The sequence below is a fragment of the Streptomyces millisiae genome (genome assembly GCF_031845425.1).
In the GTDB taxonomy this organism is placed as follows: Bacteria; Actinomycetota; Actinomycetes; order Streptomycetales; family Streptomycetaceae; genus Streptomyces; species Streptomyces millisiae.
This window is the reverse complement of record NZ_JAVREM010000003.1, coordinates 285,209-396,066: the sequence shown is the minus strand read 5'-3', so window position 1 is coordinate 396,066 and position 110,858 is coordinate 285,209. Positions and strand designations below refer to the sequence as shown.

Genomic DNA, 110,858 nt, shown 5'->3' with positions numbered 1-110,858 from the left:
GCCGGGCATTACGGTGGGACACGAAGACCTCCGCGCGGTGAAGACTCGACACCTCCACCACACCGGAGGTCTTCGCCACGATCAAGACCGGCCAGTGTCAACAACGCTCGTGATCAATACACCTAGCCGGCCAGCGACTGGCCCGGCAGGCCGCGCTCGGCGAGGAAGCGCAGCTGTTCGCGGGCCTGGGAGGCGCGGCCGCCGGCGTGGTCGCCGAACTCCCAGACGCTGATCTCCTTCGCACCGGCGTAGCGGTTGTAGGCGGCGTAGACGGTGGAGGGCGGGCAGACCGGGTCCATCAGCCCGACGCTGAAGAGCGCGGGCGCGGTGGCCCGGGCGGCGAAGTGCTGGCCGTCGAAGTAGTTGAGGGTACGGAAGGCGTTGTCGACCTGTTCACGCTGGTGGATGCCGAGGTAGTGCACCAACTCCGGGTAGGGGCCGGCCGAGGCGATGTCCGCGGCCCGCCGGTAGTGGCACAGGAACGGCACGTCGATCAGCGCGCCGGCCACCGCGTCGCCGACCAGGCCGGCCGTCGCCAGCGCGAGGCCGCCGCCCTGGCTGCCGCCGGCCACGATGACCCGCCGCGGATCGACGGCCGGGTGCTCGACGATCGCGTCCACGGCGCGCACGCAGTCCGTCATCAGCCGCCGGTAGTAGTACTGGTCGGGGCTGGCTATGCCGCGGGTCATGAAGCCGCCGACGAACTGCGGCGTGGGCACCGCGTCCGGGTCGGGGGTCTCGTGTCCCTGGCCCCGGGTGTCGACGACGAGCTGCGCGTAACCGGCGGCGCTCCACAGCAGGTGCTCGTGGTGCAGGCCACGCCCGCCGGAGTAGCCGATGTAGCTGACGACCGTGGGCAGCGGGCCCCGGGCGCCCCTGGGCAGCAGCAACCAGGCGGCGATCGGCTGGGCGCCCCAGCCGGGGAACCTGGCGTCGAAGACCTCCACCGTCGCCAACGGCGAGTCCACCGGCCGGTACTCGGCCGGCGCGCCGTCGGCGGCGCGGGCCTCGGCCAGCGTCCCGGCCCAGAAGTCGTCGAAGTCCGCCGGCTCGGGGACCGCGGGTCTGTACTCCCGCAGCTCCTCGATCGACATGTCGGTAAGCGGCATGCTGTGTGCCTCTCCTCGTAGGTGCCGCGGAGAAGCTACGTCGGGCCACGCTCCAGGTCAACGCCCCTTTTTCGAGCGATCGACGCTGCGGACGGGCTGGACCCGCCCCTCGGTGGTACCCATGGACCATGGACTGGATCGCCGCCCCCGACTACTGGCTGAGCCGCCTCGTGGTCCAGCGCGGTCTCGCCCTGATCTACCTGCTCGCCTTCCTCTCGGCGATCCGGGAGTTCCCGGTGCTGGCCGGCGAGCGCGGCCTCACGCCGGCTCCCCGCTTCCTGCGGGCGGTGCCGTTCCGCCACGCGCCCAGCCTCTTCCGGCTCCGCTACTCCGACCGCCTGCTCCTGGCCACCGCCTGGCTCGGCGCCGCGCTCTCCGCCGCGCTGCTGGCGGGCCTCGGCGACCTCGTGCCGCTGTGGGCCTCGATGGCGCTGTGGGCGGTGCCCTGGCTGCTCTACCTCTCCATCGTGAACATCGGCCAGGTCTGGTACGCCTTCGGCTGGGAGTCGCTGCTGCTGGAGGCCGGCTTCCTGGCGATCTTCCTCGGCAACGACGACAGCGCGCCGCCGACCGCCGGCCGCTACCTGCTGATCTGGCTGGTCTTCCGCCTGGAACTGGGCGCCGGCCTGATCAAGTGGCGCGGCGACCCCTGCTGGCGTCAGCTGACCTGCCTGTACCACCACCACGAGACCCAGCCCATGCCGGGACCGCTCAGCTGGTACTTCCACCACCTGCCCCGCCCCCTGCACCGGGTGGAGGCCGCGGCCAACCACGTCGCCCAGCTGCTGGTGCCGTTCTGTCTCTTCCTCCCGCAACCGGCGGCCAGTTGGGCGGCCGCGGTGGTGATCGTCACCCAGCTGTGGCTGGTCGCCTCCGGAAACTTCGCCTGGCTCAACTGGCTCACCATGATCCTCGCCGTGGCCGCCGTCGACGGCGCCCTGGCCGCCCGCTGGCTCCCCTTCCTCCCCGACCCGCCACCCCACCAGCCCGACCCCCCGGTCTGGTTCACGGCCGTCCTCTGGACGGTGGTGGCGCTGGTCGCCGTGCTCAGCCTCCGCCCGGCCCGCAACCTGCTCTCCCCCGCCCAGCAGATGAACCGCAGCTACGACAGCCTGCACCTGGTCAACACCTACGGCGCCTTCGGCAGCGTCACCCGGGTGCGGCACGAGGTGGTGCTGGAGGGCACCGCGGACCACGAACTCTCCGCGGACACCCGCTGGCTCCCCTACGAGTTCCACGGCAAACCGGGCGACGTGCGCCGCCTCCCGCGCCAGTTCGCCCCCTTCCACCTGCGCCTCGACTGGCTGATGTGGTTCGAGGCCCTCCGCCCCTACTCCCCCAGCCCCTGGCTGCGCTCCCTCACCCACCGCCTGCTCACCGACGACCGCCGCACCCTCCGCCTGCTGCGCGTCAACCCCTTCCCCGACACCCCACCCACCCACGTCCGCGCCCGCCTCTACCGCTACCGCTTCACCACCCGCCACGAACGCCACACCACCCACGCCTGGTGGCACCGCACCCCGCTCGGCGACCACCTCCCCCCACAGCCACGACCGTGAGCGAGCACCACCCAAAGTGCGGTATGGTTCTCGTGCACGGTGATCAGCGAAAACCTCAAGATCACACGGGCACCGGGACGTGGCGCAGCTTGGTAGCGCACTTGACTGGGGGTCAAGGGGTCGTGGGTTCAAATCCCGCCGTCCCGACACGGTGCGAGGCCCGCGGGCCGGGAGTCTTCTCCCAGGTCAGCGGGTCTTTTCGCGTACCGCATGGCTTTCACCGAACCACACGCGGGTGACGGCGGGCCCTCTCCCCTGGGAAGGGGATGCCGCCGATCCGCTCCCGACGCGGACTCCGACGGCCCAGACCGGCAAAGCTCCACACCGACAAGGGATTACGACCACGACCACCTGCGACGATGGTTACGTGGACGCGGCATCCGGCGTCGCATCACCCGCGAGAGCATCGAGTCCTCGACCCGGCTGGGCCGCCACCGCTGCACCATGGAACGCACCATGTCCTGGCTCGCCGGATGGTGAAAGCGCATTGCGTGCCAATGACTTAGCCCTCCGCGCCAACCCGTCGCCGGTCGCTCGCGCTCCGCTCACCGCCCAGCGACTTCCGGCAGCGGCCGTAGCGTTTGGTCAGGCATGAGGCTGCTCCTGGTCGGAGTGGCGCGCAGGCGGGACTGGACCCGGTTGTACGTCGCCCCGCCGGCGGTCCAGGAGGAACGCGGCCGCGGAGACAGGTGAAGCACCCAGCCAAAACGGCCCACGGCATTTCACGCAAGAACCCTTGACCGTCGCCGGCGGGGCCGCGGATGACGTCGTCGCCGACGAGGGCGGGCGTGAAGTCGGCGTGGAGGTTGTCGCGCAGGAAGGTGTGAGGCAGGCCGCTGGCGCGGAGGTGCTGTTCGGTGTGCCAGTGATCTCGGGCCAGGGTGAAGGTGGCGTCGGGTGCGGCGCCGTGGAAGGAGATGTACACCAGGTGTGCGACGCCGGCTTCGGCCGCGGCGTCGATGAAGGTGCGGTGCTGCTAATAGGCGGTCGGTGCTGCGCAGGGCGTGTAGGAGGGCATCGTGGTCGCCGTAGTCACCGGGTACGGCAGTGGCGCCGGGCAGCTGGGGTGCGCGGGCCGGCGGCTGTCCAGGCCGGTGCGGACAGCCGCCAACCGTTGTGCGGGGTTGGTGTCAGTCGTCGGCTGAGTGGCGGAGGCCGTCGTCCAGGGCGATGGGGCCGGGCACTGGGCTGTCTGTCCTCCACTATCTGTTGGTGGCCCCGCCACCAAGCACGGCGTCCTGGTCAGAGACCTACGATTTCAGGGCGCCGCCCGGTGGGGATGGTCTCGAATGGCGGCAGTGACGGGTGGTCCGGAGGTCTGCCAGTGCCTGCCACGTGCGGCCCGGCGGCCGTAGCGTTGATGGCATGGACCACCAGGCAGAGCTCCGCGGATTCCTCACCACGCGCCGTGCCCGGATCTCCCCGGAGGAGGCGGGCATGACCCCGTTCCCGGGGATCCGCCGTGTGCCCGGCATGCGCCGCGAGGAGGTCGCCTACCTCGCCGGGATCAGCGTCGACTACTACACTCGGCTGGAGCGCGGCCGCGTCGCGGGCATCTCCGACGAGGTCCTCGACGCCGTCTCCCGGGCGCTGCGGCTCGACAACGTCGAGCACGACCACCTGTTCGCCCTGGTGCGTGCCCTTCGCCCCGCCGATGCGCGCACGGCGCGGCCGACGCGACGGGCGGTGACTGAGCCCGACGTCCTCCTGCAGCGCGTGCTCGACGCGATCGACGCTCCTGCCGCCGTCCAGAACGCGCGGCTGGACATCGTCGCCGCGAATCGCCTTGGCTGGGCCCTGTACCCGCACGCCGAACAGTGGCTCGCACGCGGCGAGGGCAAGCCGTTCAACCACTTGCGTTTCCAACTGCTGGACCCGCGCGCGCAGGACTTCTACCAGGACTGGGAACTGGCCGTTCGCAACAGCGTCGCCGTGCTGCGCGAGGCCGCCGGCCGCGACCGCGCCGACGAGGAGCTCTTCGCGCTCATCGGCGAGCTGTCGGCCAAGAGCAAGCTCTTTCGCACCCTGTGGGCATCCCACGACGTGCTCCGCTATCGGCGCGGCCCGAAGCGCTACCGCCACCCGCTGGTCGGCGAGCTGGTCTTCGAATCCCAGACATTCGCGGTCGGGGGCGCCGAAGAGCTCAGCCTGGTCGTGTACACCGTCGAGCCGGGCTCCCCCACCGCCGACGCCCTGGAGATCCTCGGCACCTGGCTGGCCGAGCACGGCAGCGCCGAGACGCCGTCCGCGGCACCGCGCGGCGACTGACGCCCCGCGCCGCGCCGGAGCCGGGCGCGAGGAGTCCCTGACTGGACGTCGGCGGGGCGGGCCGCCGAAACCGCCCACGCGCCGAAGAGCCCGGTGCGTGCCCGTCCGCGCTGCCCGGAGACGCACGATCCATTGACGACGCCGGCCATCCTGGGCCTGGGGCGACAGCGGGGAGGCCGGCGACGGCTCCTTCGGCAGCCGTCTGACCGAGTCGGGCCTGCGGGAGGTCGCCGAGAGCGCCATGGCCGATGGGATGACGCTGTGGGACACCGCCACGGTGTACGGCATGGGCCGCTCCGGTTCTCTCGAGAACGCTCCGCGGCTTCGACCGGGGCTCGTACCAGCTGTCGACGAAGTTCACCCCGCAGATCGCCGGGACGGCGACGACCCGGTCGCCGACGCGCTCGAGCGGAGCCTGACCAACCTGGGCACCCACCATGTCGACCGGCACTGGATCCACAACCCCGCCGACGTCGAGCGGTGGACACCGAGTCTGATCCCGCTGCTGGAGTCCGGAAAGGTCCGGCACGTCGGCGACTCCCACCACGACCTGGTGTCGGCGTACCGAGAAAGGTGCTCAGGCATGTACAGACGAACGTGCTCAATCGTGGGACCGCGAGGACACACCTGCGGCCGTGGGGTGTCCGCCAGCGTCCATGACTCGACGGCGATCTGAACCTGGAGCACGCGGGCGTAGGCTCTCAGGGATGCGGATAGGCGAGTTGTCCCGTCGGCGGCGAAACGCCGGGCGACCGCCCGGCCGATGCCGGCATCGGTCAGCTAGGCCGCCTTCCGTCGAGTCACGTGCTCATCGTTCTTCGTCACTTCGCGGGCCGGACGAGGGCGATGTTGGTGTCGAAGTCGCCGAAGTGGACCTGCAGCGTGAACAGCAGCCGGGAGTACATCTCGGTGGCGCGTGCGGTGGTGATGTCGCCGAGGTCGATGACGACGTCGGCGGGCCACCCGAACTCGCCGAGCAGCTGGGTTACGGCCTTCTTGGCGTCGGCGTCGTCCCCGGAGACGAATAGGTTGTGCCTGCCGGGCAGACGGGCGGGGTCGAGCATGGTTTCGTACTGCACGGTGTTCAGCGTCTTCACGACGCGCGCGTCCGGGAACGCGCGCTGGATCTGCTCGCCGAGGCTGTCGTCGTTGGCGACGCTCAGCCGGGGCGGCCAGCCCGCGGACAGGTCCAGCGGCAGCGACAGGTCCAGCAGGACCTTGCCGGCCAGGTTCTCCGCGCCGACCAGTTCCAGGGCGGCGATCGCGTGCGCGCCGGCGGTCGCGTTGATCACGACCTCTCCGTGGGCGCCGGCCTCGGCCATGGTGACCAGGCGGGCGTCGGGGTTGTCGGCGAACCAGGTCGACAGCGGCGGGGTGCCCAAGTGGTCCGGCTCGGTGCGGGCCAGGGTCGCCTGCGGGTCGCGGGTGCCGAGGACGACGTCGTGGCCGAGGCCGGTCAGCCTCGTGACGAACGCGCGGCCGACCATGCCGGTGCCGATGACTGCGATCTTCATGATGATTGTCCTTGCTGGTGATGCGTCGGTGGTGGGGTTCGTGCGGGCACTCGTCAGGCGACGAACTCGATCAGCCGGTAGCCAATCCCGTTGGGGTCGGCGATCCGGAAGGCACGCTCGTAGGCCACGGCCTGGGAGGGCTCGGCGATGTCCAGGGCCAAGGTGTGGATGGGCTCGACGATGTCCATGGTGTCCTTCAGGCGGGCCCAGTGCTCGTCGACACCGGTGACGAGGAAGCCGATCTGGAGGCTCTCGAAGTCGGGCGGCGTTGCTCCGGCAGCGAGCTGCCGGACGATGATCCGCAGGGCGTGGTCCGGGTGCGCGAGGGCGGTGAAGCCCCGGCCGGCGGCCTCGCCGGCGGTGGCGACCGTGAAGCCGAGGTGCTTGATGAGGAAGTCGCGGGAGGCGTCGGGGTCGCGGACGTCGAGGACGACGGCGGGCGAATCGAGATGCATGGGGGTGCTCCGTTCACAGGGGGTGGGATGGCAGAGGTTCAAGGGGCGGGGTGGCAGCGCAGTGGTCATTCTGCGAGGGCGCGGGTGCGCTGGACGGCCCACAGGGCGAGGCCGGCGAGGAGGATGGCCGCGCCGGCGGCCATCAGGCCGAGCCAGCCGGCCCGGGCCCAGATCAGCCCGGCCAGGGCCGAGCCGATCGCGCCGGCGACGAAGTTCCCGACGACGTACACGGTGTTCATGCGGCTGCGGGCGGTGGGGTCGATGGCCATCATCCGGGTCTGCGCGAGCACCAGCGCCGCCTGCAGCCCGATCGAGAACAGCACGATCGCGACCACGACCGCCACGATCGAGGCCTGGCCGAGCCCGGCCACGACCAGGGAGACCAGCGCCAGGAGCATCGCGCCGCCGAGGGCCTGCACCGACAGGCCTCGGTCGTAGAGGCGACCGGCTCCCTGCGCCGCGCCGGCCCCGGCGACACCGACCAGGCTGATCAGCCCGATCGTCCCCGTCGAGTACGAGTACGGCTCGTCGGACAGCAGCAGCGTCAGCCCGGTCCAGAACAGGGTGAACACGCTCATCGGCAGCGCGCCCAGCAGGATCGTCACCTGCACACGCCCATCGCCCTTCACGGTCCGCAGGACCGAGAGGAGCAGCTGCCCGTAGGGCATTCCCTTCCTGGCTTCCAGCTGTGGGAGGCGGCGCGACAGGATCACAGCGAGGACGAGCATCAGCGCCGAGGCGGCGACGAACACCGCGCGCCAACCCAGCACGTCCGCGACCAGCCCGCCGAGCGTGCGGGACAGCAGAATGCCGAGCATCAGCCCGGAGGCCACGGTGCCCAGCACCCGTCCGCGCTGGACGTCCGTGGCGAGGTCGCCAGCCATGGGCGTGAGGATCTGCCCGGCCACCGACGTCGCGCCGACCAGGGCGATCACGCCCAGCAGCACCAGGAACGACGGGGCCGCCGCGCTCGCGCCAAGGGCGACGGCCGCACCCAGCATGATCAGCGGCACCACGCGCCTGCGGTCCACCGCGTCACCCAACGGCACCATCAGGAACACACCGACCGCGTAGCCGATCTGCGTCAGCGTGATCACGAACCCGGCGTCGCCCGACGCGACGCCGAGGTCACCGGCGATCGGAGCGAGCAGGGGCTGCGCCCAGTACATGTTGCCCACCGACGCGCCCGCCGCGATCGCGAACAGCAGCGTCAGCCCGCGGGACATGCCCCGCGGGCGCGCCGGTGAAACTCGTTGGTCCTGGACCGTCATGGCAGCTCTCTCGTCGACTCCGCCGACCAGACGGACGACGCCCGGGCGGCCGGCCCTTCCCGGGGCCCGCGTCCATGCAACGGCATCCGCCGGAGGCCAACCAGATCCGCTTCCTCCCAGGGTCCGGCAGACCCCCTCACGCGCCGACCGCACGCCGGACCAGGGGCATCAGAGACGGACGAGGAACATCGGCGGACACGAGACACGACCCCGCTCATCGCTGAGCACGCCGCGGTAGGGGGCCACGGCCGGGCCGTCGTAGCGGCGCGCGTCGAGATCGATGTTCTATGCCACACCCCATAAGTTACCGACAGGTAGCCCACGCGATGGGGCGTCCCGGCATTGGACAGAGACAGGAGCCCGGCCCTCTTGCGCGACCCGCGGGGCTCGCCCCTGGCTCAGCGGCGCAGGCCGTGGAGCATCACGCTCAGGTAGCGGCGACCGGACGCGAGCCGGGTCTCCTGGCCGTCTGCGTGGACGGTGGCGGCGTAGGCGGCCCCGCACATGAGTGGCCGCAGGTCGTCCCAGGTGACGACGGTGCGCACGGTTCCCGCCGCGTGAGCGCGGTCGAGCAGTTCACCCGCGAGGGAGTCCAGGGTGGTGGCGAGTTCCGTGGTGCGGGGCAGGACGTGGTGCGGCGCGGCGCGCACGATGGAGATGGCGGGGTCGGTCAGTTGCGCCTCCAGGGTGGTGTCGAGGAAGTCCGCCAGGGCCTGCCAGGGCTCGTCCTCGGTCAGCGCCCGCTCGGCGCGGGCGACCAGCGCTTCGAGGCCGGGGGTCGCCAGGGTCTCCATCAGGGCCTCGGGGGTCGGGAAGTGCCGGTAGACGGTGGCCACCCCCACCTCGGCGAGCCGGGCAACGTCGTTGAGCTGCAGCGGAGCGCCGTCGTTCACGAGCTGGCGCCCCACGTCGACGATGCGCTGCCGGTTGCGGGCAGCGTCCTTGCGCATCGGTGCGGGGGACATGCCGACAAGCATAACCGGATAGGGCATCCGGATATGCTACGGTCAATGGGATACGTTATCCGTTTCCGTGTGGCGTCCCCACGCCACGAGGAGAACCAACCATGCCGTTCACCGTCACCGACGTCCCGGTCCTGCCCGCGGGGTTCACCGACACGTTCACCAGCCACACCGTCGACCACGGCGGGCTGACCCTGCACGCCGTCACCGGCGGCGACGGGCCCCCGCTGCTGCTCCTGCCCGCCTGGCCCCAGTTCTGGTACAACTGGCGCCTGGTGATGCCCGCCCTCGCCGACCACTTCACCGTCGTCGCCGCCGACGTCCGCGGCACCGGCGCCAGCGACAAGCCCGCCACCGGCTACGACGCCGCCACCCTCGCCGACGACATGGCCGCCCTGATGACCGGCCTCGGCCACGACCGCTTCGCCGTCGCCGGCTACGACCTCGGCATGATGGTCGGCTACGGCCTCGCCGCGGCCCACCGCGACCGCGTCACCCGCCTCGCGGTCGGCGAGGCGATCCTGCCCGGCCTCTCCCCGTCCCCGCCGCTGATGTCGGACGCGGCGACCAACGAGTTGCTGTGGCACTTCGCCTTCAACCGCCTGCCGGACATCAACGAACGCATGGTCGCCGGCCGCGAGGAGATCTACATCGGCTACCAGTTCGCCTCCAAGGCAGCCGCCCCCGACGCGATCCCACAGCAGGCCGTGGACCTCTACGTCGACGCGCTGCGCGACCCGGCCGCCCTGCGCGCCAACTTCGAGTTCTACCGCCGCCTCGACGAAACCGCCGAGCAGGTCCAGCGCTGGAGCACGGAGGGACCGCTGACCATCCCGGTGCTGGCGATCGGCGGCGAGCACAGCACCGGCACCGCCCCGGCGGAGGACATGCGCAAGGTCGCCACCGACGTCACCGGACTGGTCATCCCAGGCTCCGGCCACTTCCTGGCCGAAGAGGCCCCGCAAGCCCTGACCAAGGCACTGCTGGACTTCCTCCTCTGACCGGGCAGGGCGGCAGCCGACCCGGGAGACACCACCGCGGTGGCGGAACAGCACCGGCATCGCGGTCGGCCAGCTAGGTCGTTTCGAGATCCGGACGAGAGGACTTAGGACCAGATGAAGGGGCCCACGTCTGGTTGTGGCCGCCGTTGCAGTTCAGGGGTTAGACGTTCCCGGCCCCGTTGGAGGCCAGGCAGCGCCACGTCGCCGAGTTCATCGAGCGAACCGGCCATCGTTCGCCGCCGCCGAGCCCGGCATCACCCCCGGAGCAGCGCGCCGCACGCCAGCGCGCCCCTGGCCAGACGCTTACGGGTACGGGCGAATCTGCTTCCCACGGTCACTCCTCGCTCAGTCAAGCCCCCGGACACCGCGGGATCAGTCAACGCATCGTCACAGCGCGGCGAGTTCGTCCGCCAGATCGTCCAGGCCCAGCGAGCCGAGCGATAGCGCCGCCATGTGCCACGCCTTCAGGTCGAAGCCGGCGCCACCCGCTGTACGCGCCGCCTCGCGGCCAGCCAGCCAGGCGCGCTCGCCCAGCTTGTAGCTGATGGCCTGCCCCGGCTGGCCCAGGTAGCGGGTCAGCTCCGAGCGCGTGTACTCCGGGTCCGTCCCGGTGTGGGTCATGAGGAACTCGGCGGCCAGCTGAGGCGTCCACACCTCGCCGGGGTGGTAGCTCTCACCGGCCGGGACATTCAGCCCCAGATGCATGCCGATGTCGATGATCACCCGCACCGCGCGCAGCATCTGGGCCGACAGATAGCCGAGCCGGTGCGCCGGGTCCGTCAGATACCCCAACTCGTCCATCAGCCGCTCGGCGTACAGCGCCCAGCCCTCGGTCGCGGCGCTCACCGAGCCCACGCTCACCTGGAAACGTGAGAGCCGTTCCTGCACCAGCACCCACTGCGCCAGCTGGAGATGGTGCCCGGGGACACCCTCGTGGTACCAGGTGGAGACCAGGTTCCACACCGGGAACCGGGTCTCGCCCAGCGTCGGCAGCCAGGTGCGGCCCGGGCGCGCGAAGTCCAGCGAGGGGCCGGTGTAGTACGGGCCCGCCGCGCTGCCGGGCGGAGCGATCCTGGCCTCCACCCGCTTGATCGGATCCGCCAGATCGAAGTGCGTACCGTCCAGATCGCTGATCGCCCGCTCCATCAGCTCCTGGAGCCAGACCCGGATCTCCTCCTCGCCGTCGATCGCCTGGCCCTTCTTCACCAGGTGCTGCATCGCGGCGAACGTCGACTCGCCCGGCAGGATCTCCGCCGCGACCGCGCGCATCTCGCGCTCCAGCCGGTGGAACTCCTCCCAGCCGTAGGCGTACGCGTCCTCCAGATCCAGGTCCGAGCCGGTCCAGTGGCGCGCCGACAGCAGATAGCGCTCACGGCCTACCGCGTCCGGGGTACCGGCGACGGCGGGCAGGTAACCCTCGCTCAGATAGGCGCGTAGCTCCGCCAGACCGGCGGTCGCCGCGTCGGCCGAGGCGGCCAGCTCGGCGCGCTGCGCCTCGGGGCCGCCGGCCACGAAGGTGCGGTACCAGTCGGACTCCAGCCAGGCGTCCATCTGCTCGACGACGGTCTCCACCTGACGCGGGGCGGCGTTCAGGCCGCGTGCCGCGCCGGCCCGCAGCGAATCGGCGTAACCGCGCAGCGCGGCGGGGACGTTACGGAGCCGGCGGCCGACCACCGCCCAGTCCTCGTCGGTGGCGGTGGGCATCAGCAGAAAGGCGAAACGCTGCTGATGCACCGGGGAGAACTGGTTGTCGACCTGCCGCAGATTCTCCCCCGCCGCCTCCAGGGCGAGCGAGGCGCCGAGCCGTTCGCGCAGCAGCCGGGCCGCGCGCCGCTCGTCCACGTCGCCGGGGTCGCCCACCGCGTCCAGCCGGGCGAGGGTGGCGCGTTCGACGGCGGCGAGGGCGGCGTGGCCGTCTGGGGAGTAGTCGGGAAAACCGTCCGCACCGGGGTTGACACCGAACAGGGTGCCGATCACGGGGTTGAGCTCGACGAGCTGGTCGACGTAGGCGTCGGCGATCCGGCGCGGGGTGCCGGAGAGCGGAGTAGAGGGGGAGGCGGCAGAACGCTGCATCGTGCCATCCTCTTCGACATGCGGGACAAAGGGAAGGAACTCCCGTTCGATTAAGGGGTCGCCCCGGCCGCAACCGTACGGTGGTGGCCGTGCCGGCGCCGTTGGGCCCCGCCACGGGTAGGTCTTGCTCCCCCGGTTCGGGAGCGACAGCGACAGCGACGCGGGACGGTCTGGGGCGACGAGGGCGCCCGGTACTGGCTGATCCGCCTCGGTGTCTTGCCCCTGTTCCTTGACTCGCGGCGACGACGGGCTGGTCTCTGTCCATGATGGGCCGCGGCGATGCCCCGAGCGCTATCTCGGGTCGACGCGCACGGTGACGGCGCGGGTCCGCTCGGAGAGCATCGGCGGCAGGTAGGGGCTGTCGGCGTACTTGTCGGAATAGGCCTGGTCGATGCGCTCGTTGATCTCGCCTTCGACGGGAGTGAAGGACACGTCGAGGTCGAGGCCGCCGGCGCGGACGCGCCCCGCGCCCCGCTTCATGGCTGCCCGGTGCCATCGGGAGGCGGTGCCGTGGTAGGCGCGGACGTAGACGTCTCCGTTGACGACGACGGACCAGATCCAGGTAGGCGTGCCCGGCGTGGTGCCGTCGTCGCGGTACGGGGAGATGTGGTGCTCGTCGCCGGTCATTTGCCGCTGTAGACGGGGAAGACGCTGTGCTCGCCGTAGTCCTGGGCGCGCAGAGCGAGCAGCGCGGCCATGTCCGTCTCGGAGATCTCGAAGTCGAGATCGGCATTGGAGCGCATGTGCTCGGGGTTGGCGGTCTTCGGCAGCGACACGGTGCCCAGTTGCAGGGTGTAGCGGATGCACAGCTGAGGCACGGTCACTCCGTACTTCTCGGCCATCGCCTGGACGTCGGGGTTCTCCAGGATCGCGCCGTGCGCGATGGGTGAGTACGCCTCGACGAGGATGCCCTTGCCCTCGCAGTAGGCCAGGAGGTCGGAGGGCGTGTTGCCCGCGTGCACGAGCAGTTGGTTCACGTGCGGGACGACGGTCGCGGTCGACAGGATGTTCTCCAGGTCGTGCTGCTGGAAGTTCGAGACCCCGATCGCGCGGATCTTGCCCGCCTTGTGCGCGTCCTCCAGTGCCCGCCAGGCCTGGCGGTTGCCCTCGGAGTAGTCGCCGCCGCGGAAGTCGTCCCAGGGCTGCGGCGAGTGGATCAGCATCAGGTCGAGTTGTTCGAGGCCCATCTCGGCGAGGGACCCGTCGATCGCGGCGACCGCGCCGTCGTAGTCCTTGGTCTCGGCCGCCAGCTTGGTCGACACGAACAGCTCGTCCCGGGGGACGCCTGCGGTGCGGACGCCCTCGCCGACGCCGCGCTCGTTGCCGTAGGCCTGCGCGGTGTCGATGTTGCGGTAGCCGATCTCCACGGCCGCATGGACCGCTTCAGCTGCCTTGTCGTCGTCGATGAACCAGGTGCCGAGTCCCAGCTTGGGGATCTCGACGCCGTTGGACAAGGTGTAGGTCTCGTTCAGGATCGTCATGGGGGTTCTCTTTCGCTCTTTCGTCAGGTCGTTGGAGCGGGCGGGGCGATGCTCATGTCCTGCGTTCCTGCTCGGTTTCGGTCTGCGCCGCTTCGTCCTCGCGGTGCGACGGGGCGGCCCAGCTGCCGAGCAGCCGTATGGCCTCGGCGGTGGGGGAGCCGGGCTCGACGGTGAAGACGAGCATGACGAGGCCCGGGTCGGCGGAGAGTTCGAACGATTCGTAGCCGAACTCGAGGTCGCCGACGTCGGGATGGGTCAGCAGCTTCGTCCCGGAGCGGTGGCGCAACACATCGTGGGAGGCCCACAGGGCGCTGAACTCCTCGCTCCGCGTCGTGAGGGTGCCGACGATCTCGATGAGCTCCCGGTCGTACGGATCCTGTGCCGATGCCGCGCGGAGCAGGGCGACGACGTCGTGCTTGGCGACGTCGAAGTCGCGGTGGAACCTCGGCGCGTCGGGGTCCAGGAACAGCCACGTCGCGTAGTTGTAGTGGTCCCGCGACCCGTCGGCCGGCAGCGAGTGGAGAGCCCGTCCGATCGCGTTGAACGCGAGGCGGTCCAGGCGGGCGTTCTGCACCAGGGCCGGAGCGTCGATGGAGTCGAGCACCTGCTGGATGCCGGGACGCACGTGGGTGCGGGTCGAGCCCTTCGTCCGCGGGGCGCGGCGCTGGGTGATCTTGACGAGGTCGAAGAGGTGCCTGCGCTCGTCCTCGTCGAGCTGCAGGGCGCGGGCGACGGCCTCGAGGACCTCGCGAGAGGCTCCGGAGATCCTGCCGCGCTCAAGGCGGGCGTAGTAGTCGGCGCTGACCCCGGCCAGGTGGGCGACCTCCTCTCGGCGCAGGCCAGGGACCCGGCGCGCCCCGCCGTAGCGGGGCACGCCGGCCTCCTCCGGGGAGAGCCTGGCTCGCCGGGAGGTAAGGAAGCTGCTGATCTCGGACCGGGAATCCATGTGCTGCGGGACTCGCTGGCTCAGTGGGTGGTGTATCCGCCGTCGACGGGCAGCGCGGTGCCGAGGACGAAGCTCGCGGCCGGGCTGCACAGCCACAGCACCGCGGCGGCGACCTCGTCGGCCTGGCCGAGGCGGCCGATCGGCTGCTGCTTCATGATCTCGGCCATCGCCTCGGCCTGGCCCTCGAGCATCCCGGCGACCATGGGCGTCTCGATGACGCCCGGGCACACGGCGTTGATGCGGATGCCGCGGGGCGCGTACTCGACCGCGGCGCTCCTGGTGAGGCCGATGACGCCGTGCTTGGAGGCGTGGTACGCGGCGCGCTCCGGAAGCCCGACGAGGCCGCCGAGCGAGGAGCAGTTCACGATCGCGCCGGAGCCCTGGGCGCGCATGTGCCGCAGCTCGTGCTTCTGCGCGGCCCACACGCCACGCAGGTTCACCGCGTTGACCTGGTCGAAGTTCTCGGCTGTCTCGTCGGCGGCGTCCGAGGGCGGGGCCTGCACGCCGGCGTTGTTGAAGGCCATGTCGAGCCGGCCGAAGGTCTCCACCGTGCGGTCGACGGCGGCGGCGACCTGCGCCTCGTCGGTGACGTCGCAGGCGATGCCGATGGCCCGATGACCGTCGTCGACGAGCGACTGCGCGGCCTGCTCGACGGCCTCGGCGCTGCGGTCCAGCAGCGCGACCGCCGCTCCGCTCTCGGCGAAGCCGCGGGCCGCGGCCAGGCCCATGCCGGAGGCGGCTCCGGTCACGAGGGCCACCTGACCGGCGAAGTCGTACGTCGGGTTGTTGTTCGTCATCGGGATGTTTCCCATCGTCTGCTGTTCTTCATCGCGCATGGCCCACCCCTACGCAACGGCGGGCTCACGCGTCTTCGACGCTATGGCGAACGCTCGGGTCGAACCAGGACCTGTTGGACCACGGTTCGTCCGGCCTCCTTGAGGATGCCCGCCCCGGGACCCGCGCCCGTTCAGGACTCGCCGAGCGAGGCGGCACCGAGCATGAGGGGCGCCTGCCGCGAGGTCCTGGAGGAGGATCAGGTCGACGCCGGTCAGGTCGACGCGCACGGCTCCGGCCTCGCGGGCGGGTCCGCGACGCGCTCGACCAGGGGCGCGCCCAACCAACTGTCGTGCCAGCCCCAGGCCAGTGCACCGGTGCTTCGCACCTGTCTCTCACGGACTCACGGGAACGCCCCCGATCGAGTGAGAGTAAGGGCGGGCGATCGCCCCGGGGGATGGCCCGCTCAATGCGTCAGAACGCATACGTGGTACTCGGGCCCGCGCTGCCTCACATCCGGGATCTCAACACGTCGACCTCACAGCCCGGCGCGAACGGGTCGAAGCCCTGCTCGATCAGCGGGCGAACTATCAGGAGGCTTCGCAAGGACCACCACGCGTGGATCACGTCGAGGTCGATGTCTGTGTCATAGCCGGCGATGACGTCGTCGAGGTGCTCCTCGTGTCCGAGCGTGAAGGTGGCGAGGTCGTACAGGGCATCACCCTGGCCCGCCTCGGACCAGTCGATGATGCCCGTGACCTCGTCGCCGTCGAGGAAGACGTGCGCGATCTGCAGGTCGCCGTGGGTGAACGTCGGAGTCCACGGCCGGAGCGCGGCCTCGGCGACCTGGCGGTTGCGGGTGACCAGGTCGGCGGGCAGGACACCGTTCGTCACGAGCAGTTCACACTCGTCGTCGAGTTCCGCCGCCAGCGCGACGATGCTCCGTCCCGCCCGGCCCGGCCGGGGCGGCAGCGGCGCGTCGTGCAGCTTCCGGATGGCGGCGCCCGCCGCGGCCCACGCCGCCGGCGACCCGGTCGACGGCCCGCCGAGGCGCCCAAGCGTCGTCCCCGGGAGTGCGGCGGTCGCGAGCACGTGCGGCTTGCGCCACAGGACCTCCGGGGTCGGGACCGGCGCGAGGGACATCGCCTCGACCTCGATGTCGATGCGCGCCTGATCGGCGTCCACCTTCAAGAACATGTCACCGACGCGCAGAGTCGCGCGCTCGGAATGGGCGACGACGACTTTGACCTCATCCATGGGCGACCAGTATCCCGGGGTGATCGCCAACGTCACCGGGTTTATCGCGTTCGATTGCGCGGCTGACCGCGTCCCGCTACCCGACCGCCTCGTGCGCCTTCGGCAGACGGCAAAGCGTGGATTCCCTCCCGGACTGATGTCAAAGGACAACACCTGCCTGTCCAGCCCGCCGCATAGCACAAATTTCCAGTGAGCGTGACCGGTGCGGTGTCGGACGGCGTCGATGTCCGGGGTGGTGACGCGGACGCCGTCTGGGCCGACGTGCAGCCAGGTGTCGCGATGGATGCCCGCGCCGGTGTACCAGCGGGAGTCCCGGTGGGTCGCGCTCGCGGCCGATCATTGCGTCGTGCGGCAGCGTCACCGGCTCAAACGGAGCGGTCGGGCCGGCCGGTTCGGCGAAGGGGCTGACCTTCGGGCGGACCTGCCAGTCGTCGTTGAACGAGGTGCGGATCACGCTGTCTCCTTGGCGTGAGGCGGCTTACTTGATGGCACCGGCGCCGACCCCCTTGACGATGTGCCGTTGGGCGAGGAGGTAGAAGACGACGACCGGCACGATCGAGATCACGGTCGCCGCGAGCAGGATCTGCTGTTGTGGCGTCTCGGCGGAGACGAAGCTCGTCAGGCCGCGTTGGATCGGCATGAGGGAGTTGTCGTGGAAGATGACCAGGGCCATCAGGTACTCGTTCCAGGCCGCGAACCCCTGGATCACCGCCACGGCGGCCAGTCCCGGCCTGGCCAGCGGGAGGATGACGCTCACGAAGATCCTCAGCCGCGACGCCCCGTCGATGGCGGCGGCCTCCTCCAGGGCCTTCGGCTGGCTCACGAAGAAGCTCCGCATGATGAGCGTCGCCATGGGGATCCCCGAGGTGATGAGGATGAGCACGTAGCCGAGACGGCTGTTGGTCAGGCCGAACTCGATGAGCAGCTTGTACTGGGAGAGGAACATCGCCGGCGCCGGGATGATCATCACGGCGAGGATGACGACGGTGAAGACGCCCTTGCCCCAGAACTCCAGCCGTGCCAGCGCGTAGCCGGCCAGGCTGGAGACCGTGAGGATGCCGAGGACCGCCGTCCCCGTGTAGAGAATGCTGTTGAGCAGGTACGTTCCCAGCTCACCATCTACCCACGCCGTGACGTAGTTGCCCCACTGGGGCTCGCTCGGTATGAAGTTCTCGCCGCCCAGCAGTTCGTCGAGGCTCTGCAGCGAGCCCGACAGCATCCACAGCAGCGGGAAGACCGAGAAGATCGCCGCGAGGCCGAGCAGACCGTACAGGCCGACGCGGTCGGCGCGGACGCGAGGACGACGGGGTGGCTCCTCGCGGGGGGAGACGTCTCCGGGGACGCGCGCCACGCGCCCGCCCGGTCCGGCCTCCTCGGCAGACATCACCATGTCCTTCTCAGCTTTCTTGGTGGTCCTCATGCCCGTGACCGCCGCGCGGAGATGGCCAGCTGGATGAGGGAGAGGATGACGAGCGTCCCGCCGAAGATCACCGACATCGCCGCGGCGGTGCCGTAGCGGAAGTTGGTGAACGCCTCCCCGTAGATGAGGAGCGTGGGCACCATCGTGTGGTCGCCGGGGCCGCCGTTGGTGAGCACCTGCACGGTGCCGAAGATCTGTAGGGCGGCCAGCAGGGTGAGCAGGCTGACGATCGCGGTGACCGGGGCCAGCTGGGGCCAGGTGATGTACCGGAACTTGGCCCAGCCGCCCGCGCCGTCGAGGTCGGCGGCCTCGTACAGCTCCCTGGGGATGTCCTGCAGTCCCGCGAGGAAGAGGAGGAAGCCGAAGCCCCAGTGGAACCAGATGAAGACGGCGGCGACGGACGGCAGGGCGACGGAGGGGTCGCCGAGCCAGTTCTGCTGGAGGGATTCGAGCCCGACCAGTTCCAGCGCGTGGTTCAGCACGCCCGAGCCCGGATTGAACAGGGAGGAGAAGATCAGCCCGACGACGACGACCGACAGCACGCCGGGCAGGTAGAAGACGGTTCGGAAGAAGACACGTCCGCGGGTGATCCGGTTGACGGCCGTGGCCATCGCCAGGGCGACGCCGTTGCCGATGAAGAAGCCCGCCGCGGCGAAGACCGCCACGTTCCGCATCGAGTCCCAGAACGCGTCGTAGTGGAGGACGAACTCGTAGTTGTCCAGGCCGACGAACGGGGTGTCCGCGCTGAGGCCGTCCCAGCTCTGGAAGCTGAGCAGGATGGACTGGCCGAACGGCACGATCGTGAAGACGCCGATGAAGGCGACGGCGGGGGCGAGGAACAGCCACCCCAGTAGGTGTCGACGAACAGCGTGCCCCCGGCGGGGACGCCGCGCGAGGGGCGTGGTGGTGGATGTCATGAGACGCGCTCCTGGGTGGCCTGGAGGTCGGCCAGGACCTCGTCCACCGTGAGCTCGCCGAGCACGAGGCTCTGCGTGTCACGGACGATGGCGGTGTAGACGTCCGTGCTGGGGGTGGTCGGCAACACCTGCATGGTGTCGGTGGCCGAGGCGTAGCCGGCGAGCTGACGGGGCAGTTCGCCGGCCAGGAGCTCCGGGTTGGTGGGCAGGATGCGGGCGTCCTCGGCGAACACCCGCTGTTGCTCGGGCTCCGTCAGCCACCGCACGAAGGCCAGGGCCTCGTCGACATGGTCACCCCTCGGGTTGATGACCGCGCCCTTCCCGCCGAGGCCCAGCGCCCGTGGTTCGAGGGTGCCGTTCGTCGCCGCCGGGACCGGCAGCGAGATGTAGTCGTCGTAGTCCGGCGCGGAGCGCAGGCCCACGGAGACTCCCGGCGAGGCGTCGAAGATCGCGCCCACCTCGTGCGTGTTGAAGAACGCGGTCTCGACCGTCGGATTGTCGCCCAGGCCGCCGGGGAGCGAGCCGTTGGATATGACGCCGGCGTCGCTCAGGTCGACCAGCAGTTGGAAGGCGTTGCGCCAGCCGTCCGACTCCCAGCTCGCCTCGCCCTCGAAGGTCGCGGCGATCTCCTCGTCCGTCAGCCAGTTGGAGGCGTAGCTCTGGACCAGTTGCGGCGTCAGCGAGGACGCGACTGAGAAGTTGCCGCCGCCCGAGGCGGCGAGCGCGTCGATGAAGGCGTCGGTCGTCGCGGGCGGCGCCGCCGGGTCTATGCCTGTCGTCGCGGGGTCGACGAGGAACCCATAGGACTGGATCTCCCAGTGCGCGGTGTAGACGCCCGCCGGCACGTCGAGGTTGTTGCCCTCGGGGAAGGTCGACATCTCGATGACCGCCGGTGCGAAGTTCTCACCCCATTCCCCTTCGAGCTCCGAGCTGAGGTCCAGCGCCCAGCCGGCCCGGTAGAACGGGGCCATGTTGGTCGCGTTGAAGGCCGAGTAGACGTCGGGCATCGAGTCGGACTGCGCCATGGCCATCAGCTTCGTCAGATAGTCGGACGGCCCTGGAGTCTCGACGGTGACACGGATGCCCGTCTCCGTCGAGTACCGCTCGGCGAGTTGGGTGAGCACCGCCTCCTGGCCGCGCGACTGGTTCAGGAAGGTCAGCTCGATCCGACCGCCCGCGCCGGGGTCCTCCCCGCCCGCGCACCCCTGGAGCAGAAGCGACGACGCCATCGCGAGGGCCCCGGCGATCACCACGGAGCGGGGCCGGTCGGCGCGGCTGGGGGGACGTGGACGCCGTCTTCTACGCATGGGACCTCACCTTTGAAAGCCACCGGGGGTTCGATCGGCCTGACGGTAGGTGGCACGCGTCACACTGTCAATGGCAATCGAATGCCAAAGCCTGAATACCTGGCTCAGAGGAGGTGTAGACCTCCTCCGCGACCATGGTTGGTCAATCGGTTGCAGCGCTGCGCGAGCCGCGTGGGAAGGCGCTGAACCCCTCCGCCGTCATCCGCCATCCGGAGGGCAGTCGGGCGCCGGCGGCCACCGCGTCGGCGAGGTGCGCGACGGCGGCCAGCAGTCCGCCGTTCGCCGGGAGGTACAGGGTGAGGAAGCCGGGCATCTGGGGGTTGTGCCCGTTGGGCAGGAAGACGTTCTTGGGCGACGGCAGCAGCAGCGCGTCCAGGGCGCGACCGAGGTCTCCCAGTCGGGCCGCGGTCATGGCCATGACCGGGTAGTCCCAGCCCCAGCTGGACTGCAGGTCCCAGCCGCGCCAGACCTCGTCGAGGGTGGCGGCCATCACGTCGGCGTCGATGACCTCTGTGTCGGGCAACCACCCGAGCGCCATCAGCATCGACGGGTGGTCCTTGCGGATGAGGAGGGGCGGCGTCGCCAGGGCCGCGTACGTCCCGTCGGGCATGAGGGCGGGGCGTCGCATGTTCCCGGCCACCCGCTCCCATTCCGCGCGGACGGGCAGCCCGAGCCGTTTCCGCCACTGGTTCGCGATCCGCAGCGCCCACGTCCAGTAGGCGAGTTCGAAGGTCGGGTCGGCGTTGGTCGCCCGGTCGACGAGGTAGCTCTCCTGCGCCGGGATGAGCGGCGGCGGCAGGACGAACTCACCGTCCCGCTCCTCGGCGAAGTCGGCCATGAAGTCGGCGGTGGCCTCCACGAGCGGGTAGTGCTCCGCGAGGAACGCGTCCGGCCGGCCCTCGCGGCGCAGCAGTTCGAGCAGGTGGATCAGGTGCGGCTGCTGCCAGATCAGGAACACGCCGATGAGGCTCGGCGACTCCCGGGCCGAGGGATCGGTCTGCTTGGGCCAACGCGCCCCGCGGTACCCCTGCCGGCGCGCCGTCTCCCGGGCCGCCCCCAGGGCGCCGTGGTACCAGGCGAGACTGCGTTCCAGCAGGTGGCCGCGGCCCCACATCGGGAAGTGCGCCGCGTGCCACCAGTGCATCTCCAGGTGGAACTTGCCGGTCCAGGTGTTGTACGTCAGCCCGGTCTCGGCCGGCGGCGTCGCCCCGGCGCAGTTGACCGCCGTCAGGTACTGCGACAGCACCACGCGACGCTCCAGCTCCGCCGCCGCCTCGTCGACGCTGCCCTCGAAGCTCACCACGGCGCCCGTGGTCCAGTAGTGCCGCCACCACTCCTCGGACGCGCGCAGCACGGCCGGGAAGGCGGCCGTCCCCTCGCCGCCCGCCGGTTCGGGGGCCGACGGCGCGAGGGTGACGACGAGTTCGAGCGCGCCCGCGTCCGTCGAGGCCGTGACGCGTGCCCCGCCGTCCCGTGCCGAGAGCACGCCGGTGGAGACGACGTCCACGACGTACGCCGACGACTCGACCACGCGGTGCGCGCGCCCCCGTCCTGGCCCGAGGTCGTGCCACCGCACGCGCTCGTCGAGCGGCAGCTCGAACCAGGCGAGATCGTCCGGTTGGGGGTCGAAGACCCAGGAGACCGCGAGCCCTCGCGCGAGCAGCGGCGACACCACCCGCACGGCGAAGCGGTGGGCGACGGGATCGGCGACGGTGGTCACCTCGACCGGCTCGCCGTCGATCCGGTAGCCGGAACGCACCACCCCCGACCACAGGTCGAGCTCGGCGCGCGGCCGTTCCAGCCGCTCGGGATGCCCGAGCGCCGGACCTCCCGGCAGCGCGTCCAGCGCGAGTCGCCCCAGGTGCGCCCGCCGCGGGTTGTAGGTGAACCACGCACCGGGCTCGAGCTCTTCGGGGATGGGGTCGGCGGCTCGAAGCAGGCCCATCCGGTCGAGGTACGGCACCGGCCCGCGGGCTGTGGGGTACTCGGTAACCGCCTCCTCCAGCGCGTACTCCCGCCGGCCGCGGGTGCGGTACCAGCCCCAACTCGACTGCGTGCGCAGCGGTATCTGGAAGTCGTCGCGATCGAACGGCCGCCGCCGCTGCTCGGGGAGCCCACCACGGCCGTCGCTGACCACCCGCCGCGGGTCCGGTCGCAGCTCGTGGAAGTTCGGGAAGGTCTGCAGGCCGGACACGTCGACCGTCATGGCGAGGTCGCCGTTGCCCACGGTGAGGGTGTCGACCGGGTGGGGAGCCGACAGCACGGGGTTGTGCCGACGAACGAGACGACGCCGGTCAACGGTCAGCTGTGTGCGATGCCCACCAGTCATGGGCAGCTCCTTCGGCGCATGCGCCCCATTGCATCCGCCCCGGAGAGTCATGTCAATCGGTTGCCAACGAGAGGGGGTGTGCCACAATACTGGCCGTTCATCGCCGAAGGAGACCCGTGACCGACCCGCCCGACGCCCGCTCGCCCGGCGCATCCGGCAACCGGAAGCCGCCGGCGACCATCTACGACATCGCGCGCACGGCGGGCGTGAGCCCGTCCACGGTCTCGCGGGCGCTCAACAAGCCCGGCCGCATCAACGCCAGGACGGAGCGGCGCATCCGGGACGTCGCCGAGGAACTCGGGTACCGCCGCAACCCCATGGCCGGCGCGTTGCCGACCGGGCGCACGGGCACCATCGGGCTGATCGTCTCCGACGTCACCAACCCGGTCTACTTCGACCTCATCCACGGCGCGGAGCGGGTGATCGCCAGCGAGGGCCACACGCTCGTGCTGGCGGACGCGCAGGAGTCGCCCGACACCGAGTCGGAGACGGCCGAGCGGCTGCTGCTGTCCGTCGACGGCCTGCTCCTGGTCGGCTCCCGACTCGACGACGCCCGCATCCTGGAGCTCGCGGAGCACAAACCGCTGGTCCTCGTGAACCGCTCGGTGCCCGGACTCCCGGGGATCGTCCCCGACCCGCTGCCGGGGATCCGGAAGGCGCTGGACCACCTCGCCTCACTCGGGCACCGATCGATCGCCTTCCTGTCCGGCCCGGCCACGTCCTGGATGAGCGGGGTCCGCTGGGAGACCCTGCTCGACGAGGCGCTACGACGCGACATCGGGATCGTCGAGATCGGTCCAGGCATACCGACCCTGGAAGGCGGACGGCAGAGCCTCAGGCGCGTGCGCGCAGCCAGAGTCACCGCGGTCGTCGCCTACAACGACCTGATGGCCATCGGCCTTCTGCAGGCCGCCAAGGCCGCCGATGTCGACGTGCCCGAGGACCTGAGCATCATCGGCTTCGACGACATCTTCGGCTCCAGCCTCACCACCCCTACGATCACCACCATCCGAAGCCCACTCGACCGGGTCGGCGAAACCGCCATCCGCCGACTGATCGCCGAACTCGACGAGGACGATCACAGCGCGGACGTCACGCTGTTCACGGAGTTCATCGAGCGGGAGTCGACCGCGCCGCCCAGGGCCCGTTGACGAAGACGGCACTCGGCGGCGCCGTGTCCACGCCGCGGCCGTCTCGAGATCGATCGCGGGCGGACTGTACGGCCCACCGGTGAGGGGTGCACCCAGCCGCGCGCCCAACCAACTGTCGATGCCAGCCCCAGCCCTCTCTCCGGTAGTCCGCTGGCTGGGACCGCTTCGGGACCACGCCCGCTGCGCGTCCCCACTCGACCAGGCGTTTCAAGCACGTCATACCGTGCGAGACAAGGCGCCCGACGTGGCGGACAGCGTGAGCCCCGGTGAAAGATCTTCCGCATGATGATGCGACCTCCCCGGCGAGGCATAGTCCCTGTTGTGCCCCCCGTCTCGACGTCCTGGCGCCGCATCGACGCCTGGTTGTCCCGATACGCGCCGAAGGCTCTGGGGGAACTCAGGCCTCCGGCTTCGTGGCGGTCCCTCCAGGAGGCCGAGTCACGCTTGGGATTCCCCCTTCCTACGGATCTCCGGGAGTCGCTGCGGTGCCACGACGGAGATGGGTCCTTGCTGGGCGTGCTTCCCTGCCGGAGGCTGTACTCGGTGTCGGAGATCATCGAGGTCCGCGAGACGCGGATGGAGATATGGGAACCAGACGATCCGGACCAGGCGGAAGCGCCCTGGTGGGGAACGAAGTGGGTCCCCATCTCCGGAAGTCACGGAGACGACCACTTCATCGATGCCGGGGAAGGGATGTGGCAGAACCATCTCGGCGACGCTGTCCACGACGACCAGGCGTGCTTTCTGGGCTGGCCCAGCCTGGGCTCATGGCTCCATGAGGTGGCGGAAGCCATGGAGCATCACAACCAGTCCTGGTTCGGCGCGGTGACCAGTCCCAAGATCAACGGCAACGGAGACATCGACTGGTGGAACTGAGTCCCGGCCCATTGACCGGGTGGTCACCGCGCGGGCGGGGCCCGCTCTCGCCGAATGGGCCCTACGCACGGCCCTACACCAGCGACGCAGAACGCACCGCGGCCCTGACGGTCTTCCTCCACACCTACAACCACCACCGCTGCCACATCGCACTCGAAGGCCACCTTCCACAAGCCGCGTCAACAACGCTGCGGGTCAACACCCAGTCGATGGTGATGGCCGCGTCGGTCGAGGCGCCCATCGCGGAGTACTCCGGGCGATCGATGGGCGACTGCTCGTGGGCTGTCCCGCGTTGTCGCGCGCGAGACGGGATGAAGGGGGCCCAACGGAAAACGACTGGCCGCCGCGCCCGCGCTGGGCGGGCGCGGCGGCGGCAGACCGGGGTCGGGTGGCGTCAGACCTTCGTCTTGGCCCGTTGCACGGCGCTGACGCCGACCGCGGCCAGGGCGATCTGGATCAGCAGTTCTATCCAGTCGAGACCCTCCGTGTCGCCCACGCCGAGCGCCTGGGCGACGGCCGTTCCGATGAGGGCCGCCACGATGCCGACCAGCAGCGTCCAGAGAATCCCGATGCCCTGCCGGCCTGGGAGGACGAGCCGGGCGAGGAATCCGATCACGACGCCGACGACGATCGCGCTGATGATTCCGGAGATCTCCATCGTTCAGCCTTTCTGACGGAACTGGACCGCCGTCGGGTGCCCCAGGGGACGGCGGTCCAGTCCTCGCCGGACGTACCGGTTCTCCGGCGACGGCCTACCGAGCCGCTCGCGGACGGGGGACCGCGCCCCGGCCCGGGTCTCGGGATCGATTTCAGGGGCCGGCACTCACCCGTGATGCGTGCTCCGAGCCCGCGGCGTCTACGACAACGGCGCCGGCTCGACACTTGCGGCGCTCGTGGAGTGGGGTACTCCGAGCGGGAGATGCCGCCGTCATCCTCGCGACGGAGTCGGATCATCTCCCTGGTGTGACGCCCACCTGTGGCGGTCTGGTCATGCTGAAGCAGTGAACGTGACAGAGCCCGAACTGCCCGTCCCCGCCTGGGCCCACCGCGTGGCCCACGCCGTCCCGCGCGTGGCGCTCCCCGTGTGCCTGTGGCGCCTACCGGTCATCGGCCACGGCATGGGCCGAGCCGCTCTCGCCGCCCATCCCGTGGGCCACATCGCCTACGTCATCACGCTCAGCGTTCTCTCCGAAATCGCGGCACTCCTCGGCTTCGGCCTGGTGCGCCCCTGGGGTGAGCGGGTCCCCGCATGGGTCCCGCGGCTTGCCGGCAAGCGCGTCCCGCCCGCCGTCGAGCACGTCACCGCAGCGGCGTCTGGTGTGAGACCCGCGCCACGGCACGCGTGAGCCGGTTGTCGGCCGGCGTCGCCCGGTGCGGCCGGCCGGGATGGGGCGAGTTCAGTCGCAGTCGCCCGACGAGCCCCCGGAGGAACTCCCGTACGAGCCGCCCGTGCGGCCGCGGGAGCCCGAGCCACGGCCGCCGCCGCCGGAGCCGCCCGAGGTGCGCTCCGGGGCCGCGGCCACCTGGATGTCGCCGTCGTCCGGGACCGCCGCCGCGTCGCAGTCACGATTCCCGCACGCGCCGGCGGTCAACGCCAGCACGACCGTGAGCAGAACGGCTCCTCGTATCGCCCCGTGCCGGAGGGAAAGGGACCTGGCGACGGTTGTGGACATGGTGAGTTGACCTATCGTTCAGTGGCGTCGACCACCCCGGCTGCGGTGGCGCTCGGATGCCATCGGAGACGGTGCCGGGCAGGGTCCGGTTCCGTTCGCGCGTCGGGGGCACGGCAGTCGTCCCCGTCGACCCGTCAATCCGTCAGGCCCCAGTCCGAGGCGATGTGGTAGCAGGAGCACAGGCTGGTGAGGAAGTACGCCCCCGCGTTGCCGCACTGTTGGGCCCCGTCGCCCGGTGCGACCGGCGTGCCGTGACCGTTGCCCGGCGTCAGATAGCCGATCACGGGCGGGGCGCCCGCCCCCGTGTCGTACACCGAGCGGGTGGTGCCGGCGGGCAACTGCGAGGTGGTGTCCGGCTGTTGGTCGCCGCCGAGGACGTTCGTCCACTGCTTGACGGACTCTGCCAGGTTGGCGGTGGCCACCGTGTGGTCGGCGCCGCCGTGCCACAGCGACACCGCGGGACGCCGTCCGGTGTAGCCCGGGTATGCCGCGCGCACCCGGTCGCCCCAGGTCCGCGCCGTCTCGGCGCGGCCGGGGTACATGCACGAGAACGCGCCCAGCATCCCGCTCGCGCAGCCGTGCGGGACGCCCGCGATCACCGCGCCGCCCGCGAACACGTCGGGGTAGGCGGCCAGCAGCGAGGCCGTCATGGCGCCGCCGGCCGAGAGCCCGGTGACGTACACCCGGTCCGGGTCCGCGGCCAGCGAGCCGAGGGTGTGGTCGACCATCTGCCGGATCGACAGCGCCTCCCCGCCGCCGCGGGCCACGTCGCCCGGCTCGAACCAGTTGAAGCAGCGGCTGAGGTTGTTGGCCGACTGCTGCTCGGCCACCACCAGCGCGAACCCGTCCGCGTCGGCGAACTTCCGCCAGCCCGCGTTGTCGGCGTACTCCTGGGCGCGCTGCCCGCAGCCGTGCAGCAGCACCACGACCGGGCTGCCGGCGGCCAGGCCGGCCGGCACGTAGCGGTACATCACCAGGTTGCCGGGGTTGGATCCGAAGGACGTGACGCGCTCCAGCGGCACGGCGGCCCTGACTGGGCCGGCCACGGCCAGGACGGAGATCAGGCTCAACACGAGGGCGGTCAGCAGGGTGGTCGCCCGGCGGGGGAAGGACGCGGTTCTGGGCACGGTGGATCCCTTCCGGCACCGCGACCGTCCGGCCCGGCGCCGCTCGTCTCCTGGGTTCGCCTGAGCGCACCGTAGGACCGGCGTGGGCAACCGGATACGAGAGCCGCCGCCATGCCGGGGAGCCGGACTGTGTGCCCCGGTCACATTGGCGGCGTTTCAACCGACCGCCAGGGGCAATACGAAATGACATGTCCGCTTATAAGGTACGTTCCGGTCCCGCGGCGAAGGCCATCGCCGTCGTCGCGGACGTCGCCGCGCTCATCATCGGCCTGTGGATCCTGATGTACCTGCTGGACGCCAACCCGGGCAACGATCTGGTCGGCCTGGTCAGAGACCTGTCGCGGTGGTTGGCCGGCTGGTCCCACGACCTGTTCACCTTCGACGAGGAGTGGGCGCGGGTGGTGTGCGGCTATGGTCTCGCGGCCGTGGTCTACCTGTTCGTCGGCCATCTGGTGGCGTCCCGGGTACGTCGTCTGTAGGGGAGCGCGGCGCCTCGGGCGGTCGGGTGCGCGTCGCCGGGAGCGGCGGTATCCGGCCGCTCCGACGTGTCCTGGCTCGGCCGGGCGCACGGGTGCCCGGGGGGGCGAGATTGCTCTCCGCCATGGCGCTGACCTCACCGGGTATGGTTCCCGACAGCGGTGACCACCGCCTGTCTGCCCGTTCAGGCGGGAGGCAGGAAGGAGTTGCCGACGGTTCCTCCCGGGCACCGGGGCCCGGGCTTCGACCGGAGCGATGTGGAGACGAGGAGCCGCCATGGCGAGCAGTTCGAACGCACCGGCGGCGGCATACGGCCGACCGGGGCCGGGCGAGGCGCTGGAGCAGGTGAGCGTCGGCGTGTTCGCCGTCGACGACGCCGGGCGCATCGTCTGGGCCAACGCCTGGGCGCTGGAACTGCTGGCGCGTTCCGCCGACGAGATCGTCGGTCAGGACGCCCACGATCTGCTGCACCGTGACTCCCGGGGACGTCCGCTCACCCGGGACACTTGCGCGCGGACCAGGGAACTGCTGTCACAGCGCGCGCAGACCGACCGGGCCTGGTTCCCGCGGGGCGACGGCACCCTGTTGTCCGTGCGGTGGTTCTCCCTCCCCTACGAGCCCAACGATCAGGGCATGACCGCGCTGATCGCCTTCCATCCCACCGAGCCCACCGAGCATCCGGAGGATGACGCCGCACGGCCGGCCACCCACTCGGCCCGTGCCCTGTCGGAGCGGGAACGGCTGGCCCTGCTGGCCGACACCACCGCCCAGCTGATCAACAACCTCGACGTGCGGGAGTCCCTGCGCCGGGTGGTGGAGCTGATACTCCCCCGGCTCGCGGACTGGGCCGTCATCGACCTGATCACCGAGGCCAACGAGGTCACCCGGTCCCTGGTCGTCCGGGCCCGGGCCGGCGGCCTGGAAGTGCACGAGGAGTTGCAGGGGCCCATGCCGCCGGTGCCCGAGACCTCCACCATGCCCCTGTCCAAGGCCCTGCGCGGCGCGGCGTCCACGGTCACCGGTCCTGAGACCTACGAGGGTCCGCCCGACAGCGGCATCGCGGTGGTGCAGCGCAGGCTGTTCAAGGCGACGGGCATCCAGACCGCGGCCATCGCCCCGGTTCGCGGGCCCCGCGAAGTGCTCGGCGCCCTCACCCTGGGCCGCACCAGTCGCGACGAGGCGTTCACCACCGGCGACCTGGGCCTGCTGGAGGACATAGCCCGACGCATCGGCATCGCGCTGGAGAACGCGCGCCACTACCAGCGCCAGCGCCAGGTGGCCGAGACCATGCAGCGCTATCTGCTGCCCCAACTCCCCGACCTGGCGGGGGTGGAGATGACGACGCGCTACCTGTCCGCCCCTGACGCCTCGCACGTCGGCGGCGACTGGTACGACGCCTTCACCCTCCCCTGCGGCGACACCGCGCTGGTCATCGGCGACGTCGTCGGCCACGACCTGGAGGCGGCGGCCGGCATGGCCCAGCTGCGCAACATGCTGCGCGCCTTCGCGTGGTCCCAGGACCAGCCCCCGCACCGCATCGTGGAGACCCTGGACGAGGCCATGGGACACATCACCGATGTCCGCATGGCGACCCTGATCCTGGCCCGCCTGACCGCCGAGGCCACCGGCCGTTGGACGCTGCGTTGGGCCAGCGCCGGCCACCCGCCCCCGCTGCTCGTCGACCACGAGGGCGTGACCCGCTACCTCGAGGAGGGCAACGGGATCCTCCTGGGTACCGCCTCCGCCCGGCCCCGCCACGACGCGCACGTCGACCTGCCGCCCGGCTCGACGCTGGTGTTCTACACCGACGGCCTGATCGAGACCCGTCGGCAGCCCCTGGACGCCGGTCTCGAGCGCCTGCGCCGGCACGCCGCCTCGCTGGCCCGCCGCCCGCTGGACTCCTTCGCCGACCAGCTGCTGGAGCGCAGCCGCCCGACCGACAACGACGACGACGTCGCCCTGCTCACCGTCCGCATCCCGCGCGCCACCGCGTGAGGACGGGGCGTCAGGAGCCCGACCCGGGCGTCCGGTCGCCGCGGACGGCCGCCAGCACGTGCGGCCAGGCGGCCGCCCCCAGCGCGGCGTCGGCGTGCGCGGTGCCGCCGTGGGCGAAGCGTGGGGACGGGGGCGGCACGGCCTCGCCGGGGAAGATGATCCGGTGGCCGGCGTCGGCCCGGGTGACGAGCACCGCCTCGCGCCCGGCCGAGGCGCGGCGGGCCGCGAGTTCCCGGGCGAAGCGCAGTGACGGCCACATCCGGTCGGCGCCGCCCGCGACCAGCACCAGGTCGACGCCGGGGCCCGCCACGGGGATGGCGGCCGCGCGCAGCAGGTCGGCGTGGGTCGCGAGGCTGGTCTCGTACCAGCCGAGCACGGCGACCGGCGATCCCTCGGGTTCCGTCGGCGTCCAGGAGTCGTCGTAGGGGACGAAGGGCAGTGGCCGTCCCCGCCAGGTCCAGCTGGAGCGGTACGGGCGTTCCCGGCCGTCGCGGCCAGGACCCACGTTGGCCCAGGTGACGGAGGTGGGGGCGAGCGCGATCACGGCGTCGGCGCACTCCGCGAGGGCGGACACGAGCAACGCCGCCTCGGCGCCCTTGGAGGCGCCCAGGATGCTGACGCGTCCGGCGCCGCGGTCCCGTAGCAGTGCCGTCGCCTCGACGAAGGTCTCCAGCGGGACCTCGCAGATGCCGGGAGGCTGCCCGGGGGCCGCCGAACCACCGGACGGAGACCGCGGTCACCCCCGCACGGGCGAGGAGCCGACACCGCTCGCGCTCGATCCGCCCACTCAACCCGGAAAGCACCAGGACGCCCGCGCCCCCACGGCTCGCGGCGGGTGCGGCGACGAAGCCCCGCCACGCGTCGGTCAGTTCGTGCTCGACGATCTCGGCGGCCATGCCGTCAACTTACTCACAGGGGTCCTGCGTACCGCGAGCCGGGGCCGCCGGCTAGGGCGCGGTGACGACCGGTCGGAGGTCGGTGCCGCCGATGATCCGGCCCGGGCAGAGGCCGCGGCTCGACAGGCCGGAGAGGATCTGCGGGACGGCGTTGACGGTGGTCTGGTAGCCGTCGTGCATGAGGATGATGTCGCCGTTCCGCAGGGTGGACGCGGCCTGGACGATCTGGGCGGTGCTCGCGCCCGCCCAGTCCCTGGAGTCCACGTTCCACAGCACCTCCGCCGTGATGCCCTGCTGCCGCGCGATGTCCCGCACCTGGGTGTTGGTCTCGCCGTACGGCGGCCGGAACAGCGTCGGGGTCTGTCCGGTGGCCTGTCGCAGCAGGGTCTGGGTCCGGGAGATCTCGTCCTGGACGGCGGCCTGCCCGAGCTGGGTGAGGTGCGGATGGGTCCAGGTGTGGTTCCCGATCCACATGCCGGCCGCGACCGTCGACTGCAGCAGACTCGGGTTCTGCTGCGCCCGCTGGCCCCAGATGAAGAAGGTGGCCCGGGCGCCGCCGGCGCGCAGGGCGTTGAGCAGCGCCGGCGTCGTGGCCGTGCTCGGTCCGTCGTCGAAGGTGAGGCCGACGTAGCCGTTGGCGCAGGCGGCCCGCGGGCCGATCCCCTCGGCGGAGGACGGCGGCGCGGAGAGCACGGAGGCCGCCACGGCCGCGGCGACGACGGTGAGCAGCGCGGGCCGGCCGGGCCGGCCCTTCCGGCGTTCGGCGCGGACGGGCATCAGGGATGTCAAGAACGTCGCGGACCTGTGGCGCCTGTGAGTGAGGCCGAACATGTTCCCTCCTCCGGGTTCGCGGCACGTCACGCCCGGCGGCGACGGCACACGCCCTCACCGCTCCGGGTATCCGCACCGTGTCACGGGCCCGGGGCGGTGATAAGCCGACGGCTGTCGGAACCGACCACCCGCCGTGCCGACAACCGTTCGCCGCGTGGCCGGCGCCGTGCGGCGAACGGTCTCACTCGACGCGGGGGCCGGGCTCATCGGTCGGGCGGGGGTGGGGTGGCCTCCGAGGGCAACAGGGTGCCGAGCGGGCCCAGGTCCAGGTTGAGGTCCTCGACGGTCAGCCCGAAGCGGGTGCGGAGTTCGGCCATCCGCCGTTCGAGCAGCATCAGGGTCAGGCCGATCCGTTCCTCCTGGTCCTCGGTGAGGTCTCCGTCGTCCACGCGGCGCAGGGCCTGGCGTTCCATGAGCTGGCGCAGGAGTTCGACGACCGTGAGGACCAGCCGCATCAGATCGCGTTCCACCGTGTCGTGGTCCAGTGCGACGCGGCCGGCGCTCACCGTGGCCGCCCGGCCGTCGTCGTGGAGCTGATCAGGGCGTTGAGGTCGACGCGCACCAGGTCGACGTCGGCGATCGCCAGCGTGAGGTGCCCGGTGAGCACCACGCCGCCCGCCAGCAGTCGGTCCAGGAGGTCCACCAGCGCGACCTGACGTGCCGCCGGCTCAGTCACCGGACGTGCTCCCTTCCGCGTCGGCGGTGGCGCCGGCCGCCGCCGCGCCGAACGAGTACGGCGCCCAGGGGCCCGACAGGGTGAGGCGGTGCGCGGTGAGGCGGCCGGCCAACCGTCCGGCGAGGGCGGAGAACTCCCGCTCCCGCTCGCGCGGGACCAGGTAGGCGGAGTTGAGCACGTTCTGTCCCGGCTCGCCGGAGAGGCGCGGGTCCTGCGGCGGGTGCAGCCTGGCCCTTTCGGCGGCCGCGGTGAGCGTCTCGTGCACCTCGCGGGCCGCCTCCGCGGCGTTCCTGGCGGCCTCCTCGGCGGCCCGGGCGTCCTCCCAGCGTCGGCGCAGATAGTCGCGGCCCGAGGCGGGCGGGTTCGTGGCCGCACTGTCCGAAGGGGTGGCGCAGGAGGGTTCGGCGTACATCTTGACGCCCCACTCCGCGCATCCGTCGAGGCGCTCGATGGCCGCTTCGAGGCCGGCCCGGTTGCCGGTCAGCAGCCGGCGCACCCCGGCCGGGTCGCGGCAGACCGTGGCCAGCCGCATCGGCAGCACGCAGCCCGTGGACAGCAGCCCGTCCACCACGCGTTGGTGGCCCCTGGCCGTCCGTTCGAGCCAGCCCAGGTCCTCGAGGTGGGCCCGCAGCGGTTCCTCGGCGAAGTCCGCGGCGCGCACCGGGCTGGCCACGGCGGCGAGCGCGCCGTCCCGCAGCGCGTGGACCGGGGCGCCGTCGAGTCCGCGCAGTTCCTCGCGCACGGAGTCCGCGCCCCGGGCCCGGGTGACCGCGTACACGTACCAGAGTTGGTCCCGCTCCGTGTCGTCGTGCGTGTCGTCTCTCACGGTGTCCGCTCCCGCTCCTCGAGCGCCGCGACGCGTTGCCGCAACCGCTCGTTCTCGTCGGCGAGTCCACGTGACCCGGCGCCGGAGGAGAGGGCGGGGTCGTGTTCCCACCAGTCAATGCCCATCTCCCTGGCCCGCTCCACGGACGCCACCAGCAGCCGGATTTTGATCGTCAGCAGTTCGATGTCGAGGAGGTTGATCCGGATGTCCCCGGCGATCACCACGCCCTTGTCCAGCACCCGTTCGAGGATGTCGGCGAGGTTGGCTCCGCCCCGGGTCTCCAGGGCGCCGTAGGGTCCGGTCGCCGGGGTGCTCATGGCCGGCCCCCGGTCGGCGGCGCGTGGTCGAGTCGGTCGAGGAGTTCCTCCTCGCGGCGCTCGAACTCGCTCAGGTCGATCTCTCCGCCGACGAGGCGCTCCTCGAGTTCCGCGAGCTCGTGTTGGATCACCGCCGGGTCGTAGTAGCGCCGTTCCGCCTCCCGCACGACCTGCTCGACCACCCAGCCGGCGCCGCGGGCCGGGGCGATCGGCAGGAGCAGGAGTTCGCGCAGCAGTCCGATCATCCCGCCGCCTCCGCGTGCTGGGCGGGCGGGGTGCGGACGAAGCTGTACGGCGGCAGCGGCCCCGTGACCCTGAGTTCGAGCTGGGGGTTGCCCTCGCGCTGGGCCTCGACGGCCGCGAGGAAGGCGGCGGCCTCGTCGTGGGCGACCAGCAGCGACAGGTTCAGGAACCGGTCGGCGGCCTCCGCTCCCCGGTGCACACGCGTGGCGTGTGGGGCGAGGGCCTCCGCCACCGCCGTGGCGTCCTGCTCCCGGCGCCGGTGCACGCCCTCGGCCAGCAGCTGGCCCAGCAGGAGCCGGTCCCGGTGGGCGCCGCGACGCTTTCTGGTCGCCTCGTTCAGCTCGCGGATACGGGGGTCCTCGGCGAGCAGGGAGCGCAGCACCACCTCCTCGCGGTGGGCGGCCTTCACGTTGTACTCGGCCCGTCCGACGACGGTTTCCAGCTGTTCGAGGAAGAGGTCGGCGTGCTCCGCCAGGGTGTCGCGCACCGCGTCGTCGTCGGGGCAGACGCTGCCGAAGCGCAGCGGGAGCACGGGCCCGGCCGCGGACACCGTGGTCAGCACCCGCTGGTGGGCGAACAGGTCGCGCCGTCGCGGCCGCGTCCCCGCGGGGCACTCGCTGACGACCGCGGCCAACTCGCCCTCGCGCACCAGCCGTACCGCGCGGGGCGGGTCGCCGACGCCCGTGGTGCCCTCCGGGAGTTCGGCCGGTCCGGCCGGCGTGACGGCGTAGACGTAGCTGGTCATTCGGCGGCCTCCTTCTCGCGGCGCGTGCCGGTCGTGGTGCGGCGGCCCTTCCGTGGTTCCTTCTCGGTGTCGCCGGACGCGGCGGAGTCGGAGCCGGAGCGGAAGGCGTCGGCTATGGACTCCGCGGCGCCCGCGATCGCCCCCTTGGACTTGCCCCGGGCGCCGGACTCCGTCATCGAGCCGACGAGTTCCGGGACGCCCGGTTCCTTGCTGGCGCCCGACTCGAGGTCGAGCCGGTTGCACGCCTCGGCGAAGCGCAGATAGGTGTCCACGCTGGCGACCACGACCCGCACGTCGATCTTGAGTATCTCGATGCCGACCAGTGAGACGCGCACGAACGCGTCGATCACCAGCCCGCGGTCGAGGATCAGTTCCAGGACGTCGTACAGCCCGCTGTTCCGCGGGCCCGCGGCCGTCGAGGGTGCCGCCGGTGCGACTGTCGTCATGGGGTTCTTCCTCCTGCCGGCTCTCCGGGGCGGTCCGTCCTCACCGTGGGTCGGGCCGCCCGCGTTCGTAGCGGCGGACGCGGCGGTAGCCGGTGATCCCGCCCCGCTCGTCGACCGTGACCTCGTAGCTGGCCATGAGGCTCATCGAGTCGGGAACGCGGGCGAGTTCGGTCACCTCCGCCTCGAGCACCCAGCCGTCCCGGGTGCGTTCCAGGCGGGTCACCGCCTCGGCGCGCAACCCGGTCAGGCCGGCGAACTCCGCGCCCGCCGCGCGGAGCACGTCGACTGCCGTGCCCACGCTGCTGGTCTGCTCTTCCTCTGCTTTCTCAGCCATGGCGCACGACGGGTTCCTTGCGCGGAGCGTCCCCAAACCTCGGGTAATCGCCGGCCGGTCGCGCGGATCCGGGCGGGGGCCGCGGTGCCGCACACGTGTCGGCCCGGCGGCGGGTGGTTCGACGTCGTGTCGTGGCGCCCGCCGCCGGGCCGGCCGGGGGTGTGGCGTCCGGTCAGAACTCCACGTCGGAGCAGGCGTAGAACGCGTTGGCCGTGTCGTGGACGTTCCAGACCGCCACGATCAGGTGGCGACCGGACTTGCCGGCCGGCAGGGTCGCCTGGTGGTTCTCCGTGGCGCCGGGTTGGGCGCCGTTCATCGGGACCGTGAGGAACGGCCGGGGTTCGAGGTCGGCGCGGGTGAGCGGGCGGGTGGGGTCGTAGTCGTCGTCGGTGATGAAGTACTGGAAGTCGGTGGTGCGGTGGGCGGCGGTGAACCGCCAGCTGAAGGTGTGCTGTTGGCCGGCGGCCAGTCGGGTGGCGGGCCAGGTGCCGCCGCGCGGGTCGTCGAGTTCGGCGAACCGCTGGTTGCCGCCCGAGCAGATGGTGCCGTCGGCCGGGCCGAGTTGCGGGAAGCCCTTGGGGCCCTCCACGCTCTGCGGCTCCCAGACGATCGAGCCGCAGTCGCTCACCGCGCCCTGGGCGCAGAACGACTGACGGCTGGTCGGGGTGGTGGGGTATCCGTGGGCCTCGGCCGTGCCGGCGGTGGCGACGACCGAGACCGCGGCGAGGGCGGCCCCGATGGCCGCCGTGCCGATCCTGCTGCGCATGCTTCGCTCCCGGAGGGTTGTGGGGGGTGAGCGCTCCGTGGGGGATGCCGTGCCGTGGTCCAGACCAACTTCGACGCTACTGCCGACCAATAGGCATGTCCATACCAATGACGGGGAGGCTCACCGCGCCGGCGGCGGAGTGCGCCGCGCGGCCGCGGCGGCGGCCTATAGCGGCAACAACCACCACGGCCGGTCGAAGAGTGGTGCCCGCCACCATGGGGGGCGGCCGCCGCCGTTCCTACTGTGCCGCCATGGACAGCAACCCCAGCAGCGACACGCACGCGTCGCCCGCCGGAGGCGCCGGCACCGTTCCCGACGTCCCCTTCCTCACCGGGCGCACCGCGCTGGTGACCGGGGCCGCCGGCGGGATCGGCCGGTCCTGCGCGCTCGCCCTGGCCGCCGCCGGGGCCCACGTCCTCGTGGTGGACCGGGCGGCGGCGGCCACCCGGGCGACGGCCGAGGAGATCGGCGGCACCGCCTGCGTGGTCGACCTGGCGGACCCCGACGCGGTGGACTCGCTCCCCACCGACGCCGACATCGTGGTCAACAACGCGGGGCTCCAACACGTCGCGCCGCTCCACGAGTTCCCGCCCGACACCTTCGCCCTCCTGCTGCGGGTGATGGTGGAGGCGCCGTTCCGGATCCTCCGGCGCACCCTCCCCCACATGTACGCGCGCGGCTGGGGCCGGGTCGTCAACATCTCCTCCGTGCACGGGCTGCGCGCCAGCCCCTACAAGGCGGCCTACGTCACCGCCAAGCACGCCCTGGAAGGGCTGAGCAAGGTCACCGCGCTGGAGGGCGCCCCGCACGGCGTCACCAGCAACTGCGTCAACCCCGCCTTCGTGCGCACCCCGTTGGCCGAGGAACAGATCGCCGACCAGGCGCGCGCCCACGGCATGCCGGCCGAGGACGTGGTCCGCCGCGTGATGCTGGAGCGCCCCGCGATCAAGCGCCTGATCGAGCCGGAGGAGGTCGCCCGGGCCGTGCTGTGGCTGTGCGGCCCGCACACCGGCTACCTCACCGGCGCCTCGCTGCCGCTCGACGGCGGCTGGACCGCCCACTGATAGCGGGCCGGCGCCCGCCGGCACCCAGCCCCCAGAACTCCCCCGTCCCCAGCCCCAGTTCTCAGTCCCCAGCTACGGAAGTGGTGTCCATGGCCGCCCCGACCACCGCCAAGCCCGCTCCCGACAAGCTCCGCCGCGTCGTCGCCGCGAGCCTGATCGGCACCACCATCGAGTGGTACGACTACTTCCTCTACGGTTCCGCCGCCGCGCTGGTCTTCGGCGACGTGTTCTTCCCCGAGTCCGACCCGCTCACCGGCACCCTCCTGTCGTTCCTCACCTACGCCGTCGGCTTCGCCGCCCGCCCGCTCGGCGCCCTCGTCTTCGGCCACTACGGCGACCGCGTGGGCCGCAAGAAGCTGCTGGTGATCAGCCTGCTGCTGATGGGCTGCGCCACCACGCTGATCGGCTGCGTGCCCGGCTACGCCACCATCGGCGTCGCCGCGCCGATCCTGCTGACCGCGCTGCGCCTGGTCCAGGGCTTCGCGCTCGGCGGCGAGTGGGGTGGGGCGGTGCTGCTGGTGTCGGAGCACGGGGACGCCAGGCGCCGTGGCTTCTGGGCCTCCTGGCCGCAGGGCGGCGCGCCCGCGGGCAACCTGATCGCCGTCGGCGTCCTGTCGCTGACGACCACCCTCCTCAGCGACGCCGCCTTCGAGTCCTGGGGCTGGCGGGTGCCGTTCCTGCTGTCGGCCGTGCTGGTGCTGGTCGGCCTGTGGATCAGGATCTCGGTCGACGAGTCGCCCGTCTTCCAGGCCGCGCTGGCCAGCGCCGAACGGCGCAGGGCGGCGGAGCGCGCCGCCGGGCGGGGCGAGCAGCCGCCGCTGGTGGCCGTCGTCCGGCAGTCGTGGCGGGACATCCTGGTGGCCATGGGGGCCCGGATGGCGGAGAACATCTCCTACTACGTCATCACCACCTTCGTCCTCGTCTACTGCGTCGACCACCTCGACCTGAGCCAGCAGACCGCCCTCAACGCCGTGCTGATCGGCTCCGCCGTCCAGTTCTGCCTGATCCCGCTCTTCGGGGCGCTGTCGGACCGGGTGGGCCGCCGGCCGGTGTACCTGATGGGGGCGGTCGGCACCGGCCTGTGGGCCTGGGTGTTCTTCACGCTGCTCGACACCAGGTCGTTCCCGGCGCTGCTGCTCGCGGTCACCGTGGGCCTGGTGTTCCACAGCGCCATGTACGCCCCGCAGGCCGCCTTCTTCTCCGAGCTGTTCGCGACCCGGATGCGGTACTCGGGCGCCTCGATCGGCGCCCAGTTCGCCTCGGTGGCCGCCGGCGCGCCGGCACCGCTGATCGCGACGGCGCTGCTGCAGTCCACCGGGGGCTCGGGCGCCATCTCGCTGTACGTGTCGGCCGCCGCCGTCCTCACGGTGCTCGCGCTGCTCGCGGCCCGCGAGACCCGCGGGCGCGACCTGGCCGAGGTGGGGGCGGAACCCGGCACGGAGGATCCGGCGGCCGCCGCGGTGACGACGAGGGCCCGCACGACCTCCTGACCCAAGGCCCGGCACCTGCCATGATGGCTGCCCCATGACTGGTCAGATGACGTCGACCGCCCAGCACCTGCGCAGGCTGTTCGACCTGCTGACCGAGGACGCCCCGGCCGAGCACTTCGGCGCCGTCGCCACCGAGGCCCGCCTCGGTGGCGTCCCGGCGCACGAGCTCGCGGAGATCGAACGCGCCACCGCCGCCGCCCTGCGCATCCGGCGCGCCCTGCGGCAGCACCGGCGGCGGGAGGCCGAACTCACCGCGCTGTTCGACACCGCGAGCGACCTCGCCGCGCTGCGCGACCTCGACGCCGTCCTCAACTCGATCGTCCGCAGGGCCAGAAGCCTCCTCGGCACGGACACCGCCTACCTCACCCTGCACGACGAGGAGGCCGGCGACACCTACATGCGGGTGACCGACGGCTCGGTCTCGCCGCTCTTCCAGAACCTCAGACTCGGCCTCGGCGAGGGCCTGGGCGGCCTGGTCGCCCAGACCGCCACCCCCTACGCGACGCCCGAGTACCGCAGCGACGAACGCTTCCTGCACACCCGCGCCATCGACGCCGGCGTCTCGGACGAGGGCCTGGTCGCGATCCTCGGGGTGCCGCTGCTGCTGGGCACCGGCGACGGCCGCGACGGCAAGGTCATCGGGGTGCTGATGGCCGCGGACCGGACGCCGCGCACCTTCGCGCCCGAGGAGGTGGCGCTGCTGTGCTCGCTCGCCGCCCACGCCGCCATCGCCATCGACACCGCCCGGGCGCTGGCCGACACCAGGGCGGCGCTCGCCGAACTCGCCGAGGCCAACGCCGTCATCCGCGCGCACTCCGCCGCCATGCAGCGGGCGGAGGAGGCCCACGACCGGCTGACCGACCTGGTGCTGCGCGGTGGCGAGCTGTCCGAGGTCGCCACCGCCGTCGCCGGGCTGCTCGACGGCGCGATCACCATCCACGACGCCGACGGCCGGGCGCTGACGGCCGTGCGCCGCGGCGGCGACCCGTTCGGCGACCGGCCGGACGCGGCCGAACTCGCCGAGGCCGTCGCCGACTCGCACGCCAGCGGCCGGGCCGTGCACCGGCGGGACCGCTGGATCTGCGCCGCGCTCGCCGGCCAGGAGCTCCTCGGCAGCCTGGTGCTGCACGGCTGCCCCCGGCTGACCGACGCCGAGCGCCGACTGTTCGAACGGGCCGGCATGGTGACGGCGCTGCTCCTGCTGCTGCGCAGATCCGTCGCGGAGGCCGAGAACCGGATCAGGGGCGAGCTGATCACCGACCTGCTGACCGCGCCCGACCGCGATCCGGCCGGCCTGGTGGAGCGCGGCCGGCGGCTCGGCGTCGACCTGGAACGACCGCACCTGGTGCTGGTCGCCGAGACCACGGCCACCGCCCGCGAGCGGCTGGTCGCCGCCGCCCGGCAGTACCTGTTCGGCAGCGACAGCGTCAGCGCCGAACACGCCACCGCCACCGTGCTGTTGGTCCCCCACCGGGACGCCGGCCCGGGCGGGGCCGCCAGGACCGCCGCGGCGCAGCTGACCCAGCTGCTCGGGGCGCCGGTCACCGTCGGCGCCGCCGGTCCCGCGGCCGGGCCGGCCGGGCTGTACGCCGCCCACGCCGAGGCCGTCCGCTGCCTGCGGGCCCTCGCGGTCCTCGGCCGGGCCGGCGACGGGGCCTGCGCCGCGGAGCTCGGCTTCCTCGGCGTGCTCCTGGGCGACGGTCGGGACGTCCACGGCTATGTCACCGCCACCCTCGGGCCGCTGCTCGAGTACGACGCCAGGCGCGGCACCGAACTGGTCCGCACCCTCCAGGTCTACTTCGGCTGCGGGCGCAGCCTCACCCGCGCGAAGGACCGGCTCCACGTCCACATCAACACCGTCGTCCAGCGGCTGGACCGCGTCCAGGTGCTTCTGGGCCGGGACTGGAACAGCCCGGAGCGCGAACTGGAGCTCCAACTCGCGCTCCGGCTCCACCTGCTCGCCGGGGACCCGCCGGACGACCGCGGCTGACGCCGCCCCGGCCGCGCACACCGCCCCGAGATTGCCATGATCATGTCGTCTGATCCCTTGTCAGCCCGACGGCCCCACCCTATCCTCCCCAACCAGAAAGCGCTTTCCCAGGCGTTCGGCGAACGAGGACCGTCGGACGCCCTGCCACCGCTTGACACGTGAGCCGCCACCGATCCGCCACCGATCCGGCGTGGGACCTCTCCCCCACGGTGTCGACACGACATGGGCCGCCGGAACCGAGGCAGGCGTGGAAGCGCTGTCATCACGACCCCGCGGCCGGCGCACACAGCAAGGTTCAGTACGCGAAGACGAAGGGCGAACCGAGCATGGGACGATCAGTCGCACTGCGACTCTATGCGGCGCTGGCCTTGATGGCCCTCGCCGTCGCCACCGTCGTGGTGGCGCTGTCGACGTCGGAGGCGTCGGCGGCGGCGGGCGGCGCCAGCGGGTACGCGACCCAGAACGGCGGAACCACCGGCGGTGCCGGCGGGCAGGTCGTCCGGGCCACCACCGGAACCGCGATCCACCAGGCCCTGTGCGGCCGGGCCAGCAGCAGCACGCCGATCATCATCCAGGTCGAGGGCACCATCAACCACGGCAACACCGCCAAGGTGTCGGGCGACAGCTGCAACACCGCCGCCGGGGTGATCGAGCTCAAGCAGATCAGCAACGTCACGATCGTCGGTGTCGGCAGCGGGGCCGTCTTCGACCAGCTGGGCATCCACATCCGTGAGGCGAGCAACATCATCATCCAGAACGTGACCGTGCGGAACGTCAAGAAGTCGGGCTCCCCCACGTCCAACGGCGGTGACGCCATCGGCATGGAGAGCGACGTCCGCAACGTCTGGGTCGACCACGTCACCCTGGAGGCCTCGGGCGGCGAGGCGGAGGGCTTCGACGGCCTCTTCGACATGAAGGACAACACCCAGTACGTGACGCTGTCCTACAGCATCCTGCGCAACTCCGGCCGCGGTGGGCTCGTCGGCTCCAGCGAGAGCGACACCTCGAACGGCTTCATCACCTACCACCACAACCTGTACGAGAACATCGACTCCCGCACGCCGTTGCTGCGCGGTGGCGTCGCCCACATCTACAACAACCACTACGTGAGCCTCAACGAGTCCGGCATCAACTCCCGGGCCGGCGCGCGTGCCAGGGTCGACAACAACTACTTCGAGGACTCCAAGGACGTCCTCGGCACCTTCTACACCGACCAGGCCGGCTACTGGCAGGTCAACGGCAACACCTTCGACAACGTGACCTGGTCCGCGCGCGGCAGCGAGAACAACCCCGCGGGACCCAACCCGACGTCCAACACCACCGTCAGCATCCCCTACTCGTACACCCTCGACGCCGCCAGCTGCGTGCCGAGCGTCGTCAGCCAGACGGCCGGCGCCAACAAGGGCCTGCGGGAGTCGGACGGCAGCTGCACCCCGACCAACCCCCAGCCGACCGACCCGCAGCCGACCGACCCCGAGCCCACGGACCCGGAGCCGACGGACCCCGAGCCCACCAACCCCCCGACCGGCACCAACCTCAGCCTCACGGCCGACTCGGACGGCAGCAGCAAGGCCAGCGGCACCAGCTACGGCAACGTGCGGGACGGCAACCTGAGCACCTACTGGTCGCCGAGCGGCTCGACCGGCTCCATCTCGATCAAGTGGGGCTCGGCCACCACCGTCTCCGCCGTCACCATCCGGGAGGCCGCGGGCTCCACCGGCGCCATCGGGGCGTGGCGGCTCGTCAACGCCGACACCGGCGCCGTCCTAGCCAGCGGCAACGGCGCGGGCGCCATCACCTTCCCGGCGACCTCGCTGCGCAAGATCACCTTCGAGATCACCAGCTCGTCCGGCACGCCGAGGGTCGCCGAGTTCGAGACCTACGCCGGGTAACACCGAGCCCTCCCCCACCCCCCACCCCCCACCCGGTCCGGGGGCCGACGGCGGCCCCCGGACCGGACCACCGGGCCCGCGACCGCCGGAGCTGGTCCAGACCTCTTGTCGGCCGCGGGCCGGACCCCTACCCTCGCCGTAGCTCCACCAGCGAAAGGTCTCGGTCCATGCATCTGGTCCCGGCGCCCAGGGAGTTCCAGCCCGCTCCGGCGGGCGAGGCCCCCTTCGTCCTCGGTCCCGGGACCCGGGTGGCGGCGGACGCGGCGAGCGGCACGACCGCCCGCTGGCTGAGCTCCGTGCTCGGGGCGGCGACGGGTCTCCCCCTGCCGCCGGCCGCCGCGGGCGAGGAGGGGACGGTCACCCTGCGGGTCGACGAGCGGCGCGCGGCGCGCGGCCCCGAGGCGTACGAGCTGACCGTGGACGCCACGGGGGTGCTGATCGAGGGCGGCGGCCCGGCCGGGGTCTTCTGGGGCGCGGGCACCCTGCGGCAGTTGCTCGGGCCCGCGGCGTTCCGGCGCGCCCCGCTGCACGACGGGCCCTGGACGGTGCCGCCGGTGCGGGTCGTGGACGCCCCCCGGTTCCGCTGGCGCGGGATGCTGCTGGACGTCGCCCGGCACTTCATGCCGAAGGACGGCGTGCTGCGGTACATCGACCTCCTGGCCGCCCACAAGCTGAACGTGCTCCATCTCCACCTCACGGACGACCAGGGCTGGCGGATCCAGATCAGGCGTTACCCGCGCCTCACCGAGGTGGGGTCCTGGCGGGCCCGCAGCAGGATCGGCCTCGGGGACGCGGCCGCGTGGGACGAGCGCCCGCACGGCGGCTACTACACGCAGGACGACCTGCGGGAGATCGTCGCCCACGCCGCCGCGCGGCACATCACCGTGGTGCCCGAGATCGACGTGCCGGGACACTCCCAGGCCGCCGTCGCGGCCTACCCCGAGCTGGGCAACACGGACGTCGTCGACACCTCCGCGCTGGCTCCGTGGGACCGCTGGGGCATCAGCCGCAACGTGCTCAACGTCTCCGACGCGACGTTGGAGTTCTACGAGAACGTCCTCACCGAGGTGCTGGAGGTCTTCCCCTCCGAGTACGTCCACCTCGGCGGCGACGAGTGCCCCAAGGACCAGTGGCGGGCCAGCCCCGCTGCCCAACGGCGCATCGGGGAGCTGGGGCTCGCGGACGAGGACGAGTTGCAGAGCTGGTTCGTGCGCCACTTCGACCGCTGGCTGGCCGACCGGGGCCGCAGGCTCGTCGGCTGGGACGAGATCCTCGCCGGCGGCCTGGCGCCCGGCGCGGTGGTCGCGTCCTGGCAGGGCTACGCGGGCGGGGTCACCGCGGCCCGCGCCGGTCACGACGTGGTGATGTGCCCCGAGCAGCACACCTACCTGGACTGGCGGCAGGCCGAGGGACCGGACGAGCCGGTGCCGATCGCGCACGTGCGCACCCTGGAGGACGTCTACCGCTTCGAGCCGGTGCCCGACTCCCTGAGCGAGGCGGAGGCCGCGCACGTCATCGGCGTCCAGGCCAACGTCTGGACCGAGACGATGGACAGCGCCCGTGCCGTCGACTACCTGGCCTTCCCGCGCCTCGCCGCCTTCGCCGAGGTCGCCTGGCGGCCCCTGCCGCCGCCCGCCGAGCGGGACTTCGCCGACTTCGAGCGCCGGATGGACGCCGCGCACTACGCCCGCCTGGACGCGCTCGGCGTCGAGTACCGGCCGCCGTCCGGGCCCCGGCCCTGGCAGCGCCGCCCCGGCGTCCCCGGCCGCCCCCGGGAGGGCCGGCCGCCGGCGCGCTGATCGTCGCCGGTTCGCCTCCGCCGCCCGCGCCGCCCTGACGCGAGGTGAGCAGGAATTGTGTGGTAGTAATCATGCTCTGCGAACATCCGGTGAGGGGCGGGGAGTTGTCGTGGTGGGGGATGTCGCGCGTCGGGTCTGGCCGCGTGTCGAGCAGCCCGGTGGCGAGGTGGCCGAGGCCGCGCGGCGGCAGGACTGGCCCGCGGTGCGGGACCTGCTCCTCGCCGTCCCCGAGGGCGAGTGGGAGCCCCTGCTGCGCGGCCTGGGCGTTGGCGAGGGCGTCCGGGAGTGGCTCGCCGAGGTGATCGAGAAGGAGCCGGAGCCGGCGCTCGCCCTGCTGGTCTCCGCCTCCTGTCACATCCACTGGGCGTGGGAGGCCAGGACCGACGCCCTCGCCACGTACGTGTCGGCGGAGCAGTTCCGACTCTTCCACGAACGGCTGCGGATCGCCGAGGAACAGCTGTACGAGGTCGCCGAGCGGGAGCCGGCGTGGGCCGAGCCCTGGCATCTGCTGCTCATCACCGGACGGGGTCTCGAAGTGGGCCCGACCCCCGCCTACGAGCGGTTCGAGGCCGTCGTCCGGCGCCAGCCGGAACACCTCGGCGCGCACCTGCAGTACCTGCAGCAGGTGGCGGCGAAGTGGGGCGGCTCCGAGGAGGAGATGCACCACTTCGCGTGGACCGCGATGACCGGGGCCCGGCCCGGCAGCCCGCTCGGCGTGCTGGTCGCGGTGGCCCACATCGAGTCGATGCTGGACCGCGGCGGCCGCCCGAGCCACTACTTCGGGCAACCCACCGTCCGCAGGGCCCTGCGCGAGGCCGCCGACCGGTCCGTGTGCCACCCGGACCACCGCAGGGGCCCGGACTGGGCCTTCGAGTACAACGCCTTCGCGATGGTCTTCGCGCTCGGTGGCGAGACGCGCGCCGCACGACAGCTCTTCCGGGCCCTCGGCGGGCGCGTGACGGAGTCTCCGTGGCGGTATCTGTCGGTGGGCGCCGTCCCGGCGTACCGCCGTTGGCGCCACCGCTGCGGCGTGTGGTTCTGAGCGACACCCGACGACGGACCAGGGAACCGAGATGACCGAGACCCGCGCCTTCCAGGTCGACCTGAGGGGCCTGGTGGACCTGCTCTCCCACCACCTCTACTCCAGCCCTCGGGTCTACCTGCGGGAGCTGCTGCAGAACGCGGTGGACGCGGTCACCGCCCGGGCGGCGGCGACGCCCGGCGCGCCCGCCAGGATCACCGTCCGCACCGGCGAGGTCCTCAGCGTCACCGACACCGGGATCGGGCTCACCGAGGCGGACGTGCACACCTTCCTCGCCACCATAGGGCGCAGCTCCAAGCGCGCCGAGGGCGGCGGCCTCGACGCGGCCGGGCTGGCCGCGGCCCGGGAGGACCTCATCGGCCAGTTCGGCATCGGGCTGCTGGCCTGCTTCGTCGTCGCCGACGAGATCACCGTCGTCAGCCGGTCGGCCGCCGAGCCCGGGGCCCCCGCCGTGGAATGGCGGGGCCGCGGCGACGGCAGTTACACGCTGCGCGCCCTCCCGCCCGGGGCGGTCCCCGAGCCGGGCACCACCGTGCGGCTCACGCCGCGCGCCGACGCGGCCGAATGGACCGGCGCCGACCGGGTGCTCGCCCTGGCCCGGCACTACGGCAGCCTGCTGCGGCACGACGTCACGGTGGTGGAGCCGGACGGCACCACCACGCGGATCAACCAACCACCCCCGTGGGAGCGCGCGCACCCCACCCCGACGGCGCGGCGTGAGGCGCTGGCCGGATACTGCCGCACCGTGTTCGGTTTCGCCCCGCTGGACACCATCGACCTCGACCTCCCGGCGGCCGGCCTGCGCGGCGTCGCCTACGTGCTGCCGACCCCGGTCAGCCCGGCCCAGCGCGCCGAACACCGCGTCCACCTCAAGGGGATGCTGCTGTCCGAGCGCGCCGACGGGCTGCTTCCCGAGTGGGCGTTCTTCGTCCGCTGCGTCGTCGACACCACCACGCTGCGCCCCACCGCCTCCCGCGAGTCGCTGTACGAGGACGCGACGCTCGCCGCCGTCCGCGACGCGCTCGGCGACCGCATCCGGGACTGGCTGGCCGGCCTGGCCGCGGCCGACCCCGACCTGCTGCACCGCTTCCTGGCCGTGCACCAGCTCGCCGCCAAGGCACTGGCCCGCTTCGACGACGCCCTGCTGCGGCTGCTGCTGCCCTGGCTGCCGTTCGAGACGACCGACGGGCAGGTCACCCTGGAGGAGTTCGCCCGCGCGCACCCGGTGATCGCGGTCACCAGGACCGTGGAGGAGTTCCGCCAGGTGGCGCCGGTCGCCGGCGCGGTGGGGCTCGGCATCGTCAACGGCGGCTACACCTACGACCACGAACTGGTCCACCGGCTGCCCGAGATCCGACCGGGCAGCCAGGTCACCGACCTCGACCCGACGACCGTCACCGCCCACCTGGACTTCGCCGACCCGGCCGCCGAGCTCGCCGCCTCCGCGTTCCTCTCCCTCGCCCGGGACACCGTCGGCGCCCACGGCTGCGACGTGGTGCTGCGCAGCTTCCAGCCCGTCACCGCGCCCGCGCTGCTCCTCGACGACCGCGACGCCCGGCACGAACGCACCAGGGCGGACCTCGCCGCCCGCGCCACCGACGGCCTGTGGGGTGACATCCTCGGTTCCCTGCGCGCCGACACCCCCCGCGCCCAGCTGGTCCTCAACCACCTCAACCCCCTGGTCCGCCGGGCCGCCACCATCACCGACCCGGGGCTGGCCCGCACCACCGCGGAAGCGCTCTACGGGCAGGCGCTGCTGGCCACCCGTCGTCCGCTGCGCGCCCAGGAGAGCGCCCTGCTGAACCGGGCGTTCCTCGGCCTGCTCGACCACGCCATGCACCACGAGGGCAACCCCCCACCGCGGCCCGCGTCGGCCGGCGGAGAGAACACCGGAGAGTGACCGTGGAGACCCCCGAGGCGCTGCGCGCCGCGCTGGCCGAGAACGAGCGGCGCCCCTACGGCCTGCCGCGCACCACCACGGCGGAGAGCATCGTGGCGGCCGCTGAGCAGTTCGACGACCCCGCGTTGCTCGCCGACGCGCTGCTCCAGCTCATGACCGCCTACGAGTTCGCCGGCGAACAGCGCAGGGCGCCGGTGACCTTCGCCCGGCTGCTCGAACTCCTGGACGGCAGCCCCGACGCCTTCGACGAGCGGCGGACCTTCGCCGTCCTGTGGCAGTTCAAGTGGGTGATCGCGGCCCTGATCCAGGTGCCCGACGTCCCGCTGACGGCGATCGAGCAGCTGATCGACCGGATGGCCGACCGGTACCGGGCCGCCGGCCACGGCCAGCAGCCCGTGGCCGCCGTTCGCCACCGCCTCGCCGCGCACACCGGCATCGGGCTGACCCGCGCCTACGAACTGTGGGTCACCCGCCCCCGCGAGCGGCTCACGGACTGCGCGGCCTGCGAGACCCGCCGGCTCGCGCTGCACCACCTCGACGCGGGCGACGACGAACTCGCCCTCGCCACCCTGGACCCGGTCCTGGCCGGCGAGTCCTCCTGTGCCGAGGAGCCGCAGACCAGCGCCTCCCACGCGCTGCTCCCGCTGCTCCGGGCGGGCCGCGTCGACGACGCCAGGTCCCACCACCTCACGGCCTACCGCAAGGTGCGCGGCGTCACCGGGATGCTGGCGGAGATCGGGGAGCACCTGCGGTTCTGCGCGCTGAGCGGCAACGAGCCGCGCGGCCTCGAGCTCCTCTCCGACAGCCGCCCCCTGTTCGCCGCCACCGGCGCGCCGCTCGACCGGCTCGACTTCCTCACCGGCGTCGAGGTGCTGCTGCGCCGGCTCACCGAGGCCGGCCACGGCGGCCTCGCCGTGCCGGGCCCCACCGGCGCCGAGTGGACGGCGGCCGGCCTGGCGGACCACGTCGGCGCCGAGGCGGACGGACTGGCCGCGGCCTTCGACGCGCGCAACGGCACCGGTCACGTCGGCGACCGGCGTCGGGCCCGCCTCGCCCAGCAGCCCGTGCACGCCGCCCCGGTCCCGCTCGGCCTGCGCGCCGCCCGCCCGCTCCCGGCGGCCGCCGCCCCGGCCGCGACCGGCGACGCGCCCGGCGAGGGCGAGGACCTCGCCGCCCTGGTGGCGCGGGGCCGGCGGCTCATGGACCAGGGCCACCCCGACCAACTCGCCGTCTGGGAGCGGGTGGCCGCCCTGGTCGAGGAGGCCGGGCTCGCGTCCCCGGAGCCGGACGACCGGCTGCGCGCGGACCTCGCCGCGCACCGCGCCCACCAGAAGCTGCGCGACGGCGACCGAGCCGCGGCCCTGGCCGCCGTGGCCACCGCCGTCGAGCTGTACACGGCGGCCGGCCTGGCCGACCGGGCCCGCACCCACCAGGCCCGCGCCCTCACCCTCCGGGAGACCCCCGCGGCCGACGACGCGACCTGGGCCGAACTCGCCGACCTCATCGCCGCCGACGCCGCGGAGCATCCGGCGCCGGAGCCCGGTTCCGAGGCCGCCCGCACCCGCCTGCACCTGCTCAACACCCGTACCTTCCTCGCCTTCCGGCCGCTGATCGAGGGCCGGGGTGAGCCGCCGGCCGGCGCGCGGGAGCGCTTCGCGGAGGCCAACGCGACGCTGCTGACCGAGGCGACCCGGCTGGCCGTGCCGCACCAGGTGGCCGCCGCGCACCGCTACGCCGCCGACGTCGCCGCCCACGAGGGCCGTTGGGAGGCGGCCGTGGTCGACCTCAGGGCCTGCCTGGACGCGCTGGAGGCCGCCGACCGGCCCTGGGGCACCCCGATGCCGCAGTTCCTCCTGGCCCAGGTGCTGCGGCAACAGGGCAGGCCCGAGGAGGCGGTCGACCTGGCGCACCGCGCCCTGGCCGGCGCCGCGCGCCACGGCGACCCCGACTTCCCGACCGCCGTGGCGCACACCGTGCTGGGTGGGCTCTCGGCGCAGACCGGCGACCTGACGGGCGCGATCACCCATCTCTCGCAGGCGGCCGACCGGTTCGAGCGCGACGGCGACCACGACGGCGCCGCCGGCGCGCGTTTCGATCTCAACGAGGCGCTGGCCGGGGCCGGCCAGCACGCGGAGGCCGCCACCGTGCTGGAGTCGGCGCTGGGCGCCGATCCGGACCGGCTCGACCCGCGGCTCGCCGCCCAGCTCCGGCTCAGCCTGGGCCACCGCCTCACCGCGGCCGGCGAACACCGGGCCGCCGCCGAGGAGTTCCTGCGGCTGGCGGACACCCTCGCCAGCTGGGAGGAGGACCGGCACCTGCACACCATGGCGGCCGGCGAGGCGGCCACCGCGCTGCTCAGAGCGGGCAGCACGGAGGCGGCGGACGCCGCCTACCGGCGGATGCTCGCGCTGCACGAGACGGCGCCGCACCCGGAGGCCGTACTGCTCGCGGCCCGCGCGTTCGCCGACCGGGCGGCGCCGGACGAGGCGCTGGCCCATCTGGCGACCGCCGACGGGCTCCTCCCCGCGCTGCCGCCGGAGGCCCGCTGGTACGAGACGGGCGTCAACCACGACCTGCGCGCCCGGGTCCTGGCCCGGGCCGGTCGCCCCGAGGAGGCGCTGAGCGCCGCCGAGTCAGCGGTCGCCGCCTTCGCCGAGTGCGGCCCGGACGGCGAGCGGGCGCGCGCCGAGGCGAGCCGTGTCGCGGCGGTCCTCGAGGCCGACCAACTGGACCGTCGCGACGCCGCGTTGGCCCGGCTGGCCGAGACCATCGGCCGCTGCCGGGCCGCCGGGGACCGGGAGACCGTGGAGATCCTGGAGCGCCTGCGTACCCGGATCGCCGGCTGATCGGGCGCCACACCAGTCACACGATCGGGTCATAGTTGTCCCGACTCGACGAAAGGGGCCGGTGTGCCGGAGCAGCAGTGGATATCCGCCGAGGACCGGGTTCGCCTCGTGTCCCTGATGGACGAGGTCGTGCCCGCGGACGACTTCCCGTCGGCGTCGCAGGCCGGGGGCCTGGCCTTCCTCACGTCGGTCCTCGCGGAACGGCCGGACTGGCGGGGGCGCGTGACGGACGTCGTCCGCCATGGGCAGGCCAGCGAGCACTGGGACTGGTTCGCCGAACTCGTCGCCGGTGGCTACTACGCGGACGAGGGCAACGGGGGCAACGCGGGTGCGGCGTCCTGGGCGATGGTCGACTGGCGTCCCGAACCGGCCGGTGGGTGGGGGGTCGCGGTGCCCGTGCCGGAGGCCGCCCCGGCGACCGTTCATCCCAGGGACCTCGCCGACCGCTACGACGCGATCGTCGTCGGCTCGGGGGCCGGCGGCGGCGTGGCCGCCTGCGGCCTGGCGGAGGCGGGCCGCACCGTGCTGGTCGTCGAGGCCGGGGAGTGGCCGGGGATCGCCGAGCTCGCGCGTGACCACCTCAGGAACCCGCGCTCCGACTGGGGGTTGGCGCCCCGCTCCGGCCCCTCGGACGACGCCGGCCCGCGCGTGCTGGACGACGGCCGCCGGCGCCTGCTCGTTCGCCCGACGGAGAACGCCTGGCACAACAACGCGTTCACCGGGGGCGGCGGAACCCGCGTCTACGGGGCCCAGGCGTGGCGCTTCGCCCCGCTCGACTTCACGATGGCCTCCGCGTACGGCGTCCCGGCCGGCAGCGCGCTGAGCGACTGGCCCATCGGCTACGAGGACCTGGCGCCCTACTACGAGCGCGCGGAGTGGGAGATCGGCGTCAGCGGGGGCGAGGACGACGGCCGTTGGGCGGGTCACCGGGCCCGCGCTCTGCCGATGGCGGCGCTGCCGGCGGGGCCCACCCGCGACCGGCTTGCCGCGGCGGCCGCCGCGCTTGGCGTCTCGACCGTGCGGGTGCCGCTGCTCGTCAACTCGCGGGAGTACCTGGGCCGGCGGGCCTGCGCCGGGTGCGGCCTGTGCGTCGGCTTCGCCTGCCCGGTGGACGCGAAGAACGGCAGCCAGAACACCATGCTGACGCGGGCCTTCGCCACCGGCCGGGCCGCGATCCTGCCGGGGACCCGCGTCGCCCGGATCAGGACGGACGGCGCCGGTCGGGTGGTCGGCGTCACCGTCGTCGGGACCGTCGACGGCGTGGCGTGGCGGCGGGACGTCGACGCCGCGGAGGTGGTCGTCTCCGCCGGCGCCATCGAGTCCGCCCGGCTGCTGCTCAACAGCCGCAGCGACCGCGAGCCGAACGGGCTCGGCAACAACAACGATCTCGTCGGACGGCACCTCCAGGGCCACCTGTACGGTGGCGCGATCGGGATCTTCGACGACGTCGTGGAGGACCTGGTCGGTCCTGGACCGTCGATCGCGACGACAGACTTCCGGCATCGGAACGGCGATCTGGTCGGCGGCGGGATCATCGCGAACGAGTTCGTCCCCACCCCCTCCAACGCCTTCCGCTATCTGGTCGGCGCCGGCTTCGTCCCCAGGACCGGCCTGGCGAGCAAGCGGGGGATGCGGGAGCTGGTCCGCCGCAGCCTGCGGCTCATGGGGCCGATCCAGGAGGTCACGGTCGCCGACGCCCGGGTCCGGGTGGACGACGGCGTGGTCGACCGGCACGGCGTGCCCGTCGCCCGGCTCAGCGGCGGGGTGCACGAGGAGGACCTGCGGGCCCGGGACTTCACCAGCCGCATGAGCGGCGAGTGGCTGCGCGCCGCCGGCGCCAGGGAGGTGTTCGAGTACCGGTTCCCACACCGCGGTCCCTCGGGCGGTCAGCACCAGGCGGGCACGCTCCGGATGGGGCACGATCCGGCCACCTCGGTGGTCGACTCCTTCGGCCGGGTCTGGGGCCACGACAACCTCCGCGTCATGGACGGTTCGGTGCACGTCACCAACGGCGGCGTCAACCCGGTGCTGACCATCTTCGCCACCGCCCTGCGCAGCGTCGAGCAGATGACCGGAGAATGGCGGTCGCCCTGACCCCGCGGCCACGACTCGCGGCTGACGCCCGCCGGCGTCCGCGCGGCGGCGGCCGTCGTGCGGGTCCCGGCCGGGGCGGAGGTCGAGCTGTACTCCTCGGACCTGCTGCGTACCCGGCGGACGGCCGAGGAGATCGCCGCGGTGTTCGGCGCGGCCAAGATCCTTGACCGGCGGCTGCGGGAGAAATGGTGGCTGGACCGGCGGTTCGTCCCGCCGCCGGCCGTCGGGGAGCGCCTCGAACACGACGAGGGCGTGCCCGGCGCCGAGACCAAGGGGGCGTGTGTGCGGCGGGTCTACGCGGCCATGGACGAGATCCTGGCGCGCCCGTGCGAGCACCAGATCGTCGTGACGCACGGGGGCTCCCAGAACTTCGTCGTGGCGTCCTGGATCAGGATGCCGGCCGAGTCGGTCGGCTACGCCAGCTTCCGGGCGCCCGCCGGCAGCATCACCACGCTGCGCGAGGACGACTTCTTCCACAACCGCCAGGTCGTCGCCCTCGGCGACACCCGGCACCTGGAGTCCCTGGCCACCGGCTGATCGCCACCCGGGCGGGGCCGGCGGATGGGGACATTTACGATGGTGGGCATGTTCGCACCCGCCCGTCTGCTCTGTCTCGCGCTCTTCGCGAGCTCGGCGTGGTGCGTCGACGAGGGTCTCTGTCGCCGCTGAGCGAGCCCCGGACCCGCTTCCGCGGTCTCTCCCCGCCCTTCCCCACCCGAGCACGCCTCATGGAGACCTCCGTGACCACCACCTCCCCGCCCTCCCCAGGCCCGGCCGCCGACGTCGCACCACGACGGCGGCCCGCCGCGCTGCTGTCCCCGCTCCTCACGCCCTCCCCCACCAGCGCGCCGCCGCCCGAGGCGCCGGAGGCGCCGCCCGTGCGGCGGATACCGCTCGCCGTCGCGGCGCTGCTCGGCGCCGGCCTCAGCGCCTATGTGTTCGCCGCGCACGGCGCCAGGCCCGGGGTCCTGCTGCTGCTCGGCCTCGGGCTCGGCTTCGCGCTGTTCCACTCCCGGTTCGGCTTCACCTCCGCCTGGCGGCAGCTCGTCGCGGTCGGCAACGGCACGGGGCTGCGCGCCCACGCCCTGCTGCTCGGCACCACCGCGACCCTGTTCGCGCTGATCATCGGCACCGGAACCGGCCTGTTCGGCTCGCAGCCCGCGCCGTCCGCCGGACCGCTCGGCGTGGGCCTGCTGCTCGGCGCCTTCGTCTTCGCCATCGGCATGCAGCTCGGCGGGGCCTGCGCGTCCGGCACGCTGTTCGCGGTCGGCTCGGGCCAGTCCTCGATCGTGCTCACGCTGGGCGGCTTCATCGCCGGCTCGACGATCGCGGCGTGGCAGTTCGACCCCTTCCTGCTCTCCGACCACGTCGGCTGGTTCGGCTCCTGGGCGGCGACGATCGCGGCGCTCGCGGTGATCGTGGTGGTCTCCCGCGTCGTCCAGCGCCGCCGCACCCCGCCACCGACCGGCGCCGTCCCCACCAGCCGCGGCGGCCTGACGGCCCGCGCGCTGCGCGGCTCCTGGCCGCTGGCCGCCGGCGCCGTCGTGCTGGCCGCGCTGGGCGCCGGGGTCCTGCTGGTCTCCGGCGGCGCCTGGGGGGTGACCAGCGCGTTCGCGCTGTGGGGCAGCGAGGCGCTAAGCCTGGTCGGTGCGCGTCCCGAGAGCTGGTCCTTCTGGCAGCAGCCGGGCAACGCCGACATGCTGGCCGGTCCGATCCTCGCCGACAAGAACAGCCTCACCGACATCGGCATCATGCTCGGCGCCGCGGTCGCCGCCTCCCTGGGCGGCACCTGGGCCCTGCACCGTGGCATCCCGTGGCGCACCGCGGTGGCCGCCGTCCTCGGCGGCGTCCTGATGGGCATCGGAGCCCGGCTGGCCGGCGGCTGCAACATCGGCGCCTACCTCGCCGGCATCTCCTCCGGCAGCCTGCACGGCTGGATCTGGGGCGCCACCGCCCTCCTCGGCACCTGGGCGGGACTGCGGCTGCGCCCGCTGTTCGGCCTCGCCAACCCCAGGCCGAGCGACGGGGTCTGCTGATGGCGGACTGGGAGACGCGGGCGGCCTCGGCGGCGGACGTCGACGCGTTGGCCGACCTCCGGGCTGTGGTGATGCGGCCGGATCTGGAGCGGCTCGGGCGGTACGACGAGCAGCGGGTCAGGCAGCGGCTGCGGGACGCGTTCGTGCCGGGGCACACCCGGGTGATCGAGGTGGGCGGCGCCCTCGCCGGCTGCGTGGCGTTGCGCCCGGCCGAGGACTGCCGCTGGCTGGAGCACTTCTACCTGGCGCCGCGCCTGCACGGCGCCGGCATCGGCACGGCCGTGCTGCGCGGGCTGCTCGAACGGTGCGACCGCGACGGCGTCCCGGTCCGGCTGAACGTGCTCCAGGGAAGCCCGGCCCGGCGGCTGTACGAGCGGCACGGGTTCACCGTCGAGGGCGAGGATCCGGTGGACGTGTTCATGGTGCGCGAGCCGAGGCCCGTCGACTTGGCCTGAAATCAGGGGACATAACCGTTTGATAACGGGGCACCCGAACGGGAGAAAGCGGACCAACCAACCCGGGCACACCGACCGGAGGAGGAAGGACCCATGCAACTCGTCTGGACCCTGCTCGCCGTCGTGACCGGCGTGCTGTGCGCTCTGTTCATCCACAGTGCCGTCGTCGACCTCTTCGACACCGAGCTGATGGCCGCTCTGATCGGGGCGGCGCTCGCCGCCGCCAGCGGGGCCGTGGCGCGCTCGTCGTGGCACCGGAGTCAGCCGGTCACCGCGGGCCGGTACTGAGCGGCGGCCTTCCGGCCGCGAAGCTCCCGTTCCCACCGTGCGGAACGCGCCGGGGGCCCCTCCCTTTCGGGAGGGGCCCCCGGCCTTCGGTGGGCCGCCGACGTTCTGGCGGGCGTTCGGCGGCTACCGGTCACGCTGGTTCCGCAGGGAGTCCCGGACGCCCTTGGCCTTCTCCCGCGCGCTCTCCGCCGCGCCCCGCAGGCCGCCCCTGGTCCGATCGGTCCTGCCCTCGGCCCGCTTGCGGTCGTCGCCGGTGATCCGGCCCAGCATCTCCTTCGCCCTGCCCTTGGCCCTGTCCATCGCGCCGTCGTTCATCTCGACACTCCCTTCGTCCAGGCATGCCACTGTCGTCACGGTAGCCGGCGGGTGCCCCGCCGGCATCCGGAGCGGCGCGGGTGCGACCCCCGTGGCTCCCGGCGGCACCGCGCCGCCGCGGAGGCCGCACCCGACGGACCGCCGCCGGTTCGTCTCACCGATCACGGCCCGCCGAAACCTCCGCGCCCTTCCGGGCCCGGTGGTGGGCGTGGGAGCCGGCGTACTCGTCGCGGCGCCTGAGCATCACCGCCAGCATGAGCGGGAACATCGCCACGTGCGCCACCATCATCACGGTCATGCCGTCGACGGCGCCCGCCCACAGCAGCGGGAACAGGGGCACGAGAGGGGCGAACATGGCGCCGCACATCTCCAGCGTCGGCGCCCAGGCGTGGCCGCGGAAGCGCATCCACAGGGCCATGCCCACCGACATGTCGAACGCCATGAGCAGGGAGGCGAGTTCGGGCTCGTGGTCGTAGGAGGGATCGAGGCCGGCGGCGGTCCACAGCGGGTCGAGCGCGAACATCCCGACGAACATGGCGAGGATCATCTCGACGTAGTGCAGCGCGAACCGCCGCCAGCTCCGCCGCGGTCGCCGGAGGTCGGAGTGGGTGTCGGAGTGGACGTCTGTCGTGGAGCTGGTGACACGGGTACTGGTCATGCCGCAACGGTCCCGTCACCCCGGGGACTTCGTCCCGGCTCCGGCGGGAACAGGACCGAATACTTGGGTTCCCCGTCCTTCCGCCGTAGGGTCGTGCCGTGACCGGACGACGGGTGGTCGTGGTCGGGTACCACGCCGCGGAGTTGCTCGACATCGCCTGCGTGACGTCGAGCCTGATCATGGCGAACCATCACGGCGCCGCCCCGCCGTACGACGTGTCGCTGGCGACGCCCTCGGGGCTGCCCGTCACCTGCGCGACGGGGCTGACGCTGCAGGGCCAACAGGCCATCGAACGCGTCACCGGGCCGCTGGACACGCTGGTCGTCTCCGGGGGGATCGGCCACGAGGAGGCGGCCGCCAGCAGGGTGGTCGTCGGCCATGTGCGGCGCCTGGCGCGCGAGAGCCGCCGGGTCGCCTCGGTGTGCACGGGCGCGGAGATCCTGGCCGCCGCCGGACTGCTCGACGGCCGCCGTGCCACCACCCACTGGGAGTACGCGCCCGAGCTCGCGGCCCGCCATCCGGCGGTGACCGTCGACGCCCGTCCGATCTTCGTCCGGGACGGACACGTCGCCACGGCCGCCGGCGTCACCAGCGCCCTCGACCTGACCCTCGCCTTCATCGAGGAGGACCACGGGGCCGCCCTCGCCAGGACGGTGGCCCGCTACCTGGTGACCTACCTGCAACGGCCGGGCAACCAGGCGCAGATGAGCATGTTCACCGAAAGCCCGCCGCTCGGTGACGGGCTGGTCAGGCGGGTCGTGGAGCATGTCACCGGCCACCTGGGGGCCGACCTGGCCACGGCCACCCTCGCGGCGGCCGCGGGGGTGAGCGAGCGCCACCTGACGCGGCTGTTCCTGAAGGAACTGGGCGAGACCCCGGGTCGCTTCGTGCGCCGGGCCCGCGCCGAGGCCGCGGCCCAACTGCTGGCCGCCACGTCCCTGCCCATGTCCGCCATCGCCACCCGCTGCGGTTTCGGCTCCGCGGAGACCCTTCGTCAGGCCTTCGTCGACCACTACGGCATCCCGCCCTCCCGCTACCGCCTGACCCAGGCGAGCACGCTCCCCTCCGCCGCCGGGACCGCCAACACCGCCTGAGCGCCCGGGGGGGTCCGCGGCGTTCGCGGGAACCGCGCGGGCGGCGGCGCGAGGTCGGCCGGGATCACGCGGCCGGATAGGCCAGGAAGAGCAGCGCGGCGAGCACGCCGCCGACGATCGGGCCGACGACGGGGACCCAGGAGTAACCCCACTGCGCGGCGCCCTTGCCCTTGATGGGCATCAGGAACGCGTAGGCGATCCGGGGGCCCAGGTCACGGGCGGGGTTGATGGCGTACCCCGTGGGGCCGCCCAGCGAGGTGCCGATCACGATCACGACGAAGGCCACCCCGGCGTATCCCAGCGCGGAGTTGCCGAAGTCCGGGATGCCGCCCTCGGTGGTCCTGAAGGCGGGTGAGAACAGCACGAACGCCACGAGCACGAAGGTACCGACGGCCTCGGTGACCACGTTCCAGAGCCGGTCGGGGATCTGCGGGGCGGTGGCGAAGATGCCCAGGGTGCCGCCGGGCTCCGGGTGGTCGTCGAACTGGAGCTTGTAGGTGGCCCAGCAGAGCAGCGCGCCGAGGACGCCGCCGAGCAGCTGGGCGACCAGGTAGACGGGCACGTCCGCCCACTCGGTGCGGTCCGCGACGGCCAGGCTGAGCGTGAGCGCCGGGTTGAGGTGGGCGCCGCTCGGCGCGGCGACGCTCGCACCCGCGAACACGGCGAAACCCCACCCGACGTTGATGAAGAGCGGGCCGCCGCCGTTGCCGTTGGTCCTCCGTAACACGTGGTTCGCGACGACACCGGTGCCCAGCAGGATCAGCACCGATGTCCCCAGCAGCTCCCACAGGAATATCGAGCCCGCGTCCATCAGTTACCCCCGAGTTCTTGCGGCTCGCGGCCGGTCGCCGTGGCGAATTTTCGCGACCCTACTGCATCGTCGGAGATCGTTCCAGAGTCCGCGTCGAGGGTTCCCGGGACGTCAGTGCCCGTCGTCGGTGTGCAGCGAGTGCCAGAGCTCGCCGAAGCCCGGCGGGTTCTCGTGGACCAGCTCGGCCAGCCGGCGCACGAAGGTCTCCTCGGCCTCCAGCAGGGCGAGTTCGTACTCGTGCTCGATGAGGAACACCCGGTCCACTCCCCTGCCGAGCGCCGCGTCCAGCCGGGCCCTGATCTCCGCGCCGCGCGCGGCGAGACGGTGACGGCGCTGCCCGAGCAGCTGGAGCACCTCGTCGGGGGCCAACACCACCAGGAGCGCCAGCGCCGACTGGAACCTGGGGTACTCCTTGGTCGGGGTGGAGACCAGCTCCCGCATCCGCTCCGTCAGCTCGGCGCGACCGGCGTCGGTGAGCTCGTAGGTGGTGCGTTCGGGGCGGCGGCCCTCCCTGCTGGTCTCGCCGGGGACCACGTAGCCGTCCCGCTCCAGCTGCTCGACGACCATGTAGAGGGAGCTGGCGCGGTACTTGACGCTCTCCTGAAGGTTCCGGTCCTTCAGGAGCCGCCCGATCTCGTAGGGGTGCATGGGCCGCTGGGCCAGGAAGGCCAGCACGGCGAGCGCGAGCGGGTTGCCGACCTTCCGGCGTTCCTGCGGCAACGGACCTCCTCGGTGGGGCGGGATCCGATTGAACCACCGGGCCCGGCCCGGGCACGGGGCGGGCCCGGGCCGGGTCCCGTCACTCGCCGGGCAGCGTCAGCCCGAAGCGGGTGGCCCGGACCTCGACGTCCACGGTGAGCAGCACCTCGCCCGTCAGGTCGATGCCCTTGCCGACGCCCCGGGAGACGAGGGTGTCCCCGGTCAACTCCGCCTCGTGCAGGGCCCGCACCTCCCCCTGGTAGGCGTGCGGCCGGCCGTACAGGTCGACCGGCAGGACCTGCCACAGGCCGAACGTCACGCGGGTGTCGCCACGGTCCGCCCACCGGCCGACGGCCACGTGGAAGCCGTCGGTGAAGGCGGTGAACATGCCGCCCGGGTAGAAGCCGAGCAGCGTCTGCTCGACCTCGCCGTCGGAGCGGCTGACCGTGCCGCGCCAGCTGCCGATCACCGGGTGGGTGAACAGGCGCGGCAGCCGTCCCCGGTCGTGGGCCGTGCTGGCCGGCTCCGGCTCGGCGCCCCGGGCCGTTCCGGCGCCGAGGGCGCCGGCGCCGCCGGCCGCGGCGAGGGTCGCGGCCGCCGCGCCGGCCCGGCCGAGCAGCCGGCGCCTTTCGAGTGCGTCGTCGTGCGTGGAGTCGTGCGTGGAGTCGTTCATGGCTCGGTCTCCGTTCGCTTCGGGTGTTCCGGGGGTTCGTGGCGTGCGCTGCCCGGTCAGCCGGGGACGGGGGCCGCCGGTGTCCTGGCGGCGCGGCGGGCCGCCAGGGCGCGCCGACCGCGCCGCGTCCGGCCGCCCGGCTTGTAGAGGGAGAGCAGCATGGCGAGGAGCAGTTGGAGGAAGGCGAAGCCGAACCCGGCGGCCACGGTGGCGGGCGAGCCGCCGAGCTGGACGACGCCGCCGCCGGTCGCCGCGAGCCGCTCGGCCTCGACGGCGGTCGCCTCGAGCGTGTCGTGCACCCAGCCGAAGGCCAGGAACAGCACCGCGAGGGAGATGACGAGCTTGGCGGCCACCCAGTAGTGCCGCAGCACACCCCACTGCGAGGTCATGCCGACGCCGATGCCCGACAGGGTGGCGGTGAAGTTGAGCCAGCCGAGCAGCGTGACGTCGAACGTCTCCATCAGGTGGTAGGAGGCGGCGACGGTGTCGATGTCGTCACCGGCCAGCGCCGTGACGCCGACCGCCGACATCATCAGGGCCACCCCGATCCAGCAGGCCGAGGAGACCACGTGCACCACCAGGAGCGCCTTCCTGGGCCGGCCGGTGAGCTGTCCGGTGAGCGAGGCCAGCACCGGAGCGGCGGCGTAGAGCCCGGCCAGGGCGAGCAGTTCGGTGACGACGAACGCCTGGGCCGTGGTGAGCAGGAACAGCGCCCAGCCGAGGAGCAGCACGGTCCGCCGGGGCGGGCGGTCCCTGGTGGTGAGCAGCAGGACGATGCCGCAGGCCAGGGCGGAGCAGACGAGCCACACGGGGCCGCGGGCCTCGGGGAACCGCAGCGCGCCCGGCACCGAGGGCGGTAACAGGGCGAGGGCGAGCACGAGGACGGCGTAGCAGCACAGGGTGAGGAGCGCGCCCCTGCTGCCCATGGCTGGCCGCCGCCGGGTGGCGGAGGCGTGGTCGGTCATCGGTGGTTCTCTCCCTCGGTCGACTCGGCGAAGGCCGATCGGACCACCCGACACATAGTCGATGCCGGGTAATCGATATCGGCTATTCGAGGGTGAGGCCACACCGCCGCCCCGGACCATCGGGGATTCCCCTGATCCGCCCCTGAGTCGCCCCGGGGTCAGGGGAGCAGCGGAAGCCTTCCGACCAACCTGTCGACGCGGTTGCGCGGGCCGAGAAGACCGACCGCGCAGTAGGTCAGGTCAGCGGCCTTGGTGCCGGAGAGCCGCTCCAGGTACTGGTCGTAGACCCGCACCTGCTGCGCGAACACGGGCATGTCGACGACGAGCACGTCCTCCTTCCCGGCCGCCTTGGCGCGCAGGGCGCTCAGCGTCGCGGAGTCGGCGGCCAGGACCGAGCAACCGCCCCAGGGCAGCCCGGTGTGGCGGTGACCGTCGGCGTCCTCGCCGTCGGCTCCCAGGAGCGCGGGCAGGCGCCGGCCGACATAGGCGGCGACGCAGGCGGCGGCGTTGGCCTGCCGCCCCGGCGGGAGGGCCTCGTCGACGACGAGGACCCACTTGAGCCTCGCCTGCCGGGTGGAACGGTCGGTGCGGATGTCCTCGCTGGTCAGTTCGGGTGCGGACATGGCTGGCTCTCCCGGTTCGAAGGGGCGGACGGGCGTGCGACGGCGACCGTCCCCGCGGGTCCGTGGTTCCGCCGCCACCGGGCCCAAAGGTTAGATATTCGTGCGACCTCGCGAGTCGTACAGCGAACTTCCTCAGGCAAGTGGACGGAAACATGGAACTTGATGCGGTGGACCTCGCCCTGCTGCGGGAGCTGCAGAACGACGCACGGCAGACCAACCGCGACCTGGCGGCGAAGACGGGGGTCTCGCCCTCGACGTCGCTGGAGCGGGTGCGGCTGTTGAGGGAGCGGGGCCTCATCACCGGCTACCACGCGGCGCTCGACCTGACGGCGGTCGGGCGCCCCGTGCAGGCGCTGATCTCGGTGCGGATCCGGCCCCCGGCCCGGCCCGTCATCGAGGGCTTCCGGGAGTGGGCTCAGCAACTGCCTGAGGTGATCGCCATGTTCGTCACCTCCGGCGCCTACGACTTCCTGCTGCACATCGCGGTGCCGGACGTGAACGGCGTGTACGCCTTCGTCATCGACCGCCTGACGGAGCGGCGGGAGGTGGCCGACGTGCAGACGATCCTGGCCTACGAGCACGTCCAGTCCCGGGTCATCGCCCCGGCGGAGCCCGCCCCCGAGCGGCCACGGCCCACGCGCCGGGCCCGGTGACCGGGGGGGGGAGGTCGGCCGGGCGCGGGTAGGAACTCCCCGCACGCCACCCCGACCCCGACCGCACAGAGACGAGCGATGAACCCACCCCTGGCAGAACCGCCGGCGACGAACGGCGGCACCCCACGCCCGACGGACGAGGAGCTGGCGCGCCGGCGCACGGCGGTCGGCGAACTCGGCCACGAGCTCCGGGCCCTGGTGGACGCCGCCGTGCGCACCACCGCGCCGGACGCAACCCTGCGGCACGTCGCGGACCACGTCCGCCGCCTCACCGCGGAGTTGACGGGCGGCGGCCAGCGGGTACGGGCGGAGATCCCGGCCGTGGACGAGTTCCCCGGCGGGCCGCGGATGTACAGCCCGGTCACCGGCCCCGGCAGTCCGCTCGCCCCGCCCGTGGAGGTCGTCCCGGAGGCCGCCGGCCTCGTCGGCCGGTGCGTCCTCGGCATCGCCCACGAGGGGCCGCCCGGCTACGCGCACGGCGGCATGAGCGCCATGCTCCTGGACGAGCTCATGGGCCACGCCTGCGCGGCGGCCGGCGCGCCCGCCATGACCATCTCCCTCCGACTGCGTTACCACGGCCCCGTCCCGGTGGGCACGCCGCTGCGGATCGCCGCCCGGGTCGCGCGGACCGAGGGCCGCAAGCTCCATGTCGACGGCTCGATCGCCACCGAGGCCACCCCGGACACCGCGCTGGTGACCGCCGAGGCCGTGTTCGTCGCCCCCGATCCGGCGCGTCTCCGCGCCCTGTTCCCGCACCTCCCGGCCACGCCGTGAGCCACGGCCCCGCCGGCCGGGCGGTGTCGCGGGGTTCCGTGCGGGCGGCGCGGGCCCCTACCTTTCTGTGTCATGTCGACCAAACCAGGATTACCTTCCCGTCGCGGCGTGCTGCGCACCGCTGCCGCCGCCGGGGCGATGGGCCTTGCGGCCCGGATACCCACCGGGTCGGCCGCCGCGGACGGCGCGGCGCCGAGCCTGCCGGGCGGCCTGACGGCCCATCGCTCCCCCTACCTCAACTGGGCGGGCGAGATCGCCCACCCCGGCCTGTGGACCTGCGCGCCGCGCACCGGGGCCGAGATCGTCGACCTCGCCAACTGGGCCCACGCCGAGGGCTGGCGGCTCCGCCCCCGCGGCAAGGCCCACACCTGGTCGCCGCTGACCATCACCCCCGAGACCGCCCCCGACGCCCGGGTGCTGCTGGTCGACGCGACGGCGCACCTGACGGCGACCGAGCTCGTGCCGCCGCCCGCCGGGGCGCCCGGCGCGGTCCGGGCCCAGACCGGCGTGACGCTGGAGACGCTGCTGGGGTTCCTCGCCGAGCACAGGCTCGGCGTGACCAACACCCCCGCGCCCGGTGAGCTGACGCTCGGCGGCACCCTCGCCATCGACGCCCACGGCACCAGCGTCCCCGCCGACGGCGAGACCGCGCGCCCCGGCCACACCTACGGCACCCTCAGCAACCTGGTGCTCGCCGTGACCGCCGTGGTGTGGGACGAGGCGAGCGGCGCGTACGTGCTGCGCACCTTCGAGCGCGGCCGGGACCCGGAGTGCGACGCGCTCGCCGCGCACCTGGGCCGGAGCTTCGTGGTGGAGGCCGTGCTCCAGGCGGGCGAGGAGAGCGCGATGCGCTGCGTCAGCCGGGTCGACGTGCCGGCCGACGAGCTGTTCGCCGCGCCCGGGAGCGCGGCGGCCGCCGGCGGGCGGACGTTCGCCGACTTCCTGGCCGCCGGCGGGCGGGTGGAGACCATCTGGTTCGCCTTCACCGACCGGCCCTGGCTGAAGGTGTGGAGCCTGAGCCCCGAGCGGCCGGCCACCTCGCGCCCGGTGCTCGGCCCGTACAACTACCCGTTCAGCGACTCGGTGCCCACCGCCGTGTCCCGGCTCGCCGGTCAGCTGGTGGCCGACGCCGCCTGGTATCTCGCGCCGACGCTGGGGGCGTTGCAGTACACCGTCGCGGCGACCGGTCTCACGGCGACGCTCGCCGGCGACCTGTGGGGCGCCTCGCACCACCTGATGTTCTACCTGCGGCCGACCACGCTGCGGGAGACCGCCAACGGCTACGCCATCCTCACCCGGCGGGCGGACGTGCAGCGGGTGATCTCGGAGTTCGCCGGCTTCTACCGGGAGCGCCTCGACGCGTGGGCGCGGGAGGGGCGGTTCCCGGTGAACGGGCAGGTGGAGATCCGGGTCGGCGGTCTCGACCAGGCCTCGGACGTCGCGGCGCCCGGGGCCAGGCCCCCGCTGCTCTCGGTGGTCCGCCCGCACCCGGACCACCCCGAGTTCGACTGCGCGGTCTGGGTCGACGTGCTGACCCTGCCGGGCACGCCCGGGGCGGCCGAGTTCTACCGGGAGTTGGAACGGTTCTGCCTCACGACCTTCGACGGCGGCCACGCGCTGACCCGCGTCGAGTGGTCGAAGGGCTGGGGCTACACCGACACCACGGCCTGGGCGGACCCGGAGGTCATCGGCACGGCGGTGCCGGCGTCCTACGGCGAGGGCCAGTGGGCCGAGGGCGTCGAGACGCTGCGCCGCCTCGACCCGCACGGCGTGTTCGGCAACGCGTTCCTCGACGGGCTGCTCACCCCCTGATCAGGCGCGTGCCGCGAGCCGGCTGCCGATCAGGACCATGCGCAGGGCGCGTTCGGCGGCGTCCGCCAGGAACTCCCCGCCGCGGGCCAGTGCCTCCGGCAGGCCGACGGGTGCGGGCAGGATGCCGCTGTAGGCGTCCACGCCGGTCAGGTGGAGTTCCCTGGCGCCCTCCCCGATGGTGCCGGCGAGCGCCAGCACGGGCACGCCGTGCGCCCGGGCGCGGCGCGCCACCTCGCCGGGGATCTTGCCGAACGGCGTCTGCGCGTCGAGCGCGCCCTCCGCGGTGACGACGAGGTCGGCGCCGGCGAGCGTGGCGTCGAGGTCCAGGTGGTCGAGGAACACCCGGAACCGTGGCAGCAGTCGGGCGCCGAGCGCGGCCAGGCCCGCCCCGAGGCCGCCGGACGCGCCGGTGCCCGCGCCGGTGCGGAGGTCCACGTCCAGCGGACCGAGGTCGCGTTCCAGCACGTCCGCCCAGTGGTCGAGGGCCGCCGAGAGATCCTCGGTCTGGGCGGGGGTGGCGCCCTTCTGCGGGCCGAAGACCCGTGCCACCCCGCGCGGTCCGCACAGCACGTTGTGCGGGTTGACCGCGACGGTGATCTCGGTGCCCGTGAGGCGGGGGTCGAGACCGGTGGCGTCGATCCGCGCCAGGCGGCGCAAGGCCCCGCCGCCCGGGGGCAGTTCGCGGCCCCGGGCGTCCAACAGCCGGGCGCCGAGCGCCTGCAGGGCGCCCGCCCCGCCGTCCGAGGTGCCCGAGTCGCCACAGCCGACCAGGACGCGTCGGGCCCCCGTGTCGAGGGCGGCGCGGAGCAGTTCGCCCACGCCCCGGGTGGTGGTGGCGGTCGGGTCGCGGCGGCCGGCCGGGACCAGCGCCAGTCCGGCCACGGCGGCCATCTCCACGACCGCGGTGCCCGGCGCGCCCGGGGCGTCGGGCAGGAGCGCGAAGTGGGTGTCCACCGGATCGCCGACCGGTCCGGTGGCGAGCCGCGGGACGAGCCGGCCGCCGGCCGCCGCGGCCAGCGCCCGCGCCGTGCCCTCGCCGCCGTCGACCAGCGGCAGCAGGTCGACGACGGCGTCGGGCACGGCGCGCAACAGCCCTTCGGCGATGGCCTCGGCGGCCTCGGCGGCGGACAGCGACTCCTTCATGCCGCTGGGCGCCACGACGAATCGGTACACGGTTGTCTCCTCGTTGTCTTCGGTTGTCTCTCAGGGCGCGACGCCGAGCAACGGCCACACGGCGAGCGCGAACGCCAGGACCAGGGCGGCGGTCAGCGGTCCCAGGACGGCGGACAGGCGCAGCAGGTCACGGGGCGTGTAGGTGGGGGTGTCCGGCACGTCGGCGAAGAGCGCCACCGGCTTGGCGGAGGCGGGCAGCGTGTGGCAGAAGCCGGCCGCCGCCGTGGAGGCCAGGGCGGCGGCGACCGGGTCCACGCCGCAGGCGGCGGCGGAGGCGACCACCAGGGGCACCAGGACGCTGGAGCGCGCGGAACGCGACTGGAGCACCAGGTGGGCGGCGGTGCTGACGGTGACGACGACGGCCAGGAAGAGCCAGGCGGGGACCGTGGCGTCGCCCGGCAGTCCCGACGTCAGCCAGCCGGCGGCGCCGGAGTCGGACAGCGCGACGCCCATCGCCATGGTGGCCGCCATGAACAGCAGCAGCGACCAGGGCACGGTGGCCAGCGCGTCCTTCAGCCTGATGGTGCCGAGGGCGGGCGCGGTGATGACGACGGCCCCGATGAGCGCGACCAGCGCGGGCGGCACCCCGTGCAGGGGCTCGCTGCACCACAGCAGGACGACGCTGGCCAGCAGCCCCGCGCAGCGGGTCTCGGCCTGGCTCAGCGGGCCGGTCACCCGCTGCTCGGTGTGGCGTTGGATGTCCTCGACGGCGAGGTGGACCGGGCCGCGGCGGTCGGCGCGCCGGGTGGTGGTCAGCAGGACGACCTCGGCGGCGAGGTGGGAGGAGACCACGGCCAGCGGCAGCCCGAGCAGCAACCACTCGTGGAAGCCGATGCGTTCGCCGGTGCTCTCCCAGAGCACCGAGACGGTGATGAGGTGGGCACCGGCGCCGATCAGGGTGGCGACGGCGGACAGCAGGATGACGGTGGGGAAGAGCAGCGCGAGGGCGACGACGAGCCGGGGTCGGCCGGCCAGCGCCCTGGCGAGGGCGAGGAAGACGGGCAGCGCGAGGGCGGCCCGCCCGGAGGTCGCGGGGATCGCGAAGGCCGTGACGACGAGGGCCGCCGTGGTGAGGTGCGTCAACTGCCGCACGGTGCGCGCCCCGGTGACGAGGAACGCGGCGGCGCGGGCGGCAAGGCCGCTGCGGGCCACCGCGGCGGCCAGCACGAAGGCGCAGATCAACAGCCAGACGGTTGGGTCGCCGAGGGTGGCGAACAGGGTGTCGGCGCTGACCACGCCGGTGATGGTCAGGGCGAGGCCGGCGCCCAGCGCCACATAGGTGTCGTCGATGGGCGTGCCGATCCAGGCGCAGGTGGCCAGGGCGAACACCACGAGCGTGAGTCGGGCGTCACCGCTCAGGCCGGGGAAGTTGGTCGGGACGAGCAGCAGTCCGCACACGCTCAGCGCCACGCAGAGGGTGGCGGCCTGCCGGTTGGTGAGGGTCACCCGACCAGTGTTCGAACCGGCGGTGAGCGGTGGATGAACCGTTCATGAGAGACAGTTCATTTAAGAAACGCAGCATCTGGGAGACGCCGCACCTCGTCCGGACCTCGGCCGGGAGCGGAACGGGTCAGTCCGGGTGCGGCAGCCGGTATCCCATGCCGCGGATGGTCTCCACCCGGTGGGCGCCCAGCTTCTTGCGGAGCGCCCGCACGTAGACGTCGACGATGTTGGAGCCCGGGTCGAAGTCGTACCCCCACACGTGGGAGAGGATCTGTTCCCTCGACAGCACCTGTCCGGGGTGGCGGAGGAAGAGTTCGAGGAGCACGAACTCCCGCGCCGACAGGTCGACCAGGGACTCCCCCGCGCGGGCCCGGCGGGTGCGCAGGTCAAGGCTGAGGTCGCCGCAGCGCAGCACCGTCACCTCCGGGGCGCGGGCCGCGGTGCGCAGGCGCAGCCGCACCCGGGCCAGCAGTTCCTCGAAGCGGAAGGGTTTGGTCATCCAGTCGTCGGCCCCGCCTTCGAGCCCTGCCACGGTGTCCCGCACCGAGTCGCGGGCGGTCAGCACGATCACCGGGAGGGTGACCCGGGCCTCCCGCAGCTCGCGCAGCACCGTGAAGCCGTCCCTGCCCGGCAGGCCGATGTCGAGGACGACCAGGTCGAAGCCGCCGCCGCGGGCCTGGCCGAGCGCGGTGTCGCCGTCGGAGGCGACGGTGGTGACGAAGCCGTTGGCCCGCAGGCCCTTCTCGACGAAGGACGCGATGCGTTCCTCGTCCTCGGCGATGAGGATGCGGTTCACTCCGACTCCTGAAGACGCTGGACATGCTGGACGTGCTGGCTCTGCTGGACCGGCAGGACGAGGACGAAGGTGGCGCCGCCGCCCGGGGTTGGCCGGTGCTCGACCCGGCCGTGGTGGCCTCGGGCGATGGCCCGGACGATGGACAGGCCGAGTCCGGCGCCGCCGCGCTCGCCGCCGCGCCGGCTGGTGCCGCGCCGGAAGCGTTCGAAGATGACCTCGGCGTCCCGCGGCGCGACGCCGGGCCCGGTGTCGGCCACGTACAGCTCGACGTCGCCGGCCACGAGCCGTGAGCCGATCCTGACGGTCTGGCCGGGGCCGGTGTGCTGGACCGCGTTCTGCGCGAGCTGCACCACGGCCTGGGTGACGCGCTGGGCGTCCACCGCCACCTCGTGCTCGGCCACCTCGGGCAGCTCCCAGCGGCGGTCGCCGAGCGCCCTGGCCTTGACGAAGACGTCGGCGGTGAGCTCGGCGAGTTGGACGGGGGCGGCCCGGACGAAGTCGGGGCGTTCCGCCGTGGCGAGCAGCAGCAGGTCCTCGACGATGCGGCTCATGCGGTCGAGTTCGTCGGTGACCAGGCGCAGCGTCTCGCGCCGCTCGGCGGCGGCCGCCGGCCCCTCCTCGACGCTCATCAGCTCCAGGTGGCCGCGCACGATGGTGATGGGCGTGCGCAGTTCGTGGCCGGCGTCGTCGACGAAGTCGCGCTGCGCGGCGAAGGCGCGTTCCAGGCGGTCGAGCATGGCGTTGAAGGTCTCGGCGAGCGCGGAGATGTCGTCGCGGCCGCGGATGGGTATGCGGCGCGTGAGGTCCTGTTCGGTGAGCTGGGCCGCGGTGGCGCGGACCAGCCGCACGGGGGCGAGGATCCGGCCGGCGACCGCCCAGCCGACGGCGCAGCTCATCAGCAGCGCGACGCCGGAGATGACCACCAGGATGCGGACGGCGTTCTCCGCCGAGTCGCCGGCCGGGTCGTCGTGGGAGGCGACGATGAACACGGCGGCCGGCCGGTCGGGGCCGTAGTCGATGCGGACCTTGGCCCAGCGCACCACGCCGGTGTCGCGGCGCAGGGTGCCGGTGCTCGCCGGGTCCTCGCTGATCCGCTCCAGCGCGGCGCCGTCCTGGTAGAGCGGCAGCCGGGAGGCGATGTCGCGGGGCTGGCGGATGACGCGGGGGCGCGGGGACTCGCGGATGTAGCCGAGCAGTTCCTCGGCCGGCTCCGGGTACTGGCGTTCCAGGAACACGGTCAGCAGCCCGCGCGGTTCGGTGAACGGGCGGCCGGTCCCCGGGTCGCGGCCGTGTTCCACGAAGTTCGCGAACTCCGAGGACTCCTGGGCCAGGAGCTGGTCGACGCGCTCCTCGGCGTCGCGCAGCAGGATCGACCGGGTGGTGAGCACCACGGTGGCCAGCGCGACGGCCATCACGACCAGCAGCCACAGGAGTATGCGGAGGCGGGCCGAGAGCCGGAAGCGGCCGGTGGCCTCCTCACCCGTCGTCGCCGCCGGCGTCGTCGCCCCGGTCGTCCGCGTCGTCGTCGGCGTCGTCTCCGGCGTCGTCGTCCGGGCTGTCATCGACGGATCCCTCGGTAGGGGACGGCTGCGGGACCACGTCCTCGCGGGGCGGGGCGGGCTCGGTGGGCGACGAGGTCTCCGCCTCCCCACCACCGCCGGTCTCCGCGCCGCCCTGCTGGTCCCCGACCCGTTCGAGCTCGACCTCCGAGGGGACGGACGGGTCCGCGGGGTCGTCGCTGAGCAGGAAGCTCGTGCCCGCGATGCCCACGGGTATCAGGACGACGGCGGCCAGGGTCGCCATGCGGTGCGTGAATGTCATGCCACCACGATGGAGCCGCTCCCCGACCGGCCACATGAAGGGATGATGAGAATTTCTTCATCATCGACATACTGGTATGACCGTGCCGGTCCGGGCGCCAGAACGGGAGCTACGCGCAGGACGGACACAACCCACGGTAGGTGACCTCGACCTGGGAGACCGTGAAGCCGAACCGCTCCTCCGCGGGGAGGTCGGCCAGCGGGTCGCCGGTCGGGTGGACGTCACGGATCGTGCCGCAGTCGGAGCACACCAGGTGGTGGTGCGGGCGGTGGGCGTTGGGGTCGTACCGCTTGGCGCGGCCGTCGGTCGTGACCTCGATCACCTCGCCGAGGGAGACCAGTTCGCCGAGGGTGTTGTAGACGGTCGCCCGGGATATCTCGGGCAGCCGCCGGGTCGCACGGGCGTGCACCTCGTCGGCGGTGAGGTGCACGTGCTCGCCGTCGAGGACCTCCGCAACGACCCGCCGCTGGGAGGTCATTCGCCAGCCGCGCCCTCGCAGTCGCTCCAGCAGGTCGCTCATGTCGGTTCACCTATCAGCTTCGGAGGGATACCCGGAGTCACCGGAGCGACGTCCGGGCTCCGACGGGATACGACTTTGGGGGCCATCTTGACTTGAACTCTGTCTATCGTAGGATCAGTTCCGGCGTAAGCCAAGGGAGGGGACGGGTCCGGTACGGCAGGAACGTGGGGCGTGACCGCGACCGCCTCCCTTCGAGTCGGGTGTCCCCCCGACAGTCACACCGCCCGCTGCCGGAAGGATTCCCGTGTCCGAGAACCATGAAGCGATCGTCGTAGACCCGAAGACCGAGGGCGCGGGCGGCTGCCCGGTGGCGCACGGCCGGGCCCCGCACCCCACGCAGGGCGGCGGCAACCGCCAGTGGTGGCCGAACCGGCTCAACCTGAAGATCCTCGCCAAGAACCCCGCCGTGGCCAACCCGCTCGGTGAGGACTTCGACTACGCCGAGGCGTTCACGTCCCTCGACCTCCCGGCCGTGAAGCGGGACATCGCCGAGGTGCTGACCACCTCGCAGGAGTGGTGGCCGGCCGACTTCGGTCACTACGGCCCGTTCATCATCCGGATGGCCTGGCACAGCGCGGGCACCTACCGGATCAGCGACGGCCGCGGCGGCGCGGGCGCCGGGCAGCAGCGCTTCGCCCCGCTCAACAGCTGGCCGGACAACGCCAACCTGGACAAGGCCCGCCGCCTGCTGTGGCCGGTCAAGAAGAAGTACGGCCAGAGCCTCTCGTGGGCCGACCTCATGATCCTCGCCGGCAACGTCGCCCTGGAGACGATGGGCTTCGAGACCTTCGGCTTCGCCGGCGGCCGCGCGGACGTCTGGGAGCCCGAGGAGGACGTCTACTGGGGCCCCGAGACCACCTGGCTCGGCGACGAGCGCTACTCGGGCGACCGGGAGCTGGAGACCCCGCTCGGCGCGGTGCAGATGGGCCTCATCTACGTGAACCCGGAGGGCCCGAACGGCAACCCGGACCCGATCGCCGCGGCCCGCGACATCCGTGAGACCTTCCGCCGGATGGCGATGAACGACGAGGAGACCGTCGCCCTCGTCGCGGGCGGCCACACCTTCGGCAAGACCCACGGCGCCGGACCGGCGGACAACGTCGGGCCCGACCCCGAGGCGGCCGCGCTGGAGGAGCAGGGCCTCGGCTGGCGGAACGCGTTCGGCACCGGCAAGGGTGGCGACACGATCACCAGCGGCCTCGAGGGCACCTGGACGCCGACCCCGGTGGCCTGGGACAACAGCTTCTTCGAGACCCTCTTCGGCTACGAGTGGGAGCTGTTCAAGAGCCCCGCCGGCGCGCACCAGTGGCGGCCGAAGGACGGCGCGGGCGCGGGCACCGTGCCCGACGCGCACGACCCGTCGAAGAGCCACGCCCCGACGATGCTCACGACCGACCTGGCGCTCCGCTTCGACCCGGTCTACGAGCAGATCTCGCGGCGCTTCCTGGAGAACCCCCAGGAGTTCGCGGACGCCTTCGCGCGCGCCTGGTTCAAGCTGACCCACCGCGACATGGGCCCGGTCGCCCGCTACCTCGGCCCCGAGGTCCCGACCGAGACCCTGCTGTGGCAGGACCCGCTGCCGGCCGTGACGCACGAGCTGGTCGACGCCGCGGACGTCGCGGCCCTCAAGGAGCGGATCCTCGCCTCCGGCCTCTCGGTCTCCGAGCTCGTCTCCACCGCCTGGGCCTCGGCCGCCTCCTTCCGCGGCAGCGACAAGCGCGGCGGCGCCAACGGCGCGCGGGTCCGCCTGGAGCCGCAGCGCGGCTGGGAGGTCAACGAGCCGGACCAGCTGGCGAGCGTGCTGAGCACCCTGGAGGGCATCCAGGAGAGCTTCAACTCCGCCCAGACCGGCGGCAAGCGGGTCTCGCTGGCCGACCTGATCGTGCTGGCCGGCGGCGCCGCCGTCGAGAAGGCCGCGAAGGACGCCGGCTTCGAGGTCGAGGTGCCGTTCACCGCGGGTCGCGCGGACGCCACGCAGGAGCAGACCGACGTCGAGTCGTTCGCCGCGCTCGAGCCGACGGCCGACGGCTTCCGCAACTACCTCGGCAAGGGCAACCGGCTGCCGGCCGAGTTCCTGCTGATCGACCGGGCCAACCTGCTCACCCTGAGCGCCCCCGAGTTGACGGTCCTCGTCGGCGGTCTGCGCGTCCTGGGCGCCAACCACAAGGGGTCGCGGCTCGGCGTCCTCACCGACACCCCGGGCGTGCTCACCAACGACTTCTTCGTCAACCTGCTCGACCTGGGCACGACGTGGAAGCCGACCTCGGAGGACGCGACCGCGTTCGAGGGCAGCGACGCCGTCACGGGCGAGGTCAGGTGGACCGGCAGCCGGGTCGACCTGCTCTTCGGCTCCAACTCCGAGCTCCGGGCGCTCGCCGAGGTCTACGCGAGCGACGACGCCAAGGAGAAGTTCGTGCGCGACTTCGTCGCGGCCTGGACCAAGGTCATGAACCTCGACCGGTTCGACCTGGCCTGATCCCGGTCCCGACAGCATGGACGACGACGTCCGGGTCGGCCCAGCGGGCCGGCCCGGACGTCTCGCGTGCGCGGGGCCCGGAGGGCGGCGTCACAGGTTGTCGCGGAGCTGCGTGACCACCATGGCGGTGGCGAAGAAGCCGTAGAAGCCGACCGCCAGCACCATGAAGCCGAGGCGGCCGCCCCGCAGCCGGACGGCCGGCGGCAGGTCCCGGCGGTTGAGCCGGATCAGCAGCGCCGAGTACAGCAGCGTGACCACGGACGCGGTGCAGGTCGAGATGAGCAGCAGGGACATCGGCTGGTCCACGCCGGAGAGCAGGATCGCGGAGCCGAGGACGATCTCCGTCCACACGGCCGTGACGTAGAGCCGGCCCTCGGTCCAGAAGGTCGACCGGGCCAGGTAGGTGCGGCGGACGAAGTCGCTCACCACCCGGCCCATGATGTCGAGCAGGCCGATCGAGGCGGCCCACAGGGAGACCACGGCCACGGAGTAGAAGAGGATCTCCAGCCACCGGCCCGTCTCGGTGCCCAGGACCTCGGCCTGCGTCCGCAGGAACGACGGGTCGCTGGTGACGCCGTCCCGCCCGGACAACGTCTGGTAGGCGAGCATGGACATCAGGCTGATGCTGAGCAGGCAGACGACGCCGAAGGACACGATGTGCTCGACGTTGGCGCGCCGCCACCACACGCGCCAGCGCGCCAGGTTGGCCTCGTCCTGCGGGAAGGCGTAGCGGTCGGCGCCCGCCGCCTCGGTCTGCCCGGTGATCGGCGAGACCAGCCGCGGCACGTGGGCGCCCATGCCGTAGCCCTTGTCCCGGATCCAGTTGCTCAGCACCAGGTTGTGCACCCCGCCCGCGCCGGCCGCGCCGAGTCCGCCGAGCAGCATCGTGAAGGTGACGCCCTCGGGGATCCGGCCGACGCCGGTGACGGTCTCCTCGGCGGCCTGGCCCCAGGTGCGCCACGAGATCACGGCGACGACGATGACGGCCAGGAAGAACAGCGTGGCGCCGACCTTGACCAGCTCCACCTTCTCCAGGGTCCGGTAGATCACCGGGGAGACGGTGAGCAGCGCGCCCATGACCACCAGCGCGGCCACCGTGATCCAGACGGCGTCTCCCCCGCCGACGGCGTAGGTGAGCACGGTCGATCCGCTGGTCGCCCATCCGGGCCACATGTACTGGAAGGCGGCGGCGAGGCAGATGAGGACGCCCCAGCCGGTCCACCAGCGGGAGAAGCCGGCGACCACGGTCTGTCCGGTGGCCAGGGTGTAGCGCTCGATCTCCAGGTTGATGCCGGTCTGGATGACGAGGGTGGCCAGCGCCAGCCACAGCAGGCCGAGCCCGCCGGTGGTGATCAGGTGCGGCCAGAGGATGATCTCGCCGGCCGCCATGCCGATGCCCACGGCGACGATGCCGGGGCCGACGAGCCGGCGCAGCGGGGGCGGTTCCGGCAGGTCGAGTGAGCGGGGCGGGGCGTGGGTGGGGGCGGGTTCTTCGGCGGTGGTCATGGTGCGGCTCCCTGCGGGGACGAGGGGGGTGGGTTCAGGTGGTGAGCTGCCGGGTGTGCTGGGCGGCGAGCCGCACGGTGGCGTTCTGGGCGCCGTAGCCGCGGTAGCCGCCGGTGCGTTGGACGACCTCGAAGAAGACGTGTCCGTAGGTGGCGGTGTAGAGGTGGTGGAACTCGCCGTGCTCGTCGCGGTCGTAGAGGATCCCGTGGGAGCGGAGGGTGTCGAGCGTGTCCGGGTCGAGGTCGTGGCGGGCCGCGAGGTCGTCGTAGTAGTTCGCGGGGATGGCCAACGGGCGGGTGCCGTGGTCGCGTAGCCGGCGGGCGACGGCGACGATGTCGTCGGTGGCGAGCGCGATGTGCTGGGGGCGCGCCTCGGGTCCGCCGGGCCCGGGGGCGACGTTGAGCACCAGGCGCAGGGTGCCCTCGGCGTTGGCGACCGCCCGGCTGCGGAACAGCCCGTAGGGGTCGGCCAGTTCGACGCTCTCCCGGGGCCGGAGGCCGAGCACGGTGCGGTAGAGGAGCGCCGCCTCGTCGAAGCGCTGCCAGGGTTGGGGCAGCGCGACGTGGTCGATGCGGGTGAGGTGGTGCGGGCGCTCGCCCGCCGGTTCGTCGCGGGTGGGGACGAAGTCCTGGGTCCAGCTGGGGTGTTCGGCGTCGGGCTGCCCGGGTCGGGTGCGGCAGAAGAAGAGTTCGGTGCCGTCGGGGGCGGCGAGCACGTCGAGGGGGACGTCGGGTGCGGTGGCGCGGCGCGGGACGAGGGGGGCGAGGAGCGGCTCGGCGCGCGCGACGGCGGCGGCCGGCTCCGGGGTCTCCAGGCCGAGGGCGGCGAGCACGGGCCCTTCCCTGCGGGCCGGGCCGCCGGTGTTCAGCAGCAGCCGGGCCTCGCCCTGTTCCCACAGCTCGACCGGCTTGCGGGCGTGCTGCCCGGTGCGGGTGAAGCCGAGGACGGTCAGCAGCCGACGCAGCGGTTCGCTGTCGGCGGTGGCGAGTTCGGCGAAGGCGATGCCGTCGGGGACGACCGGGGCGGGCAGGCCGGTGAGTCCCGCGGACTCCTGGAGGGCCACCAGCGACCGCATGGCGTCGACGGCGGTGCGGCCCGCCTCGGCCTGCCGGAACACGTCGTTGAAGACCTCCAGCGAGAGCGGCCCCCGGTAGCCGGCGTCCATCGCGTGCCGCACCAGCGCGGCGACGTCGAACCCGCCCTGGCCGGGGAAGCAGCGGTAGTGGCGGCTCCACTGGAGCACGTCCATCGCCATCAGCGGCGCGTCGGCGAGTTGGAGGAAGAAGATCTTCTCGCCGGGGATCGCCTCGATGCCGCGGGGGTCGGAGCCGCGCGAGAGGATGTGGAAGCTGTCCAGGCAGACGCCGAGCCCCGGGTGGTCGGCCGCCTGGACGATCCGCCAGGCGTGGTCGTAGGTGTTGACGTGCCGCCCCCAGGCGAGGGCCTCGTACGCGACGCGCACGCCGTGTTCCCCGGCCAGGGACGCCAGTTGGTGCAGTTGTTCGGCGGCGAGCGCGTCGTCGTCCACGGCGTCCGGGGAGACGCTGGAGCAGACCAGCAGGAGTTCGGCCCCGAGGCGGCGCATGAGGCGGAACTTGTGCTCGGCGCGGCGCAGGTTCCCGGCGAGCACGTCCGCGGGCACGGCCTCGGCGTCGCGGAAGGGCTGGTACAGCTCGACGGTCAGCCCGAGGTCGGCGACGCGCGCCCGGATCTCCTCGGGGCTCAGCGGGCTGGCGATCAGGTCGTTCTCGAAGATCTCCACGCCGTCGAAGCCGGCCGCCGCGGCGGCCGACAGCTTCTCCGACAGCGAGCCGCTCAGCGACACGGTCGCGATGGATGTGCGCATGGTGCTTGCTCCTCGTCAGGTCGTGGCGCCGACCAGGTCGGCGAGGTCGGCGAGCATGTGGTCGGCGTGTGGCTCCCGGCCGGTGAAGAGCCGGAAGGCCTCGGCCGCCTGGAAGACGGCCATGCCGCCGCCGTGCAGGGTGCGGCACCCCAGCCGCTCGGCGGCGCGCAGCAGCGGGGTCCGCAGCGGGCGGTAGACGATGTCGGCGACCCACAGGGCGGGGCGCAGCAGGTGTTCGGGCAGCGGCAGGCCCGGGTGGCGCGCCATCCCGGTGGGGGTGGCGTGCACCAAGCCGTCGGCGTCGCGCAGTCGTTCGCCGGCCTCCGGCAGGGTGGCGGCGGTGGCGCGGCCGTGGCCGAACCGGGTGGTGAGCGCCCGGGCGAGCGCGGTGGCGCGGGTGTGCTCGGCGTCGACGACGGTGAGGTGGCGGGCGCCGAGCGCCAGGAGGGCGTGCGCCGTGGCCGCGCCCGCGCCGCCGGCGCCGAGTTGCACGACGTGGCGGGTGGGCACGTCCGGCAGGCCGCGGGCGAAGGACTCGGTGAAGCCGGTGAGGTCGGTGTTGTGGCCGACCGCGCCCCGGTCGGTGAAGACGACGGTGTTGACGGCGCGCAGCGTCGCGGCGTCGGGCGACAGCGCGTCCAGGTGCTCGATGACGAGTTGCTTGCAGGGGTGGGTGATGTTGAGGCCGTGGTAGCCGAGGTCGCGGGCCCGGCGCAGCAGGTCGCCCACGGCCTCGGCGGCGAGACCGAGCCGGTCGAGGTCGAGGATGCGGTAGGCGTAGGTCAGTCGGTGTCGGGCGGCCTCGCGTTCGTGCAGGGCCGGGCTGAGCGACGTGCCGATCCCGGCGCCGATCAGGCCGACGAGGTAGGACCGTTCGGGCATGCGCGTCTCCCACCGCGTAATGTACGAACTGGTTCGTTAGTCATACCGCTCGGTCCGCGGTGGCGTGAAGCCCTCGGAGCCGGGTTTCTCGGCCCGCCTAGACTGGCGGGAGGATCCGTCAGGGCAGCATCCGCCGAAGCAGAGGAGCCGCATGAGCGCAGCCGTTCCGCAGCCGTCACCGACGCGCGACGCGGCTCCCGTTCGGACGCGCGACGCGGAACGCACCAGGGCGGAGATCCTCGACATCGCGACGGAGGAGTTCGCCCGGCTCGGCTACTCGGGGGCCAGGGTGGACGAGATCGCGGCGCGCACCCGCACCACCAAGCGGATGATCTACTACTACTTCGGCGGCAAGGAGCGGCTGTTCACCGCGGTGCTGGAGCGCGCCTACGCGCGGATCCGGGAGGCCGAGCGGGAGTTGGACGTGGACCAGCCGGACCCGGTGTCGGCGATCCGCCGCCTGGCCGAGCTGACCTTCGACCACCACGAGGCGCACCCGGAGTTCATCCGGCTGGTGAGCATCGAGAACATCCACGAGGCGGAGCACCTGGCGGCCTCCGAGGCGCTGACCCGGCTCAACTCCCCCGCCATCGGGGTCATCTCGCGCATCCTGGCGGCGGGCCGGGCCCGGGGGGTCTTCACGGCGGACGTCGACGCGGTGGACGTGCACGCCATGATCAGCGCCTTCTGTTTCTTCCGGGTCGCCAACCGTCACACCTTCGGCGCGCTCTTCGACCGCGACCTGACGGCGGAGGACCGCCGCGACCACTACCGGACGATGCTCGGCGACATGGTCATCGCGTATCTGACGGGGGCCGGCACGGGGCCGCCCTCGCGGCGCGGCTCGCGGTAGGTCGGGTCAGCCGAGCGCGGCCAGGAGTTCGCGTTCGCGGGCGGCGCCGAGGCCGGCGCGGCGGGGCCGGTCCAGGCCCTGGGCGCGTTCCCAGCGCAGGGCGTCGGTCAGCGTCTCGGTTGCCGGCCGGTGCCGCAGGCCGGCGGCGCGCGCGGCCGCGCCGCGGCGGGCGGACCAGCCCTCCCAGCCGGGTTCCACCAGCCACAGGGGCAGCGAGTCGGGCCCCATGAACTGGGCCACGCCCTGGGCGATCAGCCAGTCCGAGTCGGCGGTGACGACGGGTCCCGTGTGGCCGCCGACGGCCCGGGAGAGTTCGATCCACTGGGCGAACGGGAGGATCGGCCCCACGGCGTCGTAGGTGCCGACCTGGCCCCGCTCCCCCGCGTCGAGCAGCCAGGCGGCCAGGTCGCGCACGTCGACCACCTGGGTGGGCAGGGTCGGCGTGTCGGGGACCAGCAGCGGGGCCCGCGGGTCCCGCGCGGCGCGGGCCACCCAGTAGCCGGCCCGGTCGCTGGGGTCGCCGGGGCCGCCGATGAGTCCGGCGCGGGCGATCAGGAGACGGTCGCCGATGGCGGCCGACGAGGCCCGCTCGCAGGCGACCTTGGCCTCGCCGTACAGCTCGCGGTCGACCTCGTCGCGGTCGGTCGGGTCCAGGAGGGCCGCGGACTCGTCGGCGTCGACTTCGGCGTGGGAGGCGTAGGCGTTTCCGGAGGAGACATAGACCCAGTGCCGGGCCCTTCCGGCCAGGGCGGCGAGCGCGCCGCGGACGAAGCCGGGCTGCCAGGACACCTCGATCACGGCGTCCCACTCGCGGTCGAGCAGCGGCTGGTAGGCGGTGGGTTCGCGCCGGTCGGCGGCCACCAGCGTGGCGCCCTCGGCGACGGCTCCGCTCTCGCCGCGGGCCAGGCATGTCACCCGGTGCCCGCGCTCGACGGCCTGCCGCGCCACTTCCCGCCCCAACCAGGCGGTGCCGCCCAGAACCAGAGTCTCCATGTCGCCAGCCAAGCAGGTGGGGCGGCGTGGCGTGGAGTGGCTTAGCGGAGAGCAGAGCCCGGGCGGCCGGCGGGTCACGTTCTGGCCGGTTTCGAGGGTGGTGGAGCGCCGACGTTTCACGAACATGTATCGTGTTCATCTTTCCAGGCGAGCATGCTCATGCCATTCGCCCGCCCATCACACCGACGTGAAGGGGACCCCCTGTCATGAGGAAGCACGGGACACTCGCACTCCGCGCCGCCCTGGCCGCCGGCCTGCTGGGCGCCGGGCTCGGCGCGCCCGCCACGGCCCAGGCGGCGCCCGGGCCGGCGTCCGCCGAGACCCGCGAGGTGCTGTTCGTCGGCAACAACTGGGACGGCACCGTGGACATCGTCACCCCGGACGCCGCGCTCGACCGCGTCGGACGCCTCAACGTCGTCCCCGACCTGGAGGAGCGCCTCGCCGAGATCCGGCTCAACCCCATCCGCTGGGCCTACTTCATCGGCATCCGCCACCTCATCGGCGAGGGACACGACCAGTTCGTCGACGACATGTACACCACCCCGGACGGCCGGATCCTCATCGTCTCCCGCCCCAGCCTGGCGGACGTCGTCGGCATCGACACCGTGACCGGCGAGCTGGTCTGGCGGTTCGCGGTGGACGGCCAGCGCTCCGACCACATGGCGCTGTCGCCCGACGGCCGGGAGGTCGCCGTCTCGGCCTCCACCGCGAACACCGTGCACCGCCTCGACGTGACCACCGGCGAGGAGATCGGGAGCTTCCCGACCGGCGACCAGCCGCACGAGAACACCTATGTCGACGGGGGCGAACGCATCGTCACCGCCAGCATCGGCACCGTCTACACCGCTCTCGACGCGCCCTGGCTCGACTGGACCAAGGGCGACCGGTACGTCCAGATCACCGATCGCGAGACCGGCGAGGTGGTGGAGCGCCTCAACATGCGGGACGAACTGGCGGCGGCCGGCCACCCGGACATGAGCGCGGCCGTGCGGCCGATGACCTTCTCCCCCGACGAGCGGTACCTCTACTTCCAGGTGTCGTTCTTCCACGGCTTCGTCGAGTACGACCTGGCGGAACACCGCGTCACCCGAGTCGCCGAACTGCCGGTCGCCGAGGCGGTCCGGGACCTGCCGCGCGAGGAGTACCTGCTGGACTCGGCCCACCACGGCATCGCGATGAACCCGGAGGGCACCGACATCTGCGTCGCCGGCACCATGTCGGACTACGCGACGGTCGTCGACCGCGAGACCCTCACCCCGGGCGAGCTCGTCACCACCGGGACCAAGCCCTACTGGGCCACCCAGAGCGCCGACGGCGAGCACTGCTTCGTCTCCTGGAGCGGCACCGACCAGGTCTCGGCCATCTCCTACGCGACGGGCGAGGAGGTGGGGACCGTGACCGTCGGCGACCACCCGCAGCGGATGCGGCTCGGCCGGCTGCCCGCCGACTGGTCCCAGGAGTAGCCGCGCCGGATACATCGGATGTATGAGCCCGTCAAGGAGTGCCGCTCCCCCAGCCCCGGGTTTTCCTCCGCCGGTACGAGGGCAGAGCTCCGACGTATCGTGAGCCGACCGGCCGCGGCACGACGTCCAGGAGAGGTGGCCCGATGTCCGAATCCGGCGTTCCCCGGCGGGTGTTCATGGCCGGCGTCTCGGGCGCGGCGGCCGCCGCCGGGCTCGCGCGGCCGGCCTCGGCGGCGGACGCCGGCGCCGTCGGGGCGGGCGCGCGGGGGCGGGCCGAGGGCATGACGCTGTGGTACGACGAGCCCGCGACCGACTGGGAGTCGACGTCCCTGCCGCTGGGCAACGGGGCGCTCGGCGTCTGCGTGTTCGGCGAACCGGCGCGGGAGCGGCTGCAGTTCAACGAGAAGACGCTCTGGCTCGGCGGTCCCGGCGCGCCCGGCTACGACTTCGGGAACTGGCGCTCCCCCCGCCCCGACGCCCTGGAGGAGGTCAGGGAGCGGATCGACGCCGAGCGCGCCGTCGATCCCACCTGGGTCGCCGAGCGACTCGGCCAGCCCAGGACGCACTTCGGCGCCTACCAGCCCTTCGGCGACGTCTGGATAACCATGGCGCCGGAGCCCGCCGAGGTCGACGGCTACCGGCGCCACCTGGACATCGCCGAGGCCGTCGCGGGCGTCGGGTACGTGTCGGGCGGGGTGACGTACACCCGCGAGTACTTCGTCTCCGCGCCCGACGGCGTGATCGTCGCCCGGTTCACGGCCGACCGTCCCGGCGCCCTGGGCCTCACCGTGTCGGTCACCACGGCGGACAACCGCTCGCGGCGCGTCACCGCCAGCGGCGGCCGGATCGCCCTCGACGGCGCCCTGGACGACAACGGCCTGCGCTACGCGGCCCGTCTCCAGGTCCGCCACGAGGGCGGCACCCGCACGGACGGCGCCGACGGCTCGGTGACCGTGGCCGGCGCGGACGCGGTCACCCTGCTGCTGGCCGCCGGCACCGATTACGCGCCCCGTTACCCGGGCTACCGCAGCGGCGTCGACCCGGCAGGACCGGTCACGGAGCGGGTCGACGCGGCGGCCGGCAAGGGATACCGGGCGCTGCGCGCCGCCCATGTCGCCGACCACCGGGAGCTGTTCGACCGGGTCCGGCTGAGCGTCGGCGGCCGGGACGCCGGCCCGCCCACCGACGAGCTGCTGGGCGCCTACCGCGAGGGGACCGCCACCCCCGCGGCGCGCCGGGCGCTCGAGGAGCTGTACTTCCAGTACGGCAGGTACCTGTTGATCGCCTCCTCCCGCCCCGGCTCGCTGCCGGCCAACCTCCAGGGCGTGTGGAACGACTCCACGAGCCCGCCGTGGAGCGCGGACTACCACGTCAACATCAACCTGCAGATGAACTACTGGCCGGCCGAGACCACCAACCTGTCGGAGACCACGGGCCCGCTCTTCGACTACGTCGACTCGATGGTGCCGGCCGGCGAGGTGACGGCGCGTGAGCTGTACGGCGCGCGCGGCTGGGTGGTGCACAACGAGACGAACCCGTACGGCTTCACCGGCGTCCACGACTGGCCGACGGCCTTCTGGTTCCCGGAGGCCGGCGCCTGGCTGGCCCGGCACTACTGGGAGCACTACCTGTTCTCCGGGGACCGGCGGTTCCTGCGCGAGCGCGCCTACCCCGTGCTGAAGGCGCTGGCGCGGTTCTGGATCGACGTGCTCGTCCCCGACCCGAGGGACGGCGCGCTCGTCGTGTCGCCCAGCTTCTCGCCCGAGCAGGGCGACTTCTCGGCCGGCGCCTCGATGTCCCAGCAGATCGTGTGGGACCTGCTGACCAGCGCCGCCGAGGCGGCGCGTGCGGTCGGGGACGGCGGGGAGTTCGTGACCGAGCTGACCGACACCCTCGGCCGGCTCGACCCGGGGCTGCGGGTCGGCTCCTGGGGCCAGTTGCGGGAGTGGAAGGAGGACTGGGACGACCCCGCCAACACCCACCGGCACGTGTCGCACCTCTACGCCCTCCACCCCGGCCGCCAGCTGTCGGTGCGGGACGACGCCACGCACGCGGAGGCGGCCCGGGTCTCGCTGCGGGCCCGGGGCGACGGCGGCACCGGCTGGAGCAAGGCGTGGAAGATCAACTTCTGGGCGCGGCTGCTGGACGGCGACCACGCGCACCTCATGCTCTCCGAGCAGCTGCGGTTCAGCACACTGGCCAACCTCTGGGACACCCACCCGCCGTTCCAGATCGACGGCAACTTCGGCGCCACCGCGGGGGTGGCCGAGATGCTGCTCCAGAGTCACCAGGGGGTGATCGACCTGCTGCCGGCGCTGCCCGCGTTCTGGGCCCGTGGTTCGGTCACGGGGCTGCGCGCCCGCGGGGACGTCACCGTGGACGTCGAGTGGCTGGGCGGCACGCCGACGCGGGTGGTCCTGCGGGCCGGGCGCTCGGGTCACCTGACGGTGCGCGGCGGCTTGTTCGGGGGCCTGTTCGAGGTGCGGGAGGCGCGCGGCGGCCGGGCGGTCGACGTGGCGCGGGACGGCGCGGAGATCACCCTGCGGGTCGAGGCGGGCGGGACGTACGTGGCGACCTCGCGGGTCGCGATGGCGCTGTCCGGCCCGGAACGCGTCACGCCCGGCACGCCGTTCGCCTGCGCGGTCGAGGTGACGGCGGTCGGCGGGACGGTGCCCGCCGGGGGCCTGGCCCTCGACCTGCCGGCGGGCTGGACGGCCGTGCCGGAGCGCCACCGGCTGCCGGCGATCCGCGCCGGCCGGTCCCGCTCGGTGGCCTTCGAGGTCACGCCGGCGGCGGGCGAGCGCCCCGAGCACCGGATCCGGGCCGTGCTGGCCGGCGACGGCTGGACGGCCGGCGCGGTGGATTCGGTGACGACGGCCGGCGGCCTCGGCTACTCGTAGAGCGCGGCCCGGATCACCGGGTCGTCGATGTTGGTGCTGTCGTACCAGTGGTACGCGGTGTCGATCCGTTCCGGCAGTTCCTCGCCGTCGATGGCCCGCAGCGCCGCGTCGACGAGCTGTCGGCCCATGTCGACCGGGTCCTGGGTGACGGCGCCGGTCATCGCGCCGCTGGTGATGGCGTCGATCTGGGCCTGTCCCGAGTCGAAGCCGACGACCGCGATGTCGTCCCGGCCGCTCTCCCGCACGCCGTTGATCACGCCGACCGCCGAGCCCTCGTTGGCGGCGTAGATGCCCGCCAGGTCCGGATTGCCCTGGATGATGGACCGGGTGATGTCGGCGGAGACCAGCTGGTCGCCGCCGCCGTACTGCGGTTCGAGCACCGTGATGCCCGGCGCGTTCTGTGCCATCCACTCCAGGAAGCCGTCCCTGCGGTCGCGTCCCGAGAGGCTGGTCTGGTCGTGCACCACGAGCGCCACCTCGCCCTCACCGCCGACGGCCTCGGCCAGGTGCTCGGCGGCCAGCGCCGCCGCGGCCCGGTTGTCGGTGGCGACCGTGGTGACGGGCACGTCGCTCTCCACGCCGGAGTCGAAGGCCACCACCGGGATCTCCTGCGCCCTGGCCTGTTCGAGCAGCGGCGCGGCGGCCTGCGAGTCCAGCGCGGCGAAGCCGACGGCGTCGGGGGACCTGGCGAGTTCGTTGGTGAGGAGGTTCACCTGCTCCTCGACGTCGGCCTCGGTCGGCGGCCCCACGAACGTGACGCGAGCGCCCCTGGCCTCCGCCTCGGCCTCCGCGCCCTCCCTGACCGACTGCCAGAACTGGTGCTGGAAGCCCTTGGAGACGATGGCGATCGTCGGCCCGTCTCCCCCACCGCCGTCCGGGCCGCCCGCCCGGTCGTCGGCGCAGCCGGCCGCCAGCAGCGCCAGGGCCGCGCAGGCGGCCGTCACGAATCGCTTCATCGCCAAAACTCCCTCGTTCTGGTCGGGATCTGGGCCGTGCTCACCGCGAGTCCCCGCGCCGCGCCCGGTCGGTGTAGACGGCGAGGAGGATCACGCAGCCGAGAATGACGTTCTGCCACTCCTGGGGGATGGACATGATCTGCAGCCCGTTGTTCAGGACGGAGATGATCAGCGCCCCGATCAGGGTGCCGAGGATCGAGCCCTTGCCGCCGGACAGCGAGGTGCCGCCGATGACGACGGCGGCGATCGCCTGGAGTTCGTACCCCATGCCGGTGGCCGGCTGCGCCGAGCCGAGCCGGGCGGAGATCAGCACGCCGGCCAGGCCGGTGAAGAGCCCGGCGAAGGTGTAGATGGTGATCTTCCAACGCCGCACGTCGATGCCGGACAGCGCGGTGGCCTCCTCGTTGCTGCCGATCGAGTAGGTGTAGCGGCCGAGCACGCTCTTGGTGAGCAGCACGCCCGCGACGACGGCGACCACCACCAGCACGAGGACGGCGTTGGGGATGTCGACGCCGGGGACCAGGCGCCCGGTCGAGATGTCGGCGTAGCCGGAGACCTCGGTGAAGTAGATGGGGGTGCTGTCCGAGACCACGAGCGCGAGCCCCTCGGCCACCAGCATCATCGCGAGCGTGGCGATGAACGGCGGGATCCGCAGCAGGGCGATGTTGACGCCGTTGACGAGCCCCATGAACCCGCCGAACAGCAGGGTCAGCAGCACCCCGAGGGGCAGCGGAAGCCCGGCGTTCACCAGGAACACCCCGGACATCACCGCGCACAGCGCCATGCCGGTGCCGATGGACAGGTCGATGCCGGCGGAGATGATGACGAAGGTGGTGCCGACCGCCAGGGTGCCGATGACGACGGTCGAGTAGAGGATCGAGACGAAGTTGTCGTAGGTGGGGAAGTACGGGCTCGCGATCGCGAAGAAGACGTAGATCACGATGAGGCTGGCGAAGGCCAGCAGCTGCTGGAGACGGCCCCTGACCGCCGCCAGCACGCCGTTCCGCCGGCGGCCTCCGAGGGTCCTGGCCTGCGCCGTGGTCATGGCTGGTCCGCCTTGTCTGCCGGGTTCCCGCCCGGCCGCGTGGTGGCGAGGTGCATGATGTTCTCCTGGGTCGCCTCGGCCGCCTCCAGCACGCCGGTCACCCGCCCCTCGCTCATCACGACGACGCGGTGCGCCAGGCGGAGGATCTCGGGCAGCTCGGAGGAGATCACGATGATCGACTTGCCCTGCGCGGCGAGCTCGTCGAGGAGCCGGTGGATCTCGTCCTTGGCGCCCACGTCGATGCCGCGGGTCGGCTCGTCGAAGATGAGGACCTCGCAGTCCTTGACGAGCCACTTGGCGATGACGACCTTCTGCTGGTTGCCGCCGGAGAGGTGCCTGGTGGTCTGGTGCGCGGAGGGGGTCCTGATGCGCAGCCCCTCGATGAGCTGTTCGGCCCTGGCGCGCAGGGCGCCGTCCCGGACGAATCCGGCGGTGGTGAACCGGTCGCGCAGCGCGCTGAGCGCGATGTTGGCCTTGACGTCCTGTTCGAGCAGCAGCCCGAACCGCTTGCGGTCCTCGCTGAGGTAGCCGATGCCGAGTCGGGCCGCGTCGGCCGGGTTGCCGATGTGGACCTCGTTCCCCCGGAGGGTGACGCGGCCTGACTGTCGCGGGTCGGCGCCGACCAGGGCACGCGCCACCTCGGTCCTGCCCGAGCCCATGAGCCCGGCGAAGCCCAGGATCTCCCCCTGGCGGAGGTCGAAGGAGACGTCGTCGAGCAGGCTCCTGGTGCTGAGCCCTCGGACGTCGAGCACCACCTCGCGGTCGGCGCGGACGCCCGTGGGGCGCGCGTCGGAGGTGATGGCCCGGCCGACCATCAGCGCGATGACGTCCTCGGTCGCCGCCGTCGCCACCTCCAGGGTGTCCACGTACTCGCCGTCGCGGATCACCGTGACCCGGTCGGCGATCCGCTTGATCTCGCCCATCCGGTGCGAGATGTAGATGACGCCGGTGTCGGGCCGGCTGAAGCGTCGGATGACCTCGTGCAGGGTGGCGACCTCGGCGTCGTTGAGCGCGGCGGTGGGCTCGTCCATGATCAGCACCCGCGGCTCGTGGGAGAGCGCCTTGGCGATCTCCACCATCTGCTGGTTGGCGACGGTGAGTTCGCCGACGACGGCGCGTGGGTCGAGCGGCAGGTGGAGCCGCTCCAGCAGCGCGGCGGCGTCGGCGTTGAGCCGGCGGTCGTCCAACAGCAGCCGGCCGCGCCGGGGTTCGCGGCCGATGAAGATGTTCTGCGCCACGGTGAGGTCGGGGACCAGGTTGAACTCCTGGTGGATGATGCTGATCCCGAGCTGCAGCGCGTGGCGCGGGCTGGTGGGCCGGTAGGGCCGGCCGTCCAACCGGAACTCCCCGGCGTCGGCGGTGTGGATGCCCGACAGCAGCTTCATCAGCGTCGACTTGCCGGCGCCGTTCTCCCCGACCAGGGCGAGCACCTCGCCGGCGCGCAGCGTCAGCCGCATGCCGGCCAGCGCCCGCACGCCGGGGAAGCTCTTGTCGACGCCCTCGACCTCGAGCAGCGCGGTCGCCGGGTCACCCGCCATGGGAGTGCTCCCGGATGGAGCGCTCCAGCATCTCCGTGCCGGCTCCCGGGGCCTTCGGCGGGTGGTAGCGCCCGCCGCGCACGTCGACGGGGGTCACGAAGTGCTCGTGCAGGTGGTCGACGAACTCGACGACGCGGTTCTCCAGGGTCCCGGAGACGGCGAGGTAGTCGAACATGGCGAGGTGTTGGACGGCCTCGCACAGGCCGACGCCGCCGGCGTGCGGGCAGACCGGGACGCCGAACCTGGCGGCGAGCAGCAGGATGGCGATGTTCTCGTTGACGCCGGCCACCCGGGTGGCGTCGAGTTGCAGCACGGAGAGCGCGTCGGCCTGGAGGAACTGCTTGAACAGCACGCGGTTGGCGCCGTGTTCTCCGGTGGCCACCGGGACGGGCGCGACGGCCCTGGCGATGGCCGCGTGGCCGAGGACGTCGTCGGGGCTGGTCGGCTCCTCGACCCAGGCCAGGTCGAACGGCCGCAGCGCCGTGATCCACTCGATGGCCTCCGGCACGTCCCAGCGCTGGTTGGCGTCGACGGCGACGCGGATGTCGGGGCCGACCACCTCGCGGGCGATGGTCAGGCGGCGGACGTCGTCGTCCAGGTCGCCACCCACCTTGAGCTTGATCTGGGTGAAGCCCTGGTCGACGGCCTCGCGGCAGAGGCGGGCCAGCTTGGCGTCGTCGTAGCCGAGCCAGCCGGGGGTCGTGGTGTAGGCCGGGTAGCCCTCGGCCAGCAGCCGGGCCTCGCGCTCGGCGCGGCCCGGGCGGGCGGCGCGCAGGATGTCGAGGGCCTGGTCCCGGGTCAACGCGTCCGTGAGGTAGCGGAAGTCGACGAGGTCGACGATCTCCTCGGGGCTGAGCGAGGCGAGCAGCCGCCACAGCGGCACCCCCGCCCGCTTGGCCCGCAGGTCCCACAGCGCGTTGACCACCGCCCCGATCGCCATATGCATGACACCTTTTTCGGGACCGAGCCACCGCAGCTGCGAGTCGTGCACCAACTCGCGCCACACGCCGCCGAGATCGGCCAGGGTCTCCTCGACCTCGCGGCCGAGCAGGTGGCCCTCCAGCGCGCGGAGGGCGGCGACCTGCACGTCGTTGCCACGGCCGATGGTGAACACGAAGCCGTGTCCCTCGATCCCGTCGCCGGCGTCGGTGCGGAGCCGGAGGTAGGCGGCCGAGTAGTCCGGGTCCGGATTCATGGCGTCCGAACCGTCGAGCGTCTGGGAGGTGGGGAATCGCACGTCATGGGTACGCATGCCGATGAACCGGGCCACGGACACACTCCCTCTGAGGGGGTCCACGTCAGGGCGACCATAGACATCCGATGTATGAGCGTCAAGAGCGCGCGTCGTACCGCATTCCGCCAGCCCGGTACGGGAGTTGGGCTCCAGACATCTGACCAATGACGCGGGCTCAGTCCCCGTCGACCAGCGCCTCCCGGAGCCACTGCTCGACGCCCGCGATGTGCACGGTGGCCAGGGCGCCGGCGATGCCGGGCTGACGCCTGGTGAGGGCCTGGACGATGGCGCGGTGCTCGCCCAGGGTCCGCTCCACCGCGCCCTCCTGCGTCAGGCCGCGCCAGGTACGGGCGCGCTGCGTGCGGCCCGACAGCGTCTCCAGCAGCGACGCCAGCACCGCGTTGCCCGAGCCGGCGGCTATGCGCCGGTGGAACTCCAGGTCGCTCTCCACGAGTTCGTCGACCGTCGGCGAGTCGCCCAGCGCGTCGAGCAGCTCGGCCAGGGCCTCGATGTCGGCCATCGGCATGCGCACGGCCGCCAGCTCGGTGGCCGCCGGCTCCACGAGGCGGCGGGCCTCCAGGATCTGCAGCACCGTGTCGTCGCGGTGGAAGTCGACCACGAAGCTCATCGCGTCCATCAGCAGCGCCGGCTCCAGGCTGGTCACATAGGTGCCGTCGCCGCGCCGGACGTCGAGCACCTGGATGAGGGAGAGCGCCCGCACGGCCTCACGCAGGGAGTTGCGGGAGAGCCCGAGTCGCTCGGCGAGGTCCAGCTCCCGGGGCAGCCGGTCGCCGGGACGCAGTTCGCCGTCCACGATCATCTGCTTGATCGCCTCGATGGCGTCGTCCGTCACCGACATCGCGCACCCCCTCGTCTCGGCGGCGGAGCGGCGTCCCCCCACGCCTCCGCCGGTTCCGGTGCCCGCACGATACATCGGAGCTCTCCGAGGTGGGCGGCCCGGCGGGTGGAACGGAGCGGCACGGGCGACCGGCCTCCCGCCGAACGTTTTCTGCCCCGTGCGCCGATCGTTGTGTCGCCTGGTCCGTGGGGCCGAACTCCCGGAGTGTGCCGGTGGGTTGATCGTTAGACTTCGGGCATGTCGGCTGTTGATGATCTTTCGGGTGGGCCGCTGACGATCGCGCAGCTCGCGGCGCGGGCGGGGGTTTCGGTGGCGACGGTGTCCAAGGTGGTCAACGGGCGGGCGGATGTGGCGCCGGGGACGCGGGCGTTGGTGGAGGGGTTGATCAGTCGGCACGGGTACCGGCGGCAGAAGGCGGCGGGTCCGGCGGCGTTGTTGGAGTTGGTGTTCCACGAGGTGCGTGGGCCGTATCCGACGGAGATCTACCGTGGGGTGCGGCGGGTGGCGGCGGAGCATGGACTGGCGGTGGTGGTCTCGGAGTTGGGGGGTAGTCACACGCCGGAGCGTGGTTGGGTGGAGGGGGTGTTGGCGCGCCGTCCGACCGGGGTGGTGTCGGTGTTCTCCGGGCCGGACCAGGAGCAGGCCGAGCGGTTGCGGACCCGGGGGATACCGTTCGCGCTGGTCGATCCGACCGGGGAGCCGGGGCATCACGCGCCGTCGGTGGGGGCGAGCAACTGGAGCGGTGGGTTGTCGGCGACCCGGCATCTGCTGGAGCTCGGGCACCGGCGGATCGCGGTGATCGCCGGGCCGGAGCACCTGCTGGCCGCCCGGGCCCGCCTGGATGGCTACCGGGCCGCCCTGGACATGGCCGGCATCCCCCTGGACCCGGCGCTGGTGCGCGTCGGCGACTTCCACATCGAGGACGGGCTCAAGCACACCCGTGACCTGCTGCGCCTGCCCGAGCCGCCCACCGCCGTGTTCACCGGCAACGACGGCCAGGCGCTGGGCGTCTACCGGGCGGTGGCCGAGGCCGGACTGCGGGTGCCGGAAGACCTCAGCGTCGTGGGCTTCGACGACCTCTTCCCCAGCCAGTGGCTCACCCCACCCCTCACCACCGTCCGCCAGCCACTCGCCGACATGGCCGCCACCGCCGCCACCATGGTCATCACCCTCGCCCAGGGCCACCCCCTCGACCAACGCCGCGCCGAACTCGCCACCGAACTCGTCATCCGCGACAGCACCACACCTTTTCGCGACTGACCACCGAATCCCGTCGAAGGTATTGACGCCCCCCGGGCCCTGCCTGCCATCCTTGCCGTCTGATGTATCGAGCGCGATCCGATATGTCGAACAACGGCCGTGGCTGGACCGGCTCGACGTCCACGCCCCGGGCCACCGCGTCACCGCGTCACCGTGTCTCGCACCGCTCCTTCCGCTCCGGCGGCTCCCCACGCGTGCCAGACAGCCGGACGCCCGAGGGACCGGGCGTCGCCGTGTGGTGAGTCCCCGGCCGACACCCCATGGGGTTTCCATGTCTGCTGCACGACTTCGATCACGCCTGCGCACCGCGCGCCTGGCCGTGGTCCTCCTGCTCGGCCTCGCGCTGGCCCTGTCGGCCGCGCCGGCCCAGTCGTCCTCCTCGCCGGCCCCGGCCGCCGAGGAACAGGGCGACGTCACCGCCGCGGCCCTGCCGAGCACCTTCCGGTGGAACTCGAGCGCCCAGCTGATCTCCCCCAAGCCGGACGCCACCCACAACATCGTCTCGGTCAAGGACCCGACGGTGGTCCGGCACAACGGGCGGTGGCACGTCTACATGACCACCGCCAACACCGCCGGCCAGTGGAGCCTGGCCTACACCAGCTTCACCGACTGGTCCCAGGCCGCCGCCGCGCCGCAGTACTTCCTCAACAACAACCCGAACATCGGCAACCGCTACGCCGCGGCGCCCCACGTGTTCTACTTCGCGCCCCGCAACGAGTGGTACCTGGTCTACCAGACCGGCCTGCCGTCCTACTCGGTCAGCACCGACCCCAGCAACCCCCAGAGCTGGTCGGCGCCCCGCAACTTCCAGAGCAGCATGCCGGACATCGTCAGGCAGAACATCGGCAACGGCAACTGGCTCGACTACTGGGTGATCTGCGACACCAGCATGTGCTACCTGTTCTCCGCGGACGACAACGGCCACATCTACCGGGCGGAGACCACCGTCGGCGAGTTCCCCAACGGCTTCCGCAACACGCAGATCGCCCTTCAGGACTCCAACCGGTTCGCGCTCTTCGAGGGCGAGGCCGTCTACCGGGTGCAGGGCACCAACACCTACCTGATGATCGTGGAGGCCATCGGCTCGGACGGCCGGCGCTACTACCGGTCGTTCACCTCGACGAGCCTGAACGGCCAGTGGCAGCCCCTGGCCGCCACCGAGGCCAACCCGTTCTCGCGCAGCAACAACGTGTCCTTCCCCAGCGGGACCTGGACGCGGGACATCAGCCACGGTGAGCTGCTGCGCACCGGGGCCGACCAGACCATGACCATCGACCCCTGCAACCTCCAGCTCCTCTACCAGGGCATGAACCCCTCGGCCGGCGGCGACTACTCGCAGCTCCCCTGGCGCCTGGGCCTGGCCACCAACACCACCTCCTGCTGACGGCCCACCGGCCGCCAACGGCGGGGTCGCCCGGGGCGCGCGGCACGGCGCGCCCCGGGCGACCCTCAGGCCTTCGCCGCGCGCTCGATCGCGGCGGCCGACCGCTCGGTCACGTCGTCCCAGCGGCCAGCGGCGAGGAGCGCGGGCTCCACCATCCAGCTGCCGCTGACCGCGGGCACGGCGGGGAGCGCGAGGTACTCGGCCATGTTGTCCTGGTTGACGCCGCCGGAGGGCATGAACGAGACGCCGGTGAAGGGAGCGGCCAGCGCTCTGATCGCGGCGGGGCCGCCGAGCAGGCCGGCCGGGAAGAACTTGACCTCGGTGAGGCCGAGTTCGACCGCGACCATCAGGTCGGAGGCGGTCGCGACGCCCGGCAGCGCGGGCACGCCGAGCGCCCGGGACCGCTCCAGCACGCCGCGCGAGAGGCCGGGGCTGACCACGAACTCCGCGCCCGCGTCCACCACCTGGTCGACCTGGTCGGGAACCAGCACGGAGCCGGCGCAGACCTGGAGGTCGGGGAGCGCCCGGAGGGCCCGGATCGCGTCAAGGCCCGCGCTGGTGCGCAGGGTGATCTCCACGACGTCGATGCCGCCGGCGAGCAGGGCGCGGCCCAGGGGCAACGCCTGGGCGGCGTCGTCGATGACGACGACGGGGACGACGGGGCACCTGGTCAGGGGGGTCGTGCCGGGCATGGGCTCCCTTTCGCGCTGGTCGGGCACCGTGAGGCGCCCTCATGGTGTCACGACGCCGTCCGGCCCGCGTGGGGGGCCGGGGACCGGACGGCGGGGCCGCGCTCAGGCCGACTGTTCGACGACCTCCTCGGCCGTCAGCCGCGGCGCGTCGGCCGCCGCGCGCAGCCGCGTCGCCGCCCTGGCCGTGGGGTCCGCGGGGCGGCGGGTGTGCCAGTCGGTGACGGCCTGGTAGGCCGCGACCACCTCCAGCAGCCGGTCCTCCTCGTAGGGCTGGCCGCCGAGGATCACCCCGGACGGGACGCCGTTCACGAACCCGGCCGGGAAGCCGATCTCCGGCAGGCCGAGGATGTCGAACGGCACCACCTCGGTCTGGAGGACCACGTCGCACGCGCCGAACACGCCGTCGAGCACCTCGCGCAGCAGGTGGTTCTTGGCGCGCTGCGCGGTGATCCACTCGTCGCCCGAGAGCATCAGCCCCTGGAGCCAGGACAGCAGCGAGACGCCGAACGTGCGCGGGTCCTCGCGCAGCCAGTGCCGGAACGGCTCGGCGCGCTCCGCCAGCCGGGCGCTGTTGAACGCGCCGGTGAGCAGCGACCAGTCGTCCGGATAGGTGACGTCCACCAGGGTCACCCCGGGGATGGCGTCCAGTTCGTCGAGCAGCGCGCGCCGCACCTCGGTCGCGGAGCCGAGGAAGTCGGCCGGCACGCCGATCCTGGTGGCCCGGCGCAGCCGGACCCGGCCGCGGGAGACCACGGGGGTGGCGGCCGTCACCAGGTCGGGCACCGCCGGCAGGCCGAGGGTGCGCGGGTCCCTGGGGTCGGGTCCCGCCATGACCGCCAGCATCAGGGCGGCGTCCATCGCGTCCCTGGCCAGCGGCCCGACGTGGTCGCGGGTGTACGACAGGGGGATGACGCCGTACACCGAGGCGCGGCCCATGGTGGGCTTGAGGCCGGTCAGGTTCTGCCGGTTGGCGGGCAGCACGATGGAGCCGCCGGTCTGGGTGCCGATGGAGGACGAGGCGAGCCGGCCGGCGACGGCGGTGGCGGGTCCGGTGGAGGAGCCTCCGGGGTCGACGGACGGGTCGTTCGGGGTCCAGGCGTTGACCGTGGTGATCTCGCCGTTGGGCCTGGTGGCCCGGGTGGTGGCGAGCGGCCCCATCTGGCCCTTGCCGAGCAGGATGCCGCCGGCGGCGGCGAGCCGGGCGACGGCCGTGGCGTCGTGATCGGGGACGAAGTCCGCGAAGATGTGGGAGTTGCAGCGGGTGGGGACGTCCTTGGTGAAGTAGTTGTCCTTCACGCACAGCGGGATGCCGGAGAGCACGCCGCGCGGGCCGGTTCCCCGGTCCGCCGCGCGGGCCGCGGCCAGCGCGCTCTCGGCGGTGACCTCGGCGTAGGCCTGGTAGACGGCGTCGTGGGCGGTGACGCGGTCGAGGTACGCCTCGACCAGGGTGGTCGAGGTGAGCTTCCGGCGGCGCATCAGCACGGCCGCCTCGGCCAGCGTGGCCTCGGTGGGGTCGCGGCGTGCCGCGTCCCGCACCTCGATGTCGGGTATCCGGGGTTCGGCGCGCGCCGCGGCGGCGGCGGCCGGCGCGCTCGTGGCGCCGGCGGCCGAGGCGGGGGCGGCGAAGGCCAGGCCGCCGGCGACCGCCCCGGTCGCGGCGGCCGAACTCGCGAGGAAGGTTCGGCGGTTGAGGGCGCGGCTCATCGCTCGTCCACCCCGCCGGTCCAGGCCTCGGTGATCGACGGGTAGAGCAGCGGCGGCGCGGCCTGCTGCGCGTGGGCGGCGGCCGGCCGGCCGTCGACCGGCGGCGTCCAGCCCGCGATGGCGACGGGCGCCGAGGTGACGAAGGAGCGCAGCGAGCGCAGCGCCTGGTCACGGGTGGGCACCCCGGTCTCCGGGTCCGGCTGCTCGGGCAGCATGTCGAGGTCGACCCCGGCCAGGGCCAGTCTCGTCCGTATGTAGGCGTCCACCTGTTCCGTGGTGGGCGGCTGGGGTTGGCTCAACGCATCCTCCCTGGTGCCGAGCGGTGAGTCACTGGGCGTGACCTCATCACCCGTTCGTGACCGCCCCGTTGAGACCGTATATCACCATTGTTACTACTGTTACCGGTGTTGCCGGTGATGCGTCGGCCGACCGGCCCCGGTCGGCACGGGTGTGGACGGAGGGCACGAACGGGGAGACAGTTGTTTCGCTCATGACACTCAACCGGCTCGACTCTTCCATGAGGTGAGGACGCACCCATGACTCCGTCACGCATCTCCCCCGCGCTCGCCGTCACCGCGTTAGCCCTGCTGGCCGCCGGCTCGGCGATCGGACCGGCCTCCGCCAGCGAGGTCGCCGAGGCCACCGAGAGCGCGGAGGCCACCGCCACCCTCGTCGTCGACCGGGGCGGCCGGTCCATCACCTACCGGGCCGCCGCCGGGCAGGTCAACGACCTCCAGATCACCGACATGCCGGGCGGCACCGACGTACGGCGGATCGCGTTCAACGACGAGGTGACCATCAACGCCGGCGCGCCCTGCGCCCAGCCGGATCCGCGTGACCCGACGCGGGTGGTCTGCGAGCTGCCGGCCGACTCGGACGCGGCCGGTGACATCCGGGTGCTGCTCGGCGACGGCGACGACGCGTTCTTCACCAACGCGCCGGGCGTCTCCGTCGTGCACGGTGGCGCGGGCCACGACGAACTCCACGCGCACACCTCCCACACGGTGCTCGGCGGGGACGGCGACGACATGCTGATGGGCGGCGTCGTGATGCGCGGCGACGCCGGCATGGACCACCTGATGGGCGACGACCGGGACCAGTATCTCTGGGGCGGCTCGGGCGACGACCACGTCGAGGCGTACGGCGGCGACGACGTCGTGTCCGCCGACTCCGGCGACGACCACGTCGCCGCCGGCGAGGGCGACGACGTGGTGTTCGGCGGCCGGGGCGACGACATGCTCGACGGCGGTCCCGGCCGTGACCTGCTCGTCGGCGGCCCGGGCGACGACGAGATCACCCGGTAGCCGGCCCCGGCTGCCGTCAGCCGACGCGCCGCGCCCGGTCGGCCGGGCGGTCGCCCTCGTCCTGGGCCGTGGCCCGGGCGGCCGCCTGACGGGAGGGGCGCAGCCGGTGGACGACGACCACCAGCACGAGGGTGAGCGCCAGCAGCCCGGCCCAGATCACCCACTGCTCGGGCCAGGGCCCGGACGAGGCGCCGTCCGGGCTCCGGCCGCCGTCGGTCCCGGAGGCGATGACGGCCGCCAGGCCGGCGATCGTGGCCAGCACCGCGAGTCGGCCGGCGGCGCGCGCGGTCAGCGGCAGCGGGCGCGACTCCCGGCCGGGCCCGCGCAGCCGCAGCCGCTCGCTGGGGCGGGCCGGCGCCAGCAGCCGGAGCAACAGCAGCCCGGCCAGCGGCATCTGGAGCGCCCACACCAGGGTGCGGAACGAGCCGTCGAACCAGACGTTGGTGCCGTACAGCAGGGTGTGCCAGACGCTGAGCACGTACACGACGATGACGAAGCGGTGCAGCGCCCGCCACAGCCGGGAACCCGTGGTCTGACGCACATAGAAGGCGAGACCCAGGACGATCCCCAGGTAGAGGGCGAGCAGGCCGATCAGGATGGCGATCCGCCCAGTGCCGGTGGTGTAGCCGCCCGGCACGAAGGACTCGAGGAACGCGCCCCACACCAGCTCGTCCGCCGGCTGACCCTCGAAGTTCGCCTGGACCTCGGCGCCGAAGAACGCCGCCGCGTGGCAGAACATCAGCCCGATCGTGGTCAGGCTGGTGGTGCGGTGCCACTTCTCCACCCGGGCCGCCGACAGCCAGCGCCAGGGCGGGCGCGCCCCCGATCTGAGCAGGCCGAAGACGACGGTGACATAGGCCCACAGCAGGCCGGTCCAGCCGAAGGCCTGGCACAGCCAGTACAGCCAGTACCCGGGCGCGTCGGCGAGGAAGGGCATCACCCGGGTCGTGGCCGAGGTGCCGTTCTCCACCCTGACCCACAGCCACCAGAAGACGAGGCCGGTGACCAGCAGCGCCAGGCTGGCGTCCGGCACGGCCGCGCGGGCGTCCGACCGCAGGCCGCGCCAGTCGAACCGTCGTTCCGGCCGGCTCCTTCCCCTCGCGGCGGGCGGGGTCGATCGCATGGAGTCTGTCATCGGAGTCCACCATTCTCGGAGAGCGACTTCGCGGTCCCAGCCCCCGGTGACGGCCCCTCAGGTGCGTATCCCCAGCAGCGTAATCGGCCTGGTCGCGGGCCGGAAGACACGTGCGGCGGGCGATGCCGACGGGCCACGTGTGAGCCACGCCCTTGACGGATGTCCAGGACTGGCTCATTCTCGTCGCCATGCAGTCCGTCCTGACGTCGCGTCGCCATGTCGACCTGGGCCGTGTCACCACGGCCTCCTGTCTCGTCTGACGTCAGGCAGCGCCTGATCCGGCCGTGTGGGTGATCCGCGGCCGCGCTGCGCTTCCCTTCTCCACCGCGTCCCTCCCGACGCTCCCCTCGTTCTCGCCGTCCACTCGTCGACGGCCGCTCTTCCCGGCTCAGGACCGGGCGCCCCCGCGCGCCCACCGCCGGTCGCCGGCCCCGGAAAGGAACCCCCTGTCGTGCTGTCCTCACGCCTGCCTCGCCCGAGATCCGTGCCCACCACCGCCGCCCTGGCGCTCTCCCTCTCCGTCCTCCTCGGTGCCTGCGGGGGCGGCGGCGCGGCGAGCGACGACGCCGGCGGCCCGGCCGGCGACCCCACCAACGGCGGCACGCTCAGGTACGCGTTCAACGCGGCGCCCGACTGCGTCGACTCGCGGCAACGACCCCAGCTGAACTCGCGGTTCATCGGCCGGCAGCTGGCGGACACGCTCACCGAACAGGACCCGGAGACCGGCGAGATCCTGCCCTGGCTCGCCACCTCCTGGGAGGTCAGCGACGACGTGACCCGCTTCACCTTCCACCTCCGCGACGACGTGACCTTCAGCGACGGCGAACCGTTCGACGCCGAGGCCGTCAAGGCCAACTTCGACGCGATCATCGAGCTCGGCGTCCAGGCGCCGCAGGGCTACAGCTTCCTCTCCGGGTACCAGGAGACCGTGGTCGAGGACGCGCGGACGGCCACCGTCGTGTTCGAGGAGCCCAACGCGCAGTTCCTGCAGGCGACCGCGACCCAGTCGCTGGTGCAGCTGTCCCCCGCCTCCCTGGGGAACGACCCGGCCGACCTGTGCCTGGGCGACTTCGCCGCCTCGGGGCCCTTCACGCTGGACGAGTTCACCCCGGAGAGCTCGGTGCGGCTGGTCAGGCGTGACGACTACGCCTGGGCCTCACCGCTGGCCGAGAACCAGGGCGCCGCCCACGTGGACGCGGTCGAACTGGACGCGATACCCGAGGGCAGCGTCCGGCAGGGCAGCCTCACCAGCGGCCAGGTCGACCTCATCGAGGCCGTGCAGCCCGCCACCCAGGCGCAGCTCGCGGACACCCCCGGGTTCACCGTGGCCACCTCCGCGCTCCCCGCCATCGCCATCCCCTACATCCCGCTGCCGCACAGCCCGAAGCTCCAGGACGCGGACACCCGCCGCGCCCTCGGCCTCGCCATCGACCGCGACGCGATCGTGCAGGCCGTCTACAACGGCGTCAACACGACCGCCACCGGCGTGCTGACCACCAGCAACCCCGGGTACGTCGACCAGTCCGACGAGATCCGGTACGACCCCGAGGCCGCCGCCGAACTCCTGGACCGCGCGGGCTGGGACACCGTCGGCGACGACGGCGTCCGCCGGAACGCGGACGGCGAGCGGCTCAGCCTCACCATCACCTACGAGAGCGGCGACCCGCTGGCCGAGCAGCAGCACCAGCTGGTCCAGCAGCAGTGGGCCGAGGTCGGCATCGAGCTCGTCCTCGACCCCGTCGCGACCTTCCCCGACGTCAACATCGACGAGTACCCGGGGGACATCACCACCTGGAGCCAGACCCGGGCCGACGTCGACGTGCTCCGGCTCGTCTACTCCTCCTTCGACCCGGCCTACAGCATGCGGTACGGCAACCCGGACGAGGAGCTCAACGAGCTGCTGAGCGCCCTGCAGACCACGGTCGACCCCGAGGAGCGCGGCGAGATCGCCGCCCAGGCGCAGCGCCGGATCATCGAACAGGGCTACGCGGCGCCCGTCTACGACCGGATCTCGGCCTACGGCTTCAGCGACCGGGTCGGCGGGTTCCGCACCGACCTGGAGGCCAAGCCGCTGCTCAACGAGGTGTGGCTCGCGTCGTGACCCGCTACGTCCTGGTCCGGCTCGGCAACGGCGTGTTCGTGCTGTGGGCCGCCCTGACCGTCTCCTTCCTGGTGCTGCACCTGGTGCCGGGCGACCCGGTGTCGGTGATGCTGCGCGGCAACGGCGGAGAGGGCTCGTCCGTGGACCCCGCGGCGGCGGACGCGCTCCGCGCCGATCTTGGCCTGGACCGTCCGCCGCACGAGCAGTACCTCGACTTCGTGTGGCAGGCGGTCAGGCTCGACTTCGGCACCTCGTTCGCCACCGGCGACGAGGTGAGCGCCGTGCTGGGCAGGGCCCTGCCGTCGACGCTCGAACTGGCCGCCGCCTCCCTGCTGTTGGCCCTGGTCCTGGGGGTGGCGGCGGCGCTGGCCGCGTCGTTGCTGCCGACCGCGCCGCTGCGCTCGGCGGTGCTGTCGGCGACGGTGGTCGGCAACGCCGTCCCGACCTTCTGGACCGGCGTGGTGCTGCTCCAGGTCTTCTCCTTCCGGCTCGGCTGGTTCCCCGCCTTCGGGGAGGGAGACCTCTCCCACCTGGTGCTGCCCGCGTTCGCCCTGGCCCTGCCCGGCATCGGCCTGCTGGCGCAGGTGCTCGGCAGGAGTCTGCGCACCGCGCTCGGCGAACCGTATGTGCGCACCGCGCGCGCCAAGGGCGCGAGCCGGCTGCGCGCGGTGACCGTGCACGCGTTGCGGAACGCCGCCATACCGGCGATGACGCTGTTCGGCCTGATGATCGGCGGCATCGTCGCCGGCGCGATCATCACCGAGACGGTCTTCTCCCGGCCGGGTCTCGGCGCGCTCACCGCCAAGGCCATCGACACGCACGACTTCCCGGTGATCCGCGCGCTGGTCTTCCTGGCCGGGGCGCTCTACGTGCTGGTCAACCTGGCCGTCGACCTGGTCTACCCCAGGGTCGATCCGCGGATCGTCCTGACCGCCGGCGCGACATAAGCGAAAAGGTAACCATCCGATGTCCGTCACCACACCACGCCCCGAGGAGCTGGAGCTCCAGGACCAGGAGGCGCCGCGCGCCCGGTTCGCGGACGCCGCCCGGCGCCCCGGGCTGCTGCTCGCCGTGCTCTGCCTCGCGCTCGTGCTGGGCTGGACCCTGGCCCCTGGCCTCTTCGCCGGCCAGGACCCGCTGCACACCGACGCCTCGCGTGGCCTCCTGCCGCCGGGCCCGGAGCACTGGTTCGGCACCGACAACCTCGGGCGCGACGTCTACGCGCGCGTGGTGCACGGCGCCAGGACCTCCCTGGTCGCCGGCCTGCTGTCCGTCGCCCTGGCACTGGTCGCCGGCTCGGTCATCGGCGTGCTCGCCGGGTACCTCGGCGGCTGGCTCGACCACCTGTTGATGCGGGTGGTCGAGGTCCTGGTCGTCATCCCCGGGTTGCTGCTCTCGCTCGCCGTGGTGTCCATCCTCGGCTTCGGCACCACCAACGTGGCCGTCGCGGTCGGCATCGCCGGCATCCCCGGCTTCGCCCGGGTGGTGCGGGCCGAGGTGCTGCGCGTCAGGGCGAGCGCCTACGTGCGGGCCGCCGTGACCAGCGGCAGCCGCACCCCGGCCATCCTGCTGCGGCACGTGCTGCCCAACGCCTCGCCGCCCGTGCTGGTGCTGGCCGCGCTCGACATCGGCGGCGCGGTGCTGTCCATCTCGGCGCTCAGCTTCCTCGGTTACGGGGCCGCGCCGCCGGCCCCCGAACTGGGCGCGATGGTCTCGGAGGGGCGGGACTACATGACCACCGCCTGGTGGCTGACCACCTTCCCCGGGCTGACCATCGCCCTCGTCGTGCTGTCCACCAGCCGCGTCGCCCGCGCCCTGGAGCGGACCGGAGTCTCGTCATGACCACCACCACCCGGCCCCTGCTGGCCGTCAGCGACCTGCACCTCTCCTACCGCACCAGGCGCGGCACCGTGCACGCGGTGCGGGGCGCCTCGCTCACCGTCCCGGCCGGCGGGACGGTCGCCCTGGTCGGCGAGTCGGGATCCGGCAAGTCGAGCGCGGGCCTTGCCGTGCTGGGCCTGCTGCCCGCCGGCACCGAGCCGCTCCGGGGCTCCATCCGCCTCGAAGGGCGCGAACTCGTGGGCCTGTCCGACCGGGCGATGCGCGACGTCAGGGGCCGCGGGATCGGCTTCGTCCCGCAGGACCCGAAGGCGTCGCTCAACCCGGTCCAGCGGGTGGGCGCCCAGGTGGCCGAGGCGCTGCGCCTGACCGGTCAGGCGCGCGGCCGCGCGGCGGCCGCCCGGCGCGCCAGGGAGCTGCTCGGCGAGGCCGGCCTGCCGGAACCCGACCGCACGGCGGAGCAGTTCCCGCACGAGCTGTCGGGCGGCATGTGCCAGCGGGTGCTGATCGCCATCGCGCTGGCCGGCGAGCCCCGGCTGCTGATCGCCGACGAACCCACCAGCGCCCTGGACGTCACCGTGCAGCGCCGCATCCTCGACCACCTCGGCGACGTCACCCGGCGGGCCGGCGCCGGGCTGCTGCTCATCACCCACGACCTCGCCGTGGCGGCGGAACGCGCCGAGCAGGTGGCGGTCATGTCGCGGGGGCGGATCGTGGAGACGGGCCGGAGCGCGGACGTCATCGGCGCCCCCCACCACCCCTACACCCGGGAGCTCGTCGCCGCCGCGCCCTCCATGACGTCCGAACCGGCCGCGCCCGCGCCCGAGGGCGCCGAGCCGCTGCTGACGGTGGAGAACGTGCGGCGGGTCTTCCCGGTGCGGCGGCCGGCGAGCGGGGGCCCTCGGGAGATCGCCGCCGTGGACGGGGTGAGCTTCACGCTGGCCCGCGGCGGCTCGCTCGGCGTCGTCGGCGAGTCGGGCTCCGGCAAGACCACGCTGGCCAACCTGCTGTTGCGCCTCGACCGGCCGGACGCCGGACGCATCGTGCTGGACGGCGTCGACCTGGCCACCGCGCCGGCCGCCGAGCTGCGCCGGCTGCGCCGACACGTGCAGCCGGTGTTCCAGGACTCCTACGGCTCCCTCGACCCCGCCCACACGGTCGCCGAGGCCATCGCCGAGCCGCTGCGGGCCTTCGGCGTCACGCCGCGCGCGGCACGGGTCGCGGAACTGCTCGACCTGGTGCGGCTGCCGGCCTCGACGGGTGCCCGCCGGCCGACCGAGCTGTCGGGCGGTCAGCGACAGCGCGTGGGCATCGCCCGGGCCCTGGCCCTCACCCCGCGGCTGCTGGTCCTCGACGAGCCGGTGTCCGCGCTCGACGTGTCCGTGCAGGCCCGCATCCTCACCCTGCTGGGTGAGCTGCGCGCGGAGCTGGGGCTCGGTTACGTGTTCATCTCGCACGATCTGGCCGTGGTCCGGCAGGTCTGCGACCGGGTCGTCGTGATGCGCCGGGGCCGGGCCGTGGAACAGGGCCGGGTCACGGACGTGTTCACCCGGCCGGAACACCCCTACACCCGGGAGCTGCTGGCCGCCGTGCCCGGCGCCCCCGACCACCGAACGACGCCGGCGCACCCGGCGAGGAGGCCGACATGACGCTCGCGGAGACCGATCACGCGGAGTTCGCCCGGCGGTGGGCCGAGTGGCACGAGGCGCACGAGCGGAACCGCGCGGACCCGCACGGGTTCCTCGCGATCACCAGCCTGCGCTGGCTGACGCCCGAGCCGACCCGCTTCGACGACGCCCCCGGCGTCTGGTCGAGCACGCCGGAGGGGGTGGTGGTCGAGCTGGCCGAGGGCGAGGAGCTCTCGGTCGACGGCGATCCGGTCCACGGGCATCACCGCTTCGCCGAACTCGACGAGCGCGGCGGCGTGTTCGCCTCCTCGGGCCAGCTGGTGATCGAGGTCGCCAGGCGTGGCGGGCACGACATCCTGCGCCCCCGCGACCCCGGCCACCGGCTGGTGACGGAGTACCCGGGCACCCCGACGTACGACCCGGAGCCGGCCTGGGCGCGCCCCGGCCGCTTCGTGCCGTTCGACGCTCCGCGCACGGTGACCGTCGGCGCCGTCGTCGAGGGTCTCGAGCACGTCTACGAGGCGCCGGGCCAGGTCGAGTTCGAGCTGGCCGGCGCCACCCGCCGGCTCACCGTGTTCGGTGGTGCGGCGCGCGGCGGGCTGCTGGCGCTGTTCACCGACGCGACGTCGGGGGTGACGACGTACGCGGCCAGCCGCTCCCTGTCGATCGCGCCGCCGGACGCGGCGGGCGCGGTCACCGTCGACTTCAACCGGTCCTTCAACCTGCCCTGCGCCTACACCGACTTCGCCACCTGCCCGCTGCCGCCGCGCGAGAACCGGCTGCCGGTGGCCGTCGAGGCGGGCGAGCGGCTGCCCGCCGGGCGCGGCGGCGCGGCCTGACCGGGGCGTCCTGGCGGTTGCTCAGCCGTGCCGCTCCGTGGCCCGGAGGCCGGCGAGCACCACGCCGACGATGCGCTCCGCGTCCGCGCGGGTGAACCGACGCATGCCACGGTTGACGATGAGGTGCACCGGGCCGGAGATCATCTCGCCGAGGAACGAGCTGTCGACCGGGGGGAGTTCGCCCCGCTCGACGGCGGTCTCCACCCGCCGCCGCAGGGCGGCGACGCGCTGGTCGAGGATCCTGGTCAGCGCCTGGACGGTGGCGGTCTGGCGGGCGGGCTGGATGGCCTGTTCCAGCGTCCGGCCGAACGGCGTCTCCAGGCCACCGGCGAGGGCCACCAGGAAGTCCACCAGGTCCCGGTGGATGTCGCCGGTGTCCGCGACCGAGGCGAGGTCCTCGGCATAGCGCAGCAGCGCCTCGACCACCAACTCCTCGCGGTCCGGCCAGTTGCGGTAGACGCTCGTCTTGTGCACGCCGGCGAACTCGGCGACCTCCTCGTAGCGGAAGCCCGCGATGCCGTCGCGCGCCACGAGCTCGACGGTCGCGGCGAGGATCCGCTCCCTCACCCGCGCGTTGCGGCCACCGGGGCGCCGGGCCGGCGGCCGGTCAGTGGTCCCGTTGGCCATCGCCGCGCTCACCTCCTGTTTCCCCGTTCGGGTGCCGATTGTCGCCAGGCGCGGCGTTGCGGTGCAAGCCGAGGACACGTAGCCTCGCTAAAAGCAACAACTCGTCTCTTTAACCGACGGAACCGGGAGCCCACCCGTGCACGTACTCGTCTCAGGAGCCGGCGTCGCCGGACTCGCCTGCGCACTCGAACTCGGCACCCGCGGCCACGCCGTCACCGTGGTCGAGTACGGCCGCCACCTCCGACTCGCCGGCACCCCCATCGACATCCGCGGTGACGCGATCCAGGCCGTGGAGCGGATGGGTCTGCTGGCGGAGATCCGGAAGCGGCGGGTCCGGATGACCGAGCTCACCCGGTTCGTCGACAGCGGGGGCGAGCCGGTGGCCCGGATCCCGATGGCGGAGGTCAGCGACTCGGACGACGACATCGAACTCCTCCGCGCGGACCTCCTGCGCGTGCTCGCCGACGCGCTCCCGGACACCGTGGCGATCCGCTTCGGCGACTCGGTCGAGGCGCTGACCGACGGCGGCGTCGACGGCGGCGTCGACGTGCGTTTCGCGTCGGGCGGCGCCGCGCGGTACGACCTGGTGCTCGGCGCCGACGGCCAGCACTCCGCGGTACGCGGGCTGGTGTTCGGGCCCGAGGAGCACCACCTCCGGCACCTCGGCGTCTACTTCGCCCTCGCCGACCTCCCCGCCGAGGCCGGCTCCACGGGCACCAACTCGATCTACAACGTGCCCGGCCGGATGGCGGGCGTCTTCCGGTACGGCGGCCGGGCCGCCGCGGTCTTCCAGTTCCGCTCGGAACGGATCGACCACGACCACCGCGACCTGGACGCCCAGAAGCAGATCCTCGTCGACGCCTTCGCGGGCCACCGGTCGTGGCGGATCCCGGAGCTGCTCGACGCCGCCCGCGCCGATCCCGGCTTCTACCTCACCTCCGCGAGCCAGATCCACCTGCCCTCCTGGCACCGCGGCCGCGTCGCCCTCGTCGGGGACGCCGGGTACAGCCCGGCCTTCCTGTCCGGCCGGGGCACCTCACTCGCGCTCACCGGCGCCCGCTTCCTCGCCGAGGAACTCGAACGGTGCGGCGACGACCACACTGCCGCGTTCGCGCGGTACGAGGCCCGGCAGCGCCCCTATGTCACCTTCGCCCAGGGCCGGGTCCACAGCGGTCGTGACCGCATGCTGCCGACCACCTGGGCCGCCATCGCCGCCCGCAACGAGGCACTGCGGGCGCACGACACCGCGACGCCCCGAACCCGACGCGCCGGAGAGGACGCACGGTGAACGACACCCGCGAACAGCCCGCCCCCGGCGCCCAGGAGCACCGGTGGAGCAGGCGGCTCGTCCTCTGGGCGGCCGTGCTCACCCTCGCCAACGTCCTGGCCGACGTGGTCATCGGCTCACCCATGATGGTCCTGCCCCAGTTACTCGACCACTTCGACACCGACCAGGTCGCGTGGCTGAACGCGAGCGCGATGCTGGCCGGCGCCGTCTGGTCGCCGCTGCTCGCCAAGAGCTCCGACATCTTCGGCAAGCGCCGGATCCTCGTCGGCACGCTGCTCCTCGCCTGCGCGGGGGCGCTGGTCTGCCTCGCCGCCCCCAACGTCGGGATCTTCCTGGTGGGACGCTTCCTCCAGGGCGCCGCCTTCGCCGCGGTCTTCCTCACGGTGGCCCTCATCCGCCAGATCTGCGCCCCGCGGGTGGCGATGGCCGTGGTCGGGCTCGTGACGTCCGGCTCGTCGGTCGTCGGAATCGTCGAGCCGTTCCTGATGCGGCCGGTCATCGACGTGTTCGGCTACCGGAGCGTGTTCGTCGTGGCGGCGCTGCTCGCCGCGGTGGCCGCCCTCTGCGTGCGCTCCTTCATCCCGGAGTCGCCGATCCGCGGCAGCGGCCGGATCGACGTGCGCGGGGCGCTCCTGCTCGGCGGCGGCCTCGGCGCGGTGCTCGCCTACCCCAGCCTCGCGAGCGACCTCGGATGGCTGTCCTGGGGCATGATCGCGCTGCTGGCGGCCGGCGTCGCCGCGTTGGCCGGTTGGGCGCTCCTGGCGCTGCGGGTCGACGAACCCGTCATCGACATCCGGGCCCTCAGCCGCCCGATCCTGCTGACCCTGTTGGCCCTGGTGCTGGCGGCGGGCTCCTTCCGGAGCATGCTGCAACTGACCAGCGTCATCGCCCAGGTGCCGCCCGAGCTGGGGCTCGGCTACGGGCTCGGCGACGGAGAGGCGGTCGCGGTGCTGCTCGCCACACCCAATCTCGGCATCGTGATCGGCGGCCTGTGCGCCGGCTGGCTCGCGGGGCGGTTCGGTCCCGCCCTGCCCCTTCTCGGCGGCATCGCCCTCGGCGCCGTGGCGACCTTCGCCATGCTGGCGGGCGTGGCGACGCTGCCGCTGGCGATCGCCTGCGGCGCCATGCTCGGCCTGGCCGCCGGCGCGATCGGCGCCTCCGGCTACAACCTGGCGACCAGCGTCGAAGCGCCCGAGCGGCAGGGCACGACCGCCGGTCTGGTGTCGGTCGTGCTCGCCCTCGGCTCGGTCGTCGTCAACATCGCCGGGGGCGAGGTGCTCAAGGCGACCATCGTTCCCGGGACCTTCGCCGACGGCGCCCCGGTGAGCACCGCGACCGGCGTGTACCTCTACGTCGCGATGGCGGGAGTGCTCTTCACCCTCGCCGCGGTGCCCGCGACGCTGCTGGCACGCGGCCGGCCCGCCGCGCCGGCCGGTCCCGGGGCACCGCGGCGTCCGGCTACGCCCGTGGTCAGCCGGTAGCCGGGTCAGAGCTCCTGCGGGCTGCCGGTCAACACCACCCGGCCCGTGACCTGTTGCGGATTGACGAGCAGGTTGTAGATCGGGCAGTTGCGCTCGACGGCCTCGTGCAGCTCCCGGATGCGCTCCGCCGGCGCCGGCGAGGTGACGTGCACGGTGTAGGCGATGTTGTGCGGGTAGATCGGGGTCTGCTCGAACCCCGGCGACCCGGCGCGCGGATCGTGGTCGGCCTGCACCTCGACCTCGAGCGAGTCGAGCGGGATCCGCAGGTCGGCCGCCTGGATGAGGAAGACGTGGGTGAGGCAGCTGGAGAGCACGCCGAGTTGGATCTCGGGAGAGGCCGGGCCGAGGTCGTAGCCGGCGAAGTCCGCGCCCGAGTCGCTGATGATCTGGTGCTGCCTGATGCGGATGCGGCGCACTCCGCTGCGGGACTCGGCGGTGGCGCGGGCCCGGATCCGGTTGGGCTGGGTCAGCGGATTCGCCTTCGCGGCCTCCCGTCTGGCGAGCAGGGCCGCGCGCTTGACCTCCAGGTAGGCGCGCAGCCCCGGTTGGGGGTCGTCCGCGGTGTCGAGCACGTCGCCCACCGGCTTGCGGGTCGTCTTGGTCGTGGTCATGCGAAGGCGCTCCTTGCGAGGGGCCGTTCGTTCCTCCGGAGCTCATGCCGAAGGGACGTACGGAGAACGGAGAGTGGGGAGGGGAGAAGAAGAAGCTCACGGGTGACGCGGCGCGGTGCGGCGCCGGGACCGGGGCCACCGCGCCTTCTCGGCGCGCGCGAGCACCGCCTGATCAGGCGTGACAGAGAATGCTGGAGACCCGGAGCAGGTCGATGTGCCGGCGGAGAACGCGGGCCACACCGACCAGCCGGACGGGGGCGTCGTACTCGTGTGCCGCCACGACGTCCCCCTTTCTTCCCAGCATGATGTCGCCCGACGGTAACCAGGGGACTTTTCCGACGTCAACCGGCGTATCACTCCCCGGACAACCACCTCGGCCGAAAAGGAGTCAGGAGTGCCGCACCCACGACGGAACGGACCCGCCACGCCGCGCGAGCTCGGGGTGCGGCGGATCGACGCGCACACGTATGTCGTCGCGGGCAGCGACGTCAACTGGGTCATCGTGCGGGACGGGGGCGCGGCGACGCTGATCGACACCGGGTATCCGCACGACCACGACCGGGTCCTGGCCTCGCTCGCCGCCGTCGGGGTGGCGCCCGAGGAGGTGGTCGCCGTGCTGGTGACGCACGCCCACGTCGACCATCTCGGCGCCGCCGAGCGGCTGCGCTCCCGCTACGGCACGCCGGTGCTGACGCATCCCGAGGAAGTGCCGCACGCCAGACGGGACTTCCTCGACCAGGTGACGCTCGGAGCGATCGCCGCCCGTGCCTGGCGGCCGGCGGTGCTGTCCTGGGCCGTCCGCGCCGTCCGGGCCGGGGCGACCGTGGACGTGCCGGTCGCCGAGCCGCGCCCCTTCCCCCGGCCCGGCCGGCTCGACCTGCCGGGCCGGCCGCTGCCGGTCCACACCCCGGGGCACACCCGCGGGCACTGCTCCTACCTGCTGCCGGACAGCGGCGTCCTGGTCAGCGGCGACGCGCTGGTCACCGCGCATCCCACCTCCCGGGCGCGCGGGCCCCAGCTGCTGCCCGGCATGTTCCACGCGGATCGTGACCGGGCCCTGCGGTCCCTGGCGGTCATCGAGGCGCTGGACTCGGAGTGGCTGCTGCCCGGCCACGGGCCGGCCCTGCGGATCAGCGCGCGGGCCGCGGTCGCCAGGGCCCGCGCGACGAGCCGACCGCCCGGTCTCTGACTACAGTGAGTAAGGGAGAGAGCTGTCACCGGCCGATGGCGCCGAGGGAAGGTGTGGGCATGGCACAGCGCGTCACCTGTCGCAGGGTCTACGAGGACACGTCCGCCGAGGACGGCAAGCGGGTGCTCGTCGACCGGGTCTGGCCACGCGGCCTCAGGAAGGAGGCGGCGCACCTCGACGAGTGGCTGCGGGACGTCGCGCCCTCCACCGAGCTGCGCCGCTGGTACGGGCACGAGCCGGAGCGGTTCGCCGAGTTCCGGCGACGCTACCTCGCCGAGCTGCGCGATCCCGAGCACCGGGAGGCCGCCGGCCGGCTGCGCGAGCTGGCCGCCCGCGACCGGATCACCCTGCTGACCGCCACCCGCGACCCGGACCACAGCCAGGCGGCCGTCCTGGCCGAGTGGCTGGCCGACGGCTCCGGCGGCTGAGGCACGGGCGCCCGCCGCCGGGGCCGAGGGCCCCGGTCGGCGGGCGCGCGGTTCGCGTCAGGCCGTGGCGCAGGCGCTGCCGCTGAGGGTGAAGGCGGTCGGCGCGGTGTTGCTGCCGCCCCGGTTGGCGGTGAAGCCGAGGGTGACCGAGCCGGCCGCCGGGATGGCGGAGGTGTAGGACGCGGGGGTCACGCTGACGTTGCCGCCGCTCTGCGTCGGCGTGCCGCCCCACATGTTGTTGATGGTCTGGCCGTTGGCGAACGTGAAGGCGAGCGTCCAGCCGTTGATGGCGGTGGTGCCGGTGTTGCGGATGGTGATCTCGCCCTGGAAGCCGCTGCCCCAGTCGCCGACCACCCGGTAGGCGACGGAGCAGGTGGTGCCCGGGGTGCCGCCGCCCGTGGTGGTGACGCTCACCGTGGCGGAGCGCGCGGAGCGGTTGCCGGCCGCGTCGCGCGCGTAGACGGCGAAGGTGTAGGCGGTGCTGGCCGTGAGGCCGCTGACGGTGACCCGGTTGGTGGTGGAGGTGGCGACGGCGCTCTCGGTGCCGCCGCTGACGCGGACCACGTCGTAGGCCGTGACCCCGACGTTGTCGGTCGAGGCCGTCCAGGCGAGCGTGGCGGACGTGGCGGTCACGCCGGACGCCGTGGGCGTGCCGGGCGCGGTCGGGGCCTGGGTGTCGGCCGGACCTCCGCCGCCGAAGATGGTGGCCTCCCGCGAGGTCTGGGTGATGCCGTTGACGCCGTTGAAGATGCGCTGGCCCCAGGTGCTCAGGTTGTCCGGGTCGAAGCCGATCGCGAGGTCGAGGATCGGGTCGGTGTTGCCGCTCCAGGACCAGGCGAGATAGCCGAGCCCCAAGCGCTGGGCGGTGGCCAGGATGGTGTCCTCGTCCGGGTCCCCCCACTGGTCGGCGGGCCCGCCGAACTCGCCGATGACGATGGGCAGTCCGGCGTTGACGTAGGCGTTGAGGTAGTCGGTGATCGACTGGGCGGTGCTGTAGACGCTGTACATGTGGATCGAGAACAGCAGGTTGCCCGTGGTGTCGGCGTCGTAGACGGTCTGGGCGTTGGCGCGCATGACGCCCTGCCAGTCCTGACCCCAGTTGGGCGCGTCCACCATGATGGTGTGCTGGAACCCGGCGTTCCGCAGCTTCTGGACGGCGGCGACGGTGGGCGCGGTCCAGCCGGCCGGATCGGTGTTGCCCCAGGGCTCGTTGCCGATGTTGATGATGACGTAGTCCTCCTGGCCGACCAGCACGTCCCGCAGGCTGATCCAGTAGTCGGCCGCGCTGTCGAGGGTGCCGGCGGCGGCCTCCTCGCCGTAGCCGGTGGTGTCGTGGACCTCGAGGACGCAGATCATCCGGTTCTGCTTGCAGAGGTTGATCACGTTGGCGACGTCCGCGGCGTCGTTGCGGGTCCAGCGGTCGCCGTTGGAGAGGACGACGCGCACGGTGTTGGCGCCGTACTCCTTGATGTCGGCGAACGACTGGGTCTGGTTGGTGTACCAGGTGTGGGCGTGGTTGACCCCGCGCATGACGAAGTCGTTCCCGTTGCGCTCCACCAGGCGGCCGTCGCTGATGTGCAGCCCGGTGGCCTGCGCGCTCGGCGGCTCGGCCGGCGCGGCCTGGGCGGTCTGCCCGAGGCCGAAGAGTGTCGCCAGCGCGGCCAGGAGGGCGACGAGCGCTCGCGCGCGCGTCGAGGTGGTACTCGTTCCGGTTCTCGATCTCACTACGGCTCCCTGGAGTGGTCGGTCGAGCACGGTGCGGCACGGCACCTGCTTGGGAGCGCTCCCAAGTCGCAGGGTGCACTGTTTTCCCAGGCCGTCAAGGTCCGGCGGCACAACCGCCAGACTTTTGTCGCGAAACCCTGCCGGGCGGCAAGCGCGGCAGGGTGCGCCGATCCCCTCGGAAACCGGGGACGTCACGCCTATGGACACCGCTCGAACGGCGGGGCTAAGTTCTGCGCCGAAGCCAACCCCCCGGCATTCGCCGGCGCGTTGGCGCGGCCGGTGGACGCCGGCCGGCACTGATCGACCGGAACGGAAGTACCACTCATGCGCGGACGCGTTCCGCGCCGACTCGCCGCACTCGCCGGCGTGACGGCGCTGCTCAGCTCGTGTGGCGTCGTCGGCGGGGACGACGGCGTCGTCACCCTGGACTTCTGGTGCTGGGGCGACGTGCCGTCGGCCCGGGTCGAGGCGTTCAACGCCGCGCACCCCGACATCCAGGTGCGCCGCACCGACGCGGGCGGCGGCAACGACTCGGCGACGAAGCTGCTGACCGCGAGCCGGGCGGGCAACGCGCCGGACGTCACGTGCGTCGAGTACCAGACGATCCCGGCGCTCGTGGTCTCCGACGTGCTGGCGGACATCGCCGACCACGTCGACGGGCTGACCGACGAGTTCACCGACGAGACCTGGCAGTTGACCAGCTTCGAGGGGCACGTCTACGGCGTCCCCGACGACGTCGGGCCGATGGTGCTGCTGTACAACCGGGCGAGGTTCGAGGAGCTGGGCCTCGCGGTCCCGGCGACCTGGGAGGAGTTCGCCGAGGTCGCCGCCCAGGCCAGGGAGCGCGACCCCGAGACCTACGTCGCCACGTTCTCGCCGACGGAGTTCGGCAACTTCGCCGGGCTCGCCCAACAGGGCGGCGCCACCTGGTGGGAGGTCGAGAACCGGAACTGGACGGTCGGCATCGACGACCCGGCGTCGGTGCGGGTCGCCGAGTACTGGCAGGACCTGATCGACCGCGATCTGGTGAGCGCCGAGCCGCTGTTGACGCCCGAGTGGAACAACCGGGTCAACCGCGGCGAGGTCCTGACCTGGCCGGCGGGCCTGTGGTCGCCCTCGGTGATCTACAGCATCGCGGAGGGGCAGGCCGGCGACTGGGCGATCGCGCCGCTGCCGCACTGGGCCGGTGAGTCCGACGCCGTGGCGTTCCAGGGCGGTTCGGCGCTGGCCGTCACCAACGACGCCGAGGACGTGGCGGCGGCCGTGGAGTTCGTCAGCTGGATGGAGACGGCGTCCGAGTCCACGGACCTGCAGATCGCCGGCG

General features: G+C 72.9%; 102 protein-coding genes, 1 tRNA gene and 3 pseudogenes (1 of these 106 cut by a window edge). 47 read left to right on the top strand and 59 right to left on the bottom strand.

Annotated features, from left to right (window positions below):
* Positions 1–122: 122 nt before the first annotated feature.
* Positions 123–1,109 (bottom strand): acetylxylan esterase, encoded by a 987-nt coding sequence (locus tag RNC47_RS05845; RefSeq protein ID WP_311596085.1) that lies wholly within the window; start codon positions 1,107–1,109, stop codon positions 123–125.
* 128 nt (positions 1,110–1,237) lie between these two features.
* Here RNC47_RS05845 and RNC47_RS05840 point away from each other — a divergent pair, with 128 nt between their 5' ends.
* From RNC47_RS05840 to RNC47_RS05820, 4 genes are all read left to right on the top strand, one after another.
* Positions 1,238–2,668, top strand: coding sequence for a lipase maturation factor family protein (locus RNC47_RS05840; protein ID WP_311596083.1), 1,431 nt, complete (start codon positions 1,238–1,240; stop codon positions 2,666–2,668).
* A 73-nt stretch (positions 2,669–2,741) separates the two neighbouring features.
* A tRNA-Pro gene (locus RNC47_RS05835) sits at positions 2,742–2,815 on the top strand.
* Between the two features lie 1,218 nt (positions 2,816–4,033).
* A complete protein-coding gene (locus RNC47_RS05825) occupies positions 4,034–4,936 on the top strand; it encodes a helix-turn-helix domain-containing protein (protein WP_311596080.1) in 903 nt (300 codons plus the stop codon).
* 202 nt (positions 4,937–5,138) lie between these two features.
* The gene (locus RNC47_RS05820) at positions 5,139–5,612 is read left to right on the top strand and encodes an aldo/keto reductase (RefSeq protein ID WP_311596114.1); all 474 of its coding nucleotides are present in this window, start codon (positions 5,139–5,141) and stop codon (positions 5,610–5,612) included.
* Between the two features lie 145 nt (positions 5,613–5,757).
* Here the strand turns inward: RNC47_RS05820 and RNC47_RS05815 are convergent, their stop codons facing one another.
* From RNC47_RS05815 to RNC47_RS05800, 4 genes are all read right to left on the bottom strand, one after another.
* Positions 5,758–6,450, bottom strand: coding sequence for an NADPH-dependent F420 reductase (locus RNC47_RS05815; RefSeq protein WP_311596079.1), 693 nt, complete (start codon positions 6,448–6,450; stop codon positions 5,758–5,760).
* A 53-nt stretch (positions 6,451–6,503) separates the two neighbouring features.
* Positions 6,504–6,905 (bottom strand): VOC family protein, encoded by a 402-nt coding sequence (locus tag RNC47_RS05810; RefSeq protein WP_311596078.1) that lies wholly within the window; start codon positions 6,903–6,905, stop codon positions 6,504–6,506.
* A 65-nt stretch (positions 6,906–6,970) separates the two neighbouring features.
* Complete coding sequence (locus RNC47_RS05805; RefSeq protein ID WP_311596076.1) at positions 6,971–8,176, bottom strand: MFS transporter; 1,206 nt, start codon at positions 8,174–8,176, stop codon at positions 6,971–6,973.
* A gap of 398 nt (positions 8,177–8,574) precedes the next feature.
* Entirely contained in the window at positions 8,575–9,141 is a 567-nt protein-coding gene (locus RNC47_RS05800) for a TetR/AcrR family transcriptional regulator (protein ID WP_311596074.1), read from the bottom strand.
* A gap of 101 nt (positions 9,142–9,242) precedes the next feature.
* On the opposite strand from RNC47_RS05800, the gene RNC47_RS05795 reads away from it, so the two are divergent.
* Complete coding sequence (locus RNC47_RS05795) at positions 9,243–10,139, top strand: alpha/beta fold hydrolase (protein WP_311596072.1); 897 nt, start codon at positions 9,243–9,245, stop codon at positions 10,137–10,139.
* Between the two features lie 387 nt (positions 10,140–10,526).
* Here RNC47_RS05795 and RNC47_RS05790 read toward each other — a convergent pair whose 3' ends face one another.
* The 10 genes from RNC47_RS05790 to RNC47_RS05745 form a co-directional block, all read right to left on the bottom strand.
* Positions 10,527–12,212, bottom strand: coding sequence for a DUF885 domain-containing protein (locus RNC47_RS05790; RefSeq protein ID WP_311596071.1), 1,686 nt, complete (start codon positions 12,210–12,212; stop codon positions 10,527–10,529).
* Positions 12,213–12,503: 291 nt separating this feature from the next.
* The gene (locus RNC47_RS05785) at positions 12,504–12,839 is read right to left on the bottom strand and encodes a DUF2255 family protein (RefSeq protein WP_311596070.1); all 336 of its coding nucleotides are present in this window, start codon (positions 12,837–12,839) and stop codon (positions 12,504–12,506) included.
* Positions 12,836–13,693, bottom strand: a complete 858-nt coding sequence (locus tag RNC47_RS05780) for an aldo/keto reductase (RefSeq protein WP_311596068.1) — start codon at positions 13,691–13,693, stop codon at positions 12,836–12,838. The genes RNC47_RS05785 and RNC47_RS05780 overlap by 4 nt, the downstream gene beginning before the upstream one ends.
* Before the next feature lie 52 nt (positions 13,694–13,745).
* Positions 13,746–14,639 (bottom strand): helix-turn-helix transcriptional regulator, encoded by an 894-nt coding sequence (locus RNC47_RS05775; protein WP_311596066.1) that lies wholly within the window; start codon positions 14,637–14,639, stop codon positions 13,746–13,748.
* 20 nt (positions 14,640–14,659) lie between these two features.
* On the bottom strand, positions 14,660–15,475 hold the full coding sequence (locus RNC47_RS05770) for an SDR family NAD(P)-dependent oxidoreductase (protein ID WP_311596064.1): 816 nt from the start codon (positions 15,473–15,475) through the stop codon (positions 14,660–14,662).
* A 448-nt stretch (positions 15,476–15,923) separates the two neighbouring features.
* Positions 15,924–16,670: a phosphotransferase family protein gene (locus RNC47_RS05765; protein ID WP_311596113.1), complete on the bottom strand. Its 747-nt coding sequence runs from the start codon at positions 16,668–16,670 to the stop codon at positions 15,924–15,926.
* A gap of 478 nt (positions 16,671–17,148) precedes the next feature.
* A complete protein-coding gene (locus tag RNC47_RS05760) occupies positions 17,149–18,054 on the bottom strand; it encodes a carbohydrate ABC transporter permease (RefSeq protein WP_311596062.1) in 906 nt (301 codons plus the stop codon).
* Positions 18,055–18,086: 32 nt separating this feature from the next.
* Positions 18,087–19,007, bottom strand: a complete 921-nt coding sequence (locus RNC47_RS05755) for a carbohydrate ABC transporter permease (protein ID WP_311596059.1) — start codon at positions 19,005–19,007, stop codon at positions 18,087–18,089.
* Positions 19,004–20,314, bottom strand: a complete 1,311-nt coding sequence (locus tag RNC47_RS05750) for an ABC transporter substrate-binding protein (protein ID WP_311596057.1) — start codon at positions 20,312–20,314, stop codon at positions 19,004–19,006. The genes RNC47_RS05755 and RNC47_RS05750 overlap by 4 nt, the downstream gene beginning before the upstream one ends.
* Before the next feature lie 142 nt (positions 20,315–20,456).
* On the bottom strand, positions 20,457–22,643 hold the full coding sequence (locus RNC47_RS05745) for a hypothetical protein (protein ID WP_311596055.1): 2,187 nt from the start codon (positions 22,641–22,643) through the stop codon (positions 20,457–20,459).
* Positions 22,644–22,759: 116 nt separating this feature from the next.
* On the opposite strand from RNC47_RS05745, the gene RNC47_RS05740 reads away from it, so the two are divergent.
* The 3 genes and pseudogenes from RNC47_RS05740 to RNC47_RS05730 all read left to right on the top strand — a co-directional run.
* The gene (locus RNC47_RS05740; RefSeq protein ID WP_311596054.1) at positions 22,760–23,794 is read left to right on the top strand and encodes a LacI family DNA-binding transcriptional regulator; all 1,035 of its coding nucleotides are present in this window, start codon (positions 22,760–22,762) and stop codon (positions 23,792–23,794) included.
* 282 nt (positions 23,795–24,076) lie between these two features.
* The gene (locus RNC47_RS05735) at positions 24,077–24,670 is read left to right on the top strand and encodes an SMI1/KNR4 family protein (protein WP_311596052.1); all 594 of its coding nucleotides are present in this window, start codon (positions 24,077–24,079) and stop codon (positions 24,668–24,670) included.
* Positions 24,671–24,732: 62 nt separating this feature from the next.
* Positions 24,733–24,872: pseudogene (locus RNC47_RS05730) on the top strand (IS481 family transposase); the annotation flags it as partial.
* A 192-nt stretch (positions 24,873–25,064) separates the two neighbouring features.
* Here the strand turns inward: RNC47_RS05730 and RNC47_RS05725 are convergent.
* Positions 25,065–25,328, bottom strand: a complete 264-nt coding sequence (locus RNC47_RS05725) for a GlsB/YeaQ/YmgE family stress response membrane protein (protein WP_311596051.1) — start codon at positions 25,326–25,328, stop codon at positions 25,065–25,067.
* A 343-nt stretch (positions 25,329–25,671) separates the two neighbouring features.
* Here RNC47_RS05725 and RNC47_RS05720 point away from each other — a divergent pair, with 343 nt between their 5' ends.
* Entirely contained in the window at positions 25,672–26,016 is a 345-nt protein-coding gene (locus RNC47_RS05720; protein WP_311596049.1) for a hypothetical protein, read from the top strand.
* A gap of 51 nt (positions 26,017–26,067) precedes the next feature.
* Here the strand turns inward: RNC47_RS05720 and RNC47_RS05715 are convergent, their stop codons facing one another.
* Together RNC47_RS05715 and RNC47_RS05710 are read right to left on the bottom strand one after the other, a co-directional pair.
* The gene (locus RNC47_RS05715; RefSeq protein ID WP_311596047.1) at positions 26,068–26,343 is read right to left on the bottom strand and encodes a hypothetical protein; all 276 of its coding nucleotides are present in this window, start codon (positions 26,341–26,343) and stop codon (positions 26,068–26,070) included.
* A 134-nt stretch (positions 26,344–26,477) separates the two neighbouring features.
* Positions 26,478–27,470, bottom strand: coding sequence for an extracellular catalytic domain type 1 short-chain-length polyhydroxyalkanoate depolymerase (locus RNC47_RS05710; protein WP_311596046.1), 993 nt, complete (start codon positions 27,468–27,470; stop codon positions 26,478–26,480).
* Positions 27,471–27,658: 188 nt separating this feature from the next.
* On the opposite strand from RNC47_RS05710, the gene RNC47_RS05705 reads away from it, so the two are divergent.
* On the top strand, positions 27,659–27,949 hold the full coding sequence (locus RNC47_RS05705; RefSeq protein ID WP_311596045.1) for a hypothetical protein: 291 nt from the start codon (positions 27,659–27,661) through the stop codon (positions 27,947–27,949).
* A 274-nt stretch (positions 27,950–28,223) separates the two neighbouring features.
* Positions 28,224–29,942 carry a SpoIIE family protein phosphatase gene (locus RNC47_RS05700; protein ID WP_311596044.1) on the top strand — a complete coding sequence of 573 codons (1,719 nt, stop codon included), beginning with the start codon at positions 28,224–28,226 and terminating at the stop codon, positions 29,940–29,942.
* Positions 29,943–29,952: 10 nt separating this feature from the next.
* On the opposite strand, the gene RNC47_RS05695 is transcribed toward RNC47_RS05700, so the two are convergent.
* The 11 genes from RNC47_RS05695 to RNC47_RS05645 all read right to left on the bottom strand — a co-directional run bounded on the left by RNC47_RS05695 (position 29,953) and on the right by RNC47_RS05645 (position 36,022).
* Positions 29,953–30,588: an acyl-CoA thioester hydrolase/BAAT C-terminal domain-containing protein gene (locus tag RNC47_RS05695; protein WP_311596111.1), complete on the bottom strand. Its 636-nt coding sequence runs from the start codon at positions 30,586–30,588 to the stop codon at positions 29,953–29,955.
* Positions 30,589–30,889: 301 nt separating this feature from the next.
* Positions 30,890–31,615 carry a polysaccharide deacetylase family protein gene (locus RNC47_RS05690; RefSeq protein WP_311596043.1) on the bottom strand — a complete coding sequence of 242 codons (726 nt, stop codon included), beginning with the start codon at positions 31,613–31,615 and terminating at the stop codon, positions 30,890–30,892.
* A 257-nt stretch (positions 31,616–31,872) separates the two neighbouring features.
* Complete coding sequence (locus tag RNC47_RS05685) at positions 31,873–32,175, bottom strand: gas vesicle protein K (RefSeq protein WP_311596041.1); 303 nt, start codon at positions 32,173–32,175, stop codon at positions 31,873–31,875.
* Positions 32,172–32,345, bottom strand: a complete 174-nt coding sequence (locus RNC47_RS05680) for a gas vesicle protein (protein ID WP_311596039.1) — start codon at positions 32,343–32,345, stop codon at positions 32,172–32,174. The genes RNC47_RS05685 and RNC47_RS05680 overlap by 4 nt, the downstream gene beginning before the upstream one ends.
* On the bottom strand, positions 32,338–33,171 hold the full coding sequence (locus tag RNC47_RS05675; protein WP_311596037.1) for a GvpL/GvpF family gas vesicle protein: 834 nt from the start codon (positions 33,169–33,171) through the stop codon (positions 32,338–32,340). Before RNC47_RS05675 ends, RNC47_RS05680 begins: the two co-directional genes overlap by 8 nt.
* Positions 33,168–33,488, bottom strand: coding sequence for a gas vesicle protein (locus RNC47_RS05670; RefSeq protein ID WP_311596032.1), 321 nt, complete (start codon positions 33,486–33,488; stop codon positions 33,168–33,170). The genes RNC47_RS05675 and RNC47_RS05670 overlap by 4 nt, the downstream gene beginning before the upstream one ends.
* On the bottom strand, positions 33,485–33,733 hold the full coding sequence (locus tag RNC47_RS05665) for a gas vesicle protein GvpG (protein ID WP_394814713.1): 249 nt from the start codon (positions 33,731–33,733) through the stop codon (positions 33,485–33,487). Before RNC47_RS05665 ends, RNC47_RS05670 begins: the two co-directional genes overlap by 4 nt.
* Positions 33,730–34,476 (bottom strand): GvpL/GvpF family gas vesicle protein, encoded by a 747-nt coding sequence (locus RNC47_RS05660; RefSeq protein ID WP_311596030.1) that lies wholly within the window; start codon positions 34,474–34,476, stop codon positions 33,730–33,732. Before RNC47_RS05660 ends, RNC47_RS05665 begins: the two co-directional genes overlap by 4 nt.
* The gene (locus RNC47_RS05655) at positions 34,473–34,922 is read right to left on the bottom strand and encodes a gas vesicle structural protein GvpA (RefSeq protein WP_311596028.1); all 450 of its coding nucleotides are present in this window, start codon (positions 34,920–34,922) and stop codon (positions 34,473–34,475) included. Before RNC47_RS05655 ends, RNC47_RS05660 begins: the two co-directional genes overlap by 4 nt.
* 40 nt (positions 34,923–34,962) lie before the next feature.
* A complete protein-coding gene (gvpO, locus tag RNC47_RS05650; RefSeq protein ID WP_311596027.1) occupies positions 34,963–35,256 on the bottom strand; it encodes a gas vesicle protein GvpO in 294 nt (97 codons plus the stop codon).
* Between the two features lie 172 nt (positions 35,257–35,428).
* A complete protein-coding gene (locus RNC47_RS05645; protein WP_311596026.1) occupies positions 35,429–36,022 on the bottom strand; it encodes a lytic polysaccharide monooxygenase auxiliary activity family 9 protein in 594 nt (197 codons plus the stop codon).
* Between the two features lie 251 nt (positions 36,023–36,273).
* Between RNC47_RS05645 and RNC47_RS05640 the strand changes: the two genes are divergently transcribed.
* The 13 genes and pseudogenes from RNC47_RS05640 to RNC47_RS05580 all read left to right on the top strand — a co-directional run bounded on the left by RNC47_RS05640 (position 36,274) and on the right by RNC47_RS05580 (position 54,918).
* Positions 36,274–37,086: an SDR family oxidoreductase gene (locus RNC47_RS05640; RefSeq protein ID WP_311596025.1), complete on the top strand. Its 813-nt coding sequence runs from the start codon at positions 36,274–36,276 to the stop codon at positions 37,084–37,086.
* A gap of 89 nt (positions 37,087–37,175) precedes the next feature.
* Entirely contained in the window at positions 37,176–38,576 is a 1,401-nt protein-coding gene (locus RNC47_RS05635; RefSeq protein WP_311596024.1) for an MFS transporter, read from the top strand.
* 46 nt (positions 38,577–38,622) lie between these two features.
* Entirely contained in the window at positions 38,623–40,566 is a 1,944-nt protein-coding gene (locus tag RNC47_RS05630) for a helix-turn-helix domain-containing protein (protein ID WP_394814712.1), read from the top strand.
* Positions 40,567–40,892: 326 nt separating this feature from the next.
* Positions 40,893–42,458: a pectate lyase family protein gene (locus RNC47_RS05625; RefSeq protein ID WP_311596021.1), complete on the top strand. Its 1,566-nt coding sequence runs from the start codon at positions 40,893–40,895 to the stop codon at positions 42,456–42,458.
* Positions 42,459–42,625: 167 nt separating this feature from the next.
* On the top strand, positions 42,626–44,257 hold the full coding sequence (locus RNC47_RS05620; RefSeq protein ID WP_311596020.1) for a beta-N-acetylhexosaminidase: 1,632 nt from the start codon (positions 42,626–42,628) through the stop codon (positions 44,255–44,257).
* A 109-nt stretch (positions 44,258–44,366) separates the two neighbouring features.
* Positions 44,367–45,299 (top strand): hypothetical protein, encoded by a 933-nt coding sequence (locus RNC47_RS05615; RefSeq protein ID WP_311596019.1) that lies wholly within the window; start codon positions 44,367–44,369, stop codon positions 45,297–45,299.
* A gap of 31 nt (positions 45,300–45,330) precedes the next feature.
* Positions 45,331–47,199, top strand: coding sequence for an HSP90 family protein (locus RNC47_RS05610; protein ID WP_311596017.1), 1,869 nt, complete (start codon positions 45,331–45,333; stop codon positions 47,197–47,199).
* Positions 47,196–50,045: a hypothetical protein gene (locus RNC47_RS05605; RefSeq protein WP_311596015.1), complete on the top strand. Its 2,850-nt coding sequence runs from the start codon at positions 47,196–47,198 to the stop codon at positions 50,043–50,045. Before RNC47_RS05610 ends, RNC47_RS05605 begins: the two co-directional genes overlap by 4 nt.
* A gap of 63 nt (positions 50,046–50,108) precedes the next feature.
* Positions 50,109–52,139, top strand: a complete 2,031-nt coding sequence (locus tag RNC47_RS05600) for a GMC family oxidoreductase (RefSeq protein ID WP_311596013.1) — start codon at positions 50,109–50,111, stop codon at positions 52,137–52,139.
* Between the two features lie 18 nt (positions 52,140–52,157).
* Positions 52,158–52,676, top strand: a pseudogene (locus tag RNC47_RS05595) (histidine phosphatase family protein); the annotation flags it as partial.
* A 203-nt stretch (positions 52,677–52,879) separates the two neighbouring features.
* A complete protein-coding gene (locus RNC47_RS05590) occupies positions 52,880–54,175 on the top strand; it encodes a YeeE/YedE family protein (RefSeq protein ID WP_394814711.1) in 1,296 nt (431 codons plus the stop codon).
* Positions 54,175–54,630, top strand: a complete 456-nt coding sequence (locus RNC47_RS05585) for a GNAT family N-acetyltransferase (protein ID WP_311596011.1) — start codon at positions 54,175–54,177, stop codon at positions 54,628–54,630. Before RNC47_RS05590 ends, RNC47_RS05585 begins: the two co-directional genes overlap by 1 nt.
* A 93-nt stretch (positions 54,631–54,723) precedes the next feature.
* Complete coding sequence (locus tag RNC47_RS05580) at positions 54,724–54,918, top strand: hypothetical protein (protein WP_311596009.1); 195 nt, start codon at positions 54,724–54,726, stop codon at positions 54,916–54,918.
* A 123-nt stretch (positions 54,919–55,041) separates the two neighbouring features.
* Here the strand turns inward: RNC47_RS05580 and RNC47_RS05575 are convergent, their stop codons facing one another.
* Entirely contained in the window at positions 55,042–55,233 is a 192-nt protein-coding gene (locus tag RNC47_RS05575; protein WP_311596007.1) for a CsbD family protein, read from the bottom strand.
* Between the two features lie 154 nt (positions 55,234–55,387).
* On the bottom strand, positions 55,388–55,891 hold the full coding sequence (locus RNC47_RS05570) for a hypothetical protein (protein WP_311596006.1): 504 nt from the start codon (positions 55,889–55,891) through the stop codon (positions 55,388–55,390).
* 98 nt (positions 55,892–55,989) lie between these two features.
* Here RNC47_RS05570 and RNC47_RS05565 point away from each other — a divergent pair, with 98 nt between their 5' ends.
* Positions 55,990–56,985 (top strand): GlxA family transcriptional regulator, encoded by a 996-nt coding sequence (locus RNC47_RS05565; RefSeq protein WP_311596004.1) that lies wholly within the window; start codon positions 55,990–55,992, stop codon positions 56,983–56,985.
* Positions 56,986–57,049: 64 nt separating this feature from the next.
* Here the strand turns inward: RNC47_RS05565 and RNC47_RS05560 are convergent, their stop codons facing one another.
* The 5 genes from RNC47_RS05560 to RNC47_RS05540 form a co-directional block, all read right to left on the bottom strand.
* A complete protein-coding gene (locus RNC47_RS05560; RefSeq protein ID WP_311596002.1) occupies positions 57,050–57,796 on the bottom strand; it encodes an MIP/aquaporin family protein in 747 nt (248 codons plus the stop codon).
* Between the two features lie 111 nt (positions 57,797–57,907).
* Complete coding sequence (locus tag RNC47_RS05555; RefSeq protein WP_311596001.1) at positions 57,908–58,516, bottom strand: PadR family transcriptional regulator; 609 nt, start codon at positions 58,514–58,516, stop codon at positions 57,908–57,910.
* A gap of 79 nt (positions 58,517–58,595) precedes the next feature.
* On the bottom strand, positions 58,596–59,168 hold the full coding sequence (locus RNC47_RS05550) for a hypothetical protein (protein WP_311595999.1): 573 nt from the start codon (positions 59,166–59,168) through the stop codon (positions 58,596–58,598).
* A 56-nt stretch (positions 59,169–59,224) separates the two neighbouring features.
* Positions 59,225–60,133 carry a hypothetical protein gene (locus tag RNC47_RS05545; protein WP_311595998.1) on the bottom strand — a complete coding sequence of 303 codons (909 nt, stop codon included), beginning with the start codon at positions 60,131–60,133 and terminating at the stop codon, positions 59,225–59,227.
* 158 nt (positions 60,134–60,291) lie between these two features.
* Entirely contained in the window at positions 60,292–60,756 is a 465-nt protein-coding gene (locus RNC47_RS05540) for a DUF2000 domain-containing protein (RefSeq protein ID WP_311595996.1), read from the bottom strand.
* 152 nt (positions 60,757–60,908) lie between these two features.
* On the opposite strand from RNC47_RS05540, the gene RNC47_RS05535 reads away from it, so the two are divergent.
* The 3 genes from RNC47_RS05535 (at position 60,909) to RNC47_RS05525 (ending at position 63,995) form a co-directional block, all read left to right on the top strand.
* Positions 60,909–61,409 (top strand): Lrp/AsnC family transcriptional regulator, encoded by a 501-nt coding sequence (locus tag RNC47_RS05535; protein WP_311595994.1) that lies wholly within the window; start codon positions 60,909–60,911, stop codon positions 61,407–61,409.
* A 78-nt stretch (positions 61,410–61,487) separates the two neighbouring features.
* Positions 61,488–62,183, top strand: a complete 696-nt coding sequence (locus RNC47_RS05530) for a PaaI family thioesterase (RefSeq protein WP_311595992.1) — start codon at positions 61,488–61,490, stop codon at positions 62,181–62,183.
* Positions 62,184–62,255: 72 nt separating this feature from the next.
* Entirely contained in the window at positions 62,256–63,995 is a 1,740-nt protein-coding gene (locus tag RNC47_RS05525; RefSeq protein WP_311595990.1) for a cholesterol oxidase substrate-binding domain-containing protein, read from the top strand.
* Here the strand turns inward: RNC47_RS05525 and RNC47_RS05520 are convergent, their stop codons facing one another.
* The 6 genes from RNC47_RS05520 to RNC47_RS05495 all read right to left on the bottom strand — a co-directional run bounded on the left by RNC47_RS05520 (position 63,996) and on the right by RNC47_RS05495 (position 69,748).
* A complete protein-coding gene (locus tag RNC47_RS05520; RefSeq protein WP_311595989.1) occupies positions 63,996–65,168 on the bottom strand; it encodes a glycerate kinase family protein in 1,173 nt (390 codons plus the stop codon). It abuts the gene before it with no gap.
* Positions 65,169–65,198: 30 nt separating this feature from the next.
* The gene (locus tag RNC47_RS05515) at positions 65,199–66,614 is read right to left on the bottom strand and encodes an SLC13 family permease (protein ID WP_311595987.1); all 1,416 of its coding nucleotides are present in this window, start codon (positions 66,612–66,614) and stop codon (positions 65,199–65,201) included.
* Positions 66,615–66,738: 124 nt separating this feature from the next.
* Positions 66,739–67,407 (bottom strand): response regulator transcription factor, encoded by a 669-nt coding sequence (locus tag RNC47_RS05510; protein ID WP_311595985.1) that lies wholly within the window; start codon positions 67,405–67,407, stop codon positions 66,739–66,741.
* Positions 67,404–68,969, bottom strand: a complete 1,566-nt coding sequence (locus RNC47_RS05505; RefSeq protein WP_311595983.1) for a sensor histidine kinase — start codon at positions 68,967–68,969, stop codon at positions 67,404–67,406. The genes RNC47_RS05510 and RNC47_RS05505 overlap by 4 nt, the downstream gene beginning before the upstream one ends.
* Positions 68,884–69,228, bottom strand: a complete 345-nt coding sequence (locus RNC47_RS05500) for a small secreted hydrophilic protein (RefSeq protein ID WP_311595981.1) — start codon at positions 69,226–69,228, stop codon at positions 68,884–68,886. Before RNC47_RS05500 ends, RNC47_RS05505 begins: the two co-directional genes overlap by 86 nt.
* A gap of 109 nt (positions 69,229–69,337) precedes the next feature.
* On the bottom strand, positions 69,338–69,748 hold the full coding sequence (locus tag RNC47_RS05495; protein WP_311595980.1) for a Fur family transcriptional regulator: 411 nt from the start codon (positions 69,746–69,748) through the stop codon (positions 69,338–69,340).
* Positions 69,749–69,992: 244 nt separating this feature from the next.
* Here RNC47_RS05495 and katG point away from each other — a divergent pair, with 244 nt between their 5' ends.
* Positions 69,993–72,224, top strand: coding sequence for a catalase/peroxidase HPI (katG, locus tag RNC47_RS05490; RefSeq protein WP_311595978.1), 2,232 nt, complete (start codon positions 69,993–69,995; stop codon positions 72,222–72,224).
* Positions 72,225–72,314: 90 nt separating this feature from the next.
* Here katG and RNC47_RS05485 read toward each other — a convergent pair whose 3' ends face one another.
* Genes RNC47_RS05485 through RNC47_RS05475 form a run of 3 tightly spaced genes read right to left on the bottom strand, consistent with a single transcriptional unit; the run spans position 72,315 to position 76,458 of the window.
* The gene (locus tag RNC47_RS05485; RefSeq protein ID WP_311595977.1) at positions 72,315–73,730 is read right to left on the bottom strand and encodes an Nramp family divalent metal transporter; all 1,416 of its coding nucleotides are present in this window, start codon (positions 73,728–73,730) and stop codon (positions 72,315–72,317) included.
* Between the two features lie 34 nt (positions 73,731–73,764).
* On the bottom strand, positions 73,765–75,576 hold the full coding sequence (locus RNC47_RS05480) for a bifunctional sugar phosphate isomerase/epimerase/4-hydroxyphenylpyruvate dioxygenase family protein (protein WP_311595976.1): 1,812 nt from the start codon (positions 75,574–75,576) through the stop codon (positions 73,765–73,767).
* A 15-nt stretch (positions 75,577–75,591) separates the two neighbouring features.
* On the bottom strand, positions 75,592–76,458 hold the full coding sequence (locus tag RNC47_RS05475) for a shikimate dehydrogenase (RefSeq protein ID WP_311595974.1): 867 nt from the start codon (positions 76,456–76,458) through the stop codon (positions 75,592–75,594).
* 151 nt (positions 76,459–76,609) lie between these two features.
* Here RNC47_RS05475 and RNC47_RS05470 point away from each other — a divergent pair, with 151 nt between their 5' ends.
* On the top strand, positions 76,610–77,311 hold the full coding sequence (locus tag RNC47_RS05470; RefSeq protein ID WP_311595973.1) for a TetR family transcriptional regulator: 702 nt from the start codon (positions 76,610–76,612) through the stop codon (positions 77,309–77,311).
* A 6-nt stretch (positions 77,312–77,317) separates the two neighbouring features.
* On the opposite strand, the gene RNC47_RS05465 is transcribed toward RNC47_RS05470, so the two are convergent.
* A complete protein-coding gene (locus RNC47_RS05465; RefSeq protein ID WP_311595972.1) occupies positions 77,318–78,304 on the bottom strand; it encodes an NAD-dependent epimerase/dehydratase family protein in 987 nt (328 codons plus the stop codon).
* A 206-nt stretch (positions 78,305–78,510) separates the two neighbouring features.
* Between RNC47_RS05465 and RNC47_RS05460 the strand changes: the two genes are divergently transcribed.
* The 3 genes and pseudogenes from RNC47_RS05460 (at position 78,511) to RNC47_RS37560 (ending at position 82,667) form a co-directional block, all read left to right on the top strand.
* Complete coding sequence (locus RNC47_RS05460; RefSeq protein WP_311595971.1) at positions 78,511–79,767, top strand: YncE family protein; 1,257 nt, start codon at positions 78,511–78,513, stop codon at positions 79,765–79,767.
* A gap of 176 nt (positions 79,768–79,943) precedes the next feature.
* Positions 79,944–82,334 (top strand): annotated as a pseudogene (locus RNC47_RS05455) (glycoside hydrolase family 95 protein); the annotation flags it as partial.
* Between the two features lie 21 nt (positions 82,335–82,355).
* On the top strand, positions 82,356–82,667 hold the full coding sequence (locus RNC47_RS37560; protein ID WP_394814717.1) for an NEW3 domain-containing protein: 312 nt from the start codon (positions 82,356–82,358) through the stop codon (positions 82,665–82,667).
* On the opposite strand, the gene RNC47_RS05450 is transcribed toward RNC47_RS37560, so the two are convergent.
* The 5 genes from RNC47_RS05450 to RNC47_RS05430 all read right to left on the bottom strand — a co-directional run bounded on the left by RNC47_RS05450 (position 82,658) and on the right by RNC47_RS05430 (position 88,299).
* Positions 82,658–83,623, bottom strand: coding sequence for an ABC transporter substrate-binding protein (locus RNC47_RS05450; RefSeq protein WP_311595968.1), 966 nt, complete (start codon positions 83,621–83,623; stop codon positions 82,658–82,660). The two genes, RNC47_RS37560 and RNC47_RS05450, sit on opposite strands and share 10 nt — an antisense overlap.
* Positions 83,624–83,663: 40 nt before the next feature.
* Positions 83,664–84,668, bottom strand: coding sequence for an ABC transporter permease (locus RNC47_RS05445; protein ID WP_311595966.1), 1,005 nt, complete (start codon positions 84,666–84,668; stop codon positions 83,664–83,666).
* Positions 84,665–86,206 carry a sugar ABC transporter ATP-binding protein gene (locus tag RNC47_RS05440; protein WP_311595964.1) on the bottom strand — a complete coding sequence of 514 codons (1,542 nt, stop codon included), beginning with the start codon at positions 86,204–86,206 and terminating at the stop codon, positions 84,665–84,667. The genes RNC47_RS05445 and RNC47_RS05440 overlap by 4 nt, the downstream gene beginning before the upstream one ends.
* Complete coding sequence (locus tag RNC47_RS05435) at positions 86,196–87,458, bottom strand: L-fuconate dehydratase (protein ID WP_311596104.1); 1,263 nt, start codon at positions 87,456–87,458, stop codon at positions 86,196–86,198. Before RNC47_RS05435 ends, RNC47_RS05440 begins: the two co-directional genes overlap by 11 nt.
* A 157-nt stretch (positions 87,459–87,615) precedes the next feature.
* Positions 87,616–88,299 (bottom strand): FadR/GntR family transcriptional regulator, encoded by a 684-nt coding sequence (locus RNC47_RS05430; RefSeq protein WP_311595962.1) that lies wholly within the window; start codon positions 88,297–88,299, stop codon positions 87,616–87,618.
* 237 nt (positions 88,300–88,536) lie between these two features.
* Here RNC47_RS05430 and RNC47_RS05425 point away from each other — a divergent pair, with 237 nt between their 5' ends.
* Together RNC47_RS05425 and RNC47_RS05420 are read left to right on the top strand one after the other, a co-directional pair.
* Positions 88,537–89,559, top strand: coding sequence for a LacI family DNA-binding transcriptional regulator (locus RNC47_RS05425; RefSeq protein WP_311595960.1), 1,023 nt, complete (start codon positions 88,537–88,539; stop codon positions 89,557–89,559).
* A 271-nt stretch (positions 89,560–89,830) separates the two neighbouring features.
* Positions 89,831–90,943, top strand: a complete 1,113-nt coding sequence (locus tag RNC47_RS05420; RefSeq protein ID WP_311595958.1) for a non-reducing end alpha-L-arabinofuranosidase family hydrolase — start codon at positions 89,831–89,833, stop codon at positions 90,941–90,943.
* Between the two features lie 65 nt (positions 90,944–91,008).
* Here the strand turns inward: RNC47_RS05420 and eda are convergent, their stop codons facing one another.
* From eda to RNC47_RS05405, 3 genes are all read right to left on the bottom strand, one after another.
* Entirely contained in the window at positions 91,009–91,635 is a 627-nt protein-coding gene (gene eda, locus RNC47_RS05415) for a bifunctional 4-hydroxy-2-oxoglutarate aldolase/2-dehydro-3-deoxy-phosphogluconate aldolase (protein ID WP_311595957.1), read from the bottom strand.
* 102 nt (positions 91,636–91,737) lie between these two features.
* Positions 91,738–93,339, bottom strand: a complete 1,602-nt coding sequence (locus RNC47_RS05410) for an amidase (protein ID WP_311595954.1) — start codon at positions 93,337–93,339, stop codon at positions 91,738–91,740.
* Positions 93,336–93,638 carry a hypothetical protein gene (locus tag RNC47_RS05405; RefSeq protein ID WP_311595953.1) on the bottom strand — a complete coding sequence of 101 codons (303 nt, stop codon included), beginning with the start codon at positions 93,636–93,638 and terminating at the stop codon, positions 93,336–93,338. The genes RNC47_RS05410 and RNC47_RS05405 overlap by 4 nt, the downstream gene beginning before the upstream one ends.
* Before the next feature lie 237 nt (positions 93,639–93,875).
* Here RNC47_RS05405 and RNC47_RS05400 point away from each other — a divergent pair, with 237 nt between their 5' ends.
* Positions 93,876–94,643 carry a calcium-binding protein gene (locus RNC47_RS05400; RefSeq protein WP_311595952.1) on the top strand — a complete coding sequence of 256 codons (768 nt, stop codon included), beginning with the start codon at positions 93,876–93,878 and terminating at the stop codon, positions 94,641–94,643.
* 16 nt (positions 94,644–94,659) lie between these two features.
* Here the strand turns inward: RNC47_RS05400 and RNC47_RS05395 are convergent, their stop codons facing one another.
* Entirely contained in the window at positions 94,660–95,778 is a 1,119-nt protein-coding gene (locus tag RNC47_RS05395; RefSeq protein ID WP_311595950.1) for a ferric reductase-like transmembrane domain-containing protein, read from the bottom strand.
* A gap of 188 nt (positions 95,779–95,966) precedes the next feature.
* On the opposite strand from RNC47_RS05395, the gene RNC47_RS37555 reads away from it, so the two are divergent.
* The 6 genes from RNC47_RS37555 (at position 95,967) to RNC47_RS05370 (ending at position 102,185) form a co-directional block, all read left to right on the top strand.
* Positions 95,967–96,038, top strand: coding sequence for a putative leader peptide (locus RNC47_RS37555; protein ID WP_387096229.1), 72 nt, complete (start codon positions 95,967–95,969; stop codon positions 96,036–96,038).
* A 224-nt stretch (positions 96,039–96,262) separates the two neighbouring features.
* Entirely contained in the window at positions 96,263–97,879 is a 1,617-nt protein-coding gene (locus tag RNC47_RS05390; RefSeq protein ID WP_311595949.1) for an ABC transporter substrate-binding protein, read from the top strand.
* Entirely contained in the window at positions 97,876–98,826 is a 951-nt protein-coding gene (locus tag RNC47_RS05385; protein ID WP_311595947.1) for an ABC transporter permease, read from the top strand. Before RNC47_RS05390 ends, RNC47_RS05385 begins: the two co-directional genes overlap by 4 nt.
* 19 nt (positions 98,827–98,845) lie before the next feature.
* Positions 98,846–99,721, top strand: a complete 876-nt coding sequence (locus RNC47_RS05380) for an ABC transporter permease (protein ID WP_311595945.1) — start codon at positions 98,846–98,848, stop codon at positions 99,719–99,721.
* Entirely contained in the window at positions 99,718–101,367 is a 1,650-nt protein-coding gene (locus tag RNC47_RS05375; protein ID WP_311595943.1) for an ABC transporter ATP-binding protein, read from the top strand. The genes RNC47_RS05380 and RNC47_RS05375 overlap by 4 nt, the downstream gene beginning before the upstream one ends.
* Positions 101,364–102,185 carry a DUF1684 domain-containing protein gene (locus RNC47_RS05370; RefSeq protein WP_311595941.1) on the top strand — a complete coding sequence of 274 codons (822 nt, stop codon included), beginning with the start codon at positions 101,364–101,366 and terminating at the stop codon, positions 102,183–102,185. Before RNC47_RS05375 ends, RNC47_RS05370 begins: the two co-directional genes overlap by 4 nt.
* 21 nt (positions 102,186–102,206) lie before the next feature.
* On the opposite strand, the gene RNC47_RS05365 is transcribed toward RNC47_RS05370, so the two are convergent.
* A complete protein-coding gene (locus RNC47_RS05365; protein WP_311595940.1) occupies positions 102,207–102,812 on the bottom strand; it encodes a TetR/AcrR family transcriptional regulator in 606 nt (201 codons plus the stop codon).
* Positions 102,813–102,948: 136 nt separating this feature from the next.
* Between RNC47_RS05365 and RNC47_RS05360 the strand changes: the two genes are divergently transcribed.
* Together RNC47_RS05360 and RNC47_RS05355 are read left to right on the top strand one after the other, a co-directional pair.
* Positions 102,949–104,100, top strand: coding sequence for an FAD-dependent monooxygenase (locus tag RNC47_RS05360; protein WP_311595939.1), 1,152 nt, complete (start codon positions 102,949–102,951; stop codon positions 104,098–104,100).
* Positions 104,097–105,581, top strand: coding sequence for an MFS transporter (locus RNC47_RS05355; protein WP_311595938.1), 1,485 nt, complete (start codon positions 104,097–104,099; stop codon positions 105,579–105,581). Before RNC47_RS05360 ends, RNC47_RS05355 begins: the two co-directional genes overlap by 4 nt.
* A gap of 5 nt (positions 105,582–105,586) precedes the next feature.
* Here the strand turns inward: RNC47_RS05355 and RNC47_RS05350 are convergent, their stop codons facing one another.
* On the bottom strand, positions 105,587–106,192 hold the full coding sequence (locus tag RNC47_RS05350) for an OsmC family protein (RefSeq protein ID WP_311595936.1): 606 nt from the start codon (positions 106,190–106,192) through the stop codon (positions 105,587–105,589).
* A gap of 172 nt (positions 106,193–106,364) precedes the next feature.
* Positions 106,365–106,496, bottom strand: a complete 132-nt coding sequence (locus RNC47_RS05345; protein WP_311595934.1) for a hypothetical protein — start codon at positions 106,494–106,496, stop codon at positions 106,365–106,367.
* Positions 106,497–106,634: 138 nt separating this feature from the next.
* Between RNC47_RS05345 and RNC47_RS05340 the strand changes: the two genes are divergently transcribed.
* Both RNC47_RS05340 and RNC47_RS05335 read left to right on the top strand, forming a co-directional pair.
* Complete coding sequence (locus tag RNC47_RS05340; protein ID WP_311596103.1) at positions 106,635–107,381, top strand: MBL fold metallo-hydrolase; 747 nt, start codon at positions 106,635–106,637, stop codon at positions 107,379–107,381.
* Positions 107,382–107,440: 59 nt separating this feature from the next.
* Positions 107,441–107,809 (top strand): DUF488 domain-containing protein, encoded by a 369-nt coding sequence (locus RNC47_RS05335; RefSeq protein ID WP_311595932.1) that lies wholly within the window; start codon positions 107,441–107,443, stop codon positions 107,807–107,809.
* A 57-nt stretch (positions 107,810–107,866) separates the two neighbouring features.
* Here the strand turns inward: RNC47_RS05335 and RNC47_RS05330 are convergent, their stop codons facing one another.
* A complete protein-coding gene (locus tag RNC47_RS05330) occupies positions 107,867–109,534 on the bottom strand; it encodes a cellulase family glycosylhydrolase (RefSeq protein WP_394814710.1) in 1,668 nt (555 codons plus the stop codon).
* 324 nt (positions 109,535–109,858) lie between these two features.
* Here RNC47_RS05330 and RNC47_RS05325 point away from each other — a divergent pair, with 324 nt between their 5' ends.
* Positions 109,859–110,858 carry the 5' portion of an extracellular solute-binding protein gene (locus RNC47_RS05325; RefSeq protein WP_311595930.1) on the top strand. 287 nt of this gene lie beyond the right edge of the window, so only the first 1,000 of its 1,287 coding nucleotides appear in the window; the start codon lies at positions 109,859–109,861; the stop codon falls past the right edge of the window.

Coding starts and splice junctions, on each gene's coding strand:
- RNC47_RS05845 (WP_311596085.1), bottom strand. CDS start 1,109: ATGCCGCTTACCGACATGTCGATCGAGGAGCTGCGGGAGTACAGACCC.
- RNC47_RS05840 (WP_311596083.1), top strand. CDS start 1,238: ATGGACTGGATCGCCGCCCCCGACTACTGGCTGAGCCGCCTCGTGGTC.
- RNC47_RS05825 (WP_311596080.1), top strand. CDS start 4,034: ATGGACCACCAGGCAGAGCTCCGCGGATTCCTCACCACGCGCCGTGCC.
- RNC47_RS05815 (WP_311596079.1), bottom strand. CDS start 6,450: ATGAAGATCGCAGTCATCGGCACCGGCATGGTCGGCCGCGCGTTCGTC.
- RNC47_RS05810 (WP_311596078.1), bottom strand. CDS start 6,905: ATGCATCTCGATTCGCCCGCCGTCGTCCTCGACGTCCGCGACCCCGAC.
- RNC47_RS05805 (WP_311596076.1), bottom strand. CDS start 8,176: ATGACGGTCCAGGACCAACGAGTTTCACCGGCGCGCCCGCGGGGCATG.
- RNC47_RS05800 (WP_311596074.1), bottom strand. CDS start 9,141: ATGTCCCCCGCACCGATGCGCAAGGACGCTGCCCGCAACCGGCAGCGC.
- RNC47_RS05795 (WP_311596072.1), top strand. CDS start 9,243: ATGCCGTTCACCGTCACCGACGTCCCGGTCCTGCCCGCGGGGTTCACC.
- RNC47_RS05790 (WP_311596071.1), bottom strand. CDS start 12,212: ATGCAGCGTTCTGCCGCCTCCCCCTCTACTCCGCTCTCCGGCACCCCG.
- RNC47_RS05785 (WP_311596070.1), bottom strand. CDS start 12,839: ATGACCGGCGACGAGCACCACATCTCCCCGTACCGCGACGACGGCACC.
- RNC47_RS05780 (WP_311596068.1), bottom strand. CDS start 13,693: ATGACGATCCTGAACGAGACCTACACCTTGTCCAACGGCGTCGAGATC.
- RNC47_RS05775 (WP_311596066.1), bottom strand. CDS start 14,639: ATGGATTCCCGGTCCGAGATCAGCAGCTTCCTTACCTCCCGGCGAGCC.
- RNC47_RS05770 (WP_311596064.1), bottom strand. CDS start 15,475: ATGCGCGATGAAGAACAGCAGACGATGGGAAACATCCCGATGACGAAC.
- RNC47_RS05765 (WP_311596113.1), bottom strand. CDS start 16,670: ATGGATGAGGTCAAAGTCGTCGTCGCCCATTCCGAGCGCGCGACTCTG.
- RNC47_RS05760 (WP_311596062.1), bottom strand. CDS start 18,054: ATGTCTGCCGAGGAGGCCGGACCGGGCGGGCGCGTGGCGCGCGTCCCC.
- RNC47_RS05755 (WP_311596059.1), bottom strand. CDS start 19,007: ATGACATCCACCACCACGCCCCTCGCGCGGCGTCCCCGCCGGGGGCAC.
- RNC47_RS05750 (WP_311596057.1), bottom strand. CDS start 20,314: ATGCGTAGAAGACGGCGTCCACGTCCCCCCAGCCGCGCCGACCGGCCC.
- RNC47_RS05745 (WP_311596055.1), bottom strand. CDS start 22,643: ATGACTGGTGGGCATCGCACACAGCTGACCGTTGACCGGCGTCGTCTC.
- RNC47_RS05735 (WP_311596052.1), top strand. CDS start 24,077: ATGATGATGCGACCTCCCCGGCGAGGCATAGTCCCTGTTGTGCCCCCC.
- RNC47_RS05725 (WP_311596051.1), bottom strand. CDS start 25,328: ATGGAGATCTCCGGAATCATCAGCGCGATCGTCGTCGGCGTCGTGATC.
- RNC47_RS05715 (WP_311596047.1), bottom strand. CDS start 26,343: ATGTCCACAACCGTCGCCAGGTCCCTTTCCCTCCGGCACGGGGCGATA.
- RNC47_RS05705 (WP_311596045.1), top strand. CDS start 27,659: ATGTCCGCTTATAAGGTACGTTCCGGTCCCGCGGCGAAGGCCATCGCC.
- RNC47_RS05700 (WP_311596044.1), top strand. CDS start 28,224: ATGGCGAGCAGTTCGAACGCACCGGCGGCGGCATACGGCCGACCGGGG.
- RNC47_RS05690 (WP_311596043.1), bottom strand. CDS start 31,615: ATGCCCGTCCGCGCCGAACGCCGGAAGGGCCGGCCCGGCCGGCCCGCG.
- RNC47_RS05670 (WP_311596032.1), bottom strand. CDS start 33,488: ATGAGCACCCCGGCGACCGGACCCTACGGCGCCCTGGAGACCCGGGGC.
- RNC47_RS05665 (WP_394814713.1), bottom strand. CDS start 33,733: ATGATCGGACTGCTGCGCGAACTCCTGCTCCTGCCGATCGCCCCGGCC.
- RNC47_RS05660 (WP_311596030.1), bottom strand. CDS start 34,476: ATGACCAGCTACGTCTACGCCGTCACGCCGGCCGGACCGGCCGAACTC.
- RNC47_RS05655 (WP_311596028.1), bottom strand. CDS start 34,922: ATGACGACAGTCGCACCGGCGGCACCCTCGACGGCCGCGGGCCCGCGG.
- gvpO (WP_311596027.1), bottom strand. CDS start 35,256: ATGGCTGAGAAAGCAGAGGAAGAGCAGACCAGCAGCGTGGGCACGGCA.
- RNC47_RS05645 (WP_311596026.1), bottom strand. CDS start 36,022: ATGCGCAGCAGGATCGGCACGGCGGCCATCGGGGCCGCCCTCGCCGCG.
- RNC47_RS05640 (WP_311596025.1), top strand. CDS start 36,274: ATGGACAGCAACCCCAGCAGCGACACGCACGCGTCGCCCGCCGGAGGC.
- RNC47_RS05635 (WP_311596024.1), top strand. CDS start 37,176: ATGGCCGCCCCGACCACCGCCAAGCCCGCTCCCGACAAGCTCCGCCGC.
- RNC47_RS05630 (WP_394814712.1), top strand. CDS start 38,623: ATGACGTCGACCGCCCAGCACCTGCGCAGGCTGTTCGACCTGCTGACC.
- RNC47_RS05625 (WP_311596021.1), top strand. CDS start 40,893: ATGGGACGATCAGTCGCACTGCGACTCTATGCGGCGCTGGCCTTGATG.
- RNC47_RS05620 (WP_311596020.1), top strand. CDS start 42,626: ATGCATCTGGTCCCGGCGCCCAGGGAGTTCCAGCCCGCTCCGGCGGGC.
- RNC47_RS05610 (WP_311596017.1), top strand. CDS start 45,331: ATGACCGAGACCCGCGCCTTCCAGGTCGACCTGAGGGGCCTGGTGGAC.
- RNC47_RS05585 (WP_311596011.1), top strand. CDS start 54,175: ATGGCGGACTGGGAGACGCGGGCGGCCTCGGCGGCGGACGTCGACGCG.
- RNC47_RS05580 (WP_311596009.1), top strand. CDS start 54,724: ATGCAACTCGTCTGGACCCTGCTCGCCGTCGTGACCGGCGTGCTGTGC.
- RNC47_RS05575 (WP_311596007.1), bottom strand. CDS start 55,233: ATGAACGACGGCGCGATGGACAGGGCCAAGGGCAGGGCGAAGGAGATG.
- RNC47_RS05570 (WP_311596006.1), bottom strand. CDS start 55,891: ATGACCAGTACCCGTGTCACCAGCTCCACGACAGACGTCCACTCCGAC.
- RNC47_RS05560 (WP_311596002.1), bottom strand. CDS start 57,796: ATGGACGCGGGCTCGATATTCCTGTGGGAGCTGCTGGGGACATCGGTG.
- RNC47_RS05550 (WP_311595999.1), bottom strand. CDS start 59,168: ATGAACGACTCCACGCACGACTCCACGCACGACGACGCACTCGAAAGG.
- RNC47_RS05545 (WP_311595998.1), bottom strand. CDS start 60,133: ATGACCGACCACGCCTCCGCCACCCGGCGGCGGCCAGCCATGGGCAGC.
- RNC47_RS05540 (WP_311595996.1), bottom strand. CDS start 60,756: ATGTCCGCACCCGAACTGACCAGCGAGGACATCCGCACCGACCGTTCC.
- RNC47_RS05535 (WP_311595994.1), top strand. CDS start 60,909: ATGGAACTTGATGCGGTGGACCTCGCCCTGCTGCGGGAGCTGCAGAAC.
- RNC47_RS05530 (WP_311595992.1), top strand. CDS start 61,488: ATGAACCCACCCCTGGCAGAACCGCCGGCGACGAACGGCGGCACCCCA.
- RNC47_RS05525 (WP_311595990.1), top strand. CDS start 62,256: ATGTCGACCAAACCAGGATTACCTTCCCGTCGCGGCGTGCTGCGCACC.
- RNC47_RS05505 (WP_311595983.1), bottom strand. CDS start 68,969: ATGACAGCCCGGACGACGACGCCGGAGACGACGCCGACGACGACGCGG.
- RNC47_RS05500 (WP_311595981.1), bottom strand. CDS start 69,228: ATGACATTCACGCACCGCATGGCGACCCTGGCCGCCGTCGTCCTGATA.
- RNC47_RS05495 (WP_311595980.1), bottom strand. CDS start 69,748: ATGAGCGACCTGCTGGAGCGACTGCGAGGGCGCGGCTGGCGAATGACC.
- RNC47_RS05485 (WP_311595977.1), bottom strand. CDS start 73,730: ATGACCACCGCCGAAGAACCCGCCCCCACCCACGCCCCGCCCCGCTCA.
- RNC47_RS05480 (WP_311595976.1), bottom strand. CDS start 75,576: ATGCGCACATCCATCGCGACCGTGTCGCTGAGCGGCTCGCTGTCGGAG.
- RNC47_RS05475 (WP_311595974.1), bottom strand. CDS start 76,458: ATGCCCGAACGGTCCTACCTCGTCGGCCTGATCGGCGCCGGGATCGGC.
- RNC47_RS05470 (WP_311595973.1), top strand. CDS start 76,610: ATGAGCGCAGCCGTTCCGCAGCCGTCACCGACGCGCGACGCGGCTCCC.
- RNC47_RS05465 (WP_311595972.1), bottom strand. CDS start 78,304: ATGGAGACTCTGGTTCTGGGCGGCACCGCCTGGTTGGGGCGGGAAGTG.
- RNC47_RS05460 (WP_311595971.1), top strand. CDS start 78,511: ATGAGGAAGCACGGGACACTCGCACTCCGCGCCGCCCTGGCCGCCGGC.
- RNC47_RS37560 (WP_394814717.1), top strand. CDS start 82,356: ATGGCGCTGTCCGGCCCGGAACGCGTCACGCCCGGCACGCCGTTCGCC.
- RNC47_RS05450 (WP_311595968.1), bottom strand. CDS start 83,623: ATGAAGCGATTCGTGACGGCCGCCTGCGCGGCCCTGGCGCTGCTGGCG.
- RNC47_RS05445 (WP_311595966.1), bottom strand. CDS start 84,668: ATGACCACGGCGCAGGCCAGGACCCTCGGAGGCCGCCGGCGGAACGGC.
- RNC47_RS05440 (WP_311595964.1), bottom strand. CDS start 86,206: ATGGCGGGTGACCCGGCGACCGCGCTGCTCGAGGTCGAGGGCGTCGAC.
- RNC47_RS05435 (WP_311596104.1), bottom strand. CDS start 87,458: ATGCGTACCCATGACGTGCGATTCCCCACCTCCCAGACGCTCGACGGT.
- RNC47_RS05430 (WP_311595962.1), bottom strand. CDS start 88,299: ATGTCGGTGACGGACGACGCCATCGAGGCGATCAAGCAGATGATCGTG.
- RNC47_RS05425 (WP_311595960.1), top strand. CDS start 88,537: ATGTCGGCTGTTGATGATCTTTCGGGTGGGCCGCTGACGATCGCGCAG.
- RNC47_RS05420 (WP_311595958.1), top strand. CDS start 89,831: ATGTCTGCTGCACGACTTCGATCACGCCTGCGCACCGCGCGCCTGGCC.
- eda (WP_311595957.1), bottom strand. CDS start 91,635: ATGCCCGGCACGACCCCCCTGACCAGGTGCCCCGTCGTCCCCGTCGTC.
- RNC47_RS05410 (WP_311595954.1), bottom strand. CDS start 93,339: ATGAGCCGCGCCCTCAACCGCCGAACCTTCCTCGCGAGTTCGGCCGCC.
- RNC47_RS05400 (WP_311595952.1), top strand. CDS start 93,876: ATGACTCCGTCACGCATCTCCCCCGCGCTCGCCGTCACCGCGTTAGCC.
- RNC47_RS05395 (WP_311595950.1), bottom strand. CDS start 95,778: ATGACAGACTCCATGCGATCGACCCCGCCCGCCGCGAGGGGAAGGAGC.
- RNC47_RS05380 (WP_311595945.1), top strand. CDS start 98,846: ATGTCCGTCACCACACCACGCCCCGAGGAGCTGGAGCTCCAGGACCAG.
- RNC47_RS05375 (WP_311595943.1), top strand. CDS start 99,718: ATGACCACCACCACCCGGCCCCTGCTGGCCGTCAGCGACCTGCACCTC.
- RNC47_RS05370 (WP_311595941.1), top strand. CDS start 101,364: ATGACGCTCGCGGAGACCGATCACGCGGAGTTCGCCCGGCGGTGGGCC.
- RNC47_RS05365 (WP_311595940.1), bottom strand. CDS start 102,812: ATGGCCAACGGGACCACTGACCGGCCGCCGGCCCGGCGCCCCGGTGGC.
- RNC47_RS05350 (WP_311595936.1), bottom strand. CDS start 106,192: ATGACCACGACCAAGACGACCCGCAAGCCGGTGGGCGACGTGCTCGAC.
- RNC47_RS05345 (WP_311595934.1), bottom strand. CDS start 106,496: ATGCTGGGAAGAAAGGGGGACGTCGTGGCGGCACACGAGTACGACGCC.
- RNC47_RS05335 (WP_311595932.1), top strand. CDS start 107,441: ATGGCACAGCGCGTCACCTGTCGCAGGGTCTACGAGGACACGTCCGCC.